Annotated in this window: 96 protein-coding genes and 2 tRNA genes (1 of these 98 running past the window's edge); 55 read left to right on the top strand and 43 right to left on the bottom strand. The window is 66.1% G+C overall.

What is annotated here, in order from left to right:
• Window positions 1-120: the 3' end of a CoA transferase subunit A gene (locus ACQR1L_RS28090; protein WP_434861164.1), read on the top strand. The gene continues 609 nt to the left of window position 1, outside the view; only the last 120 of its 729 coding nucleotides appear in the window; its start codon lies off the left edge, out of view; its stop codon occupies window positions 118-120.
• A complete protein-coding gene (locus ACQR1L_RS28085) occupies window positions 120-770 on the top strand; it encodes a CoA transferase subunit B (RefSeq protein WP_434861163.1) in 651 nt (216 codons plus the stop codon). The genes ACQR1L_RS28090 and ACQR1L_RS28085 overlap by 1 nt, the downstream gene beginning before the upstream one ends.
• Window positions 771-1,066: 296 nt before the next feature.
• Here the strand turns inward: ACQR1L_RS28085 and ACQR1L_RS28080 are convergent, their stop codons facing one another.
• Window positions 1,067-2,437, bottom strand: coding sequence for a hypothetical protein (locus ACQR1L_RS28080; protein ID WP_434861162.1), 1,371 nt, complete (start codon window positions 2,435-2,437; stop codon window positions 1,067-1,069).
• A gap of 111 nt (window positions 2,438-2,548) precedes the next feature.
• Here ACQR1L_RS28080 and ACQR1L_RS28075 point away from each other — a divergent pair, with 111 nt between their 5' ends.
• Window positions 2,549-2,866 carry a hypothetical protein gene (locus ACQR1L_RS28075; RefSeq protein ID WP_434861161.1) on the top strand — a complete coding sequence of 106 codons (318 nt, stop codon included), beginning with the start codon at window positions 2,549-2,551 and terminating at the stop codon, window positions 2,864-2,866.
• Between the two features lie 93 nt (window positions 2,867-2,959).
• Here the strand turns inward: ACQR1L_RS28075 and ACQR1L_RS28070 are convergent, their stop codons facing one another.
• The 3 genes from ACQR1L_RS28070 to ACQR1L_RS28060 all read right to left on the bottom strand — a co-directional run bounded on the left by ACQR1L_RS28070 (window position 2,960) and on the right by ACQR1L_RS28060 (window position 5,641).
• The gene (locus ACQR1L_RS28070) at window positions 2,960-3,844 is read right to left on the bottom strand and encodes an SUMF1/EgtB/PvdO family nonheme iron enzyme (protein ID WP_434861160.1); all 885 of its coding nucleotides are present in this window, start codon (window positions 3,842-3,844) and stop codon (window positions 2,960-2,962) included.
• 51 nt (window positions 3,845-3,895) lie between these two features.
• Window positions 3,896-4,990, bottom strand: coding sequence for a copper-containing nitrite reductase (gene nirK, locus ACQR1L_RS28065; protein WP_434861159.1), 1,095 nt, complete (start codon window positions 4,988-4,990; stop codon window positions 3,896-3,898).
• 441 nt (window positions 4,991-5,431) lie between these two features.
• A complete protein-coding gene (locus tag ACQR1L_RS28060) occupies window positions 5,432-5,641 on the bottom strand; it encodes a hypothetical protein (RefSeq protein WP_434861158.1) in 210 nt (69 codons plus the stop codon).
• 205 nt (window positions 5,642-5,846) lie between these two features.
• Between ACQR1L_RS28060 and hemN the strand changes: the two genes are divergently transcribed.
• Entirely contained in the window at window positions 5,847-7,199 is a 1,353-nt protein-coding gene (gene hemN / locus ACQR1L_RS28055) for an oxygen-independent coproporphyrinogen III oxidase (protein ID WP_434861157.1), read from the top strand.
• A gap of 302 nt (window positions 7,200-7,501) precedes the next feature.
• Entirely contained in the window at window positions 7,502-7,693 is a 192-nt protein-coding gene (locus ACQR1L_RS28050) for a DUF1858 domain-containing protein (RefSeq protein WP_434861156.1), read from the top strand.
• On the opposite strand, the gene ACQR1L_RS28045 is transcribed toward ACQR1L_RS28050, so the two are convergent.
• Window positions 7,694-8,410: a Crp/Fnr family transcriptional regulator gene (locus ACQR1L_RS28045; RefSeq protein ID WP_434861155.1), complete on the bottom strand. Its 717-nt coding sequence runs from the start codon at window positions 8,408-8,410 to the stop codon at window positions 7,694-7,696.
• Window positions 8,411-8,573: 163 nt separating this feature from the next.
• Here ACQR1L_RS28045 and ACQR1L_RS28040 point away from each other — a divergent pair, with 163 nt between their 5' ends.
• Window positions 8,574-9,785: an NnrS family protein gene (locus tag ACQR1L_RS28040; protein ID WP_434861154.1), complete on the top strand. Its 1,212-nt coding sequence runs from the start codon at window positions 8,574-8,576 to the stop codon at window positions 9,783-9,785.
• On the opposite strand, the gene ACQR1L_RS28035 is transcribed toward ACQR1L_RS28040, so the two are convergent.
• Complete coding sequence (locus ACQR1L_RS28035) at window positions 9,770-13,243, bottom strand: PAS domain-containing sensor histidine kinase (protein ID WP_434861153.1); 3,474 nt, start codon at window positions 13,241-13,243, stop codon at window positions 9,770-9,772. The two genes, ACQR1L_RS28040 and ACQR1L_RS28035, sit on opposite strands and share 16 nt — an antisense overlap.
• Window positions 13,244-13,555: 312 nt before the next feature.
• Between ACQR1L_RS28035 and ACQR1L_RS28030 the strand changes: the two genes are divergently transcribed.
• From ACQR1L_RS28030 to ACQR1L_RS28000, 7 genes are all read left to right on the top strand, one after another.
• Window positions 13,556-13,936, top strand: coding sequence for a phasin (locus ACQR1L_RS28030; RefSeq protein ID WP_434861152.1), 381 nt, complete (start codon window positions 13,556-13,558; stop codon window positions 13,934-13,936).
• 245 nt (window positions 13,937-14,181) lie between these two features.
• A complete protein-coding gene (locus ACQR1L_RS28025) occupies window positions 14,182-14,616 on the top strand; it encodes a phasin (RefSeq protein WP_434861151.1) in 435 nt (144 codons plus the stop codon).
• 259 nt (window positions 14,617-14,875) lie between these two features.
• Window positions 14,876-14,952 (top strand) — tRNA-His (locus tag ACQR1L_RS28020).
• 146 nt (window positions 14,953-15,098) lie between these two features.
• Entirely contained in the window at window positions 15,099-15,269 is a 171-nt protein-coding gene (locus ACQR1L_RS28015; protein ID WP_434861150.1) for a hypothetical protein, read from the top strand.
• 517 nt (window positions 15,270-15,786) lie between these two features.
• Window positions 15,787-16,482: a hypothetical protein gene (locus ACQR1L_RS28010; RefSeq protein ID WP_434861149.1), complete on the top strand. Its 696-nt coding sequence runs from the start codon at window positions 15,787-15,789 to the stop codon at window positions 16,480-16,482.
• A 1,209-nt stretch (window positions 16,483-17,691) separates the two neighbouring features.
• On the top strand, window positions 17,692-18,030 hold the full coding sequence (locus tag ACQR1L_RS28005) for a hypothetical protein (protein ID WP_434861148.1): 339 nt from the start codon (window positions 17,692-17,694) through the stop codon (window positions 18,028-18,030).
• A gap of 231 nt (window positions 18,031-18,261) precedes the next feature.
• A complete protein-coding gene (locus ACQR1L_RS28000; protein ID WP_006610486.1) occupies window positions 18,262-18,939 on the top strand; it encodes a ParA family protein in 678 nt (225 codons plus the stop codon).
• A 51-nt stretch (window positions 18,940-18,990) separates the two neighbouring features.
• On the opposite strand, the gene ACQR1L_RS27995 is transcribed toward ACQR1L_RS28000, so the two are convergent.
• The 4 genes from ACQR1L_RS27995 to trxB form a co-directional block, all read right to left on the bottom strand.
• Window positions 18,991-19,125 carry a hypothetical protein gene (locus ACQR1L_RS27995; protein WP_434861147.1) on the bottom strand — a complete coding sequence of 45 codons (135 nt, stop codon included), beginning with the start codon at window positions 19,123-19,125 and terminating at the stop codon, window positions 18,991-18,993.
• Window positions 19,126-19,228: 103 nt separating this feature from the next.
• Window positions 19,229-20,134, bottom strand: coding sequence for a 4-hydroxy-tetrahydrodipicolinate synthase (dapA, locus tag ACQR1L_RS27990; protein ID WP_434861146.1), 906 nt, complete (start codon window positions 20,132-20,134; stop codon window positions 19,229-19,231).
• Between the two features lie 435 nt (window positions 20,135-20,569).
• Complete coding sequence (locus tag ACQR1L_RS27985; RefSeq protein ID WP_008962929.1) at window positions 20,570-21,493, bottom strand: LysR family transcriptional regulator; 924 nt, start codon at window positions 21,491-21,493, stop codon at window positions 20,570-20,572.
• Between the two features lie 7 nt (window positions 21,494-21,500).
• On the bottom strand, window positions 21,501-22,466 hold the full coding sequence (gene trxB, locus ACQR1L_RS27980) for a thioredoxin-disulfide reductase (RefSeq protein ID WP_434861145.1): 966 nt from the start codon (window positions 22,464-22,466) through the stop codon (window positions 21,501-21,503).
• 281 nt (window positions 22,467-22,747) lie between these two features.
• On the opposite strand from trxB, the gene ACQR1L_RS27975 reads away from it, so the two are divergent.
• Entirely contained in the window at window positions 22,748-23,227 is a 480-nt protein-coding gene (locus tag ACQR1L_RS27975) for an Lrp/AsnC family transcriptional regulator (protein WP_434861144.1), read from the top strand.
• A 119-nt stretch (window positions 23,228-23,346) separates the two neighbouring features.
• Here the strand turns inward: ACQR1L_RS27975 and ACQR1L_RS27970 are convergent, their stop codons facing one another.
• The 5 genes from ACQR1L_RS27970 to ACQR1L_RS27950 form a co-directional block, all read right to left on the bottom strand.
• Window positions 23,347-23,751, bottom strand: a complete 405-nt coding sequence (locus ACQR1L_RS27970; protein WP_434861143.1) for a DoxX family protein — start codon at window positions 23,749-23,751, stop codon at window positions 23,347-23,349.
• A gap of 255 nt (window positions 23,752-24,006) precedes the next feature.
• Entirely contained in the window at window positions 24,007-24,483 is a 477-nt protein-coding gene (greA, locus tag ACQR1L_RS27965; protein WP_434861142.1) for a transcription elongation factor GreA, read from the bottom strand.
• Window positions 24,484-24,694: 211 nt separating this feature from the next.
• A complete protein-coding gene (carB, locus tag ACQR1L_RS27960; RefSeq protein WP_434861141.1) occupies window positions 24,695-28,159 on the bottom strand; it encodes a carbamoyl-phosphate synthase large subunit in 3,465 nt (1,154 codons plus the stop codon).
• 248 nt (window positions 28,160-28,407) lie between these two features.
• Window positions 28,408-28,484 (bottom strand) — tRNA-OTHER (locus ACQR1L_RS27955).
• A 109-nt stretch (window positions 28,485-28,593) separates the two neighbouring features.
• Window positions 28,594-29,289 (bottom strand): class I SAM-dependent methyltransferase, encoded by a 696-nt coding sequence (locus tag ACQR1L_RS27950; protein WP_434861140.1) that lies wholly within the window; start codon window positions 29,287-29,289, stop codon window positions 28,594-28,596.
• Between the two features lie 110 nt (window positions 29,290-29,399).
• On the opposite strand from ACQR1L_RS27950, the gene ACQR1L_RS27945 reads away from it, so the two are divergent.
• On the top strand, window positions 29,400-29,927 hold the full coding sequence (locus tag ACQR1L_RS27945) for a Dps family protein (protein WP_434861139.1): 528 nt from the start codon (window positions 29,400-29,402) through the stop codon (window positions 29,925-29,927).
• Between the two features lie 178 nt (window positions 29,928-30,105).
• Here the strand turns inward: ACQR1L_RS27945 and ACQR1L_RS27940 are convergent, their stop codons facing one another.
• Window positions 30,106-30,558: a DUF6691 family protein gene (locus ACQR1L_RS27940; protein WP_434861138.1), complete on the bottom strand. Its 453-nt coding sequence runs from the start codon at window positions 30,556-30,558 to the stop codon at window positions 30,106-30,108.
• Window positions 30,559-30,565: 7 nt separating this feature from the next.
• The gene (locus ACQR1L_RS27935; RefSeq protein ID WP_434861137.1) at window positions 30,566-30,988 is read right to left on the bottom strand and encodes a YeeE/YedE family protein; all 423 of its coding nucleotides are present in this window, start codon (window positions 30,986-30,988) and stop codon (window positions 30,566-30,568) included.
• An 88-nt stretch (window positions 30,989-31,076) separates the two neighbouring features.
• Here ACQR1L_RS27935 and ACQR1L_RS27930 point away from each other — a divergent pair, with 88 nt between their 5' ends.
• The 3 genes from ACQR1L_RS27930 to ACQR1L_RS27920 all read left to right on the top strand — a co-directional run bounded on the left by ACQR1L_RS27930 (window position 31,077) and on the right by ACQR1L_RS27920 (window position 34,338).
• Window positions 31,077-31,418, top strand: coding sequence for an ArsR/SmtB family transcription factor (locus tag ACQR1L_RS27930; RefSeq protein ID WP_434861136.1), 342 nt, complete (start codon window positions 31,077-31,079; stop codon window positions 31,416-31,418).
• A gap of 140 nt (window positions 31,419-31,558) precedes the next feature.
• Window positions 31,559-32,728, top strand: coding sequence for an ROK family transcriptional regulator (locus tag ACQR1L_RS27925; protein WP_434861135.1), 1,170 nt, complete (start codon window positions 31,559-31,561; stop codon window positions 32,726-32,728).
• Between the two features lie 38 nt (window positions 32,729-32,766).
• Window positions 32,767-34,338, top strand: a complete 1,572-nt coding sequence (locus ACQR1L_RS27920) for an ABC transporter substrate-binding protein (RefSeq protein ID WP_434861134.1) — start codon at window positions 32,767-32,769, stop codon at window positions 34,336-34,338.
• Between the two features lie 11 nt (window positions 34,339-34,349).
• Here ACQR1L_RS27920 and ACQR1L_RS27915 read toward each other — a convergent pair whose 3' ends face one another.
• Together ACQR1L_RS27915 and carA are read right to left on the bottom strand one after the other, a co-directional pair.
• Window positions 34,350-34,841 (bottom strand): PaaI family thioesterase, encoded by a 492-nt coding sequence (locus tag ACQR1L_RS27915; RefSeq protein ID WP_434861133.1) that lies wholly within the window; start codon window positions 34,839-34,841, stop codon window positions 34,350-34,352.
• 146 nt (window positions 34,842-34,987) lie between these two features.
• Window positions 34,988-36,184: a glutamine-hydrolyzing carbamoyl-phosphate synthase small subunit gene (gene carA, locus ACQR1L_RS27910; protein WP_434861132.1), complete on the bottom strand. Its 1,197-nt coding sequence runs from the start codon at window positions 36,182-36,184 to the stop codon at window positions 34,988-34,990.
• A 192-nt stretch (window positions 36,185-36,376) separates the two neighbouring features.
• Here carA and ACQR1L_RS27905 point away from each other — a divergent pair, with 192 nt between their 5' ends.
• From ACQR1L_RS27905 to ACQR1L_RS27890, 4 genes are all read left to right on the top strand, one after another.
• A complete protein-coding gene (locus tag ACQR1L_RS27905; protein ID WP_434861131.1) occupies window positions 36,377-36,832 on the top strand; it encodes a GatB/YqeY domain-containing protein in 456 nt (151 codons plus the stop codon).
• Window positions 36,833-37,117: 285 nt separating this feature from the next.
• The gene (locus ACQR1L_RS27900; RefSeq protein ID WP_434861130.1) at window positions 37,118-38,725 is read left to right on the top strand and encodes an acyl-CoA synthetase; all 1,608 of its coding nucleotides are present in this window, start codon (window positions 37,118-37,120) and stop codon (window positions 38,723-38,725) included.
• A 346-nt stretch (window positions 38,726-39,071) separates the two neighbouring features.
• Window positions 39,072-39,848: a DUF2189 domain-containing protein gene (locus tag ACQR1L_RS27895; protein ID WP_434861129.1), complete on the top strand. Its 777-nt coding sequence runs from the start codon at window positions 39,072-39,074 to the stop codon at window positions 39,846-39,848.
• 15 nt (window positions 39,849-39,863) lie between these two features.
• Window positions 39,864-40,286, top strand: coding sequence for a hypothetical protein (locus ACQR1L_RS27890; protein ID WP_434861128.1), 423 nt, complete (start codon window positions 39,864-39,866; stop codon window positions 40,284-40,286).
• Window positions 40,287-40,293: 7 nt separating this feature from the next.
• Here the strand turns inward: ACQR1L_RS27890 and ACQR1L_RS27885 are convergent, their stop codons facing one another.
• Window positions 40,294-40,830, bottom strand: coding sequence for an SRPBCC family protein (locus ACQR1L_RS27885; protein WP_434861127.1), 537 nt, complete (start codon window positions 40,828-40,830; stop codon window positions 40,294-40,296).
• Window positions 40,823-41,137: an ArsR/SmtB family transcription factor gene (locus tag ACQR1L_RS27880; protein WP_434861126.1), complete on the bottom strand. Its 315-nt coding sequence runs from the start codon at window positions 41,135-41,137 to the stop codon at window positions 40,823-40,825. The genes ACQR1L_RS27885 and ACQR1L_RS27880 overlap by 8 nt, the downstream gene beginning before the upstream one ends.
• Before the next feature lie 129 nt (window positions 41,138-41,266).
• Here ACQR1L_RS27880 and ACQR1L_RS27875 point away from each other — a divergent pair, with 129 nt between their 5' ends.
• A complete protein-coding gene (locus tag ACQR1L_RS27875; RefSeq protein ID WP_434861125.1) occupies window positions 41,267-41,887 on the top strand; it encodes a LysE family translocator in 621 nt (206 codons plus the stop codon).
• 27 nt (window positions 41,888-41,914) lie between these two features.
• Here ACQR1L_RS27875 and ACQR1L_RS27870 read toward each other — a convergent pair whose 3' ends face one another.
• From ACQR1L_RS27870 to ACQR1L_RS27860, 3 genes are all read right to left on the bottom strand, one after another.
• Entirely contained in the window at window positions 41,915-42,499 is a 585-nt protein-coding gene (locus ACQR1L_RS27870; protein ID WP_434861124.1) for a Uma2 family endonuclease, read from the bottom strand.
• Between the two features lie 95 nt (window positions 42,500-42,594).
• Window positions 42,595-43,431: a PhzF family phenazine biosynthesis protein gene (locus tag ACQR1L_RS27865; protein WP_434861123.1), complete on the bottom strand. Its 837-nt coding sequence runs from the start codon at window positions 43,429-43,431 to the stop codon at window positions 42,595-42,597.
• A 25-nt stretch (window positions 43,432-43,456) separates the two neighbouring features.
• Window positions 43,457-43,600: a hypothetical protein gene (locus ACQR1L_RS27860; RefSeq protein ID WP_434861122.1), complete on the bottom strand. Its 144-nt coding sequence runs from the start codon at window positions 43,598-43,600 to the stop codon at window positions 43,457-43,459.
• Window positions 43,601-43,686: 86 nt separating this feature from the next.
• Between ACQR1L_RS27860 and ACQR1L_RS27855 the strand changes: the two genes are divergently transcribed.
• Window positions 43,687-45,096 (top strand): PLP-dependent aminotransferase family protein, encoded by a 1,410-nt coding sequence (locus ACQR1L_RS27855; protein WP_434861121.1) that lies wholly within the window; start codon window positions 43,687-43,689, stop codon window positions 45,094-45,096.
• Between the two features lie 196 nt (window positions 45,097-45,292).
• Here the strand turns inward: ACQR1L_RS27855 and ACQR1L_RS27850 are convergent, their stop codons facing one another.
• A complete protein-coding gene (locus ACQR1L_RS27850; RefSeq protein ID WP_434861120.1) occupies window positions 45,293-46,081 on the bottom strand; it encodes an N-formylglutamate amidohydrolase in 789 nt (262 codons plus the stop codon).
• A 187-nt stretch (window positions 46,082-46,268) separates the two neighbouring features.
• Between ACQR1L_RS27850 and ACQR1L_RS27845 the strand changes: the two genes are divergently transcribed.
• The 6 genes from ACQR1L_RS27845 (at window position 46,269) to ACQR1L_RS27820 (ending at window position 54,105) form a co-directional block, all read left to right on the top strand.
• The gene (locus ACQR1L_RS27845) at window positions 46,269-47,093 is read left to right on the top strand and encodes a transglutaminase-like domain-containing protein (protein WP_434861119.1); all 825 of its coding nucleotides are present in this window, start codon (window positions 46,269-46,271) and stop codon (window positions 47,091-47,093) included.
• A 36-nt stretch (window positions 47,094-47,129) separates the two neighbouring features.
• On the top strand, window positions 47,130-47,540 hold the full coding sequence (locus ACQR1L_RS27840; RefSeq protein ID WP_434861118.1) for a gamma-glutamylcyclotransferase family protein: 411 nt from the start codon (window positions 47,130-47,132) through the stop codon (window positions 47,538-47,540).
• 268 nt (window positions 47,541-47,808) lie between these two features.
• On the top strand, window positions 47,809-49,815 hold the full coding sequence (gene dnaG, locus ACQR1L_RS27835) for a DNA primase (protein ID WP_434861117.1): 2,007 nt from the start codon (window positions 47,809-47,811) through the stop codon (window positions 49,813-49,815).
• Window positions 49,816-50,224: 409 nt separating this feature from the next.
• A complete protein-coding gene (gene rpoD / locus ACQR1L_RS27830; protein ID WP_434861116.1) occupies window positions 50,225-52,336 on the top strand; it encodes an RNA polymerase sigma factor RpoD in 2,112 nt (703 codons plus the stop codon).
• A 152-nt stretch (window positions 52,337-52,488) separates the two neighbouring features.
• A complete protein-coding gene (locus tag ACQR1L_RS27825) occupies window positions 52,489-52,728 on the top strand; it encodes a hypothetical protein (protein WP_434861115.1) in 240 nt (79 codons plus the stop codon).
• 441 nt (window positions 52,729-53,169) lie between these two features.
• Complete coding sequence (locus tag ACQR1L_RS27820; protein ID WP_434861114.1) at window positions 53,170-54,105, top strand: DUF817 domain-containing protein; 936 nt, start codon at window positions 53,170-53,172, stop codon at window positions 54,103-54,105.
• 147 nt (window positions 54,106-54,252) lie between these two features.
• Here ACQR1L_RS27820 and ACQR1L_RS27815 read toward each other — a convergent pair whose 3' ends face one another.
• Window positions 54,253-54,489, bottom strand: a complete 237-nt coding sequence (locus tag ACQR1L_RS27815) for a hypothetical protein (protein ID WP_434861113.1) — start codon at window positions 54,487-54,489, stop codon at window positions 54,253-54,255.
• Window positions 54,490-54,824: 335 nt separating this feature from the next.
• Between ACQR1L_RS27815 and ACQR1L_RS27810 the strand changes: the two genes are divergently transcribed.
• The gene (locus tag ACQR1L_RS27810) at window positions 54,825-55,199 is read left to right on the top strand and encodes a thiol-disulfide oxidoreductase DCC family protein (protein ID WP_434861112.1); all 375 of its coding nucleotides are present in this window, start codon (window positions 54,825-54,827) and stop codon (window positions 55,197-55,199) included.
• A 98-nt stretch (window positions 55,200-55,297) separates the two neighbouring features.
• Here ACQR1L_RS27810 and ACQR1L_RS27805 read toward each other — a convergent pair whose 3' ends face one another.
• Window positions 55,298-55,612, bottom strand: a complete 315-nt coding sequence (locus tag ACQR1L_RS27805; RefSeq protein WP_434861111.1) for a hypothetical protein — start codon at window positions 55,610-55,612, stop codon at window positions 55,298-55,300.
• A 150-nt stretch (window positions 55,613-55,762) separates the two neighbouring features.
• Window positions 55,763-56,275 carry a hypothetical protein gene (locus tag ACQR1L_RS27800; protein ID WP_434861110.1) on the bottom strand — a complete coding sequence of 171 codons (513 nt, stop codon included), beginning with the start codon at window positions 56,273-56,275 and terminating at the stop codon, window positions 55,763-55,765.
• A gap of 356 nt (window positions 56,276-56,631) precedes the next feature.
• On the opposite strand from ACQR1L_RS27800, the gene ACQR1L_RS27795 reads away from it, so the two are divergent.
• From ACQR1L_RS27795 to ACQR1L_RS27775, 5 genes are all read left to right on the top strand, one after another.
• A complete protein-coding gene (locus ACQR1L_RS27795; protein WP_434861109.1) occupies window positions 56,632-57,450 on the top strand; it encodes a lytic murein transglycosylase in 819 nt (272 codons plus the stop codon).
• Between the two features lie 63 nt (window positions 57,451-57,513).
• The gene (gene putA, locus ACQR1L_RS27790; protein ID WP_434861108.1) at window positions 57,514-61,185 is read left to right on the top strand and encodes a trifunctional transcriptional regulator/proline dehydrogenase/L-glutamate gamma-semialdehyde dehydrogenase; all 3,672 of its coding nucleotides are present in this window, start codon (window positions 57,514-57,516) and stop codon (window positions 61,183-61,185) included.
• Between the two features lie 150 nt (window positions 61,186-61,335).
• Window positions 61,336-62,583, top strand: coding sequence for an amidohydrolase family protein (locus tag ACQR1L_RS27785; RefSeq protein WP_434861107.1), 1,248 nt, complete (start codon window positions 61,336-61,338; stop codon window positions 62,581-62,583).
• A 1,601-nt stretch (window positions 62,584-64,184) separates the two neighbouring features.
• Window positions 64,185-65,213 (top strand): ParA family protein, encoded by a 1,029-nt coding sequence (locus tag ACQR1L_RS27780; protein ID WP_434861106.1) that lies wholly within the window; start codon window positions 64,185-64,187, stop codon window positions 65,211-65,213.
• 1 nt (window position 65,214) lies between these two features.
• Window positions 65,215-65,823, top strand: a complete 609-nt coding sequence (locus ACQR1L_RS27775; protein ID WP_434861105.1) for a HEPN domain-containing protein — start codon at window positions 65,215-65,217, stop codon at window positions 65,821-65,823.
• A 267-nt stretch (window positions 65,824-66,090) separates the two neighbouring features.
• Here ACQR1L_RS27775 and ACQR1L_RS27770 read toward each other — a convergent pair whose 3' ends face one another.
• Entirely contained in the window at window positions 66,091-69,243 is a 3,153-nt protein-coding gene (locus ACQR1L_RS27770; RefSeq protein ID WP_434861104.1) for an efflux RND transporter permease subunit, read from the bottom strand.
• Window positions 69,236-70,240, bottom strand: coding sequence for an efflux RND transporter periplasmic adaptor subunit (locus ACQR1L_RS27765; protein ID WP_434861103.1), 1,005 nt, complete (start codon window positions 70,238-70,240; stop codon window positions 69,236-69,238). The genes ACQR1L_RS27770 and ACQR1L_RS27765 overlap by 8 nt, the downstream gene beginning before the upstream one ends.
• Window positions 70,241-71,006: 766 nt before the next feature.
• On the opposite strand from ACQR1L_RS27765, the gene ACQR1L_RS27760 reads away from it, so the two are divergent.
• The 7 genes from ACQR1L_RS27760 (at window position 71,007) to ACQR1L_RS27730 (ending at window position 83,032) form a co-directional block, all read left to right on the top strand.
• Window positions 71,007-76,316 (top strand): AAA family ATPase, encoded by a 5,310-nt coding sequence (locus ACQR1L_RS27760; protein WP_434861102.1) that lies wholly within the window; start codon window positions 71,007-71,009, stop codon window positions 76,314-76,316.
• 34 nt (window positions 76,317-76,350) lie between these two features.
• On the top strand, window positions 76,351-77,811 hold the full coding sequence (locus tag ACQR1L_RS27755; RefSeq protein ID WP_434861101.1) for an SUMF1/EgtB/PvdO family nonheme iron enzyme: 1,461 nt from the start codon (window positions 76,351-76,353) through the stop codon (window positions 77,809-77,811).
• A 9-nt stretch (window positions 77,812-77,820) separates the two neighbouring features.
• Window positions 77,821-78,432 (top strand): DUF4399 domain-containing protein, encoded by a 612-nt coding sequence (locus ACQR1L_RS27750; RefSeq protein ID WP_434861100.1) that lies wholly within the window; start codon window positions 77,821-77,823, stop codon window positions 78,430-78,432.
• A gap of 676 nt (window positions 78,433-79,108) precedes the next feature.
• Complete coding sequence (locus tag ACQR1L_RS27745; protein ID WP_434861099.1) at window positions 79,109-79,387, top strand: PepSY domain-containing protein; 279 nt, start codon at window positions 79,109-79,111, stop codon at window positions 79,385-79,387.
• A gap of 4 nt (window positions 79,388-79,391) precedes the next feature.
• Complete coding sequence (locus tag ACQR1L_RS27740; protein WP_434861098.1) at window positions 79,392-80,177, top strand: cytochrome b/b6 domain-containing protein; 786 nt, start codon at window positions 79,392-79,394, stop codon at window positions 80,175-80,177.
• A gap of 559 nt (window positions 80,178-80,736) precedes the next feature.
• Window positions 80,737-81,078, top strand: coding sequence for a cupredoxin domain-containing protein (locus ACQR1L_RS27735; RefSeq protein WP_434861097.1), 342 nt, complete (start codon window positions 80,737-80,739; stop codon window positions 81,076-81,078).
• Window positions 81,079-81,178: 100 nt separating this feature from the next.
• Window positions 81,179-83,032 (top strand): outer membrane beta-barrel protein, encoded by a 1,854-nt coding sequence (locus tag ACQR1L_RS27730; protein WP_434861096.1) that lies wholly within the window; start codon window positions 81,179-81,181, stop codon window positions 83,030-83,032.
• Window positions 83,033-83,446: 414 nt separating this feature from the next.
• On the opposite strand, the gene ACQR1L_RS27725 is transcribed toward ACQR1L_RS27730, so the two are convergent.
• From ACQR1L_RS27725 to ACQR1L_RS27695, 7 genes are all read right to left on the bottom strand, one after another.
• Window positions 83,447-84,235, bottom strand: a complete 789-nt coding sequence (locus ACQR1L_RS27725) for a TonB family protein (protein WP_434861095.1) — start codon at window positions 84,233-84,235, stop codon at window positions 83,447-83,449.
• A 25-nt stretch (window positions 84,236-84,260) separates the two neighbouring features.
• The gene (gene exbD, locus ACQR1L_RS27720; protein WP_434861094.1) at window positions 84,261-84,710 is read right to left on the bottom strand and encodes a TonB system transport protein ExbD; all 450 of its coding nucleotides are present in this window, start codon (window positions 84,708-84,710) and stop codon (window positions 84,261-84,263) included.
• Window positions 84,711-84,715: 5 nt separating this feature from the next.
• Complete coding sequence (exbB, locus tag ACQR1L_RS27715) at window positions 84,716-85,957, bottom strand: tonB-system energizer ExbB (protein ID WP_434861093.1); 1,242 nt, start codon at window positions 85,955-85,957, stop codon at window positions 84,716-84,718.
• A 666-nt stretch (window positions 85,958-86,623) separates the two neighbouring features.
• On the bottom strand, window positions 86,624-87,313 hold the full coding sequence (locus ACQR1L_RS27710; RefSeq protein WP_434861092.1) for a Fe2+-dependent dioxygenase: 690 nt from the start codon (window positions 87,311-87,313) through the stop codon (window positions 86,624-86,626).
• A gap of 42 nt (window positions 87,314-87,355) precedes the next feature.
• Window positions 87,356-89,887, bottom strand: coding sequence for a TonB-dependent receptor (locus ACQR1L_RS27705; protein WP_434861091.1), 2,532 nt, complete (start codon window positions 89,885-89,887; stop codon window positions 87,356-87,358).
• Window positions 89,888-90,314: 427 nt separating this feature from the next.
• Window positions 90,315-92,708 (bottom strand): TonB-dependent siderophore receptor, encoded by a 2,394-nt coding sequence (locus ACQR1L_RS27700; RefSeq protein WP_434861090.1) that lies wholly within the window; start codon window positions 92,706-92,708, stop codon window positions 90,315-90,317.
• 360 nt (window positions 92,709-93,068) lie between these two features.
• On the bottom strand, window positions 93,069-94,190 hold the full coding sequence (locus ACQR1L_RS27695) for a ring-opening amidohydrolase (RefSeq protein WP_434861089.1): 1,122 nt from the start codon (window positions 94,188-94,190) through the stop codon (window positions 93,069-93,071).
• A gap of 118 nt (window positions 94,191-94,308) precedes the next feature.
• On the opposite strand from ACQR1L_RS27695, the gene ACQR1L_RS27690 reads away from it, so the two are divergent.
• The 4 genes from ACQR1L_RS27690 to ACQR1L_RS27675 all read left to right on the top strand — a co-directional run bounded on the left by ACQR1L_RS27690 (window position 94,309) and on the right by ACQR1L_RS27675 (window position 98,152).
• Window positions 94,309-95,112, top strand: a complete 804-nt coding sequence (locus tag ACQR1L_RS27690; RefSeq protein WP_434861088.1) for an MBL fold metallo-hydrolase — start codon at window positions 94,309-94,311, stop codon at window positions 95,110-95,112.
• Window positions 95,113-95,230: 118 nt separating this feature from the next.
• Window positions 95,231-96,931, top strand: a complete 1,701-nt coding sequence (locus ACQR1L_RS27685) for a hypothetical protein (protein ID WP_434861087.1) — start codon at window positions 95,231-95,233, stop codon at window positions 96,929-96,931.
• A 90-nt stretch (window positions 96,932-97,021) separates the two neighbouring features.
• The gene (locus tag ACQR1L_RS27680) at window positions 97,022-97,510 is read left to right on the top strand and encodes a DUF427 domain-containing protein (protein ID WP_434861086.1); all 489 of its coding nucleotides are present in this window, start codon (window positions 97,022-97,024) and stop codon (window positions 97,508-97,510) included.
• 159 nt (window positions 97,511-97,669) lie between these two features.
• On the top strand, window positions 97,670-98,152 hold the full coding sequence (locus ACQR1L_RS27675) for a hypothetical protein (RefSeq protein ID WP_434861085.1): 483 nt from the start codon (window positions 97,670-97,672) through the stop codon (window positions 98,150-98,152).
• 873 nt (window positions 98,153-99,025) lie between these two features.
• Here the strand turns inward: ACQR1L_RS27675 and ACQR1L_RS27670 are convergent.
• Both ACQR1L_RS27670 and ACQR1L_RS27665 read right to left on the bottom strand, forming a co-directional pair.
• The gene (locus tag ACQR1L_RS27670; RefSeq protein WP_434861084.1) at window positions 99,026-99,436 is read right to left on the bottom strand and encodes a hypothetical protein; all 411 of its coding nucleotides are present in this window, start codon (window positions 99,434-99,436) and stop codon (window positions 99,026-99,028) included.
• Window positions 99,437-99,562: 126 nt separating this feature from the next.
• Window positions 99,563-100,216 carry an Mpo1-like protein gene (locus ACQR1L_RS27665; RefSeq protein WP_434861083.1) on the bottom strand — a complete coding sequence of 218 codons (654 nt, stop codon included), beginning with the start codon at window positions 100,214-100,216 and terminating at the stop codon, window positions 99,563-99,565.
• 610 nt (window positions 100,217-100,826) lie between these two features.
• Here ACQR1L_RS27665 and htpG point away from each other — a divergent pair.
• Window positions 100,827-102,704: a molecular chaperone HtpG gene (gene htpG / locus ACQR1L_RS27660; RefSeq protein WP_434861082.1), complete on the top strand. Its 1,878-nt coding sequence runs from the start codon at window positions 100,827-100,829 to the stop codon at window positions 102,702-102,704.
• Between the two features lie 24 nt (window positions 102,705-102,728).
• On the opposite strand, the gene ACQR1L_RS27655 is transcribed toward htpG, so the two are convergent.
• Window positions 102,729-103,718, bottom strand: coding sequence for a tripartite tricarboxylate transporter substrate binding protein (locus ACQR1L_RS27655; RefSeq protein ID WP_434861081.1), 990 nt, complete (start codon window positions 103,716-103,718; stop codon window positions 102,729-102,731).
• A 177-nt stretch (window positions 103,719-103,895) separates the two neighbouring features.
• Between ACQR1L_RS27655 and ACQR1L_RS27650 the strand changes: the two genes are divergently transcribed.
• From ACQR1L_RS27650 to ACQR1L_RS27630, 5 genes are all read left to right on the top strand, one after another.
• A complete protein-coding gene (locus ACQR1L_RS27650) occupies window positions 103,896-105,695 on the top strand; it encodes a long-chain-acyl-CoA synthetase (RefSeq protein WP_434861080.1) in 1,800 nt (599 codons plus the stop codon).
• Between the two features lie 128 nt (window positions 105,696-105,823).
• The gene (locus ACQR1L_RS27645; RefSeq protein ID WP_434861079.1) at window positions 105,824-106,069 is read left to right on the top strand and encodes a phosphopantetheine-binding protein; all 246 of its coding nucleotides are present in this window, start codon (window positions 105,824-105,826) and stop codon (window positions 106,067-106,069) included.
• Entirely contained in the window at window positions 106,056-107,444 is a 1,389-nt protein-coding gene (locus ACQR1L_RS27640) for a class I adenylate-forming enzyme family protein (protein WP_434861078.1), read from the top strand. Before ACQR1L_RS27645 ends, ACQR1L_RS27640 begins: the two co-directional genes overlap by 14 nt.
• The gene (locus ACQR1L_RS27635) at window positions 107,437-108,168 is read left to right on the top strand and encodes an SDR family NAD(P)-dependent oxidoreductase (protein ID WP_434861077.1); all 732 of its coding nucleotides are present in this window, start codon (window positions 107,437-107,439) and stop codon (window positions 108,166-108,168) included. Before ACQR1L_RS27640 ends, ACQR1L_RS27635 begins: the two co-directional genes overlap by 8 nt.
• Window positions 108,169-108,243: 75 nt before the next feature.
• Complete coding sequence (locus ACQR1L_RS27630; RefSeq protein ID WP_434861076.1) at window positions 108,244-110,538, top strand: heavy metal translocating P-type ATPase; 2,295 nt, start codon at window positions 108,244-108,246, stop codon at window positions 110,536-110,538.
• Between the two features lie 3 nt (window positions 110,539-110,541).
• Here the strand turns inward: ACQR1L_RS27630 and ACQR1L_RS27625 are convergent, their stop codons facing one another.
• Window positions 110,542-110,931 carry a hypothetical protein gene (locus tag ACQR1L_RS27625; RefSeq protein WP_434861075.1) on the bottom strand — a complete coding sequence of 130 codons (390 nt, stop codon included), beginning with the start codon at window positions 110,929-110,931 and terminating at the stop codon, window positions 110,542-110,544.
• Window positions 110,932-111,082: 151 nt separating this feature from the next.
• Here ACQR1L_RS27625 and ACQR1L_RS27620 point away from each other — a divergent pair, with 151 nt between their 5' ends.
• Entirely contained in the window at window positions 111,083-111,799 is a 717-nt protein-coding gene (locus tag ACQR1L_RS27620) for an MgtC/SapB family protein (protein ID WP_434861197.1), read from the top strand.
• 164 nt (window positions 111,800-111,963) lie between these two features.
• Here the strand turns inward: ACQR1L_RS27620 and ACQR1L_RS27615 are convergent, their stop codons facing one another.
• Window positions 111,964-112,767: an RMD1 family protein gene (locus ACQR1L_RS27615; protein ID WP_434861074.1), complete on the bottom strand. Its 804-nt coding sequence runs from the start codon at window positions 112,765-112,767 to the stop codon at window positions 111,964-111,966.
• Between the two features lie 128 nt (window positions 112,768-112,895).
• Between ACQR1L_RS27615 and ACQR1L_RS27610 the strand changes: the two genes are divergently transcribed.
• On the top strand, window positions 112,896-114,044 hold the full coding sequence (locus ACQR1L_RS27610; RefSeq protein ID WP_434861073.1) for a DUF3095 domain-containing protein: 1,149 nt from the start codon (window positions 112,896-112,898) through the stop codon (window positions 114,042-114,044).
• Between the two features lie 6 nt (window positions 114,045-114,050).
• Here ACQR1L_RS27610 and ACQR1L_RS27605 read toward each other — a convergent pair whose 3' ends face one another.
• Entirely contained in the window at window positions 114,051-114,485 is a 435-nt protein-coding gene (locus ACQR1L_RS27605) for a DUF2147 domain-containing protein (RefSeq protein WP_434861072.1), read from the bottom strand.
• Window positions 114,486-115,073 lie beyond the last annotated feature (588 nt).

Genomic DNA, 115,073 nt, shown 5'->3' with positions numbered 1-115,073 from the left:
ATTCACACGCCGGGCATCTTCGTGAAGCGCCTCATCGAGGTCGGCACCGCGCTCAAGCGCATCGAGCAGCGCACCGTCCGCAAACGTGAAGCCGCCGCTGCAGCGGGGGAGGAAGTCTGATGGCCTGGACACGCGAGCAGATGGCGGCGCGCGCCGCCAAGGAACTGCGGGACGGCTACTACGTCAATCTCGGCATCGGCATTCCGACGCTGGTGTCGAACTACATCCCGCCGGGCGTCGACGTCGCACTGCAGAGCGAGAACGGCATGCTCGGCATGGGTCCGTTCCCCTTTGAGGGCGAGGAGGATCCCGACCTCATCAACGCCGGCAAGCAGACGGTGACCGAACTGCCGATCACGAGCTACTTCTCGTCGGCCGATTCGTTCGCGATGGTCCGCGGCGGCCATATCGATCTCTCCATCCTCGGCGCCATGCAGGTGGCCCAGAACGGCGATCTCGCCAACTGGATGATCCCGGGCAAGATGGTGAAGGGCATGGGCGGCGCGATGGATCTCGTCGCCGGCGTCAAGCGCGTCGTCGTCGTCATGGAGCACAGCGCCAAGGACGGCCCGAAGCTGCTCAAGCAGTGCACGCTCCCGCTCACCGGCGAACGCGTGGTCGACATGGTGGTCACCGATCTCGCCGTGTTCACGATCGACAAGCACGGCAATGACGGCATGGCCCTGATCGAGCTCGCCGACGGCGTCACGCTCGACGAGGTCAAGGCCAAGACCGAAGCCGAATTCCGGGTCGCGCTGAAGAATACCTAGGGCTTGATCCCCTCCCCGCAAGCGGAGGGGAGAGCGTCGTGCCGAGGCGAAAGCGGAGCAACTCATAGCGACGCTGTGGCCCCAGTTGAGAGCGGACTAACTCACGGCGACGCTGTGTCCCCGCAGACGGTCCGCTCCCCTCCCCGCAAGGGGGAGGGGAGTCCGCCGTTGCCGAGGCGAGAGCGGAGCAACTCATAGCGACGCTGTGGCCCCAGTTGAGAGCGGACTAACTCACGGCGACACTGCGTCCCCGCAGACGATCCGCTCCCCCCCACTGCGGGCCCAAGAGGGCGCCGCTACCAGCGTCGGCACAGCATCTCCGCTACCTTCACGGCCAGCCGGCACGCGGCATCGCGCGCCGGGCTTGCCGCGTGTGGCCCGGCGTCCACCAGCCGCTGGATCACGAGGCACGGCACGCTGCGGCTGAGACAGATCAGCCCCATCACATAGGCCACGCCGTCCATCCCCAATGCGCCGGGGAATGCCGCCGAGACGTCGGCCTCGGAGCCGTCGGTGTCGCGCGTGACGGTCATTCCTTCGAAGAATACGCCGATGTCGTCCAGCATGGCGTCCGCCGCCTCGTGCGCCAGACGGCAGAGCTCGGGATCGGCGGGAATGATCATGCCGCCGTCGCTGAGGTAGGGTGGGTCGGCAATGCTGAGGGCATCGCGCAGCTTGAGCTGTATCCGGAACGGCGCGACCGACGTGGCGATAACGAGGTCGCCGGGGCCTGCGCCAACGAAGCGGGGTCCGCGAGCGACATGCGGAAGCTTCGAGCCCAGCGCCTCGGCCCACCCCGGCATGATCAGCCATTTGGCGCCATGCTCCTCGATGGCCATGGCCGCCGCGCCGGCCACTTCGGTCATCGACCGTCCGAGGCATATGACGGCATGAAAGCAGCCGTGCCGGATGATCGCGCGGGTCGCGTTGCGCTGTTCGATGAGCGCGCCCGGACCCATGGCCTGAATGAGGGCTTCGATGTCCTCCGGCGTTTCCACGACGAAGCCGATCGTGTTGGCCTTGGCGTGCAGAAAGTTGAGCGCGTCGAGCATTGCATTGATGCTGGCCTTCTCACGGCCGTCGAGTTGTTGCCAAAGCGCTTCCAGCACGTCCAAGGACGCTTCGATGCCCGCACCGATCACGCCCTGGCCGAGCGGGCGCCCGGGAGTTTCGCAGCGGTAGAGTTCTTCCAGCGCCTGCAGCATCGTTCGGCGATCCTTCACCGCACAGGCGCCTTGCAGCACCCGGGCGAGGACCTGCGTGCGCTTGCCGAGGTCGAGCGGAACGGCCAGCCAGGCGAAATCGGCGAGTTCCGCGGCCTGCTCCGTGGCGGCCCGCTGGAATTCGCTGACGACCTGACCATAGTGCCAGCTGAGCTGCCAGGGCATGACCTGGCGGCCGCGATACCGGCCGCGCTCGATGCGCTCGAGCGATTGCCCCTGCAATTCGTTGCGCAGGTCGGGATCGACGCCGCCCGCGCGCGAATCCAGCAGGCGATAGGCGCGCGCCGCGATGGCCGGTCCGAACCATTCCTGATCGGGGGCGCCGACCGAAAGTCCGCTTGGCATGCGGATCTGAACGGTCCTGCGGAACTGATCGAGCTCGCGCTTGGCAACCCTCGCAGCGGTGGCCGAGATCGGCTGCACCTCGCACAGGCCATCGACCACGCTGGCCCAATCCCAGAAATCGTCGCCATAGAATGGAATACGATACTGGCGGCTCGCGACGATCCGTGCGCAGACCTCTTCGACGGCCGGTGCAACACGGCTGAGAATGTCGTGACGCGCAAGGGCTGCGTCGGTGAGGCATTGATGGACGATCCTCACCGCAGCCGCATTGGCGACGTGCCAATCCTTGGCGGCGAATTTCAGCGGAATCCGAAGATACTCGAGCGCATCGATGAGGCAGCGCCCGGCCAGGGCCCGTGGCGAATGATCGTCGAACCAGCTGGTGTTACCGATGCCATACCCATGCAGGTCGGACGTGAAGAAGACCGGCGGATGTCGAGGAACCACACTCGCCTCCTGGCCCGCTCATCGCGTCTCTCATTTCAATTGTGTAACGTTTGTAGCTCCATGATCGCAACCGAAAGTTGAGATTGCGTGACTGGAATTTGTGCCAGTGTCCGCGCACCGTCGCGCCCGGGCGTGTCCGCCCGGGCCGCGGCGGGATGAGGCCTCAGGTTCCCATCAAACTCCCGTTGCGCCGCGCAGCCGGCTGAGCCGCTGCGCCATGCTGCGACTCCAGCTTGGCTGCTCGCGCACCAGGCGGAAGCCGAGATTGGCGGGCGGCGTGCCGGAGGCGCAGCCGCCGGCTCGCGCATCGCGGATGAAGTCGGTCACATAGGCCCGGTGCGCGCCTTCGGCCAGACGAACCCCGCAATTGCTGACGGTCTTCGTCACCCGCCCGGCATCATCGTGTAGCTTCCGCGTGAAGCAGGTCGATGTCCATTCCCACACATTGCCGGCCATGTCGGCGAGGCCGTGTTCGTTGATCCCGAACGCGCCGAAGCTGCGAGTTCTGGCATCTTCAGGCAGCGCAGCTTCGCGTTCGTAGCGGGCGATCCAGCGTCGTGACGGATCGGCGTCGTCGACCGTGACGCTGTCGTCCTTGAAGCGGCTGCCGGCGGCGTGGGCCCATTCCGCATCCGTCGGCAGCCGATAGAGATCACCTGTCTTGTGCGAGAGCCACGCGGCGTAGGTGACGGCGTCATGCCAGCTGACCTGCACCGCCGGCCGGTCGATGGCGATCGACACGTCACGATCCAGCGCCCGGCAGCGACGCTCCTCGACACAGGCCTGATAGTCGGCGGCGCTGACCTGGTTGGTCATGATCGTCAAGGGATGAGCGAAGCGGATCGCCGTGAGCGGCGCCTCGGCCGGACGGCCGTTGCGCAGGTGGTCTCCGGAATCGCGATAGCCGATGGTCGCGGGCGCGATCTCGGTCAATGCCGGACCGTCGAAGCCGGGCGTTGCGGCATCGTTCAGGCCGGTGAGCAGGGGAGCCATCGCGGTCGGACCGGCGAGGCCGACGATGCAGGCGAGAGCGAGCTTGAGCTTGAAAGCGAGCAGCATGGCAGCACATCGGAGAGTGAGGGGGCCGGAGCGGCCGGCCCCCTCGGTTGATCAGTTGGTCGAACCGGTCGGAATGTCCGCCGGAGCCTTCACCTGCATCATCAGGTCGTCGTTCCACTTGCCTTCGACCTTGAAATGAGCGGTGGCGCCGAGATTGGCCGCCTCGATCAGATTGTGGGTGACGTAAGCGTAGATGCCCGGCTGCAGGAATTTGTAGAGCGCGGCGCCGGCAGAGCCGCCGCGGATGAACCAGGTCTCGAGCCCGGTCTCTGGCGCGTTGGAGAACTTGCCGGTCTCCCAGACATAGTCGCCATGGCCGCCGATCAGGTGCGGGCGGCTGTCGCGGTTGGCCTGCGAATGCACGATCAGCACGTTCTCGCCGACATTCGCGGTGAGCGCATTCTTGCCGGTGAGCGCGCCGGCCTTGCCGTTGAACACCACGTGGGTCGGCGTGAGCTTGCGCATCACCTCCTCGGTGTCGGAATAGGCTTCGCCGGGCGAGTCGTAGGACTTGAAATTGCCCTTCTCGTCGCGCGGGACATACAGGTCCTGCTCGCCGATGTAGTAGACGCGGTCGTAGCGCAGGGCGTGGCCGCGGCCGTCGTTCAGGCCGTCGCGCGGCAGCACCATCACGGCGCCGTTCATGCCGGATACGACATGCCACGGGATCATCGGGCCGCCCGGGGCGCAGTGATAGACGAAGACGCCGGTGCGAGTCGCCTTCCAGCGCAGCACGACCTGCTCGCCGGGGTTGACCAGCGTCAGCGCGCCGCCGCCAAGGGCGCCCGTTGCCGAGTGGAAATCGATGTTGTGCGGCATGGTGTTGGTCGCCGGATTCACCAGCGTCACCTCGACGTAGTCGCCTTCGTGGACCACCATCAGCGGACCCGGCATCGAGCCGTTGAAGGTCATGGCCTGGAAGGTGGTGCCCTTCTCGTCGATCACCATCTTCTTCTCCTGGATCACGAGCTTGAACTCCATGATCTTCGGCCCCTGCTTGGTGGCCTGCTCGTGCACATGCACGAACGGCGGGGCCACCAGATCGACCTTCTGGCGCGGCAGCTTGAGGTCGTCGGCAACAGCGGGAGCCGCAAGCATCATCGCGGCGATGGCTGCACTGAGCAGGGCGGTGCGGCGGGTCAACATGGATCGCTCCTTCGTTTGGACCTGTTGTTTAGCCGCGATCAGCATGCGCCCGTGGGAACCGAGCTTGTTTGTGCTGCAACAAGCAACTTAGCAATTGCGGGAGTGTGAGGGCGAGCTTGTGCTCGGCGCGCAGCAACGCGCCCGCAATTGATTTGCAAGCGCGTACGGAGGGCGCGTCCAACTACCGAGTCAGCAAGTGCGGGACTACACGCTGGTCATCACGTGTGAGGTCCGAGACGGGTACGACGCTGTCTCCACGTCGTCATGCCCGGGCTTGTCCCGCCTGCGCGGCCGAAGCCGCTTCGGTGCGGCGAAGGCCCGGGCATCCACGTCCTTCCGAGTGCGCCGATCGACGTGGATGGCCGGGACAAGCCCGGCCATGACGCGGAGGGAGTTGGGCTCAAACGGAGTTTGCCGGATGTGGTCGAGCTCGGCCGTGCCTCAGCTCAGCCAGCGCACCGCCAGCAGCACCACGAAGGCGATCGCGGCGGCGATGCAGAACACGGTCGTCAGGAACATCGCGATGTTGCCGGCCAGACCGGTCGGCCCGGAGTCCTCGTGAAACGAATCGAAGCCGTCGGACTGGGGGATATGGCCGCGGACACCGGCAATGAACGCAAACGAGCGGATGAGCAGGTGCAGAGCTTCCATTGCGGATTCCTCGAATCGTCGATGACTCAAGGATGGTGCGAAATAGGCCGGCGACTTTGACCAAGCGCAAAGTCGGGGGCGAAAGCCGGAGTTCTACTGGCAAAATTGACGGGGGCATGTGCCGGCCGCGCGCTTTGAGGAAGCTCAAGGCCGTCGCCCTGGCCTCGTGTCAAATGCGTCCAAACCCCAGGTGGACAGGCGGGACATGAGACCAGACCTTGCAGCATGCTACGGGCAGGAGCGCCTGCCGCGCTACACCAGCTATCCCACGGCGCCGCATTTCTCGGCCGCGGTTGGCGCCTCGACCTATGCGGAGTGGCTGCGCGCGATCCCGGCCAGCGCAACGGCATCGCTGTACCTGCATGTCCCGTTCTGCCGCTCGATGTGCTGGTACTGCGGCTGCAACACCATGGTCGCCAAGCGCGACGAGCCGATCGCGGTGTATGAATCGGCGTTGCGCTGCGAGATCGACATGGTGGCCCGCCAGATCGGCCGGCGGCTTCCGGTCGGCCATATCCATTTCGGCGGCGGCACGCCCACCATCATGGCGCCGGACTCCTTCGTCGACCTCGTCGGCTCGCTGCGCCATTCGTTCTTCGTGCAGCCTTCGGCCGAGATCGCCATCGAGATCGATCCGCGCACGCTGACGCCGGCGATGATCCGCGCATTGGGGCTGAGCGGCGTCAACCGGGCGAGCCTGGGGGTGCAGAGCTTCGATCCGCGCGTGCAGCAGGCCATCAACCGGGTGCAGAGCTTCGAGCAGACCGCCGCCGCCACCAACGGTCTGCGCCAGGCGGGCGTTGCCGGCGTCAACTTCGACCTGATCTACGGGCTGCCCTACCAGACCGTGGCGTCGTGCCTCGACACCGTCCGCCGCGCCATCGAGCTGCGTCCCGACAGGCTGTCGGTGTTCGGCTATGCGCATGTGCCGTCGTTCAAGACGCACCAGCGCAAGATTGCTGATAACTCGTTGCCGGACAGTCTGGAGCGTTACGATCAGTCCTGCGCGATCGCCGATGCGCTGAAGGACGCCGGCTACGTCCAGATCGGGCTCGACCATTTCGCCCTGCCGGATGACACGATGACCATCGCCTTCCGCGAAGGCCGGCTGCACCGAAATTTCCAGGGCTACACCACCGACGCCAACGATCTCCTGCTCGGCTTCGGCGCCTCGGCGATCGGCCAGCTGCCGCAGGGCTACGTACAGAACGCGCCGCAGGTGCGCGCCTATGAGGAGAAGATCGCCTCCGGCGGCCTCGCCACCGTCAAGGGCTATGGCCTGACCGACGACGACCGGCTGCGGGCTGACATCATCGAGCGGATCATGTGCGACTACGGCGTCGACCTCGATGTCATCTGCACCCGCCACGGCACCGAGACGGATGACATGCTGCGCTCGGCGCCGCGGCTGCAGTCCCTGATCTCGGACGGCGTGGTCGAACTGAACGGCAGCGCGCTCGCCGTCACCGAACATTCGCGGTTCCTGGTCCGCAGCGTCGCCGCCGCCTTCGATGCCCATCTCGACGCGTCGAAGCAGCTGCACAGCCGCGCGGTGTAAGGCGGACCGGTCGCATACGAATACAATGTGTAGCAGGCAGCGCGCCGTTCCAACGTCCTTCGAGACGCCCGCCTGCGGCGGGCTCCTCAGGACGAGGGCGGATTTCGCGGAGAGCTATTGACCCTCATGGTGAGGAGCGTCGCTCTTGCGACGCGTCTCGAACCATGAGGCCTCAGACGGCGCGTAACAAGAAGCGATTGCCTTGGGGTCCAAACAGAATCACGTTGCGGCACGGTGCTTGTGCCGCGACAAAGACGATCACAGGTCCGCCGGCTACCATTCACTTTCGAATGGAGGCCCGCATGTCCATCTCATTTGACGAACTGGTCGACGACGTCATGCGGCGCAGGCCGGAGACGATCCGCGTCTTCCTTGCGTTCCAGATGCGCTGCGTCGGCTGTCCGATCGCCTGCTTCCACAATGTCGCCGATGCCTGCCGTGAGCACGGCGTGGATCCCGATGCGTTTCTCGGCGCGCTCTGCGCCTGCACCTGATCAGGCGCGAGAGGACGAGTTCTCCGCGCTCTGCTCCGCCAGCAGCACGATCTTGTGCGGCTCGCGCAGGATGATCTTCTGGCGTCCGCTCTCGACCAGGCCCTGCTGCTCCCAGCCCGACAGAATGCGGCTCACCGTGTGCAGCGTCGTTCCGGTCATCTGCGCGATGTCCTGGCGGCTGATCGGGAAGTCGATCTGCACGCCGTGATCGAGCTTGCGGCCGGCCTGGTTGGCGAGCCGCAGCAAAGCATGTGCGATGCGCTGCTCGACCTGCTGCGTCGACATCTCGATGACGCGGGCGTGGGTTTCCTGCAGCCGCTGGCCGACCGTCTGCAGCGTATTGGCCGCCAATGACGGGAACCGCGCCACCAGCCGCGGCCAGGCGGCGGACGGCCACGCCAGCATGATGCTGTCGTCCACGGCGGTCGCCGTTGCCGGATAATGCTGCAGCCCGATCGCCGGCGCGACGCCGAAAGTGTCGCCCGGCACGACGTAGCGCACCACGATCTGATCGCCGGTCGGCGTCGTCTTGCTGGCGCGGACATGGCCGTGCAGCAGCAGGAAGAACGAGGTCGCGTCTGCGCCCTGTTCGAACACCGCGCCGTTGCGCGCCACGCGCATCGAGCGTGCCTCGCGCAGCACGTCGGTGAGATCCTCGGCCGACAGGCCCGCGAACAGCGGCAGATGCGCGACCAGCGAGCGGTCGATGGAAGCCATGAGGGTCTCCGGCGGGCATGGCGAAAGGGCGCCGCTGCTTAGCACGGTTTTGCGATCGGCCGGAAGTTTGTGCTGGCGCAACCCACCGCGAATGGCTGGCAACTACATCTGAGACGCAGCGCCGCGCGCGCGGTTCCGTCATGAGATCGAAGCGAGCAAGCCCATGGCCATTCCCCGCAACTATCAAGGCTGGACCGTTCTCGCCAACGGGTTCCGCCCGTTCTTCCTGCTCGGCGCGATCCAGGCCGCGCTGGCGATCCTGATCTGGCTTCCGGTCTATTATGGCGAGCTGAAGCTGAACTCGACCTTCGCCCCGCGTGACTGGCACGTGCACGAGATGCTCTACGGCTACCTGCCGGCGATCGTCACCGGCTTCCTGTTCACGGCGATCCCGAACTGGACCGGACGCCTGCCGATCCGCGGACTGCCGCTGCTCACGCTCGTCCTCGTGTGGATGGCCGGGCGGCTGGCGGTGACGCTCGCTGCGCCGGCGCCCTGGTGGGCGGTGCTCGCGATCGATGCGAGCTTCCTGCTGCTCGTCGTGCTCGCCGCCGCGCGGGAGATCGTGGCCGGGCGCAATTGGCGCAATCTACCCGTCGTCGCGATCGTCGGCATCCTCTGCGTCGGCAACATCGCATTCCACATCGAGGCGCATGTCAGCGGCGCGGCCGATGTCGCGATCCGCATCGGCGTCGCCGTGATCGTGCTGCTGCTGGCGCTGATCGGCGGCCGCATCACGCCGAGCTTCACCCGCAACTGGCTGGTCAAGCACAATCCCGGCCGGCTGCCGGTGCCGTTCGGCAAGTTCGACATGGTCGTCGTGCTGTTCAGCGCGCTCAGCCTGCTCGGCTGGATCGTCGCGCCGGAGGGCCGCGCGACCGCGCTGGCGCTGGCTCTGGCAGGTCTGCTGCATACAGCGAGGCTCGCGCGCTGGGCTGGCGACCGCACCTTGCGCGAACGGCTGCTGGTGATCCTGCATGTCGGCTACGCCTTCGTGCCGCTGGGCTTTTTCGCCAGCGCGGCGGCGAGCGCGGGATGGTTGCTGCCGAGCGCCGGCCTGCATGCCTGGATGGTCGGCGCGGCCGGCGTGATGACCTTGGCGGTGATGACGCGCGCCACGCTCGGTCACACCGGCCATGCGCTGACGGCCGCGCCGGCGACGCAGGCGATCTATCTCGGCATCATTCTCGCAGCGATTGCGCGGGTCTGCGCGGTGCTGCAGCCTGCTCATGCCGAGCTGCTGCTGCATGTCGCGGCGTTCGCGTGGGTCACAGCCTTCGCAGGCTTTGCCCTCGCCTTCGGCCCGCTGCTGCTCGGCCTCAAGCGCCGGGCACTCGCGGTGCGCGCGGAGAGATCGGCTCAGCCGGCGCTCTGATTGCGCGCCATCGCGCGCGGGAACACCACCTCGATCATGGTGCCGGATTTCGGCGCCGCCTTGATGTGGAACTGCGCGCGATTGGCCTCGACCAGCGCCTTGGTCAGCGACAGGCTGAGACCCGCGCCGTCGGAACTGTGCTCTGCGGCGCCGGCGGCGCGGAACGGTTCGAGCGCCGCGGCGACCTCCTGGTCGTTGAGGCCCTGTCCGGTGTCGCGGACGCGCAGCACGACCTCGCCGAAATCCGACAGTGCCGTCGACACGATGACCTGGCCGCCGGGATTGGCGAGCGAGATCGAGGCGGACATCAGGTTCATGGCGATCTGGCGCAGCGCGCGCGCATCGGCGATCACCGGCGGCAGCATCTGCGACAGCGAGGTACGGATGATGATGCGGGCGCGATTGGCCTGCGGCTGCATCACGCCGACGCAGCTCTCGACCAGCTCGTTGAGGTTCTGGCTGGAGAAGGCGAGCTCGAGCTTGCCGGTCTCGATCCGCGACAGCTCCATCAGATCGTCGATCAGCGACACCACGCGCTCGCCGGAGGCGCGGATGTCCTTCATGTATTCGGCATAGCGGGTGTTGCCGATGGTGCCGAAGCGCTCGCCGATCATGACCTCGGCGAAGCCGATGATCGCATTCAGGGGCGCGCGCACCTCGTGGCTGATCCGCGCCAGCATGTCGGCCTTGGCGTTGGCGGCGCGGTCGGCGACGCGGCGCGCCTGCGACAGCTCGCTCTCGCCCCGGCGCGCCTGCGACAGGTCGCGGAATACGGCAAAGAAGTTCGGCCCATCCGCGCGTGTCCGGCCGATCGTCATCGACAGCGGAATCGCGCCGCCCTGGGCGAGCTTGGCCGTCACTTCGCGGCTCTGGTCGAGCAGCCCCGACTGGGCTGCTGCCTGTTGCACGCTGTCGAGATCGTCCAGCACGAGGCGGGCGCTCTCCGGCGCGAACAGCTCGATCAGGTTGCGCCGGACCAGCGCCGCGCCGTCATAGCCGAACAGCGCTTCGGCGCTGCGGTTGCAGGCGTGAATGTTGCCGCCGGCATCGAACATCAGGACGCCCTCGGACGTGACGTCGAGAATCACCGCCAGATCCTCGGCATCCGCATGGCCCGCAGCCGGCGGCGCAACGACCAGCGGAGCCGGTGCAAGCGGAGCAGGCGCCGGCGCCGCCGCGGTTTCCACAGCGGGAGGAAGGGCCGCTGCCGGGCCTGGCGGCGGCGCGAAGATCAGCGCATGTGCGGTGTCGCCATCCCAGGTGATCGTGAACAGCCGCGCCTCGGCCTTGATCTCCTCGCTGGAGGAGCCGTCGGCCGCGGAGATCGTCACCGGCGTGCCGGCTTCCGACTTGTTGGATGATGACGACACGCCGGGCTCGACATACAGCGCATCCAGCCCGCCGGCCTGTTCCAGCGCAGCGAGATCGGCATAGCCCATCTGCTTGAAGAATGCCGGGTTGCCGTAGAGCAGCCGGTCGAGCCGGTAGATCAGCATGCCCGTCGGCAGCAAATCGAGCAGGATGCGGTCGCGCTGGCTGTCGCCTTGCGCCGGCGGCGCTTCCGGAGAGAGCCACTCGGTCTGCAATTCGGTGCCGTGCGCGTAGGCCGCCTCGGCCGCGCCCGGCGCCTCCGGGGAGGATGGCGGCACGAACGGATCGCTCACGCGCGCGCCCGCATCGGACGGTGCGATGGCGGCTTCCGCCGGCGCGGTGCGCGCGTCGCCTTCGAGCCGGGCCGACAGCTGTCGCGCGAGTTCATGAAACGCATTGTTCTCCACCGGCGTCAGCGCCGGATGCTTTGCCTCGCCGACGGCGCGGAACGGCACCACATTGCCCGTCGTTTCCAGGCCGATCCCATCGATGTGGGGCCTGTCGGCCGCAATGGAAGCGTCGCGCGTGGCGTGGGTGAGATTGTCCGGACGGGGCGGCGCATCTGCGGCCGGCGGATGGTCGGATTCGACAACATCCGCGGCGTCGGGATCATCCGATCCGTTGCGGCGCAGCGCCTCCAACCGGTCCAGCGCGTCGAGATCGCGGCAGACGCCGAAGCCCCGATAGCCGGCAAAGATCTTGTCGGCGGTCATGAAGACGGGCAGGCCGGACATCTCGATCGCGAGCCGCTCGCCGCCATCGGCAGGCCAGGTCACGACGATGCCGCTCCAGGTCTCCCGCGTCTCGAGGGCGGCGCTCAGCCGTCCCTCCGGATCGAGGCCCAGCGCCGCGGCAAGATCATGCCACGGACGGTCGAGCTGGGCGGCGCTATCAGGCCCGATCAGGCGGATGAAGGGATCGGAGCCGATCGAAAAGCGTCCCTCCGCATCGATCTGCCACGACAGGCGCAACGGATGGCGCCGCCCGCCGCCCGGTGCCATGTCCGTGCCGGCCTGCTCATGTGCCGGCTCCGCATCAGCCTGCACCACTGGCGAAAGCTGCATGGTCGCGGTCTCAGTGATCTCCTGCGCGTGTGAGGCTGATGCTTCCTGGGCTGCGGAGACCGGCGAATGGATGTCGGGCGTCGTCTGCGATTCCGGCGCGAGCGGCTCGAACAGATCGGCTGCCGCGGGATCGTCGATCAGCAGGAATTCCGCCGGCGCTTCGTTGGACAGCGCAGGGGCTTCGTAGTCGGTGTCGCGTTCGGTCATTGCATCCATCGAAGCAGGAGGCGGAGGTTCGGCCGCGTCCTCGGGGGCAATCGGCTCGGGAGCACTCGTGTCAGAGGCGCTCGTATCAGCGGCATGCGTTTCGAAAGCGGGGGCTGCCGGCGCTTCATCCGCTTGTGCCGCACTCAATGTTTCGATCTCATCGGCGACGGCCGGCAGCGGCGCCGCCACGAGGCCGATCTGGTTGCCGCTGCCGATGCGGCAGAGCACGGCGCAGTTCGCTCCGAACGTCACCTCGGCGACGCCGTCGGCCAGCGCCGCGAGGCGCGGCGCCGCATAGCTGGGCTCGCTCAGATCGTGGATGCCGAACTGCTGGCGCCCGGCCGGGCTGATGCCGGCGAACTGGCCGTCCTGGGTGAAGGCGATCAGCGCGTGACCGCTGGTTTCCACCAGCCGCCTCAGGCGTTCGGGAAACGGGACGTTGCGCCCGGCATTGTCCGTGCTGGTGATCAGCACGGCGCGCGTGCCGTCCGCTAAATCGAGCCTGGCGCAGCCGCAGGTCGCGAGCGTCCCGAGCGGCGCGCCGAAGCCGCGCAGGCGCTCGAGCCGGAGCGTGCCGTTCTCCGGCAGCCGCCGCGCCAGTTGGGCGATCTGGCGGCGATGCGAATCGGCCGGGCCGAATGTCTTCGCGACCAGGGCCGGCGCGTTGGCCGCGCCGAGCGCCCGCGCGCCGATCGCATTGGCCCACAGCACGCGGCTGCCGTCGGCGGCCCACAGCCACGCCGGCAGCGCGCCAGCGGCATGAATGGCCAGCCGTGGATCGCTGAGGGCCTGCAATTCGAGATCGGCGTGGGTCATGGGCGGCGAGGACGAATGGCTCTTCGACTTTGATCTGCGGCCGGAACTGGCAGCGTTAAGAATTCGTTACTATCGCGCGTTTTGAGGGCCGAGGTCCACGGCCCGGCCAGCGGGCCGTCCTGCTAAAGCTTGGATAACCTTAATGTGTTCCTCCGCCGCGCCCGGGCGCGGCTCGAGGCGGACATGAGATTCCGGGCGTTGCAATTGCGGCGCGGGCGGTCACGATGAAAGTGGACCGGACGGGACGTGCGGATCGGCTCCGGCCCGTGCCGGCGCGCCGCAAGCCAATTTGGGCACCGGGAGGAGAGACACATGACGGACGACGGACGCAAATTCGAAATTCCGAAGGACATGCGGGCCATGGCCGAGGCCGGCTTCGACCAGGCCAGGCAGACCTTCGAGAAGTTCCTGGCCGGGGCGGAAGCGACTGCGGGCTCCCTTGAGGAGCGCGGCGCCACGGTGCGCGCGGGCGCCAAGGACATCGGCGCCAAGGTGCTGTCCTACGCCGAGAAGAACGTGCAGACCTCGCTCGACTACGCCCAGTCGCTGGTCCACGCGAAGGATCTGCCCGAGGTGCTCAAGCTGCACAGCGACTATATCCAGGGGCAGATGCGATCGCTGGCCGAACAGGCGAGCGAGATGGGTCAGGCGATTCAGAAGGCGGCGATCGAGGCGACCAAGCCCAAGGCCTGACGTCGCTTGAGAGCGGGGCCTGAGCAACCTGTTGTGCACGCGGGGATTGAGCGCAGTTCCAGGCGATCAGGACGCCCGCGACAAAGAGTTCCAGTTATCGGAAATAGTCGTTGCGTTGCACAAATTCGACACGATATAGCTCTACGCGAGGTTGTTACCTCCCAGGGGCGGTTCCTCTGCGTGATCCGAAGTGACGTCTCGTTGCCGGGACGATTGAGCCTTTAATGTTCCCAAGGATGCATGCCATGACCAATGCCACCGATCCTTTCTCCGCGTCCGTCATTCCCTTCGAAGTTCCCGAGCAGGTTCGGGCGCTCGCCGAGAAGGGCGTGTCGCAGGCCCGCGAGAACTACGCCAAGTTCAAGGACGCGGCCGAGACCCACAATTCGGCCATCGAGGCCTTCTTCGCCAACGCCAGCAAGGGTGCCGGCGCCTATTCGTCCAAGGTGATGGAGTTCACCAAGGCCAACACCACGGCGTCGCTCGATTTCGCCCAGGAGCTCTTCAGCGTGAAGTCGCCGTCGGAGGCGATGGAGCTGTGGGCCGGCTTCGCCCGCAAGCAGTTCGAGGCCTTCACCGCCCAGGCCAAGGAGCTCGGCGAGCTCGGCCAGAAGGTCGCCACCGAAACGGTCGAGCCGATCAAGGAAAGCGCCACCAAGCTGTTCAAGCCGGCGGCCTGAATCACCGCTTGAGCCCCGCTCGGCGCCCCGAGGCGCCAGCGGACGGCCGCGAATCCCGAGCCCGGCGCGTCCTGCGTCCGGGCTCGATCCTTTTCGAGCCCGCATTCTGGGCAGTCGCCAAAACCGCACACAATGGCGGCAAAAAACGCCGGGGAGGCGGGCGACTTTATCCGTTCTCGGACTTGCCAAATCCCCCCGTTGCACCTAGTTTCCGGCCCGTTCGGGCGCCCCCTCTCGCGGGGCCATCCCCGTTGCGGATGCAGTTGTAGCTCAGTTGGTTAGAGCGCCTGTCTGTGGAACAGGAGGTCGGTGGTTCGAGCCCACCCAACTGTACCAAAATCCAGCCATATCGATCCTATGCCTGACTACCTGCTAGGCGCGTCCGATCTCACGGGGCAACAAGCGTCGGGACCGCCGATTAGCTCCGCGGCCGGCGCAGCAGCGAATGCACGCCAAGCGATCTTGATGCCTGAGGACGCGTGATGGATGCGAAGTCAGCCGCAGCATTCCAGGAGCATGTCGAGCGGTCCATCGAGCAATTGTCGCTCGCTCTCACGGTTGCCGAAGAAGCTTGTGACGACGAAGAATGTCTCAGGCTGAAAGGGATGATCGGCGATGTCATCGCCCGGCTGGACGCCATGCTCCAGCCGTAGGGCGGATTTGCGCCAACGTAATCCGCCATCTTCGTTGCGGATTGGCGCGATTGTGGCGCAGCAGGCGGAACACGCTGCAGGTCGTAGTGGCCAAGGTCTCACGGCGAAGCCGGTCGGCTCCCCTCCCCCTTGCGGGATCCTTCGCTCCGCGCTTCACAACTCATAGCGGAATTCGGGGACCCCCACCCCCGACCCCTCCCCGCAAGGGGGAGGGGAGCGGACCGTCTGCGGGGACACAGTATCGCCGTGAGTTGCTCCGCTCTCGCCTCAGCAACGGTGAACTCCCCTCCCCCTTGCGGGGAGGAGTTGGGGGTGGGGGTCCGAGTGATGAACTTGCTGGGGAGCGCTGCGATGTTTCGTTTCGGGCGGCGCTTCGCAAGCGATGAAGCCAGGTCACTCGAGCTGCACGCTGGTGCGCCGGCGGTGAGACGACGCCGTTCGCCTTGTTCTTGGCTTATCGAGGGCGCGGGATTCGTGGACCCCCACCGCCGACCCCTTCCCACAAGGGGGAGGGGAGTTGGCAGCCGGGCCGATCCTCCGAACAATTCCGTTCGCCACCGGCAGCCTCGATCTAGCCGACCCGAGATCAATCACGTGTTGGATCGCCGAGTATTTCTCCGCTGTTCTGAATGCGCGGGCGACTACTCCGTCGACGCCGGTACAGCATGTTTCTGACCACTTGGAGGCTTGCAGAGATCCCGGTGCAGAAAAGGCAACGTATGCTGGAATGATCAAGTCGCAATTCACGGCCGGGAGGGACATTCGGGCCTCCTTGTGCCAGTATGCCGATCTACGCAAAAGCCCGACTGGAGCGAACGTGCCGACGTATTTTCCAATCGATGCGGGCGTGAGCTTCGCGTGCGATGACAGCGATCTTCTCGCGGTCAATTGGCAGCGGGATCGTCTTTCGGCAGATTTCATTCTGCCGGGCATGGAGAAACGCGTGCTCCGTGTCCACTTCGATGACGCCACCATCGTCCGCCTCCTCGACGAATTTCCGCTCAGTACTGAGCAGGACACAAAACCTGAAGGCCTGGTCTCACGCCACTTCGCCTACCGTGTCGAGGGCGCGGTGTTTGCGGAGATGCAATCGGAGGCTTGGAAGTTGAACTTTCATCCTGCCAGCCACTATCGCTTCATCACGGGATGGGGATGCATGGACGTCCTCTGCAAGGCTTCGCCTTACTTTGAAATCGTTGATCGCGACCAATGATAGATTTCCGCATTGGGTGAGAGGCAGTTTGCGGCTAGAGGCGCCTGCATCCGCTTCAACCCGTAGTGCGAGCAAGCATCTCGAAGTTGGATCAAGGCTATTCAACGAACGGACGGTAGGCTCCCTCGCCCCGCTTGCGGGGAGAGGGTTGGGGGCTCTCTCCATGCGCACCAGACTCGGCGAGAGTCCCCTCCAACGGATTGCATCTGACGATGCAATCTGACCTCTCAGCGCGAGCGAAGCTCGTCGCGCCTCCGCAAGCGGCGAGGTGAGGTCCCATCGTAGCTAATACATGTGCTCAGGTGAGGTTCAAGCTGGGGAGCCGTCATGCATCCTCCTTGGTAGAAGGCCGCCATGCGAATTCCAGACATCCCGGCTCTTACTAACCGGGTATGTCGCTCCAAGTCATCAAGCAACTACGCATCAGCGAATTGAATCGTGGGCCGTTCTAAGTCCATGATCTCCTCGTGTAAGAGCCCGGTAACGGCGAAGATTCGACGTTGCCTTCGTTTCCGATTTGCAGAAAAAATCCTTGACGTTACCCCCAAATCAGTGGTCTTATCCGCGTATCCCGTCCCAAGCGAAGGGGCGTACGCGCGGTCGTCACGATACGTGGGGCGGGGATGCGGTGGCCGTGGTGGATCAGGCGCTGATGCGCGACGACTGATCGATTGCGGGCGATGAAGTCGTGTGGTCCTGGCCTCTCGTCGCTGAGGTCAAGTCGACGTGTTGCTTGACGGCACGCGCTGATGATGGGGGCAAGAACGCCGATCCCCAGGGAGATCACGTATAATTCGCAAGCCCATCGCGCAGGGAATGCCGGATGTTCGGCTGAACCTGTGGTGACTGCCGCCTGCTTATTCTTCTGCAGGCGGGCCATGGGTGAGGCCTTCACCCGGCATTCCCTGCGCCCTCGCGTTGAGCGGGGGCCGTCGACGAAAAACTCGGGCGGATGGCGCCGCGAGCCGCGAGCGCGTGTCCGCGCTGCAGGTGAAGGTGTGATGAACTGATGGTGTCTCGACCGGTTTGCGTCCCCTGCCGTCACACATCGGCCGGAGGAGCAGCAGCATCGAGGACGCGCTGGAGATCAATCCTTCAGCGGTCCAACCGGGCGTCGCCGGTTCGGCGTCAGGGGCGTGAAGCCGCACGCGCGCGGCTTGCGAATCCGTGGGTGTTGCAACTAGTGTCGCTGAACCGGAGGAGGGCACGATGAGGGGCGTCCTGTTGGCACTGCTGGGAGCGGCGCTGCCGGTCCTGACGATGGTTCCAGTTTCCGCGTATGCGTATACCGCCGAGCAGGAGCAGGCGTGCACGGGCGACGCCTTCCGGCTGTGTAGTTCCGACATTCCCGATGTCGATCGTGTCACCGCTTGCATGGTCCGGCGCAAGGCCGAACTGTCGCCGCCGTGTCGCGCCCAGTTCGGTCCGCCGCCGCGGCAGGCGGCATCGCGCGCCGACAAGCCGATGAGTATTCGCCCGGCGGCAACCAGGAAGCCGGTCAATGCGCGCGCGGGCAAGACGAAGAAGTCGCGGCCGGATGAAACCTGACGCGCCGATGCGCACCACGCCGTGCAGCTTCAGCATGCAAGCACACGCGGTGAACACCGGATGTTGCCGGAGAAAGCGACATCATCGGCTGCATTTTCTGCTGACGGTGTGACTCAAAAACCAATCCGTTTCAGCAATCAGGAGTTACGCCATATCAAACGCTAAATTTATCTTCCGCGAATCAGTCCGCTGATTCATTTTCGCCGCCGGGGTCAATCTGGAGGCCAAGGTATGAACGTTATTGTTTTCGCATCGCGTAAGGGCGGTTCAGGCAAGAGCACCCTGGCCGCTCATCTCGCTGCGCAGATCAAGGCGAGCAAGTCCTGTCTGCTCATCGATGCCGACCCCCAGGGGTCGCTGACGCTCTGGCACAAGCTGCGCGGCACCAACGAGCCGCCGATCAAGACCGCCGTGAACTCGGTGAGCGCGATCGTCTCCGCCGCCCGCCGCGACGGTGTCGAGTGGGTGCTGATCGATACGCCGCCGACCATCTCGGCCGTGGTCGAGGATGCGATCAAGAACGCGACCATGGTGATTATCCCGGCGCGTCCGGGCGTGTTCGACGTCAACGCGGTGCAGGAGACGATCCAGACCTGCCGCGCCGCGCGCAAGCCCTATGCGGTCGTGCTCAACGGCGCGCCGGCGCGCCGCGACGATGCCGAGAGCCCGATCGTGACGATCGCCCGCGAGGCGCTCGCCAAGTTCAAGGCGCCGGTGTGGGGAGGCCAGATCACCAACCGCGCCGATCTGCTGATGGCGCTGGGACAGGGCGAAGGCGTGCGCGAATATTATGCCGAAGGCCGCGCGGCGGCCGAGATCGCCCGCCTGTGGGCTGCGATCGAGCGCTCGGTGAAGGCGATCCGCGGCACGGTGTCGGCCAACGGCGCGATGCACAAGCAGGCGGCGTGATCGGGACACGGGAGTTGAACGCGCGGGGGACCGCGCGTTTTGGCAGCGAGATCAGGCGACCATCAGCAGATAGAACGCGATCGCCGGCGTGAGCGTCAGGATCACCGACCAGATCCCGATCGCCCAGAGAATGTCTTCGGTGCTGAATCCCTGACGCTCAGGGAATGGATGATCCTGAAAAGCCACAACGCCCCCGCGCTCGTTTTGAGGTTTTCAACATCGATAGCGGATCATCTTTAAACATCGCGTTTCGGACTAGGCCGCATTTGCCGACCTTTGTTAGCTCCGATTAACCACCGCCGCGCCGCCGCTCGATCTCCTGGTCGAGCCGGGCCGCGAGCGCGGCGCCGACCTCGACCATCGGCAGCCGCACCTCGGGGCTGGCGATCAGTCCGGTGCGCGCCAGCCAGTACTTGGCCGGAGCGGGGCTCGGCTCGGTGAACAGCAGCCGCGTGAGATCCTCGACCTCAGCCCAGGAGGTCGCGGCGGCCTCGGTCTCACCGGCCTTCACGCGGCGCAGGATGGCGGCGAAGGTCGCGGTCTCAAGATGCGCCGACAGCAGGATCGCGCCGTCGGCGCCGGCCTGCAACGCGTCGAAGCTCTGGGCGTCCTCGCCCGTGAGGATCCGGAAGTCCGGCGGCCGGCGTGCGATCAGCTCGCGCGTCTGCATCCGGTTGGCGCAGCAATCCTTGAGGCCCGCGATGGCGGGATGCGCCGCGAGTTGCAGCAAGGTCTCGTTGTCGAGCCCGACGGCGGATCGATACGGAATGTTGTAGAGCACGATCGGATGGGCGGTCCGATCGGCCAGCGCCGTGAAATGCGCCAGCAGCCCGCGCTGCGAGGGACGGACATAGGGCGGGCTGGAGATCAGATAGAAGTCGATGGGCCATGATGCGGTTCGATCGAGCGCCTCGATCAGATCGGACGTCGCGACGCCGCCGAGGCCGAGACAGATCGGGAGGGGACGTCCGATGCCGTCGCATTCCGCGCGGACCACCTTGACGAGGCGGGCGCGCTCGTCCCACGACAGCGACAATCCCTCGCCGGAGGTCGCGCCGAGCACCAGGCCGTCGATCGGCTTGGCCGCGTAGTGGCGGACCAGATGCCGCAGCGAGGCTTCGTCGAGTGCGCCGTCCCGGAACGGCGTGATCAGGGGAAGCCAGAGGCCATGAAGATGTGTGCTGGATATCGTCATGATCGTCTCTCAATGCTGGATGGCCGGAGACGGGACATGAAAAAACCCCGTCCTTGCGGCGGGGCCTGGTGATGCGGCGTCTGCTCGAACGAGAGTCTAGCGCGCGCGTCCACACGTCCCCGGAAGGGGAGCTTTTTTCGACGACAGTGCAATGCGCGAAATCGTGGACATGAGATCTAGATGCGCCGTGCACGACGCGCTGTCAACGACGTGAGCTCAGACGACGGCACAAAAAAATAGCCGGGCCCAAATGAGCCCGGCTGGAGGTTTTGGCCAATGAGGCCGACACAATCACCTTCCAAGAGGGATTCCCGAGCGCTCACGCCACTGGAGGAGGGGGACAATGCGCAGCGCCAACGCTCAGTACTCAAGCAGTATGATCCTTCATGCGGCCCTGCAGCAACTAGGCAGGCCGCATGTCAGACATGCACAATCTCAAGCCGGCCAGCGCTGCGCTTTGCTCACGACAAAGTCACGGAACACTTGCACGCGTGCGACCGTCTTCAATTCCTCGGGATAGACGAAGTAGGTGTCGAGCTGGATCGAATCGGACTCGCCGAACAGCTGCACGAGACGGCTGTTCTCTTCGACCAGATAGTCGGGCAGCGCGGCGATGCCGAGCCCCTGCTGGCAGGCGCGAACGAGACCGAGAATGTTGTTGACCTTGAAATAGGCCTCGCGCGGACCGGAGCCGTTGCGGCCGGCGTCGACCAGCCAGTTGCGGTTCTGCAGATGCGGCGCGACCTGGCCGTCGGCGAGCATGATGATGCGGTGGTCGTCGAGCTCGTCGAGGGTGCGCGGCGTGCCGAAGCGCTTCACATATTCCGGCGAGCAGTACGCATGGAAGCTGATCGCGAACAGCTTGCGCTGGATCAGATCGGGCTGCGTCGGCTTGCGGGTGCGGATCGCGACGTCGGCCTCGCGCATCGACAGGTCGAGCTCTTCGTCGGTGACGATCAGCGAGATCCGGATCTCCGGGTACATCGCGGTGAACTCGCCGAGCCGCGGGATCAGCCAGTTGATGCCGACGCCGGGCGTGGTCGTGATCTTGAGGTCGCCGCTCGGGCGCTCCCGACTGTCGGTCAGCTTGGCCCGTGCCGCCTGCAGCTGCATGAAGACGTCATGCGCGGTCCGGAACAGCAGGTCGCCCTGCTCGGTCAGGATCAGGCCGCGCGCATGGCGATGGAACAGCGAGACCGCCAGCTCCTGCTCGAGCGCGCTGACCTGGCGCGAGACTGCCGATTGCGACAGTCCGAGTTGCTCCCCGGCATGCGTGAAGCTGCCAGCTTCCGCCGCTGCGTGAAACACCTTCAGCTTGTCCCAATCCATATCCGTAAATCCATCCCGTGATCGTGGCATCGTCAGTTCATTCCGCAGCGGCGCGTTCGCTCGCCGCGTGGGCGATGAAGCGTTCAGCCTCGAGGGCTGCCATGCAGCCCATGCCGGCGGCGGTGATCGCCTGCCGATAGGTTTCGTCGGCGACGTCGCCGGCGGCGAACACGCCGGGGACGGAGGTCGCGGTCGAGCCGGGCACCACCTCGACATAGCCGGAGGGCTTCAGCTTGAGCTGTCCCGCGACGAGCTCGGTCGCCGGCGCATGGCCGATCGCGACGAACACGCCATCGGCCGGCATCTCGGAGACCGCGCCGGTCTTGATGTTCTTGAGCCGGACATGCGTGACCTTCGACGGCGAGCTCGCGCCGCAGATCTCGTCGAGCACGCTGTCCCAGACCACCTTGATCTTGGGGTGTTTGAACAGCCGCTCCTGCAGGATGCGCTCGGCGCGGAAGTGGTCGCGCCGGTGCACGACTGTGACGGTGGAGGCAAAATTGGTCAGGAACAGCGCTTCCTCGACCGCGGTATTGCCACCGCCGACGACGACGACCTCCTTGCCGCGATAGAAGAAGCCGTCACAGGTGGCGCAGGCCGACACGCCGAAGCCCTTGAAGGTTTCCTCGGACGGCAGACCCAGCCAGCGCGCCTGGGCGCCGGTGGCCAGGATCACGGTCTCGGCGAGATAGACGTCACCGGAATCGCAGGTCAGGCGGAACGGACGCTGGCCAAGCTCGAGCTTGGTCACCAGATCGGTGCGGATCTTGGCGCCGACATGGGTGGCCTGCTTCTCCATCTGCTCCATCAGCCAGGGGCCCTGGATCACGTCGGCGAAGCCCGGATAGTTCTCGACGTCGGTGGTGATGGTGAGCTGGCCGCCGGGCTGGATGCCCTGGATCAGCACCGGCTCAAGCATGGCCCGTGCCGCGTAAATCGCCGCCGTATAGCCGGCGGGGCCGGAACCGATGATGACGACTTTGGCATGGATCGGAGCTTGCATGACGACGAGAACTCGCTGGAAAGGGGTAGATTGACGACGCAGCGAGCGGAATGCGCGGAAGAAACGCCCCGAAGCCCCATCGAAAATGTCAAATCCAAGTCTAAGCCATCTGGCAAGCTATGCAAGAATTGCAACGCATCTCGGCGAATTTTCCCTTCACGAGGCGGTCAACAGGGGAAATCTAGAGTAATAAAATTGCGCAAATTGACCGGCTTGCGCTAAGAGATTGCGATCCACCGGGGGCCTGCCTCCCGTTTGTTCCCACCAGCCCCCAATCCCCCGTGACCAAGAATCTCGACGACATCGATCTCAAAATCCTGAGCGAAATTCAGGCCGACGGCAGGATCACGAATGTGGAACTGGCCAAGCGCGTCGGGATCTCGCCGCCGCCCTGCCTGCGGCGCGTCAGGACGCTGGAGGAGGAAGGTTACATCACCGGCTACCGAGGCTTGCTCGATCCGCGCAAGCTCGGCTTCGACGTCACCGTGTTCGCCGCGGTTCATCTCTCGAGCCAGGCCGATGCCGACCTGAAGGCGTTCGAGGAGTTCGTGCGGTCGGAGCCGCTGGTGCGGGAGTGCTGGATGCTGTCCGGCGAGGTCGACTTCATCCTGAAATGCGTGGCGCCTGACATGGCGACCTTCCAGGAGTTCGTGACGCATCTCACGGCGGCACCGCATGTGCGCAACGTGCGGACGTCGCTGGTGCTGCACAATTCGAAATACGACGCGGCGGTGCCGCTCGAGGTGAAGGGCCGCAATTGAACGTGGCCGTCATTCCGGGGCAGCCCCGAAGGGGCTGAACCCGGAATCTCGAGGTGGCGTCGGTAGTCTCTGGATTCCGGGTTCGATGCTGCGCATCGCCCCGGAATGACGACGTTAGATTAGGCCTTCTTGCGCAGCAACGCGTCGAGGCTGATCGGGCCGCCGCCCGCCGTCGCCAAGTAGAGGCACGAGAAGCAGAAGGCGATCGCCGCCGTGCCGTTGTTCAGGAGCGGCAGCCAGACCGGCTCACCGGTCTTGAACATGTGGCCGAGGAAATAGGCGAACGCCATCTGGCCCGAGAGGATGAAGGCGACCGGGCGCGTCAGCAGGCCGACCATTAGCAGCGCGCCGAGAACGAGTTCGACCATGCCGGCCGTGTAGATGAGCGGCGGGATATTCGCGAAGTACGGAATCACCGGAAACTTGAAGATCTTCGCCACGCCGTATTGAAACAGCAGCAGGCCGGTGATGAAGCGAAACAGGCTGAGCACAGCCGGTTGCCATTTCGAGAGCATCTGCTCCATGTGTGATCGTCCCCCAATCCAAGAAATCATTCGATACGACGGGCCCGGATCTCGACGTCCGGCGTAGCTCGCCGATCTTGACCTAGCCCATTCCTGCAACCCCGTCACCGCGTCTGTCTTCCCGGCCCGATGAATTGACCGTGTACTGCCGAACTGGTGGGGCGGACCAGGCGTCCAAAACGAGAAAGGGCTGCGCCTTCGCGCAGCCCTCGCTTAGTCCAGACGTCAATGGAGCACGTGCTCGGTGAGGTCGCCTCAGCGCCACTCGACCTTTTCAATCTCGTAAGACTTGGCCCCGCCCGGAGCCATGACTTCGACCGTCGTTCCCATCTTCTTGCCGATCAGGGCACGGGCCAGGGGTGAGGTGATCGAGATCTTGCCCTTCTTGGCATCGGCCTCGACCTCGCCGACGATCTGCCAGACCGTCTTCTTCTCGGTGTCCTCATCGATCAGGGTGACGGTCGCACCGAACTTGATGGTATCGCCGGACAGCTTCGTCACATCGATGATGTCGGCGCGCGCGAGCTTGTCCTCGAGCTCGGCGATGCGGCCCTCATTGTGCGACTGCTCTTCCTTGGCGGCGTGATATTCCGCGTTCTCCGACAGGTCGCCATGGGACCGCGCTTCGGCGATGTGCTCGATGATGCGCGGGCGGTCCACCGACTGGCGCTGCTTGAGCTCGGTCTCCAACGCGGCGTAGCCGCCGGCGGTCATCGGAACCTTTTCCACCATCTCTTCTCGTCCTTCAGCCGTGCGGGCAGAGGCGCGCACGATCAGCATCTTCAGAATAGGCCATTGCGGCTCAAAGCAAAGCCTGAAAGCTCGGCCGCGCCGGTCCCGTCAAAGGCGGGACCAACATCGAACCGGGCAGCGAGTTCCTGCCGGAGGGCGTCATTTCCAATGATCGCCAATCGCTTAGCGGGCTCTCGCCCGCGCCACGCGATTAGTTTTCGGAAAAATAACTCTGCAAGGTGCGGACCTCAAGGTCTCCCCCGAGATAGGCACGGATGCCTTGCGCAGCCGCCACGGCACCAGAAAGAGTGGTGTAATACGGCACTTTATGCAAGAGGGCAGCGCGCCGCAGCGAGCGGCTGTCGGCGAGCGCCTGCGGACCTTCGGTGGTGTTGAAGACCAGCTGGATGTCGCCGTTGGTGATGGCGTCCACGATGTGTGGCCGGCCTTCCAGCACCTTGTTGATCTTCTCCGTCGGCACGCCCTGATCGACCAGGAAGCGCTGGGTGCCCGAGGTGGCGACGACCTTGAATCCGTGCTCGTGCAGCATGCGGACGACCTCGGTGATCCGGCCCTTGTCGCTCTCCCGCACCGAGACGAACACCGTGCCCTTGCGCGGCACGCGGGTGCCGCCGCCGAGCTGGCTCTTGGCGAAGGCCACCGCGAAGGAGCGGTCGATTCCCATCACCTCGCCGGTCGAGCGCATCTCCGGGCCCAACACCGTGTCGACGCCGGGGAAGCGGGCGAACGGGAAGACCGATTCCTTGACGCCGACATGCTTCAGCGCGCGCTTCTTCAGGCCGAAATCGGCGAGCTTCTCGCCGGCCATGATTCGGGCCGCGATCTTGGCGACGGGTGTGCCGACCACCTTGGCGACGAACGGCACCGTGCGCGATGCGCGCGGATTGACTTCGAGCACGTAGATCGTGCCGTCCTTGATCGCATACTGGACGTTCATCAGGCCGACCACGTCGAGGCCGAGCGCCAGCTCGCGGGTCTGCCGCTCCAGCTCGGCGATGGTGGCTTCGTCCAGGGAGTGCGGCGGGAGCGAGCAGGCGGAGTCGCCGGAATGGATGCCGGCTTCCTCGATGTGCTCCATGATGCCGACGACGAAGGTGTCCTTGCCGTCGGAGAGGCAATCGACATCGACCTCTGTGGCGTCAGAGAGATAGCGGTCGAACAGCAGCGGGTTCTTGCCGAGCACCGTATTGATCTGGCCGGTCTTGTCGTTGGGGTAGCGCGCCTTGACGTCGGCCGGCACCAGCTCGGGCAGGGTGCCGAGCAGGTAGTCGCTGAGCTGGTTGTCCTCGCGGATGATCTGCATCGCCCGGCCGCCGAGCACGTAAGACGGACGCACCACCAACGGCAGGCCGAGATCCGCTGCGACGAGCCGCGCCTGCTCGACCGAATAGGCGATGCCGTTCTTCGGCTGCTTCAGATGCAGCTTGTCGAGGACGCGCTTGAACCGGTCGCGGTCCTCGGCCAGATCGATCGCCTCCGGCGAGGTGCCGAGGATCGGCACGTCGGCCGCTTCCAGCGCACGGGCCAGCTTCAGCGGCGTCTGGCCGCCGAATTGCACGATCACGCCATGCACGGTGCCGTTCTGCCGCTCGGTCGCGATGATCTCGAGCACGTCCTCGGCCGTCAGCGGCTCGAAGTACAGCCGGTCGGCGGTGTCGTAGTCGGTCGACACCGTCTCCGGATTGCAGTTGACCATGATGGTCTCGTAGCCAGCATCCGCCAGCGCGAAACAGGCATGGCAGCAGCAATAGTCGAACTCGATGCCCTGGCCGATCCGGTTCGGGCCGCCGCCGAGGATGATGACCTTCGTCCTGTCCGACGGCGCGCTCTCGTCGCCGAGCTGGCCGGCGAACGGCGTCTCGTAGCTCGAATACATGTAGGCGGTCGGCGAGGCGAACTCCGCCGCGCAAGTGTCGATGCGCTTGAACGCCGGACGGACGCCGAGCGCCTGCCGCTTGGCAGCAACATCGGCTTCGGTGGTGTTGGCCAGCACCGCGAGCCGGGCGTCGGAGAAGCCCATGGCCTTCAGCGTGCGCATGCCCACGGCGTTCGGCGGCAGGCCATGACGGCGGACCTTGTCCTCCATCTCGACGATGCCGCGCATCTGCGCCAGGAACCAGGGATCGATCTTGCAGGAGTTGAAGATCTCCTCGTCCGACCAGCCGAGGCGCATGGCCTGCGCGACCTGCAGGATGCGGTTCGGCGTCGGCGTGCCCAGGGCGGCGCGAATGGCGTTCTTGTCGTCGCCGCGGCCGAGGCCCTCGATGTCGATCTCGTCGAGGCCGGTGAGCCCGGTCTCCAGGCCGCGCAGCGCCTTCTGCAGGCTTTCCTGGAAGGTGCGGCCGATCGCCATGACTTCGCCGACCGATTTCATCGAGGTCGTCAGCGTGGTCGAGGCACCCGGGAATTTCTCGAAGGCGAAGCGCGGAATCTTGGTGACGACGTAGTCGATGGTCGGCTCGAACGAGGCCGGCGTCGCGCCGCCGGTGATGTCGTTGGCGATCTCGTCGAGCGTGTAGCCGACCGCGAGCTTGGCCGCGACCTTGGCGATCGGGAAGCCCGTGGCTTTCGACGCCAGCGCCGAGGAGCGCGACACGCGCGGATTCATCTCGATCACGACCATGCGGCCGTCGGCCGGATTGACGCCGAACTGCACGTTGGAGCCGCCGGTCTCGACGCCGATCTCGCGCAGCACCGCCAGCGAGGCGTCGCGCATGATCTGGTATTCCTTGTCGGTCAGCGTCAGCGCCGGCGCGACGGTGATGGAATCGCCGGTGTGCACGCCCATCGGATCGAGGTTCTCGATCGAGCAGACGATGATGCAGTTGTCCTTTTTGTCGCGGACGACCTCCATCTCGTACTCCTTCCACCCGAGCACCGATTCTTCGATCAGCACTTCGTTGGTGGGGGAGGCGTCGAGACCACGCTCGATGATGTCGAGGAATTCTTCCTTGTTGTAGGCAATGCCGCCGCCGGTGCCGCCCATGGTGAAGGACGGGCGGATGATCGCGGGCAGGCCGATCTCGGACAGCGCCATCAGCGCCTCGCCAAGCGCATATTCCTGGTAGCGCTTGCGGCGGTCGTTTTCGCCAAGCGTCCATTGCCGGTCGAGTTCGTCGCGCGCGGCGCCGGTGAGCTTCTCGCGCTCGGCGAGGTATTTGTCGCGATACTGCTTCTTCAGCGCGGAGGCGTTGGCGAGACGCGACTTCGGCGTCTGCAGCCCGATCTTCTCCATCGCGTTGCGGAACAGCTGGCGGTCCTCGGCCTTGTCGATCGCGTCAGCGGTGGCGCCGATCATTTCGACGTCGAACTTCTCCAGCGTGCCCTGCCGGCGCAGCGACAGCGCGCAGTTCAGCGCGGTCTGGCCGCCCATGGTCGGCAGCAGCGCGAAGCCGCCGGGGATGACATGGCGTTCCTTCTCGATGATCTTGGCGACGATCTCGGGCGTGATCGGCTCGATATAGGTCGCGTCCGCCAATTCCGGATCGGTCATGATCGTGGCCGGATTGGAATTGACGAGGACGACGCGATAGCCCTCCTCCTTGAGCGCCTTCACCGCCTGCGTACCGGAATAGTCGAATTCGCAGGCCTGGCCGATCACGATCGGACCGGCGCCAATGATCAGGATGGTCGAGATGTCGGTTCGTTTCGGCATTCAAGCTCACGGGCAAGAAACGGCAGAGATTTGGGCACAAAAAAAGGGCGCGCGTGCCGCGCGTCCCCCACAGGCCCAGGGAAGGCCAAGGCGCGACCGGTGCTCGCGCGCGAGCGGTCTTTAGACCAGTTTCCTCTGAGCGAAAAGGGTTTTGGGCCGAAATCAACGGCCAAATTGGCGAGGGCAGGGCGCAAGGACGGCCGATCTTGGCTGGCTTGCCGAGCCGAAGCTGCAAAAGCAGCGAAGGCTGGAGGCCCGGCCTGGACTTGAACCAGGTTCAAGAGCGTTGCACCGCTCTTCGCGTCGTAGCTTCCGCCACCGGGCCGAGAACGATCTTACCTTTCACGGGGCCGTGAGCCAGCCCGTGTTTCAGTTAACCCTAACCCTGTTGCAGGATGTGGCGAGATGAAGGCGGCCGAAGATCAGCCTGCGGTTCAAGTCGCGGGTCTCGCGACGAAGGTCATGCGCCAGGGATTGTGGCCAATGTTCTTGGGTGCCCGGACCGCGCTGAAGCCGGCCGTCTTGAGCCGGGCCAGCATATCGGCCTCGCTGTAGCGCTGCAGGCCGACCTTGGTCCGCAGCTGCCGGTAGTCGGACAGGGCGGTCGCCACCAGGCCCACCAGGGCATCCTTCAGGAAGCCATCGCGGGCGGCGAAGCGTAAGAGGGCCAGCACGTCCCGCCCCATGCCGACCTCGGGCCGCAGGATGTCGCCGAGCACGAATTGTCCCGACGGCTTCAGCAGCCGGCGGATCACCGCCAATGCGGCAGCGAATTCGGTCTCGCTCATGTACTGCGCCACTGAATTCATGACGACGAGGTCGATCGAGGCTTCCTGCATGTTGCGCAGCTCGTCGAGCGAGCGGACGCGGATCTTGGTGTTGGGCGCGAAGCGCGCGATCAGTCGGCCGCGTACGCCTGGTGCCGGCTCGGCCAGGATCAGGGTCATGCAGGCATCGGCGACCTTGGCCGCCGACAGGGCCTCGCCGCAGGAATAGTCGAGCACGACGGCATCGGGCGAAGGGATGTAGCCGACGATATCGCGCGCGATCGTCTCGAAGTGCAGGTCGCGGTGCAGCTTGCTCGCATAGATCGTGTGCGTGGAATCGTAGTAATCGATCCAATCGTCCATGGCGGGTTCCGGCAAACACACAGTTCCTTGATCGGAACCGGAGGGGTCAGCGAGCGTTAACGGGTCCGATTACCCGTGTCCATCGCTGCTTCTAACAGGAAGGTTAGGCCGTGAGTAAAGCAAAGACCGATAAGACTGCCCCCGAGCTCGATACCCCGACCGATCTGTCGCCGGACGCCGTGAACAAGATCTCGACCGCTCTGAACACGCTCCTGGCAGACGCCTTTGCCCTCTATCTGAAGACCAAGAACTTCCATTGGCACGTCAGTGGACGGCATTTTCATGACTATCATGAGATGCTCGACCAGCAGTCGGATGCGATCTTTGCCACCACGGACCAGCTGGCGGAGCGCGTGCGCAAGATTGGCGGCACCACGATCAAATCGATCAGCCAGATCAGCAAGCTGCAGACCATCAAGGATAACAACGAAGAGTATGTGCCGCCGCGCGAGATGCTGCGGGAGTTGATGGAAGACAACAAGCACATCGCGGCCGCGATGCGTAAAGCGCACGAGGTGTGCGACGACAATGACGATCCGGCGACCGCCGGCCTGCTCGAAAACTTCATTGACGAGACCGAGCGCCGCACTTGGTTCCTGTTCGAGGCCAGCCGCCAGGAAGGCAGCAACGCGGCGTGAGCCGATCGCGCGATGCCATTTGAGGGACGTGCCGCGATGACGTGGCGCGTCCCTTATGTGTTGTGGCATCGAGCAAGTGGGGAGGCAGAGCGGCGCATGTCCGGTGCGCCGGGAGTGCGTGCTCAAAGCGCGTTGAGCGGTACGAGTGCAAGCGGCGCCTCTGTCGGGGGCAGCTGGCTCATTCTGCAAGAGCGGCGGAGAGCTGCGGCCGGCGGTTCGCAAGCATGCGTGCGGCTGCCATGCCGATGAACATGGCGACCACGAACAGCGCGATCGCGGGCGAGCCGTAGCCGAGCGCGACGAAGGCCGGACCCGGACAAATCCCGGCCAGTCCCCAGCCGATGCCGAAGATGGCGGGCCCGGTCGCGATCCGCCAGTCCAGGGTCTGCGAGGGCGGCAGATGAAAGCGGTCGTCGAGAACGGGGCGTTGACGCCGCAGCACCAGCCGGAAGCCGACGAAGGTGACGCCGACCGCGCCGGCCATCACCAGCATCAGGCTGGGGTCCCAACCGCCGGAGCGGATCGCTGCGAGATCCAGGAAGCTCAGCACCTTCTCCGGATTGGACATGCCGGAGAGCAGCAGTCCGAGTCCGAAGACGAGGCCGACGATGAACTGAGCAAAAATGGCCATGACCGCCTCACATCACGTGGCGCACGAGAAAGGTGGTCGCGACGGCCGTCGCCATGAACACCAGCGTCGCGACCATCGAGCGCGGCGACAGGCTGGCGATGCCGCAGACGCCGTGACCCGAGGTGCAGCCGTTGCCCCACACCGCACCGAACCCGACCAGCAGTCCCGCTGCCGCCAGGGCCAACGGGCCGACCGAGAGGATCAACGGCGGCAGGCTGCCCGTGGTGAGTCGGACCGCCAGCGTCGCGGCGACGAGGCCGGCCACGAATGCGAACCGGCCGGCGAGCGCGCCGTCCCATGGCGGCAGCAGCCGGGCGGCAATGCCGCTGACGCCGGCGATCCGACCGGTCAGGCCCATCATCATCACGGCGGCGATCCCGATCAGCGCGCCGCCCGCGAGTGCGGTGAAGATTGTCGTCCCGCTGATCATGCTGCTTGGTTGTCTCCGGCGAAGTACGCGTTGCAATCCAATATCATGTGCAATATTTCCTATATGCGAAAATAAGGAAGTAACAATCATGACAGCGCGGGTCGCACGGAAAGCCAAGGCTCCCTCGATGGCCGCCTCCGTAGCCGCAGGTCTCGAGGACAAGGCGGAGGAGGCCGCGCGCCTGCTGTCGGCCATGGCCAACCCGAAGCGGCTCATGGTGCTGTGCAACCTGATCGACGGCGAGCGCGCGGTCGGTGAGCTGGCCGAGCAGGTCGGCCTCCGGCAGGCCGCGCTGTCGCAGCACCTGGCGATAATGCGCGCGCTGGATCTGGTCGCCACGCGCCGCGAGGGCCAGACCATTTATTACCGGCTGGCGAGCCACGAGGTTCGCGCGATCCTGAAGACGCTCTACGGGCTTTACTGCGCCTGATCCAAGGCCCTGAGGTTTGGTCATCGGGCCGGGATCGCTGCCGCGCGCCGATATCCGCTCGGGCCGGGCGCGGCAATTGACACCCTCGGGCGGGCTGGCTAGCATTCTTACAATAAGTAAGAATGAGGCTGGAGGAGAACGTGCGGCTCATTCGCAGTCGGCACGATACGAGATCTGCAATCCTTGGATACCTCTGGTGCTCGGGCGGTTCGTTCCGTCCCGACCTCGCCGAGGGCGTGGCGCTCACCGAGGCCTCCATCTCGCGTATCATCAGCGAGCTGAAGGCCGAGGGCGTCATCGAGGAGACGCGGCGCGCGGCGCCGTATCGTGGCGGCCCGAGTCAGTTCATCACCTTGAGCCGCGAGATCGCCGTCGCAGCCATCGAGATCTCCAACAACCGGCTCTATTCCGCGGTGGGAACGCTGGCCGGCGAGACGCTGTCTTCGGAGCACTACGATCTGGCGGACGGACTCGGCGCCGCCCAGGTCGAGGCGACGGTGACCCGCGCGGTCCGCGATCTCGCGGCCTGGGCCATGCGGCGCGGCATCACGCTCGAGCAGTTGGCCATGTCGATCCCGGGCTATGACCCCGATCTGCGGGCGAGCCCGATCGTTGCTGTTGATGTCGACAAGCTCGATGCGCTCTGTCAGCGGGAGATGCCGCAGACGCCGCTGCGCATGACCAATTCGATGGTGGCCCGCGCCGTCGCTCACCGCCTGCAGATGGGGACGGGCGTTCTCGGCGGATCCTATTTCTTCGTCTTCGTCGGCCATGGCGTCGGCGCGGCGATCGTCGACGAGCTTGCCGAAAGCGGCGATGTCGAGACCTGCGAGATCGGCCATGTGGTGGTCGACCCCGGCGGTGGCCCATGCCGGTGCGGGCATGTGGGCTGTCTGGAGACCTTGGTATCGACGGTTGCCCTCGCGGATATTCTCAATGTCGAGGAAAGCGATTTGCTGGGGCGCGGCGACCGCTGGCCGGATGACTTCCGCATCTCCAAAACGGCCCGCGCGGATATCAAGACGCGCTTGGACCGGCTCGGCCTTGCGATCGGCAACGCTCTCAATCTTACCCGCCAGAGCAACGTCGTCATCGCGGGATGGCCGAGCGCTCTGCCTGCGGAAGAGCGCAACGCCGTGCTGGACGCCATCGGCCGGTCACGGCTCGGCGGCGTGCAGGGCATCGCGCTCACCTTCTCCGATGCGAGCCTCGGGCGCGAGCCGAGGTCAGGACTGGCGCTCGCCGCCTTCTCGTTCATCCGGCGCAGCGGCGAGCGACGTGCGCAAGGCAAGCAACTGATTTCGAGCTGACACGTCGGCATTCACGTCCGACGAGCATGGAGGGAATGATGAAGTTACGTCAAATCGTGGCGGGTGTTCTGGTCTGTCTGGCGGCCACGCTGCCCGCGACGGGCGCGCGCGCCGAGACCGTGCTGAAGGTGAAGCCGTCGGGAGATCTCAAGGTTCTGGACCCGACCATCGCCGCGGATTCGATCGCGCGCAATTTCGGCTACATGATCTACGACACGCTGTTCACGGTGGACGACAAGCTGCAGGTCAAGCCGCAGATGGTGGACAGTTGGACGACCTCTGCGGACCGCAAGGTATGGACCTTCAAGCTGCGCGACGGCTTGAAGTTCGGCGACGGCGCGAGCGTGACGTCGGAGGACGTGGTGGCCTCGCTGAAGCGCTGGAGCCAGGCCGATGCGATGGGCCAGATGCTCAATGCCCATGGCGCGGCGTGGGAGGCTGTCGACGCCAGGAGCTTCACGCTGACGCTGAAGGAGCCCTGGGGTTTCGTGCTCGATGCGCTCGCCAAGCCGGGCGCGCCGGTGCCCTTCATCGTCCCCGCCAGGATCATCGCCGGCACCGCTGCGGGACAGCCGCTCGCGGACCAGACCGGCTCGGGCCCCTTCATCTTCAAGAAGGATGAATGGGTGCCGGGCTCGAAGCTCGTCTTCGTCAAGAACCCGCACTATGTGCCGCGGGCCGAGCCGCCGTCGGGCCTCGCGGGCGGCAAGGTGGTCAAGGTCGACCGCGTCGAATGGTTGATCATTCCTGACCAGCAGACCGCGCTCGACGCGCTGAAAAAGGGCGAACTGGATATTGCCGAGGACATTCCGGCCGATCTCGTCCCGGTGGCGAAGGCCGGCAAGAATGTGGTCGTCTCCAACCAGGATGAGATCGGCGTGGCGCAGCAGATCCGCCTGAACGCGATCCAGCCGCCCTTCGACAATCCCGCCATCCGCCGGGCCGCGCTGCTCGCGGTCAATCCGCAGGACTACATCGAGGCCTGGGGCGGCGGCGAGGGCGGCGCCATCCAGGCCTGCAAGTCGTTCTACATCTGCGCCTCGCCATACTACACGGAGGCGGGCTTCCCGTCCTTCGACCTGAAGAAGGCCAAGACGCTGCTGCGCGAGAGCGGCTATGACGGCACGCCGGTCGTGATCCTCGACGCCTCCGAGAACGCGCAGATCCATCCCGCGAGCCTGGTCGCCGAGCAGCAGCTCAAGGCCGCCGGCTTCAAGGTCGACGTGCAGGCGATGGACTGGGCGACGGTCGTGAGCCGCCGCACCAAGAAGGAGCCGGTCGGGCAAGGCGGCTGGTCGATCTTCATCTCCGGCCCCGGCGGCCTCGACATGATGCTGCCGATCAGCCATCTCGGCCTGCGCTCGAACTGCGACAAGGCCTGGTTCGGTTGGCCGTGCGATGCCGAGATCGAGAAGCTGCGCGCCGCGTTCGGCGACTCCGCCGACACGGCCGAGCGCAAGACGCTGGCCGAACAGATCCAGCTGCGCGCCGTGCAGACCGTGCCCTACATCCCGATCGCTGTGGCCTATCAGTTCCGTGCCGCACGCGCGGAGCTGACGGGTCTGCTCAATCCGCCGGCGCCGGTGTACTGGAGCGTCTCGCGCAAGTGAGGCGGCGCGGGCTAGCCCTTGGGCAGCTCGAACACCAGGCAGGTGGTGGTCGCATGCGCGAGCAGCCGCCCCTGTGAATCGGTGATCCGCGCTTCGGCCGTCGCGGCACGGCGGCCGAAGGACAGCGTCGTGCCTTCGGTGCGTACGGCGCCCGTCGCCTCGGTCATCGCCTTGACGAAGGAAATCTTGAACTCAAGCGTCGTATAGCCGCTGCCCTGCGGACACCGCGTATGGACGGCAAGTCCCATCGCCGAGTCCAGGAGGATCGCGGCATAACCGCCGTGGACGGAGCCGATCGGATTGTAGTGCCGCAAGCCCGGCACGCTATGCATCACGACGTGGCCGGGCTCCGCCGTGCAGTCGAACGGCATGACGCCCTGCATGATCGGCGGCTGCGGCAAGGTGCCTGCGAAGATGCCGCGCACGAAATCCAATCCAGGCATCGAGGCCAGCACCGACACCGGTACCACGCCGTAATCATCACGTCCGACCGTCTCGCCCATCTCTGCTGCTCTCCATTGGATGAGGATCATCATATAAAGAAAGCGGCGACGGCGCGAGCGCAAAGCTGCGGCGGCGTCATCACGAAACCGGATGCAAAAATGCCCGGGAGCGACCCGGGCATTCGATTGTCGTCAGCGGCTCGGCCTTACGCCGCGCTGCGCTTCTTCTCGCGCATCAGCTCGGCGAAGCGCTGGAACAGATAGTGCGAGTCCTGCGGCCCGGGCGAGGCCTCCGGGTGATACTGCACCGAGAACACCGGCTTGCCGTCCAGCGCGATGCCACAGTTCGAGCCGTCGAACAGCGAGATATGGGTCTGCGTCGCGCCGGCCGGCAGCGTGTCCTGGTCGACCGCGAAACCGTGGTTCATCGAGGTGATCTCGACCTTGCCGGTGGTCTCGTCCTTGACCGGATGATTGGCGCCGTGATGGCCCTGGTGCATCTTCTTGGTCTTGGCGCCGACCGCGAGGCCGAGCATCTGATGACCCAGGCAGATACCGAAGGTCGGCGTGCCCGAGGCGATCACCTGCTGGATGACCGGCACGGCGTATTTGCCTGTCGCCGCGGGGTCGCCGGGACCGTTGGACAGGAACACGCCGTCCGGCTTCATCGCCATGATGTCCTCGGCCGAGGTGGTGGCTGGCACCACTGTCACCTTGCAGCCGACGCCGGCGAGCAGGCGGAGGATGTTGCGCTTGATGCCGTAGTCGATCGCGACGACGTTGAACTCCGGTTGGGTCTGCTGGCCGAAGCCTTCGTTCCACACCCAGGGCGTCTCGTCCCAACTGAAGCGCTGCGCCGAGGTGACCATCGGCACGAGGTCCATGCCCTCGAGCCCCGGCCACTCCCGCGCTTCCTTCTTCAGGGCGTCGAGGTCGAATTTGCCGTCCTTCGCATGGGCGATGACCGCATTCGGCATACCCTTGGAGCGGATCAGCGCCGTCAAGGCGCGGGTGTCGATGCCCGACAGGCCGATGATGCCGCGGGCGCGCAGCCACTGGTCGAGATGGCGTGTCGCGCGGTAGTTCGAGGGATCGGTAATGGCGGTGCGCAGGATCACGCCGCGCGCGCCTGGCGTCGCCGCCATGTTCACCGTCTCGATATCCTCGTCGTTGGTGCCGACATTGCCGATATGCGGGAAGGTGAAGGTGATGAGCTGGCCGGCGTAGGACGGATCCGTCAGGATCTCCTCGTAGCCGGTCATTGCGGTGTTGAAGCAGACCTCGCCCACAGCGTGGCCTTCGGCGCCGAGGCCGTAGCCTTCCAGCACCGTTCCATCGGCGAGCACGAGGAGCGCGGTCGGTTTATGGTCCGGCCAGGCGGCGTCAGTATCGATGTGTGTCATGAGGCCCCTACATAGTGGGGCGCGGGCCCGGCGTCAAAGCGGGAAGCGGCCGATTCACACGCGATTTAGGTCAATTTGCGCGGAGAATGGCCCGGTTTCCGTCCCGCAGGCCAGAACGGATGCGGAACCGAGTTGTTTCGGGAGAACGAACCGCCTAGACCAGCCGGCAACCGAATTCGAGAGGGTGAGAGCATGCTGCGCGACGACATCAACAACGCGGTCAAGGAGGCGATGAAGGCCAAGGACGAGCGCAAGCTCTCCACCCTTCGCATGGTCAACTCGACCCTGAAGAACGCCGATATCGCCGCGCGCGGCGAGGGCAAGCCGCCGCTCACCGACGCCGACGTGCTCGCGGTGCTGCAGAAGATGATCAAGCAGCGCCAGGAATCGGTCGAGCTGTACGAAAAGGGCGGCCGCGCCGAGCTCGCCGCCGGCGAGCGCGAGGAGATCGCGGTCATCTCGGCCTATCTGCCGAAGCAGATGAGCGACGACGAGGTGAAGTCGGCCATCTCGGCCGCGGTGGCCGAGACCGGTGCCGCGGGCATGAAGGACATGGGCAAGGTGATCGCGGTGCTGAAGGCGAAGTACACGGGACAGATGGATTTTGCCAAGGCGAGCGGCCTGGTGAAGGCCGCGCTGACGGGCTGAGCCCGTTGCCAGCTGCTAATCGACAGGCGACCCGCACGGGCGGTGCGCTCCCTCTCCCCGTTCTTCACGGGGCCGCGACGAGCTTCGCTCGCGCTGAGAGGGTTGGGGTGAGGGGCAGCCACGCGCACCGACCGTGCGGAGAGCCCCCTCACCCGGATTGCATCTGACGATGCAATCCGACCTCTCCCCGCACGCGGGGCGAGGTTGAGGACCGAGCAAGCGTCCGGGCATTCGCCACCTCGTGGGTACGCTTGAACCAACAACCGAGAGGGAAACGCCTCCGCCATGCTCCAGGAAACGTCCGACTACGACCAGCTCTACCGCGACTTCCGCTGGGACATCCCGGCGCAGTTCAACATTGCCGTCGCGACCTGTGATCGCCACGCCGACGGCTCAGGCCGCCTCGCGCTGATCGTCGTCGAGGAGGACGGCGCTGCGCGCCGCGTGTCTTTCGACGAGCTGCGTGACGCCTCCTGCCGCTTCGCCAACGTGCTGAAGGCCGACGGCCTCGCGCAGGGCGATCGCGTCGCGGTGTTCCTGTCGCAATCCCTCGAACTGCCGATCGTCCATCTCGCTGCCTTCCGCGCCGGCCTCGTCTCGGTGCCGCTGTTCACGCTGTTCGGCGAGGACGCGCTGCAATTCCGGCTGCAGAACTCCGGCGCCAAGGTCGTGGTGACCGACGCCACGGGCCTTGCCAAGCTGGCGCGCATTCGCGACCAGTTGCCGGAGCTCAAGACGATCTATGTCATCGACGGCGAGGCGAGCGGCGCCCGGCCGTTCTGGCCGACGCTGGAGCGCGCCTCCGCCCAGTTTCCGACGGTCGCGACGTCGAGCGACGATCCGGCGATCATCATCTACACCTCGGGCACCACAGGAAATCCCAAGGGCGCGCTGCACGCGCATCGCGTGCTGCTCGGCCATCTGCCGAATGTCGAGATGGTGCACGGCTTTCTGCCGAAGCCCGGCGACGTGATGTGGACGCCGGCGGACTGGGCCTGGATCGGCGGGCTGTTCGATGCGCTGTTTCCGGCCTGGTATCACGCGGTGCCCGTCGTTGGCTATCGTGCGAAAAAGTTCGTGCCGCAGGCGGCGATGCAACTGATGGCGGACTATCAAATCCGCAACGTGTTCCTGCCGCCGACTGCGCTGAAGCTGATGCGCCAGGCGAACGTCAAGCATGACGGCGTCAAGCTGCGCAGCATCCTGACCGGCGGCGAGTCGCTTGGCGCCGAGCTGCTCGACTGGGTGCGCGCGACCTTCGGCATCGACGCGCATGAGATCTACGGCCAGACCGAGTGCAATCTCGTCGTCGGCAACAATGCGAAGCTGTTTCCGATCCGGCCGGGCTCGATGGGCAAGGCGACACCGGGCTTCGAGGTGCTGATCGTGAACGACAAGGGCGAAGAGCTGCCGCGGGGGACGCGCGGCATCATCGGCGTGCGCCAGCCCAATCCCTGCACCATGATCGAATATTGGCGCAATCCCGAGGCGACGCAGAAGAAGTTCGCCGGCGACGTGCTGCTGACCGGCGATCTCGGCACCCAGGATGAGGACGGCTATTTCTGGTATGCGAGCCGCGAGGACGACGTCATCACCTCCGCCGGCTACCGCATCGGCCCCTCGGAGATCGAGGACACGCTGCTCAAGCATCCCGCGGTGGCGTTGGCTGCCGTGGTTGGCATTCCCGATCCCGTGCGCACCGAGGCGGTCAAGGCGTGGATCGTGCTGCGGCCCGGCTTCGTTGCGAATGACACGCTGTCGCGGGAGATCCAGGACTTCGTCAAGGTGAAGCTCGCCGCGCATGAATATCCGCGGCATGTGGAGTTCACCGACAGCCTGCCCATGACGGCCACGGGCAAGGTGCTGCGGCGAGAATTGAGGGCGCGCGGGTAGGGACGCTTTTGTTTGAGGCACGATCGTGCGGCTTGCGACCTTCCCCGTCAGGGCGAAGCGAAGCATTGCTAGAGCGGGGAGAGGTCGCATTGCATCGCCAGATGCAAGCCGGGTGAGGGGATACAGGTCTAATCACGGATACTTCTCGTGCGGCCGCCCCTCACCCCACCCCTCTCCCCGCAAGTGCGGGGCGAGGGAGCCGACCGTCTGGTCGGCGAGAGCCTTCATCTCGCGACAGGCAGGGCATGAGATCACTCCCTTCACCTCTGCCCACAAGTTGAAATTGAAATCCCCGCCCTCCCGCTGTTAGCATCCCTGCAACAAGAACATGCAGGAGGGACCGCCGATGACCGCATCCGTCTCGGGACGTGCCGACCCCGTGGTGCGCCGCATCACCACGGCCGATATTGCCGAGGCCTTGACGCAAGGCCTGCGCGATTTCCAGGCGCAGCCGCTGTTCGGGCTCGCCTTCGGCCTGATCTACGTGCTCGGCGGCATCAGCATCGTGCTGTGCGCGACGGCCTTCGGCATGGTCTATCTGGCCTATCCGCTGGCCGCGGGTTTTGCGCTGATCGGCCCGTTTGTCGCCATCGGTCTCTATGAGGTCAGCCGCCGCCGCGAACTCGGACAGCCGATCTCCTATGGCGCGATCCTGCGTACCGTCACCTCGCGCGGCGAGATCGGCTGGATGGCGTTCGTCACCTTGTTCTTCTTCGTCATCTGGATGTACCAGGTGCGGCTGCTGATCGCGCTGCTGCTTGGGCTCAATGCCTCGTTCTCCAGCATCAGGGAATTCATGACCGTCGTGCTGACCACCAACGAGGGCCTGCTGTTCCTCGCGATCGGCAATCTCGACGGTGCGGCGCTGTCACTGGTGCTGTTCTCGCTCACCGTGGTGTCGTTCCCGCTGCTGCTGGATCGCGATGTCGACTTCGTCACTGCGATGATCACCAGCGTGCGCGCAGTCGTCGCCAGTCCCGGGCCGATGATCGGCTGGGCATGCGTCATCACCGTGCTGCTGATCGTCTCGGCCTTGCCGTACTTCCTCGGCCTGCTCGTCACTGTGCCGGTGCTAGGCCATTCGACGTGGCATCTCTATCGGCGGATCGTCGCGCCAAGCTGAGCAGCGAGAACGATGATGCCCGACAACATCGCCCTGTTCGCCACCATCATCCTGCTGCTGCCGATGTTCTATCTGCTGCTGGCAGCGCCGGCCTTCCTGCTGGTGCGGCTGGATATCGTTCCGGTGACACGGCTGCTGCGCGGCATGTTCGATTCCTACTTCGTCGCGTTGGCGATCGCCGGCGGCATCGGCACGCTTGCGGTGCTGGCCGATGGGCGTCCCGGCCTGGCGCTCGGCATCGGCCTGATCGCCGGCTTCGCGCTGCTGTCGCGCCGCTGGTTCCTGAAGCAGATGGATGCGCGCATCCGTGACCGTGACGCCGGCGATGCGAAGGCCGTCCGCCGTCTGCGCTGGTTGCATTGGGGCGGCATGCTGAGCAACGCCGTGCAGGTCGGCGGCGTGCTCGCGTGCATTCCGCAGATCGCTGCGGTGTCCTAGCGGCGAGCTAGCCGGGCACCTGAATCCCCATCGCCTTGAGTGCAGCCAGCATGCGCGCCGGCGGCGACATCTTCACGGCGAGCGGCTGTCCGGTCTCGAGCAGGCTTTTCAGGCTCGACAGAATCGCCGGCCAGCCCGCGCGTCCGCCGGACAGGATGTCGTCCGACAACGGCCGCTCATGCGCTTCGGTCATGGTGAGCCGCACTGCGTCGCCGGCGGCTTCGATCTCATAGGTCACCAGCGTTCGTCCAAGCGCCTCGACGAGGCCCGGCCAGTTGACGTCCCAGGTGATGGTCAGAAGCTGCGGCGGCTCGCAGGCGATCACCTTGCCGCTGATATGCTCCGAGCCGTCCGGCGCGCGCACGATGAACGCGCCGCCCTCGCGCAACTCTGCCTCGACGGCGAAGCCGAAGAAATAGTGACGGCTGAACTCGGCCGAGGTCAGCGCCTGCCAGACCTTCTCCGGACTTGCGGCGATGTAGATGGTGTAGACGGTCTCCGGCTTGAACTTGGAGATGTCGAGCGCGCGTCCCGGTTCAGTCATCGCCGTCCTCCAGTCGTTTTTTCAATTCGCCGAGCGCCACGAGCCTGGCGCGCTCGAATTTCCTGATCCAGCGCTCGCCGATCTGGTGAATCGGCACCGGATTGAGAAAGTGCAGCTTCTCGCGGCCGTGCCGGCGCGTAGTCACCAGATTGGCCGCTTCGAGGATCGCAAGGTGCTTGGTCACGGCCTGCCGCGTCATCGCGAGGCCATCGCACAGTTCGGCCAGCGTCTGCCCGTTGCGGGCATGGAGCCTGTCCAGCAGCGCCCGCCGCGATGCATCCGCCAGCGCCTTGAAGACTTCGTCCATGGACAGGAAAATATGCAACTAAAAGGTTGCATGTCAATCATCTTTTGCGCGTCTCTCGGAGCAGACCCCGCTTCCATCGGCAAACATGTCATGCATTAGTCGTGCTCCTCACTCGCACCGGGGCGCTTCATGTCATTGCAAGTCTATCTCGCCTTCATCGCCGCCTGCGTCGCGCTGGCGCTGCTGCCCGGACCCGTCGTGACGCTGTTGATCGCCAATGGGTTGCGTCATGGAACCCGTGCCGCACTGATCAATATTGCGGGCGTGCAGACCGGGCTTGCCATCGCAATCGGCGTCGTCGCGATGGGCCTGACGACGCTGATGGCCACCATGGGCTACTGGTTCGAATGGGTACGCCTGATCGGCGCCGCCTATCTGGTGTGGCTCGGCATCCAATTGATCCGCTCGCCGGTCGAAGGCATCGCCGAAGGCGAGGCGCCGCCTCCGCCGCCGCGCGGCGGCTTCTTCCTGCAGGGGCTGCTGGTGCTGCTGTCAAACCCGAAGGTGATGGTGTTCTTCGGCGCCTTCCTGCCGCAGTTCATGGACATGAGCCGGGATCACGTGCCGCAAGTGGCGCTGCTCGGCGTCACCTTCATGGTGGTCGCGGGCCTCACCGACGCCGTCTATGCGCTGCTCGCCGGCCGTGCCCGCAAGATGTTCTCGGCGAGGCGGACGCGCCTCGTCTCGCGCATCTCCGGCGGCTTCATGATCGGCGGCGGCCTGTGGCTCGCGTTGACGCGGGCGCGGTGAGGATGCAATCGAGGGCCGATGCTGCGCTTACTCGACGAGGCGCGGCTTCGGCCGGAAGTCCAGGCCGGCATAGACGTCGCGAAGCTCGAGCGAGACGTTCAGCTTCTTCAACTGAATGACCGCCTCGATCCCCTTGAGCACGACATCGGTCCAGGCGCCGTTTGCAGCGCGCGAATAGAGATGGACGTTGGGGCTGTCGGTATCGACGAACAGAATGTAGTCGAGGGAAGGCAAGGCCTGATATTCGGCCAGCTTGACCGTCACGTCGAAGCCGCCGGTCGTGGGCGACAGCACCTCGACCAGTAGCGCCGGCCGGTCCGCCACCAGCGAGTCCTCATCCGGCTTGCCGCAATCCACCCCCAGATCCGGCATGCGGCGGGTCGACGGCGACGTGATCACATAGGTGTCGCCCGTGAAGGTCTGGCACGGACCGCCCCTGGTCTGGGCGTGCAGGGCAGCCTTCAGGTTGACGACGATGGCATCGTGGCGACGGCCGGCGCCGGCCATCATCACCACTTCGCCGTCGACGAGCTCGTAGCGCTCGTCCTGTGTCGTCACCCAGGAAAAGAATTGCTCGGGCGTGACCGCGGCCGGATCGACCTTGATGTTCATGCACGTTCGCCTGTTTGGCCGAAGTATAGGCGACGCCTTCGGCGGGCGGAAGCAGCGGCGCCATGGCTGTGGTGCCGGTCCTGCCCTTCACGGGCCTATAGGCTGATCGAACCCTTCACCACCGGCGCGACGTCGCCGCCGATCCAGATGGTCTCGCCCTCCTGGGCGACGTGAACGCGGCCGGCGCGGCCGAGTGCGGTGCCCTGCGACGCGACATATTGCTTCGGAGCAATTCCGGCGCCGATCAGCCATTGCGCCAGACTTGCATTGAGGCTGCCCGTCACCGGGTCTTCGGCGCCGCTCCAGGTGAAGGCGCGGACTTCGTAGTCTGCATCGCGACCGTCCGTCGCTGTATCCCATGGCGCGACGACGCCGACCGGCTGCTGCGACAGCGCCAGCACGTTGAACTTGATGTTGAGCAGATCCTGGCGCGAGTCCATCAGCACGCCGATCCAGCCCGGGCCGTTGTCGGCCCACTGCACCGAGCGCATGGACTGAGCCTTGATGCCAAGCGCGGCGGCAATCCTGGCCGTGAGCTCGGCATCGACAGCGCCGGTCCGGCGCAGCGGCGGCGCCGCGAAGGCGAGCCGGTCGCCGTCACGCTTGATGCGCACGAGGCCCGCGCCGCATTCCTGCACCACGTGCTCCCCCTTCGGCCGACCGCCGAGCGCAAGCCACACATGCGCTGAGCCGAGCGTCGGATGGCCTGCAAAAGGCAGCTCGCGCTGCGGCGTGAAGATGCGCACGCGATAGTCAGCGCCTGGATCCTGGGCAGGCGACAGGAACGTCGTCTCCGACAAGTTGGTCCAGTTGGCGATCGCCTGCATCGTTGCGTCGTCGAGGCCGTCGGCCTCGGCGATCACCGCAAGCGGGTTGCCCTTGAAAGCAACCTTGGAGAACACGTCGACTTGGTGAAACGGAAGCGTCGGCATGGCTGTGTTCTCCCTGAATGCCGTGTCAGTCGCGCCAGAACGGCTTGTTGGCCTCTTCCTGAACCAAGGTCGGATCAAGCCCGCAGTCGCGCATCTGCTCGGCGTCGAGCATCGCGAGTTCGGAGCGCCAGAACAGGCGCTGCAGCCACAGTTGCGGGACCTGGAGCAAGTTGCTCTTTCCGTGGGCAACTTGCGGAGTTGCCCAACGCTGCGCCAGGGAATATGCCATGAGTCACCTATTGGTCTTCGATTGCGTTGTTCGAAGAGCAATCGCGCAGTACATATCTCGGTGCAATTGAAACATTGCTCTCGGTGCAATATAGCATGAATGCTTCGTATACGACCCTGGTGGACGACCTCGCCGAGGACATCGCGCAGGGCCGGCTGAAGGCCGGTGACCGGCTGCCGCCGCAGCGCCAGTTCGCCTATGAGCGGGGAATTGCCGCATCCACGGCAGCGCGCGTCTATGCCGAATTATTGCGCAGGGGCCTCGTGGTCGGCGAAGTCGGTCGCGGCACCTTCGTCGCTGGTGAGCCGGTCCCGGTCCCGCCGTCGCTGCGGCTGGAGGCGTTCGACGGACGCATCGATCTCGAGTTCAATTTTCCGACACTGCCCGATCAGGCGGCCCTGATCGCAAAATCGCTGGCCGCCTGGCAGCGGCCGGAGAAGCTAGCGCCGGTGCTGGCGCCGATCACCCAGCGCCGGCTCGTCGAGGCCGGCCGCACGGCCGCGGCCTTCTTTGCCGGGGAGCGCTGGCGGCCGCGCGCGGAGAACTTCGTGTTTGCCGGCAGCGGCCGGCAGTCGCTGGCGGCGGCGATCTCTGCGCTGGTGCCGGTCGGCGGCCGGCTCGGCGTCGAGGCCGTGACCTATCCGATGATCAAGGGCATCGCGGCGCGGCTCGGCGTCACGCTGGTGCCGCTCGCGATGGACGGCGAAGGCGTCCGCGGCGATGCGCTGACCAAGGCGCACCGCGCGCATGCGCTGAATGCGATCTACATCCAGCCGGTGATGCAGAACCCGCTCGGGCTGACCATGAGCGAGGCGCGGCGCGAGGAGATCGTTCGGCTCGTGCGCAAGCACGAGCTGATGATCATCGAGGATCTCGTCTACGGCTTTCTCAGCGATCAGGTGTCGCTGGCGGCGCAGGCCGAGGAGCGCGTCATCGTCGTCGACAGCCTCGCCAAGCGGCTCGCGCCGGGCATTGCGGTCGGCTTCCTCTATGTGCCCTCGGCGTTGCGCGAAAAGTTCGCCGCGACGGTGCGCACCGGCGCGTGGTCGGTGACCTCGCTCGCGTTGGCGGCGGGCATGGGCCTGCTCGCCGACGGCACCGCGGCCGAGATCACCCGGCGCAAGCGCGCCGATGCCGTCGTCCGCCAGGCGATCGTCGCCGAGTGCCTCGCTGGCCATCGCATCGACGCCGATCCGCGTTCCTATCACGTCTGGCTGCATCTGCCGGAAGGCTGGCGTGCCGAGGCCCTGACCGCGGCGGCGGCCCGCGCCGGCATCGCGATCACGCCGGCGAGCGCCTTCGCCATCGCGCATGGCCATTCACCCAACGCGGTGCGGCTGGCGCTGGGACTGCCGAGCCATGACGATCTGCGCACCGCGCTGTGGCGGCTCGCCGGCCTCTTGTCGCATCACGACGCATCCGACATGACGGAGTAGGGCTCCGGGCCTCATGGTTCGAGACGCGCGCCAAGCGGCGCGCTCCTCACCATGAGGGTTGAATCGCGCTGCGACAAAGCAACGCCACACATTCCGCCCTCGTCCTGAGGAGCCCGCCGGAGGCGGGCGTCTCGAAGGACGGTGGAGGGCAGGTGAGCTTCTCCAGGCAAATGTCGCCTGCGATGCTCCAAGCTCTTTATGCGAGCCCCCGGCCGCGCAGCTCGCTCTCGATCTCGCCGAGGATGCGGATCAGCCGCTCGGCCCAGAGCTTCTGCCCCTCGGGCTCGGCGATCTCGTTCTGCCGGATCTCGATGCCGGATGTGATGAGCCCACGGCCCTCGCCATGCACGGGAATGGTGTAGTCGGTGTTGTCGCCGACGGCATAAGGCTGGTTGTCGCCGACGACGAGGTCGGGCTCGGCCCGCAGCGCTTTCAGCAGCAATGGCGGCAGAACCTTGTCGTGCTGATACAGCGTGCCGATGTGCCATGGCCGCGCGATGCCCGCGTAGACCGGCGTGAAGCTGTGCAGCGAGACCAGGATCGTCGGCCGCCCCGCCGCCTTGCGCGCATCCAGCACGGCGGTGATGCGGTCATGATACGGATCGAAGATCGTGCGGCGCCGGAGCTCGGCGTCCTCATGCGTCAGGCCTTCATTGCCGGGGATCGTGGTGCGCTCGCTGATCATCGGGATCGCGTTGGGCGCCGTCGGCCAGCGGTTGCAGTCGATGACGAGCCGCGAATAGCGCTGCGCCACGAGATGCGCATCGAGCGCGCGCGAGACGGCCTCCGCGACGGCGGCGATGCCGATGTCCCAGGCGATGTGCCGCTCCAGCTCGCTTTCATCAAGTCCGAGATCGCCGAGCGCGCGCGGCAGCAGCCGGCCGTAATGATCGCAGGTGAACATGAGCGATGATGCGCCGTTGACGTTCTGCTCATAGACCGGCGGAACTTCATCGCTTTGAAGGAGTCGTTTTGGATCGGTCACGTGCAAGGCTCAGTCATGGTCACGTTCGTTGCTCATTCAGGCGGCATGACGAACGACGATTGAGCAGAGGTCAACCTGGATTGGTTCGTCGAAACCCGCGATGATGATTCGCTGACGATGCCGGTCCCAGTGGTCGATCACAAGGCCTGATATCGCCGAGCCTGTGCACAGGCGGAGGAGGGGACGGATGCAGATCAAGGTCGGGTTCGAGATCGCCTATGCGGCGCCAGCCGCGACGCCGATGGTGATCATGCTGTCGATCCATCCCTCGCGCCGACAGGACATCATCGGCACGGAGACCATCGTCGCCGAGCCGGCGGTGCCGATCAGCTTCTATCACGACAGCTTCGGCAACATCTGCGGCCGCCTGGTGGCGCCGAGCGGCGGCGTCACCTTTCATGGCAGCGCGATCGTGCGCGATTCCGGCCTGCCGGATGCGGTCAATCCGGAGGCGCAGCAGCTGCCGATCGATCAGCTGCCGGACGAGCTTCTGCTCTATCTGATGCCGAGCCGCTATTGCGAGACCGACAAGCTGACCGACGTCGCCTGGTCGCTGTTCGCCCAGGTGTCGGCGGGCTGGACGCGGGTGCAGGCGATCTGCGACTTCGTCCATCAGCATGTCAGCTTCGGCTATGAGCACGCCCATCACATGAAGTCGGCGCACGATGTCTATCAGTCGCGCACCGGCGTCTGCCGCGACTTCGCGCATCTGGCGCTGACCTTGTGCCGCTGCATGGGCATCCCGGCGCGCTACTGCACCGGCTACATGGGCGACATCGGGATTCCGCCGGAGCCTTATCCGATGGATTTCTCCGGCTGGTTTCAGGCCTATCTCTCCGGCCAGTGGTACACGTTCGATGCCCGCCACAACGTGCCGCGCATGGGGCGCATCCTGATGGCCACCGGCCGCGATGCCGCCGACGTCGCGCTGTCGACCTCGTTCGGCCGGATGACCCTGACCAAATTCCACGTCGTCAGCGACGAGATCCTGCCCGCCCGCGGCGCGGCGTAAGCTGGCCTTGCCGCGCCGGGGCGGCTATGCAGGACCATGAGCTCCGACACGACCTCCGATCTCCTGTTCGTCTACGGCACCTTGATGCGCGGCTTCGACCATCCGATGGCGCGGCTGTTGTCGGCCAATGCCGATTTCGTCGCCGAGGCCAGCTGCCGCGGCCGGCTCTACCGCATCCAGCACTATCCCGGCCTCGTGCTGTCGGAGGACGCGGCCGATATCGTCCATGGCGAACTGTTCCGGCTGCATCAGCCCGCGCCGATGCTGCGCGAGTTCGACATGTACGAGGCCTGCGGCGAGGGGTTCGAGCAGCCGACCGAATATCTGCGCCAGCACCTCGGCGTGACGCTGGCGGACGGTTCGGTCCGCGAGGCCTGGACCTATGTCTACAACTGGCCCGTCGACGAGGCCGCCCGCATCGCCTCGGGACGCTTCCTGGCGCCGTAGGCCTTTCCGCCGTCATTCCGGGACATTGCGCAGCGATGGGCCCGGAATCCATAACCACGAACCGCGCGGGGCACGCAGGTGACGTGGCCGTCACGCCCTCATTGCCGCTCGTGGTTATGGATTCCGGGGCTCGCCCTGCGGGCGCCCCGGAATGACGGGCGGAGAGAGCGGGGGCTGTGAATAGCCCTGATAAGGCCGAGGAAGTTCACATTTCGTACACGGCTGCCTATATGCGTAAGTTCACCCACACAGGACCGTAACGCCGCCCATGGCCCGCTTCACCCCCGAATTCCTCGATGAGCTGCGCGCCCGGCTTCCGGTCTCGGATGTCGTCGGCAAGCGCGTGAAGCTCAAGAAGGCCGGGCGGGAGTGGAAGGGGCTGTCGCCGTTCCAGCAGGAGAAGACGCCGTCCTTCTACGTCAACGACCAGAAGGGTTTTTACCACGATTTCTCCTCCGGCAAGCACGGCAACATCTTCGACTTCGTGATGGAGACCGAGGGCTGCTCCTTCCCGGAGGCCGTGGAGCGGCTGGCGGGGATTGCCGGCCTCGCGCTCCCTGTGGCGACGCCGGATGCGGCGCGGCAGGAGCGCCAGCGCAAGACGCTGTATGACGTGATGGAGCTGGCGGCGAAATTCTTCGCCGACACGCTGGCCTCGCGCCATGGCGCAAGAGCGCGAGGCTATCTCGCCGACCGCGCGATCCTGCCGCAGACGCAGCTTCAGTTCCGCCTCGGCTACGCGCCGCCGGACCGCTTCGCGCTGAAGGAATATCTCGGCGCGCAGGGGGTGCCGGTGAACGACATGGTCGAGGCCGGTTTGCTGGTCGGCGGCGACGACATCCCGGTGCCGTACGATCGCTTCCGCGACCGGGTGATGTTCCCGATCACCGACCTGCGAGGCCGCGTCATCGCCTTCGGCGGGCGCGCGATGCAGAAGGACGTGCCGGCAAAATATCTCAACTCGCCGGAGACACCGCTCTTCCACAAGGGCGACAACCTCTACAATCTCCCAGCCGCCCGCCAGGCCACGCACAATGGTGCGCCAATGATCGTGGTCGAGGGCTATGTCGACGTCATCGCGCTGGTCGCGGCCGGCTTCGCCGGCGCCGTGGCGCCGCTCGGCACCGCGCTGACCGAAAGCCAGCTCGCGCTGATCTGGAAGATGGTCGACGAGCCGATCCTCTGCTTCGACGGCGACCGTGCCGGCCAGAAAGCGGCCTACCGGGCCGCCGACCTGGCGCTGCCGCATCTCAAGCCCGGCAAGAGCCTGCGCTTCGCGCTGCTGCCCGAAGGCCAGGACCCCGATGACCTCGTCCGCTCCGGCGGCCGCGGTGCGGTCGAGGAGGTGCTCAAGGTCGCAAAGCCGCTCGCCGAGGTGATCTGGTCGCGCGAGATCGAGGGCGGCAGCTTCACCACCCCGGAACGGCGCGCCGCGCTGGAGGCGCGCATCGGCCAGCTCACCGGCGGCATCGCCGATGAGGTGGTGCGGAGATACTACAAGCAGGACCTCAGCGACCGGCTCTACCGCGCCTTCGCGCCGGACGGCGGCAGGGGCTTTGGCCGCGGCTTCGGTGCCGAATCAGGACGCCGGTTTGCCCCTCGTGGTCCCGGTTCCGGGCAACAGGGGCGGTTATCCACAGGGTGCGGCCGCCGTGGCGGCGCGCCGTCCACAGGCCCGTCAATGGCTCGCGGACCCTACATGGCGGCGAGCCCGCAACTCGCGATGAGCCCCATCATGCGCGGCCAGCGCTCGGCGATCTCGCGCCGCGAGGCGCTGATCCTGCAATGCCTGATCAACCACCCCTGGATCCTGCACGACCACCTCGAGGAGGTCGCGGCCCTGGAACTCGCCCACCCCGAGGCGCACAAGCTGCGCGCCGCGATCATCGCCGCCTTCGCCCACGACCACCACCATTCGCCGGATCCGGACGAGCAGGCCGAGAAGATGCGCACCGACCTGGAGAAGGGAGGCTTTTCCGAGCTTCTTCAACGGGTTGAGCGGGCGATCACGACCGCGGCGGTGTGGGCCGCCAAGCCCGGGGCGGCGCGCGATGACGTTCTTGCGACTTGGCACCAGCTCGTTGCCTTGCATCGGCAATGGCACTCCTTACTTAGGGAATTGAAGGATGCCGAGCTTGCCTTGGGCGATGAGCCGAGCGAGCCGAACATGGGCTGGTTGAGGGACGTGAAGGCCAGGATGGCCGAGATGGACGGCACCGAAGCGCTGATCGAAGGCTTCGGGGAACTGTCCGGGCGTACCAATCGCAACGTGTGAAAATCGGGCCCGGCGCCCTGTCATGGACGAGCACATTTCGGCCGGTCCCGCCGAGCGGGATCAGGGTCCGCGCGAAAAGACTCGCCAAATCCATGGTTTGGCTGCAAAAACAGGGTTAATCGAAGTTTAAGAGGTCCGGGGCATTTTCTGCAAGTGATGGGTTGGTTTCGCTGTCGGATACCACGCCGGTAATTGGGCGCCGGATTCGATTGCAAAACCGGTATCGCTTTTGCAAGAAACGCGCGCCGGTCCAAAACGGGACGACACCAGCGACAGACCTTTGGGGGTGGCGACTTCAGATGTGCGCCGCCCTTTCCGCGTCGAGAACAGTTTGAGTAGAGCAGGCGGGCGCCGCGATGCCAAGGGCTACGATGCCACGGGTAGAGCGGGCGCGTTTCGGGAGCAATGAATGGCCACGAAGGCAAAGACGCTGCAGGTGAAGGACAAGGAAAAGGACGACAAGGCCGCCGACGCTCCCGAAAAGGACGCCGCCGACGCCCCTTCGCCGTTGCTCGACCTGTCGGACGCCGCCGTCAAGAAGATGATCAAGCAGGCCAAGAAGCGCGGCTTCGTGACCTTTGATCAGCTCAACGAAGTGCTGCCTTCCGACACCACCTCGCCGGAACAGATCGAAGACATCATGTCGATGCTGTCCGATATGGGCATCAACGTGACCGAGGCCGAGGAGGCCGACGAGTCCGAGGAGAAGGACGACGGCGAGGACGAGACCGACAACGAGCTTGTCGAGATCACGCAGAAGGCCGTCACCGAGGTCAAGAAATCCGAGCCCGGTGAGCGCACCGACGATCCCGTGCGCATGTATCTGCGCGAGATGGGCACCGTCGAGCTGCTGTCGCGCGAGGGCGAAATCGCGATCGCCAAGCGCATCGAGGCCGGCCGCGAGGCGATGATCGCGGGCCTCTGCGAGAGCCCGCTGACCTTCCAGGCCATCATCATCTGGCGTGATGAGCTCAACGAAGGCAAGATCTTCCTTCGCGACATCATCGATCTCGAAGCCACCTATGCCGGCCCCGAGTCCAAGGGCGGCATGAACCCGCAGATCGCAGCGCCCGCGGCCGGCGATGGCGAGGCGGCCGAGGGCGGCGAGATCCAGGCGGCGGTTGCGCCGCCGGCGGCGCCGCAGCAGGCGACGCCGTTCCGTGCCGCGCCGAACGGCGGCGCGCCGGCCGAGGAGAAGGATCCCGGCGAGGCGGCGGCCGAAGCCGACATGGACGACGACGAGTTCGAGAACCAGATGTCGCTCGCCGCCATCGAGGCCGAGCTGAAGCCGAAGGTGGTCGAGACCTTCGACAAGATCGCGTCCGAGTACAAGAAGCTGCGCCGCCTGCAGGAGCAGGACATTGCAAACCAGCTGCAGAGCGAGTCGCTGTCGCCGTCGCAGGAGCGCAAGTACAAGAAGCTCAAGGACGAGATCATCGTCGAGGTGAAGTCGCTGCGCCTCAACCAGGCCCGCATCGATTCGCTCGTCGAGCAGCTCTACGACATCAACAAGAAGCTGGTCTCGTTCGAGAGCCGCTTGATGCGTCTCGCCGACTCCCACGGCGTCGCGCGCGAGGACTTCCTGCGCAACTACCAGGGCTCGGAGCTCGATCCGCGCTGGCTCAACCGTGTCTCAAAGCTCTCGGCCAAGGGCTGGAAGAACTTCGTCCATTACGAGAAGGACCGCATCAAGGATCTGCGCCAGGAGGTGCAATCACTGGCCGCGCTGACCGGTCTCGAGATCGGCGAATTCCGCAAGATCGTGCACTCCGTGCAGAAGGGCGAGCGCGAGGCCCGTCAGGCCAAGAAGGAGATGGTGGAAGCCAACCTCCGTCTCGTGATCTCGATCGCCAAGAAGTACACCAACCGCGGCCTGCAGTTCCTCGACCTGATCCAGGAAGGCAACATCGGCCTGATGAAGGCGGTCGACAAGTTCGAGTATCGCCGCGGCTACAAGTTCTCGACCTACGCCACGTGGTGGATCCGGCAGGCGATCACCCGCTCGATCGCCGACCAGGCCCGCACCATCCGCATCCCCGTGCACATGATCGAGACGATCAACAAGATCGTCCGCACCTCGCGCCAGATGCTGAACGAGATCGGCCGCGAGCCGACGCCCGAGGAGCTCGCCGAAAAGCTCGGCATGCCCCTGGAGAAGGTGCGCAAGGTCCTGAAGATCGCAAAGGAGCCGCTCTCGCTCGAAACCCCCGTGGGTGACGAGGAGGATTCACATCTCGGCGACTTCATCGAGGACAAGAACGCGATCCTGCCGATCGACGCCGCGATTCAGTCGAACCTGCGCGAAACCACGACGCGGGTGCTCGCCTCGCTGACCCCGCGCGAAGAACGCGTGCTGCGCATGCGCTTCGGCATCGGCATGAACACCGACCACACCCTGGAAGAAGTCGGCCAGCAGTTCTCGGTGACGCGCGAGCGTATTCGTCAGATCGAGGCGAAGGCGCTGAGGAAGCTGAAGCATCCGTCGAGGTCGCGGAAGCTGCGTTCGTTTCTGGACAACTGATCGCTGTCCAGACGGACGTCATTGCCGGGCTTGACCCGGCAATCCATCAGAACAGAACGGCGGACCGAGAGGTTCGCCGTTTTCGTTCATGGCTAGTGAGTCCCCGGCCATCCTCCACGGCAGTGATGCCAAGATCCGAAAGACGTGCGCCGATGTCCTCAACTCTGTTCGCGACCGTCCGCCTGCTCGAGAAACTCGGTCACCACTTCTTCATCGAGCGAACGCGACCCGATACGATCCGACTATCCGTGACGTTGGTCGGCGAGCGGCTGGAAATCGATGTGTTCGAAGACAATCATCTCGAATTCAGCCGCTTCCGCGGCGACGAGAGCGTCGAAAGTGACTACGAAAAGCTGATGTTCATTCTGCAGTCTCAGGCTGACAGCAACTGAGAAGTCGCTATAGTTCGCGCAACGACACAGCTGATAGCGGGTACACGCCGATTGCGCGTTGTTTTGCTGTCCTACAGGCCGTCCTTGCTTCCGCAGCGGGCGCTTTTGGATACAGCGCCCTCGCCCCTTGTGGGAGAGGGCATGTAAGGCCCATCCGCGTATGCGGTTGGGTGAGGGGTCTGTATCCGCGAGTCGCGCTTGTGGAGAAGTGCCACTCACCCGACCGAATTTGCAGCGCTGACCTACATGCCCTCTCCCACAAGGGGACGGGGAGCATTCATGGGCTTCGTGTTCGTTGTCAGTTGTGACCTTCGACGGTTCGCGCTCGTCGCAAGCCTCGTCCGCACTTGTCCGCATTGCTCCGGGAGAAGGCCGAAAATTCCGCTGACGTGGCGTGAGCCGCCGCTGCTACCTATTAGGTCCTTCACGGACCAGCTTTCGATGCAGAACGACAGAAAATCTTCGTCAGATAGCACTTCAAGCGCCGCCGCAATCTGGCCGCTCCTCCGTCCCTTCATCGCCGCCGAAGCTCGCCTCGCCGCTCGCGCCGCCGAGACACCCAGCACCGCCTTCCTCTACGAATTCCTCCGCTTCGGCGTGAAGCAGGCCTGGGCCTGCCTGTTCGGCGGCATCGCGGTGGTGCTGATGCTGGCGACGTGGCGGTTCTATCCGGCGCAGGCGCCCCTCGCGCGCTACGACTTCCTGCTGCTCTGCATGCTCGGCGTCCAGGTCGCGCTGCTCGCGCTCGGGCTCGAGACGTGGGAGGAGGCCAAGGTCATCCTCATCTATCATCTCGTCGGCACCGCGATGGAGCTGTTCAAGACCGCGACCGGCTCGTGGATCTATCCCGAGCCGAGCCTGATCCGGCTCGGCGGGGTGCCGCTGTTCTCCGGCTTCATGTATTCCTGCATCGGCAGCTATCTCTGCCGGGTCTGGCGGCTGTTTGATTTCCGCTTCACCGGCCATCCGTCACGGCGCTGGCTGATCGCCTTGAGCGCTGCGATCTATCTCAACTTCTTCACCGACCATTATGGCCTCGATCTCAGGCTGGTGCTGTTCGGCTGGGCCGCGCTGCTGTTCGCGCCTGCGACCGTGCACTTCAAGGTCTGGCGCGTGCACCGCTCGATGCCGCTGATGCTCGGGCTCATCCTGGTGTCGCTGTTCATCTGGCTGTCGGAGAACATCGGCACCTTGTCGCGGACCTGGATCTATCCGGCGCAGGCGCATGGCTGGGCGATGGTGTCGCCCGCCAAGCTCGGCTCGTGGTTCCTGCTGCTGATCATCAGCTACACGCTGGTCAGCCTGATCAACCGGCCGAGGGCGATGGACGTCAAGGAGAACGCGTTGTCGCCGGAGTGCGAGCAGCAGGCCGCCTAGCGCGCAGCCGTAGGGTGGGCAAAGGCGCTCGCACGATGGTCAGGCTTGAGACGGTCTTGCGCGCCGTGCCCACCGCGCCTCGCGGCAGTCAGCTGATGGTGGGCACGCGCTTGCGCGCTTTACCCACCCGACGGCAGCTCGGCTTTACTACTTCTTCTTCGCCCCGACCCGCTCCAGCGACTTGATCGCCAGCGGCGGGCGGCCGGATTTTTCGGCGATGTCGCGGTCCTGCTCCATGATGAAGCCGCGCGCGGGTTCGTCGCCGTCGAGGCCGCCGAGCAACTCGGCCGGGACGCGGCGGTTGGAGCGCTGCGAGCCGTCCTCATAAATGACGTTGAAGAAGGCGAATTCGCCTTTGGGATTGGAGCCGGGTTTCTTTGCCATGGGGGGCTTTTCCAGGATCGCGACCGCCGCGTCAACGAGCACGGACGCCGGTCTGCACATCGATTTTGCTGAGGAAAATGGTTAAGGGGGCAGAGCAGGGCAGTCGCCTGAGCAACGATGCTCCGGCACACCCGCTCCCGCAACGACGCACCGTGCCGGGCGCCATGCGAGGCCGCGGGTGCCAGGCTGATATGGTGATGCCGCCGCGTTTTTCTACCGTTCGGCCTCGCGCGCGACCGCATTCCGGGCTCCTCGATTTTGCCGGATCGGCATGCCCCCATGCGCCCGATTCCATGTCAGCCTGATGAACGCCGCCTCCCGGGATGCCGATGTCGATGCCGCAACTCACCATCTGGTACAACACCCGCTGTCCGGTCTGCGACGCCGGCATCGACTGGCAACGCAACAAGCTGCTGGCGCTGGTAAAGTCGGGCCGCGTCGCGTTCAAGGACATCAACGAAGAGCCGGAGGCGCTGGCTGCGTTCGGTGCCGATATCGACGCCGTCCGCCGCCGCCTGCATGCGACCGACGAGGACGGACAACTGATCACCGGCGCCGACGTCGCGCTCTTGCTGTGGAAGCTGACGCCGGGCGAGGGGTGGCTGGCGACGCTGCTCGGCAACCGCGTGATGCGGCCGCTGACGCGGTTCGGCTACGACCGGTTTGCCGACGGGCTGTTCGCGTGGAACAAGTGGAAGGGGCATTGGTGAGCGTGCGTGCTTGAGGCATGCTCTCGCCGCGAGGGCGGTGGACTCCCCTCCCCGCAAGGGGGAGGGGAGCGCACCGTCGGCGTTGCAAAAGCCGGGCTTTAGCGCCGGCGCACCTTCACCCGGGCGTGTACCCGCGTGCCGCCGCGTGGGCCGTCATCATCATCGCTGCTGCCGAGTGCCATGATTGCGGTGCCCATGGCGGTCGAGCCGAAGGTGACGAAGAACGAACCGAGCAGCAGGCCGATGGCGACGCCGGGGGAATGGTCGGCGAAGATCAGGTGGCGCATGTCCCAGGGGTTCAGGGCCAATAGGCCGCCGACCAGCACCACGGCCATGACCAGCCCGAGCGCGAGGTTGATCGCGAGCAGGCGGAACAGAGGCGACTGCAGCAGTCGGCGCTGGCGGGGCGGCATCGGCGATCTCCTGAAGATCGTGAACGACGGCGGAATCGTAGCACCGATCGCGCCCCGCTCAAGGCCGGAGCGGCCCGGTGCGCGCATAACTGCCGACCGGGGCGTGCATCGTTTCGGGACAAGCCGCGACGAATAGCGCTGCCCCACGGCCTACGCCGCCTCGCCCTCGGCGACGCCGTGCTGCTTGGCGATGACCGTCTGCCAGACGCTGGCGATCGCGCGCTGCGTTTCCGGCGCGATCAGGCAATGGCCTTCATGGTCGAAGCCGCAGAAGCGCGCGGACGGATCATGCCGCGTTTCGATCAGCGCCTTGTTGATCATCTCCAGCGACGCCATCACCTGGCCGATGTTCTGCAGCCGCGTGTGATGCAGGATGTCGATCAGGCGATAGATCATGACCGGCGGCTGGCCCAGCGCGATGCCGGGGCGGCCGAACTCGAAGAACACGTTGATGGCCGGCAGCACGCCCTGGATCTGCGCGAGAATCTTGGCCGCATCGTCATTGCTGCAGGCGACGAGATGCGCGCCCGGCACCGGCAAGGGCGGCGCTGACGGCGTCTCCGGGCCGAGCCCAAGGCCGGCGAGCACCTGATGCTCGATCCAGCGCCGCACCTCCGGTGGCGCCGAGCGGATCTGGTCGGCGGTCAGCGTAATCCCGATCATGGCGTGGTCTCCTTTTGTAGGGGAGATTAGGAAGGGGACAGTGGGTGGATGTTGATGAGGATCAAGGGGCCTCCGGCTCACGGGGCGTGATCGATCACGCGTCTTTCTGCGCAGTCGGTCTGCGCCTCCCCCGCGTGCGGGGGAGGTCGTATCGCATCGAAGATGCGATACGGGTGGGGGAAGCTCTCTCCATGCGCACCGCCGTTGCGGCGGCCCCCACCCCAGCCCTCCCCCGCAAGCGGGAGAGGGGGCGCACCGTTCGCGGGATTGGCAGATGCGGTCACATCGCCGCAGTTTTGACGGCGGCATTTCGGCCATGCCATGATCGCCCGATCGGGAATCACCAGGGAATCCGCATGCTTCTGCGTCGTCTGGCCGTGCTGCTCGCGGCTTCGCTCTCGGCCCTCACGGCGGCAAGCTCCGCGCAGGCCGCGCGCTGCGGTGGTGACTTCAATACGTTCATCGCCAACATCTCCACGGAGGCGCAGAGCGCCGGCATGTCCGGCGGCACGATCAGCCAGGCGCTGTCGGGCGTGACGCTCGATCCGGCGGTGCTCGCCTTCGACCGGCGCCAGCGCTACACCTTCAACAAGAGCTTCGAGCAGTACGTCTCGACCCGCGTCGGCGCGGGACGCATCAATGGCGGGCGGGCGATGCTGCAGCGGCATGCGGCGCTGCTGTCGAAGATCGAGAGCCAATATGGCGTGCCGCGCCAGATCCTGGTCGCGATCTGGGGGCTGGAGACCGATTTCGGCAAGGGCGACATGGGCAAGCTGCCGGTGATCCGCACGCTTGCCACGCTCGCGCATGATTGCCGCCGCACCGAGCTGTTCCAGGGCGAGCTGCTGGCCGCGCTCAAGATCGTCGACCGCGGCGATCTCACCTTGCGCGACCTGATCGGCGCCTTCGCCGGCGAGATCGGCCAGACCCAGTTCCTGCCGTCGTCCTACATCAAATACGGCGTCGATTTCGACGGCGACGGCCGCGTCGATTTGCGCCACTCGACCGCCGACGTGCTCGCCTCGACCGCCAATCTGCTGAAGACCAGCGGCTTCAAGATGGGCCAGCCCTATGACGAGGGCAGCGCGAATTTCGACGCGATGCGCGAGTGGAACAGGGCGGTGATCTACCGCAAGACCATCGGCTACTACGCGGACCAGCTGATGGGACGCTAGCGCTGCATGATGTCGGTGCCTACCTAGATCTGGACACGCGGGAATCGCTTCAGGAGACGGGTGATGTCGCAAGCACAGAGCCGGTCCGATCCCGCGCCTCCCTTCGCCGCTTTCGCCGCGCAGGTACAGCCGCAAAGCGGGTTGCGCGCCGCGATCACCTCGGCGTATCGCAGCGCCGAGCCTGACTGTATCAGGCCGCTGCTCGATCTCGCGGCGCTGACGCCGGAGCAGTCCGCGCGCAGCGCTGATCTCGCGCGCGATCTCGTCCAGCGCCTGCGCGGCAAGGCCGGCGCGGGCGGCGTCGAGGGCCTGATCCAGGAATATTCGCTGTCGAGCCAGGAGGGCGTCGCGCTGATGTGCCTCGCCGAGGCGCTGCTGCGCATTCCCGATACGGCGACCCGCGATGCGCTGATCCGCGACAAGATCGCGACCGGCGACTGGCAGGCGCATATCGGCCACAGCCCGTCGCTGCTGGTGAATGCCGCGACCTGGGGCCTGATCGTCACCGGCAGACTGACGGCGGCGGCGAGCGAGGAGAGCCTGGCTTCGTCGATCACGCGGCTGATCGCGCGCGGCGGCGAGCCGATCATCCGCAAGGGCGTCACGCTGGCGATGCGGCTGATGGGCGAGCAGTTCGTCGCTGGGCAAACCATCGACGAGGCGCTCGCGAATGGGCGGCAATGGGAGGCGCAGGGCTTCCGCTATTCCTACGACATGCTCGGCGAGGCCGCGACCACGGCCGAGGACGCCGCGCGCTACTTCGCTGCCTATGAGAGCGCGATCCATGCGATCGGGCGGCACGCGGCCGGCACCGGCATCTACGAAGGGCCGGGCATCTCGATCAAGCTGTCGGCGCTGCATCCGCGCTATCAGCGCATCAAGCGCGAGCGCGTCATGGCCGAGCTGTTGCCGCGGCTGAAGCAGCTCGTGCGTCTGGCCCGGCGCTACGACATCGGACTGAACATCGATGCCGAGGAGGCTGACCGCCTCGACCTCTCTCTCGATCTGCTGGAAGCGCTGTGCTGTGACCCGGATCTCGCCGGCTGGAACGGCATCGGCTTCGTCATCCAGGCCTATCAGAAGCGCTGCGCCGTCGTCGTCGACTGGATCATCGATCTCGCGCGGCGCTCGCAGCGCCGGCTGATGGTGCGGCTAGTGAAGGGCGCCTATTGGGACAGCGAGATCAAGCGCGCCCAGGTCGACGGCCTCCCGGACTTTCCCGTCTTCACGCGCAAGAGCCACACCGACGTGTCCTATCTTGCCTGCGCCCGCAAGCTGCTCGCCGCGCCGGACGCGGTGTTCCCGCAGTTCGCGACGCATAACGCGCGCACGCTCGCGTCGATCGTCGAGATGGCGGGCCCGGACTACACGCCCGGCCAGTATGAATTCCAGTGCCTGCACGGCATGGGCGAGCCGCTGTATGAGGAGGCCGTCGGTCCCGAGCGGCTCGGCCGTCCGTGCCGCATCTATGCGCCCGTCGGCTCGCATGAGACCTTGCTGGCCTATCTGGTCCGCCGGCTGCTGGAGAACGGCGCCAACACGTCCTTCGTGAACCGCATCGCTGATCCCAACATATCGATCGACGAACTGATCACGGATCCCGTCGACATCGTGCGCGCCTCCGAGCATCCCGGCGCGCCGCATGACAAGATCAGGCGCCCGCGCGAGCTGTTCGGCAAAGCCCGCGTGAACTCGGCCGGTCTCGACCTCTCGGACGAAAGCACGCTGGCGCAGCTCGCCGAAGGATTGGCGGCGAGCGTGACCTGTGGCTGGACGGCGCGTCCGCCCGGCGCCGCGGAGGGACAAGGCGCGCGATTGATCCGCAATCCGGCCGACCACGACGACATCGTCGGCAAGGCCACCGATGCGAGCCCGTCCGACATCGAGGCCGCGCTGATGCGCGCGGCCGCAGCCGCCGCCGTTTGGGCAGCGACAGCTGCAAGCACCCGCGCCGCGTGCCTGCGTCGCGCGGCCGATGCGCTGGAGGCGCGCAGCACCGTCCTGATCGGACTGATCGTGCGCGAGGCGGGAAAGACCTATGCGAACGCGATCGGCGAAGTGCGCGAGGCCGTCGATTTCCTGCGCTATTATGCGTATGAGATCGAAGCGCTCGCTGCTGATGACGCTCTCATTCCGCTCGGTTCGATCGTCTGCATCAGCCCGTGGAATTTCCCGCTCGCGATCTTCACCGGCCAGATCGCGGCGGCGCTCGCGGCCGGCAATCCGGTGCTGGCGAAGCCGGCCGAGGAAACGCCGCTGATCGCCGCCGAAGCGGTGCGCATCATCCATGAGGCCGGCGTGCCGGCGGAGGTCCTGCAGCTGCTGCCCGGCGACGGCCGTGTCGGCGCGGCGCTGGTCGGTGATCCCCGTGTGCAGGGCGTGATGTTCACGGGATCGACCGAGGTCGCGCGGCTGATCCAGACACAGCTCGCCGAACGCCTCACCGCGCAGGGACAGCCGGTGCCGCTGATCGCGGAGACCGGCGGCCAGAACGCGCTGGTCGTGGATTCCTCGGCGCTCGCCGAGCAGGTCGTCGCCGACGTCATCGCCTCGGCGTTCGACTCTGCCGGCCAGCGCTGCTCGGCGCTGCGCATTCTCTGCCTGCAGGAGGACGTCGCCGATCGCATCCTGTCGATGCTGCGCGGCGCGCTGCGTGAGCTCGAACTTGGCAATCCCGCGTCGCTGTCGGTCGATGTCGGCCCGGTCATCAGCGCGGAGGCGCGCAGCACGCTCGAGGCGCATGTCGCCACGATGCAGGCTCGCGGTCACGCCGTGGAGCGGCTGCCGCTGCCGCCGCAGGCGGCGCAAGGCACGTTCGTCGCGCCGGCTATCATCGAGATCGCCAACGTCTTCGATGTCGAGCGCGAGGTGTTCGGCCCCGTGCTCCACGTCCTGCGCTATCGTCGCGAACAGCTCGCCGACCTCATCGACGCGATCAATCTCACCGGCTATGGCCTGACCTTCGGCATCCATTCGCGCATCACGGAAACCATCGCGCGCGCGTCGAGCCGCAGCGCGGCCGGCAACATCTATGTCAACCGCAACGTCATCGGCGCCGTCGTCGGCGTGCAGCCGTTCGGCGGCTCCGGGTTGTCGGGGACGGGGCCGAAGGCCGGCGGCCCGCTGTATCTGCGCCGGCTGTTGGCCGTACCGCCGGGCCCGGTTCCCGAATTGGTCGGCGTGCTCGACATGGCGGCACAAGCCTATCTCGACTGGCTGCGCGCGGACGGGCCTGCCGATGCCGCGCGGGCCTGCGAGGCGCTTCTGTCCTGCGTGTCGGCCGGCGCCGAGATCGAGCTGCCCGGGCCGGTCGGCGAGCAGAACATCTATCGCATCAAGCCGCGTGGCGCGGTGGCCGCGCTGGCGCGGACAGAGCAGGCATTGCTGATCCAGCTTGGCGCCATCCTGGCCACCGGCAACCAGGCAATCGTCGAACGATCGAACCCGGCGCTCGTGGCTCTCGGCGGTCTCACCGGTCAGGCGCGCGAGCGCGTCGTCACCGTGGAGAACTGGCGGACGGTCGAGGCGCTTGCAGCCGTGCTCTCCGATGGCGATGCGCGGGAGCTCATCGGGCTCGGACGGGAGTTGGCCGCGCGTGCGGGACCGATCGTCCCGCTCGTCGCGCGGCGCAGCGTGGACGGCGGCTACGATCTCGACCGGCTCGTGGAGGAGATCAGCCTCTCGACCAACACGGCGGCGGCCGGCGGTAACGCCAGTCTCATGTCGATCGGGTGAGCGGCGATCGGATCGGCGAATGCAGGTATTCCGGCTTGAGCTGGCTCGCCGCGCCGGGACGCGATAGGGGATGAATCCGTTGCTGCCTGCCGTCGCTTGCGGCCGTTGCGCCAAGCCGACTGACTTCCCGTTCCGATCGAGGACACCTTGATGCCGACCATCCTGTTCCAGAATGCCGCTCTGCTCGACCCGCTGCAGCCTGACCTGCTCGAAGGGCAGCACGTCCTGGTGGAAGGCGGTCTGATCAAGGAGGTCTCCGACAAGCCGCTGCAGGCGAGCGCCGACCAGACCATCGATCTCAAGGGCAAGACCCTGATGCCCGGCCTGATCGACCTGCACGTCCACGCCATCGCGGTCGAGCTCAACCTCGCCCAGCAGGTGCAGATGCCGAACGTGCTGGTGACCCTGCGCTCGGCGATTCTGCTGAAGGGCATGCTGCGCCGGGGCTTCACCACGGTGCGCGACGCCGGCGGCGCCGGCTATCCGCTGAAGCAGGCGGTCGAGACTGGCCTCACCGAAGGCCCACGGCTGTTCGTCTCCGGCCGCGCGCTCAGCCAGACCGGCGGCCATGGCGACATGCGGGCGCGCACCGATTTCCTCTCCGACAACGCGCCCTGTCCGTGCTGCGTGCGCGTCGGCGCGCTGGCGCGTGTCGCCGACGGCGTCGATGCCGTGCGCAAGGCGGTGCGTGAGGAGCTGCAGATGGGCGCCGACCAGATCAAGATCATGGCCTCCGGCGGCGTCGCCTCCCCGACCGATCCGGTCGGCGCGTTCGGCTATTCCGAGGACGAGATCCGCGCCATCGTCGCCGAGGCGCGCGGGCGCCAGACCTATGTGCTCGCACATGCCTACACCGCGGAAGCGATCGCCCGCGCCGTCCATTGCGGCGTGCGCACCATCGAGCACGGCAATCTGGTCGACCTGCCGACCGCGCGCCTGATGGCCGAGAAGGGCGCCTACGTCATTCCGACGCTGGTCACCTATGAGGCGCTGGCGAACGAAGGCGCGCAATACGGCCTGCCGCCGGAGAGCGTCGCCAAGATCGCCGACGTCCGCGACGCCGGCCTGCGCTCGCTGTCGATCTACCGCGAGGCCGGCGTGAAGATGGGTTTTGGCAGCGACCTGCTCGGCCCGTCGCAGCGGCTGCAGAGCGACGAGTTCAGGATTCGCGCCGAGATTCTCGGGGCCCGCGAGGCGATCGCCAGCGCCACCGTGATCGGCGCCGAGGTGTTGGGCATGGAGGGCAAGCTCGGCCGCGTCCTGCCGGGCGCCATCGCCGATCTGCTCGTGGTCGACGGCAATCCGCTGCGCGACGTCTCCTGCCTGCTCGGCCAGGGCGATCACATTCCGCTGGTGATGAAGGCCGGCAAGGTGCACATCGACCGGCTGAACGGCTGAGGCCATTCGGCGCGCGCGGAGCTTCGAGATCGGCCCCGCTGTCACCCTCCCCTGGAGGGCAGGGCTATCGCATGTGGAAGTTCCGGACTGTCGCGACGAACGATCCTGCAAGTTAGTTACTCCGTCATGCCCGGGCTTGTCCCGGGCATCCACGTCGTTCTCAGTATGCCGGCCGACGTGGATGGCCGGGACAAGCCCGGCCATGACGATGTGGAGAGAGACGAGCACAAAACGGCGATCGCCAGATGCGATAGCCCTGCCCTGGAGGGGGAGGGTCGGCTCATAGGCGCGAAGCGCGTAGGAGCCGGGGTGGGGTGATCTCTCCATGTGCACTGGTTTTCGCGGCTTCACCCCACCCCGCTCGCCCGCTTCGCGTGCGACCGACCCTCCCCCTTCAGGGGAAGGTGAGACTGAAATCGCGGCGCATGCCGTGTCGTCATCGCAAATTGGCGATGAAAGCATCGTGCCTTTCCACGTATTCGCATCATGCTCTAGAACGCAATCACGCGGCCTCGCGGCGCCCGGAGCGTCCGAGTTGTACGGGTCGTTTCGCCCTCGTCGAAGCAGAGGGCGCAGGGAATGCCGGGAGCTGGCCGCCCCCATGGCCCGCCAGCGAGAAAAAATGCTGGCGGCAGGTACCACAGGTTCAGCCGAGACATCCCGGCATTCCCCGCGCGATGGTTGGGCGGCTTATACGTCCTCTCCCCGGGGACCGGCTGTTTTGCCCCCGTCACGAATGATGATCGTCACCATCCGCTTGGCCTCAGCACCGGGAGGCCAGGACCCTACGATTTCGCCGGCGCATCGGGCTCGTTCGTCCGCACGATGGCTCGCGCTGCGATCCAATGCACCCACCGCATCCCGCACCCACGTCTCGTGACGATCGCGAAGCGCCCCTCATGGCGGGACGGGATGCGCAGAGTCAATTATGATTTTCTGAAAAACGAAAGTGGAATATTTTTCGTCGGAGGACTGGACAAGGGTGATGTGCTTGAGGCGGTGAGTGAAATTGGGCGCATGATATCAGATCGTCTTGTCAGTCGTGCGCTCCTGGCTTCGGGCCCGCACGAGTCTCGACAAGCATATCCGCTCAATCCGAGCAGGCCGACGTCTTTGGCGGCGGCCGGAAGGTCCGAGAAGGGCGGATTGCGGACGTGACAGGGCGGTTCGACCTGCCGTCAATGGCCTGAAGCCTAACGACTTGCGGCAATGCAACAAGTCGGCTCTTATTCTGAATACACTGACCACAGAGCTAACCCGGTCCAGAGGGATCGCCTCTTGCGGGGCCGTGTAATCCAAAGTGGTGCTTGCGGGCGATGCACAGGGACGGCCGCGTATGGTGGAAAGCGCAATTGCCGGTTTCTCACGTCTGATCAGGATAAGCAGCAGTTGCCGAGACGCCCCGGAATTCGTAGGATAGTGGAAGAAAGCGAAGGGCATCGCTACGCTCATCTACTATAAGTTTGCTAAATTGCTGGATTCACCAGATCAAGCAGTCCGAGCGAGCTTTCAAGTGCCGAGACAGCCGTTTCAATTACGTCACTTGCCTGGCGATCACGCGCCGGCGATGACTAAGACGATGTGCTCCTGGGAATTCCGTAATGGCAAAGCGATTGGTGTTGTTCAACCACAAGGGTGGCGTCAGCAAGACCACGACGGTCTACAACGTAGGCTGGATGCTCGCCGAGCAGGGACACCGGGTCCTGCTTGTGGATGCCGACCCGCAATGCAACCTCACGAGCTTGATACTCGGCGATGACTTTGATGCGTACTACCTGGACGATGCGACGCGACTTCAGAATATCAAGGATGGCGTGGCACCGGCCTTCAAGGGCAAGCCCACGCCCATCACGCCCGTGGTCTCCAAGTCTCCCGCCCGCCAGTCACGGGTGCACTTGCTAGCCGGCCATGCCACGCTTTCTGAATACGATGCGTCACTGACCTTCGCGCAGACCTCGAATGCGTTGGCTACGCTGCAAAACCTGCCCGGTGCCTTCCACGAACTTATCCGCCAAGTCGAGGAGGCCAACCGCATTGAGTACACGATCATCGACCTCAACCCTGGCCTGAGCGCAATCAACCAGAACCTTTTTCTGAACTCTGACTTCTTCCTGATCCCGACCAACCCCGATCCGTTCTCCATCATGGCGTTGCAGACGCTGGAAACCATCTTCCCGCGGTGGGCCACCTGGAAGGTGGGCAACGAAGCGGTGTTCAAGGACTCGGCCTACCCACTACTACCAGGCTTGCCCAAGTTTGCCGGCACCGTGATACAGCGCTTCAACGTGCGAAGGGGGCGCGCGGCCGCGCCGTACCGGGACAACATCGCCGAGATAAAGAAAGTCACATACGAGCGCCTCTATCCTGCACTCAGGAGTAGCGGTCTCACACTCCCCGAAAGCAACTACCCGCAAACGCTGAGTAACAATGGCTTCTGTCTGGAGGAAATCCCGGACTTTGGTGCCTTGTTGCCACGCTCTCACGAAGCCGGCGTACCAGTGTTTGCACTGCGCGATAACGAGCTAGGCGCAAGCGGGGTAGTCTTAGCCAACACGATCGAGAAGCGTGACCAGATCCGTGGACAGTTCGACGCCGTCGCAAAGACGCTGAAAGACCTCATGAACGGATAACATGCTCAACGCCAAGGGGGTATTTCACAACAACATCAGGCAGGCGAACGAACTTGGAGCCCTCTACGAGTATTTGAGCAACACGGTGCCCGTTCCCGAACAGTTCGACGATTTGTTGCGATCCCAGGTCGTCAATGCCGTTAGCGCTTTCGACAAACTGATGCACGATTTGATTCGCATTGGTATGGTGAGAATTTTCGAAAACCAAAGACCGTCAACTGGAAAATATCTGAGCGAGGCTGTTGCCATTCAGCATCTGCAAGGGCTCGCGCCCGGCGCTGTTCCTCCGCCGCCTGTTCGCTTTGAGGAAATCGTTCGCGAAAAGCTCAGCAAATTGTCGTTTCAGGATCCAACGAAAATCGCCGATGGTCTGAGCTACATTTGGAATGAGAGCCAAAAGTGGCAGCAGATCGCTCAAGGACTAGGAATGAGCGACGACGCCGCCAAGCGCAAGCAGAGGCTGATTGTTACGCGCCGAAACGCCATCGTCCACGAGGCAGATCTCGATCCGATAACTAACCAAAAGCAGACCATTACGAGACCGGAAGCAACGGATATATCTAATTTCCTTCTGGCTCTCGGCAATCGAATATGCGACTTAATAGTCTAAATCAACTACGTCGATAAACAGCGAGCGTAGGACGGATGAACGTAGTGCTTCCCATCTTTGCGCTGTACCTGCCCGCTGATGAGTAGCGCTACGCTAAACCTGCTTCGCTCCTGTCTCAATTTGCGTTTAGGCACCATTTTCGTCAGAGTTCGCTTGCACGGTCGACTCGATTCAGCGGACAAACATCTGACTTGGGTCGGCGGCCGTAATTGAACCTGGTCAATTGGAGGGGCCGCTTCTGGCCCATCGCTGTGCTCACGACCACGATCAGCTCGCCCCGACATCTCCGTGGGCCTGCACGCCGCGCGCGAACCGTCCGAAGCGCAGCGCCAGGGTCGGGAGCACCAGCAGGTTGAGCGCCATCGACGTCAGGAGGCCGCCGAGGATGACGATCGCCATCGGTCCCTCGATCTCGCGGCCGGGCTCGCCGGCGCCGAGCGCGAGCGGCAGCAGGCCGAGGCCGGTGACGAGCGAGGTCATCAGGATCGGCACGAGGCGGTCGGCGGCGCCGGCGATCGCCGTGTCCAGGCTCCAGGGGCGGCCTTCGACCACGACCAGGTGCTCGTAGTGCGAGATCATCAGGATCGAGTTGCGCAGTGCGATGCCGAACAGTGTGACGAAGCCGATCATCGAGCCCAGCGACAGCACGCCGCCGGTCACGGCGACCGCGATGACGCCGCCGACGAAGGCGAAGGGCAGGTTCAGCAGCACCAGCACGAGGTTGCGCCAGTGGCCGGTGACGAACGACAGCAGCAGCACGATGCCGATCGTCGCCAGCAGCGAGTTCATCAAGAGGTCGCGGCGTGATCTGGCCTGCGCCTCGGCCGCGCCGGTGAACTCGACATGCGCGCCCGGCGGCAGCTTCACCTCCTTGGCGACCTTTCGCTTGGCCGCAGTGACGAAGGATTCGAGATCGCGCTCGGCGACGTTGGCGGTCACGGTCTGCACGCGCTGGCCGTTGCGATGGAGCACGATGTAGCGGCCGGCGGTGCCGTAGACGTCGGCGACCTGCTTGAGCAGAATGTAGGCGCCGCTCGGCGTGCGGATCGGCATGTTGCCGATCTCGGTCGGCCGCGCGCTGGCATCGGGATCGAGCTTGACGATCACGTTGAACACGACATTGCCTTCATAGGCCTGGCCGACGACGTCGCCCTGATAGGCGGTGCGGATCAGCTCCAGCACCTCGACGGCATCGAGCCCCCATGATTGCAGATCGGTCGGGCGCAAGGTGACGTTGACCTGCGGCATGCCCGGCGGCGATTGCTGCTGGATGTCGACCGCGCCCCAGACCTCGCCGAGCTCGCGCGCGATGTCGCGCGCCGCGCGCTCGAGGTCGTCGAGATCGGGACCGTAGACGTTGATGACGACGGCGGCATTGAAGCCGGACAGCGTCTCCTCGATGCGCTCCGTCAGGTAGGTCTTGATCGAGACATTGATCCCGGCGAAGTCGGCCAGCGCGGCGCGGATGCGCCGCTCGGCGCGCTCCTGGTCGTCGCCCGACAGGCCGGGCTTCAGGTCGACCTCGATCTCGCTGGAATGCGTGCCGGCCGTGTCGACGCCGGCTTCGGCGCGCCCGGCATGCTGGGCGACGCTGCGCACCTCCGGCACGGCACGCAAGGCATCGGCGATGAGAGTACCAAGCCGCAGCGTTTCATCCAGCGACGTGCCCGGCAAGGTCGAGACGTGGACGATCAGATGACCTTCCCGGAGCTCCGGCAGGAAGGTGCCGCCGAAGAACGGCACCAGGCCGGCGCCGCCGAGCGTCACCAGCAGGGCAGCCGCAATGACTAGCTTGGGGAATGCGCTGAGGCGCCGCAGCAGCCGCTCGTAGTGACGGCGCGACCAGCGCACCAGCGGCGGCTCGCGGATGTCGCGCGTGGAGCGGCCGGCGAGCAGCAACATCGACAGTGCTGGCGTGACCGTGAGCGCGATGATCAGCGAGGCCAGCACGGCGAGGATGTAGGCGATGCCGAGCGGGCCGAACAGCCGGCCGGCGAGGCCCGGCAGCGCCAGGATCGGAACGAAGACGAGCAGCACCGCGAAGGTGGCGTAGGCGACCGCGCCGCGGACTTCGAGCATGGCATCGTAGACCACGCGGGTCTCGCTGCGCGGCGACGGCAGGCTGCGGTTCTCGCGCAGCCGGCGCACCACGTTCTCGACCCCGATGACGGCGTCGTCGACCACCTCGCCGATCGCGATCGCAAGGCCGCCGAGAGTCATGGTGTCCAGGCTCTGCCCCATCCATTGCAGCGCCAGCACGGCGGAGAACAGCGACAGCGGGATGGCGGTGCAGCTGATCAGCGACGTGCGCCAGTCGTAGAGAAACAGCAGCAGCACGACGATCACCAGCGCGCCGCCGATCAAGAGCGCGACCAGCACGTTCCGTGTCGCGGAGTCGATGAACGTCGCCGGGCGGAACAGGTCGGCGTGCAGCTTGACCTGTTCGCTCTCCAGCGCGGGGCGCAGCTCCTGCAGCGCCGCCTCCACGCGCGCGGCGACGTTGCGGGTGTTGGCGCCGTATTGCTGGCTGATCATCATCATGATGCCGGGCTGGCCATCGATCAGCGCGCCGCCGATCGGCGGCTCCGGCGCGTTGACGATCGTTGCGACGTCGCCGAGCACGACGCTGGCGCCGCCCTGATGCAGCAGCACCGTGCGCGCCAGCTGGTCCGGCGTCAGCGACTGCCCCTGCGTCTGCAGGATGACGCGCTGATTGGCGGTGTCGACGAAGCCGGCGCCGCGCACGCCGGTGGCCTTGCGCGCCGCCGCCACGACATCGTTCATGCCGACGCCGAAGCGGACGAGATCGTCGGCGCGCACCTGAACCTGCAGCGACCGTACGTCCCGGCCATAGGTGGTGATCTGCGCGACACCGGGCACGGCGAGCAGCCGCCGGCTCACGGTCCAGTCGGCAATGGTGCGCAGATCCATCAGCGAGCGCCGCTCTGAGGTGAGGCCGATCGCGAGCACCGTGCCGGCCGCCGGCACCAGCGGCGTCATCGCCGGCGCGCGGACGCCCTGCGGCAGGCCGCTCGTGATCACCGTGAGCCGCTCGGTCACCAATTGCCGCGCCTTGAAGACATCCGTGCCGGGCTGGAAGATCACGGAGACGACGGACAGGCCCTGGATCGATGACGAGCGCATGCTCTCGACGCCGGCGAGGCCGTTGATCGAGGTCTCGATCGGCTGGGTGACGAGCACCTCGACCTGTTCGGGACTGAGCCCCGGCGCCTCGGTCTGGATCGACACCTGCGGTGGCGCGAACTCCGGGAAGACGGCGTATTTGGCGCTGCCCAGCGAAAAGATGCCGTGAATGAGGATGGTGCAGGCGAGCGCCAGCATCATGCCGCGAAAGCGGATCGCGAACGAGACCAGCGCGGCCTGCGGCCCCGTGGCGGCCGCACGGATGCCGTCAATCATCGTCGCCGCCGCCGCGCAGCTCGCTCTTGGCTTCCTCCGACAGCAGCACCTGCGCGCCGCGCATCACGATTTCCGAGCCGGGCGGAATGTCCTGCACGACGTAGTCATCGTCCGAGATCGGCTGGTCGGTGCGGATCGGATGCCGCCGGAAGGTCTCGGGACCTGCGCGCAGATAGACCCAGGCGCGTCCCTGCCATTGCACGATCGCGGTGTCCTCGACGAATACGCCCTGATAGGCCTTGCCGGAGGGAACATAGGCCGTCGTGTTCATGCCGGGCAGCAACCCGCTGTCGCCGGCCGCGACGAAGTAATAGCTCACGCCCTGGATGCGCGGATCGGTGCGCGGCGCGGGCGAAAGGTAGCGCAACTCGATGTTGGCGTTGCGCGTCGACGCCTGGGCCAGCGCCAGGCGCGGCGGCTCGGATAGGGTCACGCCGGGCGGCAGCGTGACCTGCACCAGCAATTGCTCGCGCTCGATCAGTTGCACCACCTGGGGCGAGCGCTCGATGATGCCCTTTCCGATCACGGCGCCCCATTCCTGCCGCGCGGTCGCCACCAATGTCTTCACTTGCGAGTCCGCTGCGGCGAGCGCGGCCTGATCGGTGCGGAACGTGCCCTCCGCCGCCTCGGCGTCCTTGCGCGGCATGGCCGCCGACTGCACGAGGTCGCGGGCGCGCTCGAAGGCGAGCCTGGCGACGTCGAGCCTGGCCTGGGCGGTCTGCAGTTGCGCCTGGGCGTTGGCGTAGTTGTTGGTCAGGTCGGTCAGCCTGGCGACGTCCAGAACGGTGCCATAGGCCCGGAACTGCTCGGGGTGGGATTCCCTGGCCAGCACCGCCGTCTGGAGGCCGATCTGCTTCTGCTGCGTCGGGGACAGCTTGACCGTTGCGGGCTCACGCGCCGTGCCCGACGACTGCGCCCGGGCATCCGGCTGCGCCGACAGCAGCGTCAGAAATGCTGCACTGCATGCGGCGGCCGTTCTCATCCGTTGCCAAATCATGCAGTCCCGGCCCATCGATCGGGGACGTCTGAACGACGTTGATGTCTTTGCAATGACTGCTACTTCAGCTTTCGGGGCGTTTCAAGCAGGGCCCTGCTGTCCAGCGCTCGGCTTTCGCGGCCACGCGTGCGGTCCGTGACGGCCGGATGTCCTTCCCGACGCGCTCCTTCGGGAAGACCGCTCGCCCGACCGGGCCGCGTTGCTTTCACCCGGCGCCAAGCTGAAGACGCGATGCGCTCGTATTTGTGGCGCTGTACTTGACGCGAGGGTCGCATGCGCGACGGCGCGATGGCTGAACCTTGGCGACGGCCGCGCGGCGGCGTGGACATCGTGCCTTGGTCAAGCGTCACGTCGCCTCGTCTTGAGCGTTAGAAGTATTCTTAGACACATTCTAGCGTATTCGCGCGCAACCTGAGCTTGCCGCTGCGATTGCATGTCGCCCCCGACAAAAACTGCAGACTAACAGGGTTGTTAGAAGAGATTTTCCGCAGCAAACGACCCGGGATTTTTTTCCCGAGATCCCCGCAAGAACGAGAATCGTCACATTCATCTACCTGTCGGGTCATTGATGTGACCTACCTTCGCCATACGCCTCCGCAACGAGTCGGGAGTTCCATCGACGTTGCAGCGAGGAAAGCTTGTCCAGTCTGAACCCACTCTCCGATCGCCCGGCGCGCCGTGATCACGGGCGGGGCCATCCGTGTCGGTCAGCCGCTCGCCGACCTCAGGCCACTGCCGTAGCCGAGTTCAGAAAAGGATCTGCACGATGAGCCAGCTGGTGAATATGCGGCCGAATGAGGCCAAGGCGAGCGAGTCCGCCGCGCAGGCCACGATCGGCGATCACGGCATGCGGCTGCTTGGTGCCCTCGGTGCAAGTGCAGCGTCGTCCCTGGACAACCCGGCGGCGGCAGACGCCTGGCAAGACTCTTGGCAAGGCTCCGCGAATGACACGCGGACGGCCGGCGAGCCGCTGCAGGAGGTCCTGGGCGGTCTGACGGAGATGATCCGGGCGGAGACATCCCCGCTCGAGCGGCAGCCGGATCACCCGTTTGCCGATGATCACGGCTTGGCCCTGGACCAGGGTGAGATGGAGCACCTGCCCGGCGTGGTGCTCAACACCTTCGATGTCGACGGGCCGGTGTGGCTCGCCGTCGAGGCGCTTGCAGCGACCGAGCCGCCGGCGATCGATGCCGATCTCGACGCCTGGGTCGAACTGTCCTCGGATCCGGATCGCCGCCCATCGCCGCGGGACAGCATCCTGGTGAAGGTCGACGAGATCGAAAAGAACCGCCTCACCTTCGCCCGCCACGCCCGTCCCGAGGATTTCTCGCCGGCCGCAGCTCTCGGCGTATGGACCGGACGGCTGCGCCTCGAGCAGCGCCCCGATCTCTTGCAGCGGATCGAGCGCTACGTCTCCGGTCCCTGGACCGCATGGGCCGACACCGAGCGCAAGCGCCGCCGGACCATGGCCATTCATCAGCGCCTGCGCGAGCTGGCGGCGGCATCGGCTTCCGATCCTGCGCTCGAAATCATCTGGGGCATCGGCTTGTCGTCATGGCGGCAAAGCGGCCGCGACTACGAACTGCCGCTGTTCGAGCGCGCCGTGGAGATCGAGGTCATTGCGCGCCCCGATGCCGAGGTCCGGGTGCGGCCGCGTTTCGTCGGCGCCACTGTCAACCGCAAGGCGCTGGAGGCGATGGTGCCCGACGCAGCGCTTGCGTTGGCCGATAGGTCCGACCGACTGGTCGAGGCGCTCGAGCAGCGCGGCGAGCTGTCGCCGTTCACGCCGCTCGATCTCGAGCAGATCATCGGCGCGGTCGGCGTCCAGACCGGCCACAAGCCGTCGCGCGCGGCGGACAGCCCGATGGCGGACGCCTCGGACGCGGCCATCGCGAACGGCCGCTGGACCATCTCGGCGCGCCGGCGGCCGGATGTCCGCGCGCTACGCGACATCGAGAGCCTCAAGACGGCGGTTGCGCACGCGCCGCAGAGCGAATGCTGCTTGACCGGCGCCGTCGGCGCCCTGCTGATGCAGTCCGATGGACGAGGCCACGCCGCGGCGCGCCGGCATCTGTCGGGCATCGTCGGCGGCCCGATCGACATTGCGCCGCCGCCGAAGCCCGTCGCCGTGGAGCAGGGTGATCTGTTCTTTCCGTTGCCGGCCGCTCCCGAGGACGTCGAGATCGTACGCGAGCTGTCCGGCTCGGACGGCCTCGTGCTGCAGGCCGCCGCAGATGATGACCGCATCGCCGCGCTCGTCAACGTCGTCTGCCATCACCTCGCGCTCGGATCGCGCGTGCTCGTGGTCTCCAGAGACGAGACCGCGCTCGGCTTGCTGCATGAGAAGCTGCCGCCGCCGGTCCGCGAGCTGACCGTCAGCTCGACGGGCTCCGACAAGGACGTGCTCAGAAAAGCCGAGGCGCTGGCGGGCCGGCTGCAGTCGATCCTCGATGCCGCGAACCTGCGGGATCAGGTCGCGCAGATCGGCCGGCTGGAGCGCGACATCATCTCGAAGCGCTCCCAGATCACATCGCTCGACGACGAGATCGCGGAGATCGTCAGGCGCAACCTGCGGCTCACCGGCGGCTTGCCGGAGCTGCCATTCGATCTGTTCAAGGGACTGGTCGGCGAGCCGCATGCCTATGGCTGGTTCAAGGATCGGCCCAAGCGTCTCATCTCGGGGACGGACGCGCTGGTCGCCGCGGTCGACAAGGCGCGCGAGGCGCGACAGCGTCTTGGCGATCGTCTCAAGCATATCGACGACGAGTTGCCGGAGACCGCGGCGCTTCCGGATACGGCGGCGATCTTGCGCCTGCATGAGGAGCTGCGTCATCAGGCAACGATCACGTCCGACAACGGGCGCGACGAGGATCTCGCGCTGGATGCGATCGCGACCTTCGGGCTCGACGCGACCGGCCGGCTCGCGACAGACCTCGATGCGCTCGCCGCCGGCCATCGCGCCATTGCCGCGGAAGCCTGGCTCGGCCGGCTGTCACCGCTCGCGACGTCAAAGACCGACGGGCCCGAGGGGCTCGACAAGGTGGTGGGCTGGGCGCGTGATGCCTCCTTCCAGCTCTCACGCACTGCCGAATTCGCCCGGCGCCAGGTGCAGGCGCCGGTCGAGGCCTTCACCAAGAAGGACGCCATTCGCGTGGTCGAACGGCTCGCGGCCGGCGAGAAGCCGTTCGCGCGGTTCACGCCGTCGCGCCGCGCGCTGAAGACCGCGGTCGATGCCATCACGCTGGACGGAGCCGCGCCATCGACGCCGGCCGATTGGAGCTACGTCGCCCGCTTCCTGCTGTGGCGCCACGACCTGCATGCGCTGCGCGCGCGCTGGACGTCGATCGCGATGAAGATCGATGCGCCGGCGCTGCAGCTGGAATCGGCGCGCGCCTTCGATGATCTCGAGCAGATCGTCAAGAGCGTCGAGGTCGCCGTGGTGACGGCGGCGCTTGCGGTCCGCAACGTTGTCGATGCCTGCCGCAAGCTGTCGATGACCGACAGCGAGGTTGCCGCGATGGTGGCGGATGTGCAGCGGCCGGCCGCCTTCGGCGCGGCCATTCGCACCGTCATGACGCGGGTGTCCGGGCCGTTGGTCGAGCTCGCGCGGCTCGGTGAATTGTTCGCCGGAGCCGGCGAACTCGCGGCGACCGTCCAGGCCGACGTGCTGTCGCTGGTCGGCGATGCCGAAACGGACGCGCAGGAGCTGGCGGCGCGGTGGTCGGGAATCCTCGCCGCGGTGGAGACGATCCGCGGCAACGAGACCGACTACGAACTGGTCAGGACGGCGTGCCGGATGGCCATCGCGGCGGGCGCACCGAGTCTCGCGCAGCGATTGCGGTCCGTGCCGGCCGAAACGGACACCAAGGATACGACGAAGGCTGCTGCGAAGCATGCTCTCAAGGAAGAAGCGACACTCGCGGACTGGGTGAGCGCGTGGAATCTGGCGGTCCTCAAGCGGATCGAGAATCCCGAGGAGCGCCAGCTTCTCCATGATCTCGCGGCGCAGCGACTGCGGCTCGAGAAGCGATCCCTGGCGTTGTTCGAGGTGGTGATCGGCGCGCGCATGTCGCTCGGTATCGCGCAGAATGCCAGCGGCGCCGTCCGGCAATCGCTGAAGCGCTTCCGCGACACGATGCAGAAGATGGCCTCGGCCTGCTCCGGCCCGACTGCGCGCCGTCTGCGGATCGCCGCTCGCAGCTCCTTCGAAGGCTGGCTGGAGGAGATCCCCTGCCACATCATGCCGGCCTGGCGCGTCGCCGAACTGCTGCCGGCGCGGATCGGTACCTTCGATCTGCTGGTCGTCGACAGCGCTTCGCGCTCGGATGTGCGCGAGCTCGCCGCGATGCTGCGCGCCCGCAAGGTCCTGATCAGCGACGAGCGCCGTGATGCGGCCGCGATCGCAGCCCGCAGCGATCGGCTGGCCCGGCGCGGCCATGCGAAGGCGCTGCGCGACATGCCTCCGGCCTTGCGCCGGCTGCTGATGCCCGGGGCCTCGCTGCGCGATCTTGCCGAGATTCTGTTCCCGGAGCGGATGATCGAGCTGCGCGCGCGGCCGATTCTCGTCGAGGCGGCTGCCGCGCCGACGCCGCTCCTGATCGACGAGCCGGCGAAGCCGGCGGAGGCTTCCGTCGCCGAGCGGCCGCGGCCGGTGCGCGCGCCGGCGCCGGCGCAGGCACCGAAGCGGCGCATGGCGCCGCGGCCGATCAGCACGACGCATACGCTCGAAGAGGAGATCGCGACCGTCGCGAAATATCTCTCGATGGCCCGTCGCGGCGGCTCTGACAGCGCCGCGCCGCCAAGCCCTGCGCGCGACCGTGCGGCCCCGCAACCGAACGAGGCTCGCGCGACAACCGCGAAGCCGTCTCCGGAGCTGCGCGTGTTGCGCCAGCGTCCGCGGCGTCCGTCGGCGGAGGAGATCAAGTCCGCGCCTGCGACGCCGCCGGCGTTGCCCGAGCTACCGATCGCCGTGAAGCCGGCAGCGAGCGAGCAGCGCGCGGTGCCCGCGGCCGAGGCGCCGATCGTGGAAGCCGCCCGCCCGTCGGAGCCCGCGCCGCGCGAGGTTGCGCCGGTGGTGACCGCCGCAGAGGGCGCAGTGACGCCCGCGGGCGCCGAGCCGGCGGAGCCCGTCAATGCAGGCAATGCGAGCGTCGCCAAGCCCATTGCCGTTGCTGTCGTGCCGGAGACCAAACAGCCCGAGGCGACAGCTCCCGCGGCGCCGCCCGAAGAGATCAAGATCCATCCCTCGCTGCTCGAGACAGCCTTCAAGTCGGAGCAGAGCGCCGCGGTCACGCGCCGTCGTCTGCCCAGCCGGCATGTGCTGGCCGTGGCCGCGGCGGGGCTGCTCGCGATCATCGGTGCAGCGGTTTCCTGGGAGCGCGCGTCGGAATGGGTTCAGGTGTCGCTGAGCGGCGCGACGGCGGCTCTGCCCAACGAGCCCGGTCCGCGCAAGGTCAATGCCGAGCGGATCATGCCGGACGGCAAGCCTGCGGTCGCTGCGGCGGCCGAGGAGCCGACCACGGTCGGCATGAGCGTGCCGGTCAGCATGCCCGGTCAGGCATTCCTCTATCACGAGGATCCGCAGGATCCGAAAGGCAAGCGTTTCCCCGGCAAGGTGACCTGGTCCGTCGAACCCAGCAGGGGGCCGCGGCTCGATGCGGCGCCTGCGATCAAGGGAGAAATCGAGATCGAGAATGGCACCAAGGTCACGCTCTCGCTGCGGCGGAACGCGGACATGGAGATGCCGGCCAGCCATATCATGGAGCTCAAATTCGACGGACTGGATCAGTCGGTGAGCGGCCTGACGAGCCTGCGGGGCATCGGCCTCAAGGGTGAGGAGTCCGAGCGCGGCACGGCGCTGGTGACGCAAACCGCCCGGGTCACGCCGAAATTCTTCATGGTCGCGCTGTCCGCCAACGACGTCGACACCAAGCGCAATCTGATGCTGCTGAAAGGCAAGCAGTGGTTCGACATCCCGATCGTCTATGAAGGCGGCAATCGGGCGCTGCTGTCGATCGAGAAGGGAGCCGACGGCGACCGCGTTTTCAAGGACGCGTTCGCGAGCTGGGGTCAGTAAAGGGGCTGGGGGCCTCCACCAAGGCGAGGACAGCATGAGCGAGAGTTCAGCGTTGCAATGGCTGCGGGCTCCCAGGCTCGCCGAGGATGCGCTCCCGCCGGATTCGCGCGCGGTCGCCTGCCGGCGCTGCGGCCGCACCGTGGAGGTCTCGCTCAGCCCGATGCGTCCGCCGAGCTTCCAGCGCGTCGAGGATCAGGTCGAGTGCCCCGAGGTGCAGGAACGCTGGACCGGTAACAGCCAGGGCGGGCTGTTGCTGATGATGTGCGGCGCGCTCGAGCAGTCGCTCGACGCCGAGTGGGGCGCCGGAGAGCCGGAGCGCGTTGTTCACGCCGAACCGCCGCCCGAGCTTGCGCCGGTGCGATCGCGCAGCCTGCCCGTGCCGGCGCCGTCTGTGAGCGATGGATGGGACGATGATCAGGACGACGCGGCCAGCGGCGGCTGGTGGCGGACGCTGTTCGCACCGTTTGCGGGCACGCGCAAGAAGCTGGTCCGCGGCGCGATCGGCATCGTGGTTCTCGCCATCGTGTTTCTCGGCGGCGTGATGCTGCCGCTGCGTCAGATCAAGCTGCTGATCCAGCCGCCGCTGGGACTGACGGGATCGTCCACCGCGCCGCGCGAGGCGCAGTCGGCGGCGCCGCCGCCGTCCCCGCGTCGAATCCTGGTCGAGACCGCGCCGCAGGACTCCACGCGCTCGGCATCGAACTCATTCGCGCCGTCGCGGCAGGCTGCGACGGGCATGGAAACGGCGCCGGCGCAGCCGCCCGAGACGCTCGCCGCTCCGCGCGCGCTGCCGCTCTCCGAACCCGAGCCGAAGCTGCGCGTGCCCGAACTCGTGACCGTGGCCGGCGGAAGCTTTGCGATGGGCGGTGACGACGAGTCCGAACAGCCCGTCCATCAGGTGAGCGTGCGGCCGTTCTCGCTCGGCAAGCACCCGGTGACGGTCGGCGAATGGAAGCAGTGCGTGGCGGCTGCGAGCTGTCCGGACATCGCCACCGGTGCGGATGATCGTCCCGTGACCAATGTGAGCTACGACGATACGCAGGCCTATCTCGCCTGGCTCTCCAGGGCGACCGGCAAGTCGTTCCGGCTGCCGACCGAGGCCGAGTGGGAATATGCCGCGCGGGGCGGCCAGCGCACCCGCTACTGGTGGGGCGATCGCATGCGCCAGGGCATGGCGAACTGCAGGGGCTGCAACGGCCCGAACGAAGCCGATCAGGATCAGCCGCCGAAGATCGGCAGCGTCCCGGCCAATCCTTACGGCCTTTTCGACATGGGCGGTGGTGTCGGCCAGTGGGTCGCTGACGCCTGGCACAAGAACTACAAGGGCGCGCCGAATGATGGATCAGCCTGGATGGAGGAGGGCAGCTATGCCCGCGTCATCCGCTCCGGCTCGTGGAAGAACGGCGCGTCCGACGCGCGCGCCGGGAGCCGCGACCGCTACGACGGGCGCATCCGGCATCCCACCCTCGGCTTTCGTGTTGCGCTGTCACCATAGGAGATCCGCATGCTGCCGACGATGCCCGCGCGCCTCTGCCTGATCATGACCCTCGCCGCCGCACTCGCGCCACCGCTGGTGGCGGCCAAGGGCACCAAATCCCCGAAGGATGCCCGTGTCTACCTGATTTCGCCGGCGGATGGCGAGACCGTCACCGGGCCGTTCATCGCCCGCTTCGGGCTGCGCAACATGGGCATCACCCACGCCGGCGACGAGTTCGCCGGCAGCGGCCATCATCATCTGCTGATCGACGTCGACGACACGATGCAGGCCGGCGAGGAGATCCCGCGCGACAAGAAGCACATCCACTATGCGGCGGGCGAGACCGAGGCCCGGATCGAACTGTCGCCCGGCAAGCACACGCTGCAGCTCGTCATGGGCGACTCCAAGCACCTCAACTTCGATCCTCCCGTGGTCTCCGAGAAGATCATGATCACGGTGGCGCGCCCAAACGGTGAGCAGGAGGCGCGCGCGACCCGCAGCGTCAACCCGCGCAGCCGCCTGCAGAGCCGTGCCGCGGCTCCGCTCGAGCTGCAGTCTGCGCCGGAGCCGACCGCGGACATGACCAAATCTCCGGAGAGCTCCGACTTCATCAGCCGCGTGCTGACCGGAGCGAAGTGACGGCGCCCGCGACCGGCTGTTTTCTCCCATGATGCGCGGCCGTCTGCCGGCCGCCTGATCGACGTCCGGCGATGTGCAGCGCACATCGCTCTCGGGCGTGCTTCGATATGCGATCTGCGTCGCGTGCGCACATCCGTGCGACGATTGACGGATGGCGCGCGTGCGCATCGCGAACGTGAGCATCGTTTCCTCAGCCCGAGAGATCGCCAGCTGATCAGCTCTGAGAAAAAATTTTCGAGGCGTAACGTCGCAGCTTTGCGGCGTTCGGCGCCCTTTTCGCCGCACCGTCGACACAGCCGCAATCCGGCAGCAGTGTGGTGCCGTCGGCGCCGCCGGACACGCTTCGCGGTGAGCATCGCGCGCACGCCTTACGCGCGGCCCTGATAGAGCCTTGCGATTCAATGTCAGTTGCAAGGCGCCGGGGACTGCACGGTGATGCGACGACAGACACATCTAAAACCGGCGGTCATGCCGCGAACTCACCTGTAACGCAGTTCGGTCCGCCTGCCAGCAACAATGCGGCCGCATACGGACAGATTGCGGCTCGGCTCGCATCTCCGGCGTCAGCCGCGGCCGATCGCGGCGTCCAAGTTTCGTTGAAATCTCCCTCCCTTTGTAGGACTGCGCATTGAGCGCTCCAGGCGCCGATGGCGCAGACTTCGAGGAGGATTTGATAATGAAGCTCATCAAGATCATGGTCGTTGCTGCGGTGGCAGGTCTCGCATCGGGCTCCGCTGCGCTCGCCGACGGCTACAAGGATTGCACCAAGCTCGACAAGGCGTCGTGGAAGACCACCGCCGAGGCCGAGGCGAAGGCGAAGGCCGCGGGCTACGAGGTTCGCCAGACCAAGATCGAGGGCTCCTGCTACGAGGTCTACGGCGTCAAGGGCGGCAAGCTGTTCGAGCTGTTCTACAGCCCCGAGGATCTGTCGCTGAAGCACACCAAGGCGAAGTGATCTGATGATCACGCGTGACGCAGGTCCGGCGCAGCGAAGCGTTGCCTCCGAGCGGCCGGCGAACCCACGTTCGGGGACCGTCGCAATCTGGGACCTTCCGCTCCGCGTCTGGCACTGGGCCCTTGCGGCCTTCGTGCTCGTCGCCTGCGTCACGCCCAATACGTTCGACCGTCTGCACCGGCTGGCGGGCTATGCCGTGATCGGCCTGCTCGCCTTCCGCCTGATCTGGGGCGTGATCGGCAGCCGCCATTCGCTGTTCGCGCGCATCAGCCTGAAGCTGCGCGCGGCGCCCAAATACATCGTCAACATCCTGCGCGGCGAGACAGGGCGCTATCTCGGTCTCAACCCCGCGGGCGCAGCGATGCTGGTCGCTATGCTCGCTCTCCTGATCGTCTCGACGGTCAGCGGCGTGATGCAGGTCTCGCAGCGCTTCTTCGGCGTCGGCTGGATCGAGCAGGCCCATGCGCTGTCGTCGAACGCGATCATCGCGCTGATCGCCGTGCATGTGCTCGGAACGGTCTGGATGAGCGTGCTGCAGCGGGAGAATCTCATGCGTGCCATGGTCACCGGACGCAAGCGCGTGCCGGGCATCGTGCGCGCCGATCCGGCCACGGTCCGCAGCCGTAGCGCGGAGCTCACGCCGGTTGTTGCGCGCGAGGAGGAGATATCGGTCGTGCCCGATCTGCCGCCGCAGCGCGCGGCGCCGCCGCCTGTGACAGCAAAGCCGATCCCTGCGCGCATGCCTCGCACGCTCAGCGTCCACGACAAGCGGCTCGGAGTCGGCCGATGAGACGGTGCGCATCGGTGGCGTGCGCCCGCAGGCGTCCTGGCGGTGCAGGACGGCGTTTGATTTCGCTGCTGGTGCATGCGCGGCTCTCAGGCGCGCGTGCCGGTGATCGTCCGGTCCCGCAGGATGCGAACAGCCCGCGTGACCGCGAACGTCTTCGCGCATCCCGCGTGCCTTCGGTGCATTGATCGGGCCAAGGTCCTGGCTAAGCCGGCGTGCGCCGAGCAGACGTCTGTTGAAGAGATCATCCCGGTTGGGATCGACAGGCGATAGCGGTGTTTCGGACCAGCGCGGCCTGCACGCGCACGGACTCCGGCGCACGGCGCCTTCGTGCACATGACGGCCGTATGTCCCGCAACTGATCGGGGGCGTGTTCGTTATCGCGCATCAACTAATAAAGATCGCGCGGTTTGTCGCACACAACGAGTTTGTCAAATTTCGACACGGTAAATTGCCGCATTCGGGAATTTATAGTCGTTCTACGATGTGTCGGAGGCGCGTGAAGACAGACGCGCCTTTGTGAGCTCCGCCACACGACGAATTCGGGACAGGGACATTCATCATGACGCTCTTCGAAAAAGCACAGGCTGCAGCCGCCGTTGCGCTGTTGGCGACCGCGTTCGCTCTGCCCGCCCGGGCGGCCGAGACGACGATCGAGATTTCCGTCAAGGACAACAAGTTTCAGCCGGCCGAGATGAAGGCGCCGGCGGACACGCCGATCGTTTTCAAGGTGAAGAACCTGGATGGTGCGCCCGTCGAGTTCGAGAGCGAGCCGCTGGAGTTCGAGACGGTGATCAAGCCGAACATGGAGGGGATCGTGAAGATCAAGGCGCAGAAGCCTGGCCGCTACGAATTCTTCGACGACTTCCATCAGGGCAACAAGGGCACGCTGATCATCGAGTGATCCGATTGTCGACGGCCGCGTCGTCGTGAGGCGAGAACGTCTCGCGCCGCCGCGTCCGCCGCCCTGCTCAGGTTGCTGGCCGCGACGGAGACGAAGCTTTTTGGAACGGAAAGCACGAGAGACGTCCGATTCCAGGCGTGGCATTGGTTGGGTCTCGCTGCGTCAGGAGGAGACGGCCGCGTTCGCCGTGCTGCTCGTGACGTTGGTCGGCGGGGCGCCCGCGCTCGGCCAGACCGTCGTTCCCGGCACGCAGGCCAGCGCCTATGCAGATCCAGGGACCACCGAGGGCGGACCGGTGGTGGTCATTCCCGGTCGTCGCCGCCAGCCGGCGCGGCCCGCCAACGGCAACGGTCCGCTGGTGATCCCACAGGTGATCGTCGCGCCGGGTGGCGCCGAGCCAGAGCCAAAGGCGGCGACGCAGGTCGAGGAGCGACCGCGACCGAAATCCCCGATCGATGCCGGCGCGGGCGCGCTTCCGCAGGCTGCACGCCGTGAGCCGCAGCCCCGCCTCGCTCCCGTGCGCAACGGATTCTTCGGCGCGCCATCGGCGGGTCTCTTGGTCGGCGGCTGCCTGTCGACGCCGGGCCGGCTGTCGATGACCAACGTTCCCAATCGCTGTCTCGATGCGCTGGCCTTCGCCGTGAGCCCTCCGCCCGCCACGCGAGGTGTGCTGCCGCGCAATCTTCCACCGATCCCGCGGCAGGATGCGCAACCGATTCCGCCCGTTCTCGCCGACAAGCCGAAGATGCGGCTGCCGCCGGTCAATCGAGGACAGAAGCCGCAGGAGCCGCAGCCGCAGGCACCGCCGATGATGGAGGAGGACCCTTTCGAGCCAAAGGGCATCACGGTCGGCAACTTCATCCTGAAGCCTGCCTTCGAGATGTCCTCCGGTTTCGACAGCAATCCCGGGCGTGTGCCGCAAGGCAAGGGCTCCGCCTTCGTCAGCGTTGCGCCGGTCCTGCTCGTGCGCTCTCAGTTCGAGAGGCATCTGCTCAACGCCGATGTGCGCGTCGGCTATATCGACTATGCCAAGCTCCGGCAGCTCTCGAGGCCCACCGTCGACGCGAAGGTGAATGGGCGCTACGACATCACCGATACGTTTGCGCTCAACGGCGAGGGCCACGTTGTCGTCGATGCCGATGATCCCGGCACGCCGCGCTTCGCCGGACGCTTCGCCAGGATTCCGCTGGCGTCGACCGTGGGCGGCTCCGCCGGTCTGACCAAGCGGTTTGAGGAGGTCGAGATCTCGACCAAGGCCGCCATCGACCGCGTGGCCTTCCAGAACGCGCCGCTGATGGATGGCCAGATCGTCAGCAATGCGGACCGCAACTTCGTGCAGTACGGTTCGCAGAGTCGCGTCACCTACAATCTCACCCCGGAGATTCGGCCCTTCGTCGACGTCGCCGTCGATCGCCGCGTGCACGACATCGCCGTCGACGCCGAAGGCTTTCGCCGCGACTCCACCGGCACCGCGGTGGAGGCAGGCGTCACCTTCAACTATGCCGACACGCTGACCGGCGACGTCGCCGTCGGCTATCTCGCGCGCCGCTATCAGGATCCCATGCTGAAGCCGGTCAACGGCTTCATCGCCGACGCCAACCTCACCTGGCAGTATGCCAAGGAGACCGCGGTCATGCTCGGCGCCAAGTCGCAGGTCGTGGAGATCACCGAGCCCGGCATCTCCGGCGTGCTCAAGCGCGACGTCACCGTCGGCGTCGAGCACCAGTTCGAGCCCTGGCTGGTCGGCACGTTCCTCGCAGGTGTCGGCCAGGACGCCTTCACCGGCACCACCCGCGTCGACAACCGCTATCTCGTCGAAGTCGGCATGCTCTACAAGTTCTCCCGCCTGCTGCAGCTCCGCGCCAGCGTCCGCCGCGAGGAGACGCGCTCGAACTTCAAGGAGAACAATCTCTCGGCCACGGTGGTCCAGGTCGGCGCGAGGGTGCAGTACTAGTTGGCGGAGCCGGTGGGCTCGTCGTCTTTATCCAGCAAATCGGATCAGACCGAGGCCTCGCGCTTCGAGACGCCCGCCTTCGGCGTGCTCCTCAGCGTGAGGAGAACGAGTCCGGGCACGGCAACGCCAAAGTCGCTCCTCTCCATGAACACGCCGTGGCGTGCTTATGGTCGGCGTGCAGTGCCGCCCGGCTTTTGACCCTCATGGTGAGGAGCGCCGCGCCGAGTGCGCCGATGTGAGGTGCGATCGCCGCTCGCGGCGCGTCTCGAACCATGAGGCCACGATCGGAGCCTCCCGCCGAGACGCCCGCTCAGCGCTGGCTCTTAGCCCGCCGCAACCCCTCGCAATGAAAAAGCAGCGCCCGCGGAATCGCAAGCGCTGCCCAGTCTGCAGATGCGCGCACAGAGCGCGCGACTACTTCTTCTGATTGAAGTTCACGTCGAGGCTGAAGCTGAACTGATCGTCGGTCAGCCCGGCGGGCGGCGCCGGCACCGGGTCGGAGCGGCGGATCATCGCCAGCGCCGCGGTGTCGAACATCGGGTCACCGCAGGACTGCATCACGGAGGCCGACATCACCTTGCCGGCGCGGCTCAGCACCAGCGCGACCTTGACGGTGCCGTTGTGCTTCTTGCCCTCCGGATATTTCTTGTGCAGCTCGAAATAGGCGCTGATCTTGCGGCCCCAATCATTGGTCAGCTTCTGCTTGTCCTTGCCCATGCCGGGATTCGGCGCCTTGGCGGTCTCGGCTGGCGGAGCCGCCTCGTCGAGGGATTTGCGAGCCGACTCCTCCTGCGCGGCCGACGCGACGGAGGCTTCCGCCTGCTGCTGCGCCTGCTGCTGCTCTTCCTTCTCCGGCTTCTTCGGCTCGTTCATCGTGACGACCCGATCGGCCTCCTCCTCGGTTTCGGTCGGCTTGTCCTTGACCGCATCGGACTCCTTGACCTCGGCGGTCTGCTGCATCTGTTCCGGCGCGGCCTCGGCCGCATCACTGTCGGGGCCGGGCGGAAGATCGTTGTCCTCGACCTGGGGCGACGCCATCTCGAGGGCGAACTCGGCGCCGGCGGCGCCGAGGCCGCCTTCTTGTTCATGGCCGCTGAGATGAACGACCGCGAGAGCGGCGCCGCCGCCGTGCAACATCACCGCGCCGATGGCGGCTGAGATCCACAAGCGGCGCGACGCTCCTTGATACTTGTGTTCGACCATTCTTCACTTCCGTCGTTACAGGGGGTCAGTGTGCAGCCTGCGCGGCTGCCTGTGAGACGCCTTCGACCGTGACCAGCTTGATCTTCGGATAGCCGCCGGTCCGCAGCAGTTCCATCACGTCCATCAGTTCGCCGTAGGCGACGCCGCGGTCCGCCCGGAGAAAGATGAACTTGTCCTTGGCGGCGTCGGGAATGTGCTCGAGCGTGCTCACCAGGCTCGCCCGCTTGACCTGCTCTTCGCCGACGAACAAGGTCAGGTCCGGCTTGATGCTGACATAGATCGGCTTGTCCGGCTTCTTCTGCGGCGTCGCCGACGAGGTCGGCAGATCGACGGGCACGTCGACCGTCGAGAGCGGCGCCGCCACCATGAAGATGATCAGCAGCACCAGGATCACGTCGATGAACGGCGTGACGTTGATGTCGCTGGATTCGCCGAGATCGTCGTCGCCATCGGCTTCCGAAAGAGAGACCGCCATTGCGCTTACTCCGCGGCCAGCGCCATCGGAGGCGCGGAGTGGACGTGGATCGGCTCGAAGCGGCTGTCATGCGGCGTGTGATGGCTTTGGCCGCGATCGAGATCACGTGACAGCATGCGGGCCGTGGCGCCGGAGGACCGGTTGACGAGCTCCATGTAGCCCTTCGTCACCCGCGTGAAGTGGTTGTAGATGATGACGGCGGGAATTGCGGCCACGAGGCCGATGGCGGTCGCGAGCAGCGCCTCGGCAATGCCGGGAGCGACGACCGCGAGGTTCGTGGTCTGCGATTTCGAGATGCCGATGAAGCTGTTCATGATGCCCCAGACGGTGCCGAACAGACCGACGAAGGGGGAGATCGAACCGATGGTGGCGAGCAGTCCCATGCCGGTCCGGCAGCGGCGGCCTTCGGCGCGCACGATCTCCGAGAAGCTCGACGCAGCGCGTTCGTTCACGCCGTGAGACGGCAGCTCGGACGACAATCTGATCTCATGCATGGCGGCGTCGATCAACGCGTTCAGCACGGTCTGGCGCGAGCCCAAAGCGAGCTTCGCTTCGGACAGCCAGCGGACGTTGTCCACCTTCCGCAGCGCGCTGCTCAGCTTGCGGCGCAGGATGCCGAACTCGATGGTCTTGGCGATGAAGACGGTCCAGGTCGCGAGCGAGGCGAGTGCAAGGCCCATCATCACCGACTTCACGAGGATGTCGGCGGCGAGGAACATCGACCACGGCGACAGGTCGTGGGGCACGTGCGTGGCCGCCTGCGTCGTGGTCTGGGCCGGCTTGTCGGCCTGCTCCTTTGCCTTGTCGGCTGGCGACGCGTCGGTGACGGCCTCGGTCGCGGTCGGCGCGTGTGCGTCGGCTGCAGCCGAAGGGGCCGCGGGCGGCGTCGTCGCCGCCGGCGCGACGGCTGCGGCTGGCGCTGCCGCGGTCGTTGCGGGCTGTGTCGCCGCGGCTGCCGGAGTCGCCGCCGGTGCCTGACCGGTGGTCACGGGCTTCGCTGCGGCGGGCTGTGCCTGCGCCGTGCTGTTAGCTGTGGCGGCACTGACGGGCGCCTGGGCTTGCGCGACCGTCGCTGCCGGTGCTGGTGTGCTCGGGGTGCTTCGCGCTGCGGGCGCCGTCGCAGCAGTCTGTGGCGCAACGGCAGCCTGGCCAGGTCTCGGCGAGGTGGACGGCTGCTCGGCGTGCGCCATGGCGCCGGCCGAAACGGCTGCGATCACCGCTCCGACATGAAGAACGATCCTGAACATGTTGCTGCACACCCCTAGTAGTTAAACTTGCGGTAATGTTTCACGGCGCAACGGGGCTGATTTGAGACGCTGCCTTGACTCAAAGCGGGTTCATCAATGTCGGCAATCAAGTCCGTGCGTGCGATGCGATGTGCGAGAGCATGCCGTGCGGCTAGCGGATCGTCGCTTGAAGGCGCTCCTCGTGCACTAACTATCTGAAGTTTCTAATCTGGAACGATTCGAAGGATGCCGGTTGCCACCAATGCGGCCTGCCGATCACGCAATTGCCGCCGTTCGGACTTCCATCAATTCTAATTAGTCGTGGCCGCGGAAAACGATCAGCGTCAGCTTAGCAGCGGTCCGGCGGCGAGATCGGCGCGGATGCGACCGATGTGGATGATTCGGTGCGCAAGTGATCGAAGCGGGTGACCGCGCTCACTGTTGCATGCGGGCGGGCGACCGACGATGCGACACATCGACTGAAGCGCTGAAGGACAATCGCGCGCGGTGCGGTTCGGAGGGATGCGCAGATGATCGACGGCCGTGCTGATGATCGACCCGATGAGGACAGGGGCTCGGCTGTCGAAGCGGCAGGGCCGCGCGCGAAAGGAACACGGATCGGCGAGCCGAGGCTCCTGAGCCGCGGCTCGCTCGCAGAGGATCCTGACGCGCCGGTGAGAGCCGGGCTCAGACCTCGGCCCAGTAGCGGATCAGGTTGTGATAGAGGCCGGTCAGGCGAACCATCTCCGGATCGTCACGTCCCAGACGCTGCGACAGGCCCTGGATGGTCGTATCGAGATCGAAGATCATGCTGCGGGCGAGCGGATCCCTGATCATGCTCTGCAGCCAGAAGAACGAGGCGACGCGGACGCCGCGCGTCACTGGCGTCACCATGTGCAGGCTCGAGGCGGGATATAGCACGAGGTCGCCGGCCGGCAGCTTCACCTCATGCGAGCCGTAGAGATCCTCGATGACGAGTTCGCCGCCATCGTAATCCTCGGGCTCGGAGAGAAACAGCGTGACCGAGAGATCCGTGCGGATGCGCAGGCCGGTGAGCTTGTCGCCGCGCACGGCGTTGTCGACGTGAATGCCGAAATGATGTCCCGACTCGGCGCTGTAGCGGTTGAACAGCGGCGGGAAGATCTGCTGCGGGATGGCGGCGGCGAGAAAGCGCGGATTGGCGGTCATCGCCGAGATGATGCGGTGGCCAAGCTTGCGCGCCACCTCGCTGTCGGGCGGCAGCTGCTCGTTGCGCTTGACCATGGCCGACTGGGCGCCGGCGGTCGAACGGCCGTCCTCCCAGTCGCTTTGGTCCATGATGCGGCGGAACTCCGCCACATCGTCTTTGCTCAAAATACCGGGGACACAGATCAGCATGAACTCAACTCGATGATGTGCCCCGGCTCGCTTGCGCTGAGGTCAGAACCGTCCCGAAACGACGATCGATGCGCTTCGTCCCGGACCGACCAGCGAGAACGGCGTGGCACTCTGATAGAATGCGTCGTAGTAGAGCTTGTCGAAGATGTTGGCAACAAACACCTTCGCGGTCCAGTTCTTGTTGATCTTGGCTTCCGCAAAGGCATCGAAGCGCCAGTAGCTCGGCAGCTCCGTGCCCTGGTTGGCTGCGAGCCATGTGCCGCCATAGATCTTGGAGCGGTACACGGCCTGGCCGCCGATTTCCCAGGTGTCGTTGAGCTGGTACTTCGTCAGCAGGCTGAACGACTGGTGCGCGGTGTTGGCGAGCTGCAGGCCGACATTGCTCGTGAACAGCGCCGTGTTGGCCGGCGGAATGTTCGACTTCGTCACCTCGGATTCCATCAGCACGAGGCCGCCGAAGATGCTCCATTTGTCGGTCAGCTTGCCGCCCGCCTGCAGGTCGATGCCGCGGATGCGGTAGGCTGCGCCTGCCGACAGACACGGCACGTTGCCGGTGGTCCCGACCGGATAGGGGCAGTCGGCCGTGGCCTGGGCCCTGTTGGCGATGTTGCGCGACTCGCGGGCGTTCTCCTTCTCGGTCTGGAACAGCGCGCCGGTGACCAGCAGGCGGCCGTCGAGCAGCTCCCATTTGGTGCCGATCTCGATCGAGGTGTTCTTCTCGGGCCCGAACACCTGGTTGGCGCCGCCATTGGTGACCGCCGAGAGGCCGCCATACGCGGCGTTGAGGCCGTCGAACTCGGCGCCGACCGGATTGGACGACGTCGCATAGGCCGCATAGACGCTGGCATAGGGCAGCGGCTTCAAAGTGAGGCCGACGTTGAAGTTCGGCAGGCCGCTGGAGGCCGCGGTCGAGCCCGGCGTGTTGGCGACGCCGTTGACGGTGCCGAAGCCGTCGACGCGGACGTCGTATTTGTCGTAGCGGACGCCGCCATTGAGGATGACGAAGTCACGATAGTTGACGCTGTCGAGCGCGTAGACGCTCGCGGTGTCGATCTTGATGTTGGTCGGGAACTGGCCGAGCGAGGGAATTCCGAACGGCAGGTTGGTGAACTGCGGGTTGAACACGCTGACGTTCGAGAGCGATCCGTTGCCCGCGAAGGCGAGGCCCTGCTGCTCGGATGTCAGACCGGTGTAGCTGTTGATGATGGCCTTTTCCTGCGAGACCTCGAGGCCCGCGACCAGCGTGTGCTTGAACGGGCCGGTGTCGAACTTGTAGGTCGCATCCAGCTGGTTGGCGAGCACGTCGGTCTGCTGGAAGCGGCTCTGCGGATTGGCCCGGATCACCGAGTTCTGGATCGGATTGGTGATCGTGGGCCCTTCCGGCAGGGTGCCGATGTAGTTCAGGGTCGAGCGCGACACCCGGACCTTGTCGGAGATGGTCAGGTCGGGGGTGATCTTCACCTCGGCATTGAACGAGCCGATGTCCTGGCCGATGCGCTGGAAGTCGCGGTTGACGAAGCCGTACCAGGCGGTGCGCGGCGCGCCGACCTCGGGGAACGGTGCGCCGGCGACCAGATTGCTCGGCCGGTAATACGGAACGCCGAAATCCGGACGGCCCGAGACCTCGCTGTGGATGTAGTTGGCAGCCAGGGTGACGGTGTCGAGCGGCGTCCACTTGGTGGCGATGAAGCCGCCATTGCGGTTGTCGGTGACGTAGTCGCGTCCCGCCACGCCGGCGTCCTGGAACAGGCCGCCGACGCGGGCGGCGAAGGTCGGCGTGATCTTCTGGTTGACGTCGATCACCACGCGCTTGGTCTGGTCGGTGCCGAGCGTCGTGTCCATGTTGTAGAAGCTGTTCTCGGTCGTGGCCTGCTTGGTCACGATGTTGATCGCGCCGCCGGTGGTGCCGCGGCCGGCGAAGGACGACGCCGGGCCGCGCAGGATCTCGACCTGCTCGGTGAAGAAGTTCTCGCGCACCGAGACGCCGGCATCACGCACGCCGTCGATGAAGACGTCGTTGCGGGCGTCGAAGCCGCGGATGAAGAAGCGGTCGCCGAATGCGTTGCCGCCTTCGCCGGTGCCGAGCGTCACGCCAGCGGTGGAGAGCACGGCGGATTTCAGGCTGGTGGAGTTCTTGTCGGCCAGGATCTCTTTGCTGAGAACCGTGACGGTCTTCGGCGTGTTCAGGAGCTTCTCGGGAAATTTGCCGGAGGCCTGCAGCCGCTCGCCCTTGTAGTCGGAGGCGGGGCTCGAATAGGGGTTGCGGTCGGGCGGCAGGTTGCTGACGGGAGCCGCGACCTGCTGCTGCTGTTGCTGGCGGGCGGCGCGACGCATCGCGTCGCGGGCGCGGATCTGCTCCGTGGATGGGCGCGAGGCCGCCGGCTTCGGACGCGCCACCGGCGCTTCGACATTGACGGACGGCAGCGGCGCCTGCTGGGCTTCGGCACTGGAGAACGACGCGACCGCGATCAGGCCGGCCACTGCCGAGACCGTCACGCCCGACACGTCAGCCGGTGATTCCCATTCGTGCCCGCCGGCTCCTCTTAAGCTCCTTGGAAAGACTGCCTTACCCATCTTCGACCACCCCATTCGTTACGCAACTTGACTTGGGTTTTGTGAACCTTGGTCCGCGAGAACCTGGTTCGTTGAACGCCCGCAACGGGCGCGTGCCTGTTGCGAATGCAAGTCAAGAAGCGAGGGAAAGCGGTCCAAAGCTGGTTCCGCTCGTGGCCGGAATGCGAAAAGTTTCCATCCATTTCCGAAAATGGGAGTTGATCCCCGCACTGTCGCCTCACGGCAACAATTGAAACCTCCTGGTTGCGCTGATGTTCGTCATTCAATTCGAGATGGGAGAGCGACGCTGATGTCGAGCCTTCTCTGCGGTTGATTGGGCCTCCGGCGCTCTGTTCAGTCGATCAGTTCGTCGGTCCGTCTCCCGCCGCGCCCGAAGGATGCGGCGGGAGTTTGGCGAAACTGTTTCTGGATCGGGACGATGTCCGGCTCAGAACTTCGCGGTGGTGATCAGATAGAACGCGCGGCCGGGAGCGACCTGCGTGAACGGCACGGCGCTGCGGTAGAACGTGTCGTAATAGAGCTGGTTGGTGATGTTCTGGGCATACACCTTCATGCTCCAGTTCTTGTCGATCTGCTTCTCCACGAAGGCATCGAAGCGCCAGTAGCTCGGCAGCTCGTTGCCGGTGTTGGCCGCGAAGGTGCCGCCGAACACTTTCGACCGGTACACCGCCTGGCCGCCGATCTCCCAGCCGTCGTCGAACTTGTACTTGGACAGCACGCTCAGCGACTGGTGGGCGATGTTGGCGAGCTGCAGGCCGTTGTTGGAGGCGATGCCGCTCTGCGTCACCTTCGACTGCATCAGAACCAGGCCGCCGAAGATGCTCCAGCGATCGGTGATCTTGCCCTCGGCCTCGATGTCGATGCCCTGGATGCGGTAGGCGGCACCCGAGGTCAGCAGTCCGTTGACGGTCTCGCGGGCGTTCTCCTTCTCTGTCTGGAACAGCGCGCCGGTCACCAGGAGATGGCGGTCGACCAGCTCCCATTTGGTGCCGATCTCGGCGCCCTTGTTGCGCTCCGGCCCGAGGATGATGGTGCTGTTCGGCGGAATGCCGCCGTAATCGGTCGCGGTGCCGTCGAGCTCGGAGCCGAACGGATTGGCCGAGGTCGCATAGGCCGCATAGAGGCTGCCGATCGGCAGCGGCTTGAAGACCAGGCCGACATTGTAGTTGATCAGGTCGGAATCGACCGTCGCCGACGCCGTGTTGTTCGACGATCGCATCGCATAACCGTCATAGCGGATGCCGCTGGAGAGGATCAGCGTGTCGCGCCAGTTGGCGGTGTCGATGACATAGGCGCTCTTGCTGTCGACGTCGTAGCGCGTCGGATTGCCGGTCAGATAGGGCACGGTGGTGAACGGCAGGTTGGTATAGGCGGGACTGAACATGTTCTGGTTCTGCAGTCCGCCGCCGGTGGTGCCCTGCGAGCCGAACGCCTCCGAGGTCAGGCCGGCATAGCGGTCGATCGAGATCTTCTCCTTGGAAAACTCGGTGCCCATCACCGTGGTGTGCTTGATCGGACCGGTGTCGTATTTGAACGTCAGATCGTTCTGGTTGGCCCAGTTGTCCACCAATTGATAGCGGCTCTGCGCGCTGGCGTTGAAGAACCACTTGGTCGGATCGGCGTTGGCCGTTCCGGCCACGCTCGCATTCGGCAGGGTGCCGATGTAGTTGAGCTCGGAATGCTCGCCGCGCAGCTTGCTGGTGAAGGTGACGCTGTCGCTGAGCTTCAGCTCGCCCGCCAGCGTGCCGAAATCCTGCCGCGCCGCCTGGAAGTCGCGGTTGAGGAAGCCGTACCAGTTGGTGCGCGGGATGCCGGCCGAGGTTGCAGGGATGTTGCCCTGCTTGTAGAACGGCACGCCGAAATCCGGGTAGCCGGAGAGATCGGTGTGGACGTAGTTGGTCGTGACCTTCACCGAATCGTTCGGCGTCCATTTGGTCGAGATGAAGCCGCCCCAGCGATCGTCGGTGACGTGGTCGCGCCCCGCGACATTGGCGTCCTGGAACAGGCCGCCGGTGCGCACCGCAAAGGTCGGCGAGATCGTCTGGTTGACGTCGAGCGTGACGCGCTTGGTCTGATCGGTGCCGAGCGTCGATTCGGCGTTGTAGAAATTGCGGTCGCCGGCCTGCTTGGTGATGATGTTGATGGCGCCGCCGGCCGTGCCGCGGCCGGCATAGGCGGATGCGGGCCCGCGCAGGATCTCGACCTGCTCGGTGAAGAAGTTCTCGCGCACCGACACCGCGGGATCGCGGATGCCGTCGATGAAGATGTCGTTGCGCGCGTCGAAGCCGCGGATGAAGAAGCGGTCGCCGAACGCGTTGCCACCCTCGCCGGAGCCGAGCGTGACGCCGGCGGTGGAGCGGCCGACCTCCTTCAGGGTGGTGATGCGCTTGTCCTCCATCACCTCCTTGCTCATCACCGTGATGGTCTTCGGCGTATTGACCAGCTTCTCGGTGAACTTGCCGGAGGCGACGCGGTCGACCTTGTAGGGCGCGGCGGCGTCGGCATACGGGTTGGCGTCCGGCGGCGTCTGCGGTCCGGTCTGGGCCGGCGGCTGCTGCGGCGGGCGCGCGGCGCGGCGCAGCGCGCTGCGGGCGCGGATCTGTTCGGCTGACGGCCGCGATGGCGCGGGCTTGGCGCGGGCGGTCGGCGCCTCGACGGTGACGGAGGGCAGGGGCGCCTGCTGCGCCTCGGCGCCGGAGAACGAGGCGACGGCGATCAGTCCCGCGACCGCCGACACCTTGACTCCGGATACGTCAGAGGAGGGTTCCCCCCGAAGCGCGGGGCCTCCGCGCAAGCTCGCTGGAAAGACAGCTCGACCCATACTCACCACCCCAATGGTTGCTCAAGGACTGAATTGTTGTTCGTGAGGTCTGCAACTGGCTTGTTCCAATTGCGAACCTCTCTCAACAAGGCCGTGAATTTGGGTGAAAGGTCGTTACATCCGTGACTGCACTAGGACGATATTACCTGATGCAGGTGAGAATTATTCGCAATCCTTCGTGCTGCCTCATTCCACGGTTTTTTGTTACCGTTCGCCGCTGAGAGGCGCATTATGTCGCAGGCCGGCGTCCAGCGAGTCCGAACTGCCGCCACGGTACCGGTGCGCTCCCCTCCCCCTTGCGGGGAGGGGAGCGGAGGCACCGGTGTTTGTGCAGGGGTTCCTGGGGGATCCAGACGGCGCTCAGCATCGCTCCGCGATGACCGCGACCGGCCCGCCGCCGTCCGGGCCCTGGTGCTCGGCGCCGCCGGAGACGAACAGATCGGTGAAGCCAAACAGGCCGGCGAGCGCGCCGCCGACAAAGGCCCGGGCATGCCGGGTCGAGGAGACGTCGCTGTCGTCCAGCATGGTGTGCCGCTGGCCGCGGACCCGGCCGCCTTGCGCCGCTTCTGCCTTGGCGAGCACCGCTGCGATGCGGCCGCGCTCGCCGGCCGGGACCTGGCCGGCCACGCCGAGCCCGAGCCGCGCGAGCGCCTGCCGCGCCGGCTCGATGTCGATCGCATCCGCCATCACGCCATGATCGATCGCGAGCGGCCCGCGCCAGTCGGCCGACATGCCGGCGACCATGATCTCGTGGTCGAGCAGTTCGACGCCGCCGGAGGTCGCAGCGCGCCGGCTGAAGCGCGAGAAATCGGAACAGATCATGGCATCGGACAGCTCGGCCAGCTCAAGCTCGCCGAGCGCGACGGCCACGCCCAGCGCCGAGGCGCCACGGGAAAATCCCATCGACTTCAGCGTGTCGCGAACGGCGGTGCGGGCGCCGCGCGCCTCCGCCGCCTCGATCCGCTCCATCGTCAGCAGCGGGCACTTGACCTGCACGTAGTGGACGTCGGCGGCGTCGCGGATGCCGGCGTCGGCCATTGCCGCGCGCACGCCCTCGGCGACCAGCTCCACCTGCCGCATGCGGCCGAGATGCTCGCTCGCCAGCACGCTTGTCCGCGCGCGCCCGAGCGCGAGCGAGGTCGCAAACCGCCGCGGCTCGTCGGACGCGCCGCTGTCCCGGCGCGCCTCGAACACGATCATGTGCGGTGACAGCGCGCCCTCGGTGCCGCCGGACATCACCATCGCGATCTCGCGCAGCGCATCGGCGGCGAGGTAGCGGCCAAGCAGCGCCTCGAGCGAGCGCACGGCGAAGGCACGGGTGAAATCATTGACGCAGCCGTTGCCCTCGGTCTTGCCGAGAATGGCGACGATGCCGGCGGGATCGATCGTGCCTTGCGCAATGGCAGATTCGAGCGCGCCGACATCATCGGGGCTGCGCATTGGCAGGCGGTGAACGAAGGCGCGGCGCGGCGTGGTCGGCATGTCCCGGGGCTCCTGGTCTGAACGGGCGGACGATAGGCCATCAGGAACCGGTGCGCGACCATGCCGACGCGCGGCCGCCATGCTATGCTTCACTCCTTGCAACCTCACGAGGTGATCGATGCCGCTCTGGACCTGCTTTCAATGCGGCGCGCAGTTCGCCGATACGCCGGCGCCGCCGCAGGCCTGCGTGGTCTGCGAGGACGAACGGCAATATGTGAACTGGAACGGCCAGCGCTTCCTCAGCCGGGACGAACTCGCCGCGAAACATCAGCTCGTCTGGCGCGACGATGACGGCCTGACCGGCCTCGCTCTGGACCCCGGCTTTGCGATCGGCCAGCGCGCGCTGCTGATCCCCGAGCGCGACGGCTGCGTGATGTGGGATTGCATCCCGCTGGCGACCGATGCGGCCATTGCGCATGTCCGCAGCCTCGGCGGCCTCAAGGCCATCGCGGTGTCGCATCCGCACTATTATGGCGCCGTCGCCGATTGGAGCGAGGCGTTCGGCAACATCCCGATCTATCTTCATGGCGACGACCGCGCCTTCGTCACCCGGCCGCATCCGGCGATCGTGCCGTGGACCGGCGATCGCATCGCCATTTCCGACGATGTGGTGCTGCTGCGCACCGGCGGGCATTTCGCCGGCGCCACCATGCTGCATTGGCGCGCGGGCGCGGCAGGCAAGGGGGCGCTGTTCGCCGGCGACATCGCGATGGTCGCGATGGACCGCCGCCACGTCAGCTTCATGTATTCCTATCCGAACTACATCCCGCTCGGCGCCGCCGCCGTGCGCCGCATCGCCGACGCGGTCGCGCCGCTCGCCTTTGATCGCATCTATGGCGCGTGGTGGCAGAAGAACGTGGCCAGCGACGGCAAGGCGGCCTTCGACCGCTCGGTGGCGCGCTATCTCCAGGCCATCGCCTGAGTGGCTCAGCCCCCGTAATTTAACGGGGCATTAGGTACAACCATAAGGCTGCGTCGCCGCTGCCTTGCAGTCTGAGATCGGATGGTATCGAAGTATCCCGGTGGGAGTGGGTACCTCGATGCGTCTGCAACCGTTCTGGTCGTTCGCCGGCCTTTCCGCGCAGGATCGACCCGGGCTGCCTGTCGAAGCCGGCGCGGCTCCGCAGACTCCGTCAGCTGCCACGACGCGCTCCCTTCCTCGCCTCTGGCTCGTCCTGGCGCTCCTGCTCGCAATCGTGCTCGCGACCCCGTTCCTGCTGGTCGACGTGCCGCCGGTGCTCGACTATCCCAATCACCTCGCGCGCCTGTTCGTGCTGGCGCATCCCGATGATCCCGTGCTGTCGCAGATGTACCAGCCGAACTGGCGCATCCTGCCCAATCTCGGCATGGACCTGATCGGCACGGCGCTGTTGCGTTTCACCGACGTTCATGTCGGCGGCCGCATTCTGCTTGCGCTCAGCCTGTTCGCGCCGCTCGCCGGCGTCGTGGCCTATCATCGCGCCGCGTTCGGTCGCTTGTCCTTGTGGCCGCTGGCCGCCGGCGTCATCGCCTATAACGGCGTCTTCCTGCTCGGCTTCATGAACTTCCAGATGTCGCTCGGGCTGGCGCTCGGCGGCGCCGCCGGCTGGCTGATGCTGCGCCGACGTGGCGATTGGTGGCTGCTGACGGCCTGGGGCATGCTCGCGGCGACGGCGACCTTCCTGTCGCACATCCTCGGCCTCGTCTTCTTCGCCGTGATCGTCGGCGCGGCCGAAGCCGAGCGGCTGTGGCGGCTGCGCGGGTCGACGGGCCTGCCGCGAGAGCTCGGACTCACAGCCGCGGCGCTCGCGCTGTCGGTCATGCCCGCGCTGACGCTCTATGCGCTCGGCCCGCTCGGCGAAGCCGGCGCGCGGCCCGGCCCCTGGCTGTGGCAGCCGAAGCTATGGTGGATCTTTGCTCCGTTCATGACCACCAGCACCGGGCTGACGCTTCTCACCGCCTGCGCCGTGCTGTCGCTGCTGGTCCTGATCCGCAGACAGATCGAACTCGCTCCCGGTCTCTTGCTCGCGCTTTGCGCGCTGCTGCTCGGCTTCGTCATCGCCCCCGCGAAGGCCATCAACGGCGTCTATATCGATTTCCGGATTGCCACGATGATGGGCCTGCTGCTGTTCGCCGGGCTGCAACCGCGGCTCAGCCGACGCGGCGCTGCGTATGCCGGGCTCGTGCTCGGGGCGCTTACGATCCTGCGCTGTGTCGATGTCGGCGCAGGCTGGATCGATCATCGTGATGATCTCGCCGAATTGCGTGCGGCGATCGCGCAAGTGCAGCCGGGAACGCGCGTGCTCGCGACCAATGGCGAGCTGGAGGGGATCGACGACGGCAGCCGAACCGAGCGGACCTTGCCCGGTGTCCATCGGGTCGATACGCATCTGGCGGCCCTGCTCGTGATCGAGCGCCGCGCCTTCTGGCCCCTGATGTTCGCGCATCCGGCGATGCAGCCGGTCATCGTGCGCGCGCCGTTCGATCAACTCGCCGAGCCGCTGGGAGAGCCGGTCGAATGGCGATGGCTGCGCGCGCCGGATCTGGTGTCCGACGGGCCGCCGCCATCCTATCTGGATCGCTGGCGGTCTGATTTCGACGATGTGCTTCTCATCGGTCCGCCGCGACGCCAGCCGACGGTCGCCGGATTGTCGCCGCTGTATCGCGGCAGCTATGTCCAGCTGTACCGGATCGAGCGCGCGCCGGGAGCCGACCTGACCTCGAAGAGCCCCGAGCCGGTGCGATCCAGGTCCAGCAGCTGATGCACGCTGATCCCTGCTGACGCCAGCGTCGTTCTGATCCCGATGTCGCCGGCCGGCCATGCGGGCTGGTCCGCATGCGGAGGGATCGGAATGCAGCGTATCGCGCCAGGACCAGGACAGGAATCGGTGTGGGACTATCCGCGGCCACCGCGACTGGAGCGTTGCACGGCGAGGCTGCGCGTCGAATTCGCCGGCGTCACGATCGCCGACACGCAAGACGGCTATCGCGTGCTCGAGACCAGCCACCCGCCGGTCTACTACATCCCGCCGCACCACGTTGCGATGCAGTGGCTGCGCCGCGCGCCTGGCCGCTCCTTCTGCGAGTTCAAGGGCTTTGCCGGATATTGGACGCTGGATGTCGATGGCCGCATCTCCGAGCAGGCGGCGTGGAGTTACGAGCAGCCGACCGCATCCTTCACGCCGATCGCGCGACATCTGGCGTTCTACGCGTCCCGCGTCGATGCCTGCTTCGTCGGCGAGGAGCGTGTTGCAGCGCAAGAAGGCGACTTCTATGGCGGCTGGATCACGTCGCGCGTGGTCGGTCCGTTCAAGGGCGCGCCGGGAACGCGGCATTGGTAGCTGCTGCGAATTGATCCGCGGTTTCGCGCCGTTCGTTTAAGCTGCTGGGATTCGCCCGGCGCGCTCCGGCTGACGCGGACACCCAGGCAGGGCGCGCGATGCGTGCTCTCCGCCGGCAGTCCACATGCATTCGGTCCACGCCGCTCCAGGGGGAACGCCATGCGACGGCTGATGAAGTTCCTGCATACGATGGGCGCGATCGGCATGATGGGCGCCATGGCCTGCCTGGTCGTGCTGCTCGGCCTGATCCCGCAGCCCTCGGTGTCGCTGTCGCATTATGCCGAGATGCGCGCGGCGATGGGGGCCATCGTCAACTACGTGTTCTTCCCCTCGCTCGGCCTCACTTTGGTCGCGGGCCTGCTCGCCATCGCCATCAACCGCGCCCTGCACAGCGCCGGCTGGGCGCTGGCCAAGCTCGCCTCCGGCATCCTCGTCTTCGAATGGGGCTTCGCCGCCGTGCAGGGCCCGATGCAGGAGGCCGCTGAAGAAGCCGCCCGCGCCGTCGCCGGCCAGATCGACCCAGCGACGCTGGCGCCAAATTTCGGCACCGAACAGGGCGCCATCTGGGTGATGCTCGGCGTCGCCACGGTCAACGTCATCCTCGGCGTCTGGCGCCCGAAGTTCACCAATTTGCCGGATTAGGCCACGCCCGCCGCTCCGCTCCCCTCCCCCTTGCGGGGAGGGGTCGGGGGTGGGGGTCCCCACCGGCAGTCTGTCGATAAAGCGCGATCGCTTTTGAGCCGGTGCGTCCCAACAAAGCTCATCGCCCGGAGACCCCCACCCCCAACCCCTCCCCGCAAGGGGGAGGGGAGCGCACCGCCCTCCGGGGGCGCACCTCGCACAATATCGGCGTCGAATACGACGCGGATCAAATTCGTTCTTACCGAAATTTATCTTGCTTCTTTTCCGAAATCATGTTTATCTCCCTCCATCCCGCCTCGAGCAGAGGGACGGACGCGTCGTCACGAACGTGAGGTGGGCTGCGATGGACGTGACGGCTGTGCCAGACGAGCACAGGCCGACGCGGACGGCGAAGTCGTGTGGTCCTGGCCTCTCGACGCTGAGGTCAAGTCCGCGGTCGTTGCTTGACGGCACACGCGGGCGATGGGGGCAAGAACGCCGATCCCCAGGGAGAGCACGAAGGACACCGTAAAACCATTGCGCGGGGGAGGCCGCTTGGTGGCCCGACCTGTGGTGACTGCCGCCTGCTTTCCTTGTTGCAGGCGGGCCATGGGCCGTGGTCAGCACCCGGCCTTCCCCGCGCCCTCTGCATCTGAGAGGGATGACGGCCGCACCACCCGGGCATCGCATGTGCCGCGGGAACGCGCCTACGCATGCGGATCAGTTCTGATGATGACGATGTTCGGAGCAGCGCATGCGGAGCACAGCGCGCGCGGATGCGACGTGGGCAAGCTTTCGGCCAGCAACCGAATGGCTGTCAGCGAGCGGTCGGGTTCTCGGCTGCCGATCGGGGACGGCGGCGCCGTGGCGCAGCCGTCGATGATGTCCGGGCTCTCAGAGCTGCGTCGCGCGCAGTTCGATCGTGACCGGCGTCGCCGTCCGCTTGCTGGCGGGATCGGCCGGCATCTGCAGCACGCGGGCGCGCTGGCCGGCGGCGAGGTCGGTGACCTTGACGATGCGGCCGTTGGCGAATTCGAGCGCGTCGTGATGCTCGGTCGGCTTGTTGGTGTCGACCTGGCGGAAACGGGCGAGCTGCGCGCCGACCTTGCGGCGGAAGAAGAAGCCCTTGATGCGGACGTCGCCTTCGAAGGCCAGCTCGGTGCCGGGCCGCAGGCAGACAGCGGTCAACGGATCGTTCTTGGTGCAGAAGCCGCGGGTCTCCGTGCCGGGAAAGCGACAGGAGACCAGCACGTCGTCGATCTTGGCATCACGGGAAGCGACAGTATGGAGGCTGTAGTCACACATGGAAAGCTCCTGAAGGCCACCAGCACTGAGGCCGCAACGGCGCAGCGGAAGAGTCGTTCCATGTTGTTGATGGTCGCAGCTGGTTCCACCGCCCGCGCGGCGGGCGGTGGAAGCGCGAGAGGCACATCAGGTGAGATGCGCGGCCTCCTCGGCGTCGTCGTCCTCCGCCGCGCCCCAATGCGAGGCGTCCTTGATGGTCGGGTCGATCAGTTCGCCGCGCAGCAGCGCCAGCGGCGACTTCCAGTACAGCGCGATGTTGTGGAACGGGTCGGTCAGCACCTTGAACGCCCAGATCAGGCCGGTCGAGACGTCCTGCGTCGCGAACAGCTGGATCACGCGAAACAGGCCGCCGCCGATGCCGACGGCGAGCCACAGCACGCCGACGTGGCGGATGAAGTCCGTGCGGGTCACCGGCGGGTCGAACAGGCCGAACAGCGTGGGGAAGGCGAACAGCGCGACCGGCACCAGGCCCCACACCGTCAGCAGCGCGATCTTGCGGCTCTGATTGTAGCCGACCTTGACCGCTTCCTTGTAGTCGTTGGTGACGTCGTTGACGTGGTCGTAGCCGTTCGGCTCGAAGAAGAAGTGCCCAGCCTGGCGCGTCAGCATCGCCAGCCAGCCGACCAGCCCGGCCATCGCCGGGTCCTTGAACAGCAGCGCGTAGGCGACGAGGAAGATCACGGCGCTGATCAGGTGCAGCGTCTGATTGATCCGGCTCTGATGATAGTAGCGATAGTCGTCGAAGCGCTGCGTCTGCAGGACTTTGTAGTAGCGCGGCATGCGAATCCCCGTGGCTTGGTGGAACGGGATCGAGCCGTAGATGGCTTCAGTGAAGCTGAGGTGACATTATGATGTTGTCACAATGAATGTGCCCGGTGCGGTGATAAATTTGTTGCATATGCAACAAATAATAAGCCCGGCGCATCAGGCGTATCGGACAACATGCGCCGGCTCCGCGAGTTCGGTCATTGATCCATGTCAACTGTGTTGCCTCTCCGCCAACCGCACGGAAGGTGCGCTCCCTCTCCCCGTTCTTCACGGGGAGAGGGTCGGGGTGAGGGGCAGCCGCACGGGAGGTCTAAGCGGAAGAGACGTGCCCCCCTTCCTGCGCATTTCTGTTGGGGACCTCGCACTTCTCTCTTCGGCAACGGGGAAGCATCCGAGCTCGGCGGCAAGCACCACCCGCGGAGCTGCCCCTCTCCCCGTGAAGAACGGGGAGAGGGAGCGCACCGCTCGTGCCGATGGAGCCGGGCACAAGCTCTCCCCCAGGGAGGCCAAGCGTGCCGCTCGGCCTCCGATCCGACCACCCCTCTCCCAAACTCTTGATCACGGCGGCGTCAGCGCTATATCGACGGTCTCTCCTCAACCGCGATTGCTTCCGGGAAGACGCATGACGATGACCGACACCGCCACCGTATCCCATCCATTTCAGGCCGAAGTCTCCGAGCTGCTGCATCTGATGGTGCACTCGGTCTATTCCGAGACCGATATTTTCCTTCGCGAGCTGATTTCCAACGCTTCCGACGCCTGTGACAAGCTCCGCTATGAGGCGATCGCCAGGCCCGAGCTGATCGGCGAGGGCGAGCCGCCGCAGATCCGCATCATTCCGAACAAGGACGCCAGCACGCTCACGATCGCCGACAGCGGCATCGGCATGGACCGGCAGGAGCTGATCGACCATCTCGGCACCATCGCCCGCTCCGGCACCAAGGCGTTCGTGCAGAAGCTGTCGGAGGCCAAGGACGGCACCGGCCTGATCGGCCAGTTCGGCGTCGGCTTCTACTCGGCCTTCATGGTCGCCGACCGCATCACCGTGATCAGCCGCCGTGCCGGCGGCAGCGAGGTCTGGACCTGGACCTCGACCGGCGGCGCCGGCTTCGAGGTCGCGCCGGCCTCCGAGGAGGATGCTAGCCGCGTGGCGCGCGGCACCGAGATCGTGCTGCACCTCAAGGACGACGCCAAGAAATATCTCGAGACCTACGAGATCGAGCGCATCGTCACCGCGTACTCCGACAACATCCAGTTTCCGATCATGCTGGTCGCCGCCGAGGGCGAGCCGCGCCAGATCAATTCGGCCAGCGCGCTGTGGCAGCGCTCCAAGTCGGAGCAGACGCCTGAGGACTACAAGACCGCCTACAAGTCGATCGCCAACGCCTTCGACGACCCCGCGATGACGCTGCACTATCGCGCGGAAGGGCGCTATTCCTACGCCGTGCTGCTGTTCGCGCCTTCGACCAAGCCGTTCGACCTGTTCGAGCCGGCGCGCAAGGGCAAGGTCAAGCTCTATGTCCGCCGCGTCTTCATCACCGATGATGCCGACCTGCTGCCGGCTTACTTGCGCTTCATCCGCGGCGTGATCGACAGCGAGGACCTGCCGCTCAACATCTCGCGCGAGATGCTGCAGAACAATCCGCAGCTGGCGCAGATCCGGAAAGCCGTGACCACGCGCGTGATCAGCGAGCTGGAGCAGCTCGCGGAGAAGGATGCGGAGAATTTCGACAAGATCTGGGACGCGTTTGCGGCCGTGATCAAGGAAGGCCTGTACGAGGATTTCGAGCGCCGCGACAAGCTGCTGGCGCTGTCGCGCTTCACGACGACGATCGGAGAACGGCGCTCGCTGAAACAGTATGTCGAAGGCCTCAAGGAGAACCAGACCGAAATCTACTTCCTGGTCGGCGACAGCCTGGAGCGGCTGAAGTCCAACCCGCGGCTTGAGGCCGCCAAGGCGCGCGGCATCGAGGTGTTGCTGCTGACCGACCCAGTCGATGCGTTCTGGACCTCGGCGCGGCTGGAGTTCGACGGCAAGCCGCTGAAGTCGCTGAGCCAGGGCGACATCAACTTCGAGTCCATCCCGGTCACCGAGGAGCAGAAGGCCGAGGAGGCGGAGAAGCCTCAGGCGGACGAGGCCAACACGGTGGCGCTGATCAAGGCGAGCCTCGGCGATCGCGTCACCGACGTGAAGGTCTCGACCCGGCTCACCACCAGCGCCTCGTGCCTGGTCGCCGGCAGCCATGGGCCGGACCGCGAGCTGGAGCGGATCCTGTCGCAGCAGGCGCGCGGCGCCCGCACCAAGCCGATCCTGGAGATCAACCTGCGCCATCCGCTGGTGGTGGCGATCGCCAAGGCGGCGGCCGACAAGGACAAGGTCGACGACATGTCGTTCCTGCTCCTGGAGCAGGCGCAGATCCTCGACGGCGAGCTGCCCGAGGATCCGGCCGCGTTCGCCGCCCGGCTCAACCGGCTGGTGCTGCAGGGCGTGGCGGGCTGAGGACGAGAGATGCGGGCGCGAAGATCAGTTCTTCGCGCTCGCCTGCGGCATCAGCTTGCGCCAGTGCATGATCTCGGCGTGGTAGGTCGCAGCATAGACGCCGGTGTCGCCGGCGAGCGGCGTCGCGCCGATCTCGGCGAAGTGCTGGATGATCTCGGGATCGGCGAGCGCGTCGTTGATCTCCCGGTTGAGCAGGTCGACGATCGGCTTCGGCGTGCCGCGCGGCACCGCGACGCCGTAGAAGCCGGAGGTCTCGAACGCCGGCAGCACGTCGGCGACCGGCGGCAGGTCGGGGAAGGCCGCGGCGCGTTCGCGCGTCGACACCGCCAGCGCCCGGACCTTGCCGCTGCGCAGCAGGTCGACGGCGGAGGCGGTGTTGTCGAACATCGCATGGATGTGGCCGGAGGCGAGGTCCAGCAGCGCCGGTCCCGAGCCGCGATAGTGCACGATGGACCAGCTGACGCCCGCCAGCGTCCGGAACAGCTCGGCCGACAGCATCTGGATCGTGCTCGGTCCGGCCGAGCCGACGCTGAGCTTGCCGGGATTGGCGCGGGCATAGGCGAGGAATTCGGGCAGCGTCTTCACCGGCAGCTGCTTGCTGACCAGCAGCAGCAGCGGCATGCGGGCCATGCCGGCCACGGGAATGAGATCCTCGTCGGGGGCGGGCGAGGCGCCGCTGGAGGCGGTGATGATGTTGGCGGTGGAGGTGGCGAGGATCGTGTAGCCGTCAGGGGCGGCGGTCGCGACGCTCTTGGTCGCCACGGCGCCGCCGGCGCCGGGCCGGTGGTCGAGCACGAAGGGCTGGCCGAGCCGGCGCGACAGCCGATCGCAGATCAGCAGCGACAGCCGGCCGGTGGCCCCGCCGGGCGCGAACGGAATGACCCAGGTGACCGGGCGCGCGGGATAGGGCGCCTCGGGCCCGGCGATCGCCGCCGCCGGAGAGATGGCCGCAGCGCTGCTCCAGGCGATGCAGCACAGCAGTGCACGTCGTGTGATCGTCGTGTCCTTGGGCATGCCGGCCTTCGCGTTGGCATGGTTTGGGAGTGGGAGACTAACCGGTATTTCCGAGAACTTCGTAAAGGATCGCATTCGCATCAACCACGCCCGACTCTTCGGAGGTTAACCCTGCTGCTTAACACCTGGTCAGTCCTGGCGACCTATAAGGACCGGGGATCTGAGGCGGTGGCAGGCATGAACTCCGAGCGCGCGAGCAACTCTGCGGAACTCACGACGCCCGTCCGGCGTCCGTCGACGGCGAAGATCTGGCTGAAGGCGATCGAGCTGACCGCACGGATCGAGGCGGAGCCCGCGCGGCTGTTTGCCGATATCGTCGACGACTGGGCCGCCAAGCAGCCCGAGAAGCCGGCGCTGATCTCCGACCGCGAGACCTTCACCTACGGCCAGCTCGCGGCCCGCATCAACCAATACGCCCGCTGGGCGCTGGCGCAGCACATCCGGTCCGGCGACACGGTCGCGCTGATGATGCCCAGCCGACCGGACTATCTCGCGGCGTGGCTCGGCATCAGCCGCGTCGGCGGCGTGGTCGCGCTGATCAACACCAATCTGGTGGGATCATCGCTCGCCCATTGCATCAATGTCGCGAGGCCAGCGCAGATCATCGTCGCCGACGAATTTCACGAGACCTTCGCCGGTGCGCAGCCGGAGATCGGAGCATCGCCGCGGGTCTGGACCGAGGATGAGCTGACAGCCGTTCTTGCCGAAACGGACGGCCATCCGCTTCCGTCCGCCGCGCGTCCGGCCGTCACGATCAACGACCGTGCGCTGCTGATCTACACCTCCGGCACGACCGGCCTGCCCAAGGCCGCCAGCATCAGCCATCGCCGCATCATGAACTGGGGCGGCTGGTTCGCCGGTCTGACCGGCGCCACTTCGGATGACCGGCTTTATGATTGCCTGCCGGTCTATCATTCCGTCGGCGGCATCGTCGCGCCGTGCAGCATGTTGCGCGCGGGCGCTGCGGCCGTGCTCGCGGAAAAATTCTCGGCGCGAAACTTCTGGCGCGACATCGTCCGCACCGACTGCACGCTGGTGCAATATATTGGCGAACTCTGCCGCTATCTGCTCGCGGCCGAGCCGTCCGAGTTCGAGCGCGCGCATCGGCTGCGGCTTGCATGCGGCAACGGCCTGCGCGGCGATGTCTGGGAGGCCTTCCAGTCGCGCTTCGCAATCCCTGAGGTGCTGGAGTTCTACGCCGCCACGGAAGGCAATTTCTCGCTCTACAATGTCGAGGGACGGGTGGGATCGATCGGCCGGGTGCCGTCGCTGCTCGCGCATCGCTTTCCGGCTGACATCATCAAGCTCGATGCCGACCAGCGCACGCCGCTGCGCGGACCCGACGGGCTGTGCATCCCCTGCGCGCGCGGCGAGATCGGCGAAGCCGTGGGGCGCATCGGCACCGCGGATGAAGGCGGCGGCCGCTTCGAGGGCTATACCGACACGGCCGAGACCGAGAAGAAGGTCCTCTGCGGCGTGCGGGCCAAGGGCGATGCGTGGTTCCGCACCGGCGATCTGATGCGCCAGGACGAGCAAGGCTTCTTCTACTTCGTCGACCGCGTCGGCGACACCTATCGTTGGAAAGGCGAGAACGTCGCGACCAGCGAGGTGAACGAAGCGATCCTGCAATGCCCGGGTGTTGTGGAAGCCTCGACCTATGGAATTGTCGTACCCGGTACCGACGGGCGCGCCGGTATGGCAGCGCTCGTGGTCAACGAGGATTTTGATCTCGAGGCGCTCTCGGTGGAGCTCGCGCGCCGGCTGCCGGCCTATGCGCAGCCCGTCGCGCTGCGCCTCACGCCGTCGCTGCAGGCGACCGAGACATTCAAGCAAAAGAAGCAGGATCTGATGCGCGACGGATTCGATCCGTCGCGTGTGTCCGATCCGATCTATCTACGTGAGGCCGCGACCGGTGCCTATCGCGCGCTCGACTCCGAAGGTTATGCGCGGGTCGTCGCCGGCGGGGTCCGTTTGTAGACAAGTTTAATCATAGGCGACGATGTGCATTTACCAACGCCCTCGAAACCTCCGGGCAAATACCGGGTTCTTTCACCATCGCCCCGTATCGTCGGTTGCATCGTTTTGAACAGCAAGTGGATTGACCCATGTCGGTACGGTTGAGGATCATTGCAGCCATCAAGCAGATCGCGGAGGAGCAGAAGGTCAAGCTGCCGCCGCTGACGGATGAACTGAGCCTGCATGAGACCGGCTTCGACTCGCTCGCCTTTGCCATTCTCGTGGCGCGGCTCGAGGATGATCTCGGTGTCGATCCCTTCACGCTGTCTGAAGAGGTCACCTTCCCCAACACGATCGGCGACTTCATTGCGGCTTACGAGAATGTCCCCGCGTGAAGTCTTCGCGCTGCGCGATCATCTCGGGACGGCGCTGACGGAACGGACGATCTCCGACCCGCGGCACGTCGTAGCGCTCGCGCAGCTCACGACACAGAGCTGCGTCGGAGGCCGGAGCGGCGAACTCGATGGCCGCTCCGTCCTGCTCGCGACCTCGGGCCAGCTGCTGGCAGGGCTCGCGCTGATCGAAATCGACGGCGTGGCCCGGCGCATGCTGCTGTGCCCGCCCGATCTCAAGAGCGAGCATCTCCCGAGCCTGATCGCCGATGCGGAGATCGATGCTGTCGTGACCGATGAGCCGGCGCGTTTCACCGGATGCGGCATCGATCTCATCATCCCCGTGGCTCTGCCGCGGCCTGCCTCGCGTCTCGCGCAGACCGTGCGTGCCACCGAATGGCTGATGCTGACCTCCGGCACATCAGGCGTGCCCAAGATCGTTGGCCATACGCTCGAGGGCCTGTGTGGCGCCATCATCGGCGACCGCCCCGTGCCCGGAGACGCGCTGCCGGTCTGGGCCACGTTCTACGACATCCGGCGCTACGGAGGGCTGCAGATTTTCCTGCGTGCGATCGTTGGCGGCGGCTCCATGGTGCTGTCCGACCCCGGCGAGGCACTGGCCGACCATGTCGCGCGTCTCAACGCGCGCGGCGTCACCCACATTTCGGGGACGCCGTCGCATTGGCGCAAGCTGCTGATGAGCGGCTCGGCCGCAAGCTTTGCGCCACGCTATGTGCGGCTCTCAGGTGAGATCGCTGACCAGGCCGTGCTCGACGGCTTGAAGCAGGCGTTTCCGAACGCCTCGGTCGGTCATGCCTATGCCTCGACCGAAGCCGGCGTCGGCTTTGCCGTCAATGACGGGCTGGAAGGATTCCCGGCTGCGCTGTTGGGCGAGGGACGCGGTGCGGTCGACATGAAGGTGGTCGACGGCTCGCTGCGCATCCGTTCGCGCCGCGCGGCACATGCCTATATCGGTCGCGCGGCCGCCGCGATCACCGACGGCGACGGCTATGTCGACACCGGCGACATGGTCGAGCTGCGCGGCGATCGCTACTACTTCGTCGGCCGGCGCAACGGCATCATCAATGTCGGCGGGCTCAAGGTGCATCCCGAGGAGATCGAGGCGGTGATCAACGGCCATCCGGAGGTCCGGATGTCGCGGGCCAAGTCGCGACGCAGCCCGATCACCGGCGGCATCGTCGTCGCCGAGGTCGTGCTGACGGCGGAGGCCGATTCCGCGCGGGTAGATGTCGTTCGTCACGAGATCCTCAGCCAGTGCCGCGAGCGCCTCGCCGCGCACAAGGTGCCCGCGATGATCCGCTTCGTGCCGGCGCTCGACGTCACCCCCGCGGGCAAACTGGCGCGTGCCGATGCGTAACGTTCTCGTCACCGGCGGCAGCCGCGGCATCGGACTGGCCATCGCGCGCAGGCTGGCCGGCGCCGGCTACGATGTCATCGCCGTGGCGCGTCGCGAGAGCGAGCAACTGCGCGCGGCCATGGCCGAGTTCAGTGCCAGCAGCGGCGGCATTCATTTCCAGGCCTGCGACCTCAGCGCCACCGACGCCATCCCGGCGTTCGTGAAGTCGGTGCGCGATGCCTTCGGTCCGATCTATGGCCTGGTCAACAATGCCGGCATCGGCACCGAGGGGCTGCTCGCGACCATGCACAATTCGGAGATCGAGGCGCTGGTGCGGCTCAACGTGCTGGCGCCGATGGTCCTCACAAAATACGTCGTGCGCCACATGATGGCGGCGGGCGAGGGGCGCGTGATCAACATTTCCTCGATCATCGCCTCGACCGGCTACAACGGCCTCTCCGTGTATGGCGCGACGAAGGCGGCCGCGAATGGCTTCACCCGCTCGCTGGCTCGCGAGGTCGGCAAGGTCGGCATCACCGTGAACGCGATCGCGCCGGGATTCATCGCGACCGAGCTGACCCAGAGCATGGACGCGGAGCAGCAGAAGCGCATCGCCGGGCGTAGCGCGCTGCGCCGGCTGCCGGAGACCGAGGACGTCGCCGCGATGGTCGAGTATCTGCTCGGCGACGGCGGTCGCAACGTGACCGGCACGGTGCTGACGGTGGACGCCGGCAATACCGCCTGAGCGGGTTGATTTCGCTCAAGCGCACCGGGGGCGGCAGCGGCGATAGTGGCGCCGCAATCCGGAAACCGGCATCCCATGTTCGAGCGCATCCTGCGGTGGACCCTCGTTGCAATCGCGGTGAGCGGCCTCGCCGCGGGCGGCGTCGCGTATCTGCTCGGCCGCTCCGACCTCGCCGGGATCGCCTTCACGGCCTCAACCGTTCCCGTCATCGCCGGCCTCATCGTCTCGATCATCCGCGACGTCCTTGCCGGCCGCATCGGTGTCGACGCCATCGCCCTGGTCTCCATGAGCGCGGCGATCGTGCTTGGCGAGCCATTGGCCGGCGCGGTGGTGGCGCTGATGTATTCCGGCGGTAACGTGCTCGAGGATATCGCGGTCGCCCGCGCCGAGCATGATCTGCGCGCGCTGGTCGATCGCGCGCCGCGCGAGGCGCATCGCCGTCGCGGCGACGACATCGACAACGTTCCCATCGCTGCCGTGATCATCGGCGATCGCCTGATGGTCCGGGCCGGCGAGATCGTGCCGGTCGATGGCGTGGTCGAGGCGGCGCTCGCGGTGGTCGATGAATCCGCGCTGACCGGAGAGCCGATCCCGGTGACGAAGACGCGCGGCATGGCGATCCTGTCGGGCTCGGTGAATGCGGGCGACACGTTCGAGATGTCGGTCACGGCGACGGCGGGAGAAAGCACCTATGCCGGCATCGTCAAGCTGGTCACGGCCGCGCAGACCGCCAAGGCGCCGTTCGTGCGGCTGGCCGACCGTTACGCGCTGATCTTCCTGCCGGTCAGCCTCATCATCGCGGGCGCGGCCTATGTCGCCTCGGGCGATCTGATCCGCAGCCTCGCTGTGCTCGTCGCGGCGACGCCCTGTCCGCTGATCCTGGCGGCGCCCGTCGCCTTCATCGCCGGCGTGGCTCAGGCCGCCCGCAGCGGCATCCTGGTCAAGGGCGGTGGCAAGCTCGAAGCGCTCGCGCGCGCGCACACCGTGCTGTTCGACAAGACGGGCACGCTGACCGTCGGCGGCGCGCGGCTGTTGTCGGTCGATGCGGCGCCGGGCGAGGATGCGGACGACGTGCTGCTGCTCTGCGCGTCGCTGGAGCGGGCCTCGCATCATGTGGTGGCCCACGCGATCGTGCAGGCCGGCCAGGCGCGGGGGCTGAAGCTGAAGGTGCCAGCGCAGGTCCGGGAGACGATGGGCTCCGGCCTGGAAGGTCTCATCGATGGCCGCGCCGTCATCGCCGGCTCGCGTGATCTGGTGCTTGGCTCCCGCACGCCGCCGCCCTGGGCCGCCCGCGCCATCCGCCGCGCCTCCTGGCGCTCCGCCCTGATCGTCTTCGTCGCGGTGGAGGGGCGGCTGATCGGCGCGCTGCTGCTGGCGGACGAACTGCGCGCCGACACGCCGCGCGCGATCCGCTGGCTGCGCCAGGCCGGCATCGCCCGCATGGTCATGGTGACCGGCGACCGCGCCGCGGCTGCGCAGGCGATCGGCGCCGCGCTCGACCTTGATGCCGTGCTCGCCGATCGCGTTCCGGCCGACAAGGTGGAGGCGGTCAAGAGCGAGCAGCGGCTGCATCCGACCATCATGGTCGGCGACGGCATCAACGATGCGCCCGCGCTGGCCTCGGCCGACGTCGGCATCGCCCTCGGGGCTCGTGGCGCCAGCGCCTCGTCGGAAGCCGCCGACGTCGTCATCCTGGCCGATCGTCTCGACCGCGTCGGTGAGGCGATCGTGATCGCGCAGCGCGCGCGGCGGATCGCGCTGGAGAGCATCTTCGCCGGCATGGGGCTGTCGTTCATCGCGATGGGCGCGGCGGCGTTCGGGCTGCTGCAGCCGGTGCCGGCCGCCCTGGTGCAGGAGGCGATCGATGTCGCCGTGATCCTCAACGCGCTGCGCGTGCTGCTGCCGGCCGGCCGCGGCAAGGCCGGGCAGATCACGGCCGAGGACGGTCGCGGGCTGCGGCATGACCACCAGGCGCTGCTGCGCGGCCTCGACCGGCTGCGCGGCATCGTCGATGCGCTCGACGAGGCCTCGCCCGAGAACGCGGTGGCGCTGATCATGGAGGCGAACGGCCTGGTCCAGGACAAGGTCGTCGCCCATGAGCGCGACGACGAGGGCTCGGTCTATCCCAAGCTCGCGCGGCTGCTGCAGGAGAGCCACGGCCTGTCGGCGATGAGCCGGGCGCATCGCGAGATCCTGCATCTGGCGCGGCTGCTCGGCCGCCTCGTCGAGGACCTGCCCTCCGAGCACGTCGACCGCTATCTGATCCGCGACGCGCAGCGCGTCATCGAGGCGATCGAGACGCTGGTGCGCATGCATACCGCGCAAGAGGACGACATCTACGAGGCGGTGGCGGCGCACGCCGCGGCCTGATCGTCACTTGGCTGGCTTGGGCAGGTCGATGCGCTCGCTGGCAAACTCCGGCGGCCCTTCGATCAGCCGGCGAATGCGGCGTTCGCGCTCGTCCTGGGGCAACGCCGGATCCAGCATCTGGTCGATCAGGCTGATGGTGCGTTGCTCGATGGCCGCCGGATCATCCATTCGCAGACGGCGCGGTCGCGGCGGCGGAGCGACGCCGAGGCCCAGCTCAAGCAACCGGCTGATGGCATCGGAACGCGTGATCTGGTGGGTCTCCGCCCACGCATCGATCTCGGCGGTGAGCTCCTGGGACAGCTTCACCGCGCTCACGGCATCATGTCCCAGCCTGACGGCGGGACTATAGTCCCTTCGCGTGTCGGACAATGACGTCATCTGCCTGTTGATCATGTCAGCCTAAAAGATGCAGGAGGGATTGGGATTTGATTTCGATCAAGGACGGCCTAAGAAAGCGGCCGTCGCGCGGTGGTCCGACTGCCCGATACCATCCTTGTCCGCGGTCGAGACGGCCGCGCGCGTGATCTCGAACGGCCCGTTGCCCATGCGATTCCTGCACACGTTCCAGCTCTATGATTTCCTCGACACCATCGTCAGCCTGTTCACGGCCTTCGTGCTGGGCACGCTGATCGGCGCCGAGCGGCAATACCGGCAGCGCAGCGCCGGCCTGCGCACCAACGTGCTGGTCGCCGTCGGCGCGGCCGCCTTCGTCGACATCGGCAATCGCCTGACCGGCGCCGATGGCGCGGTGCGCATCATCGCCTATGTGGTCTCGGGCATCGGCTTTCTCGGCGCCGGGACGATCATGAAGGAGGGGATGAACGTCCGCGGCCTCAACACGGCGGCAACGCTGTGGGCTTCCGCCGCGGTCGGCGCCTGCGCCGGCGCCGACCTGATCGCGCAGTCGCTGGCGTTGACGCTGTTCGTGCTCGCCGGCAACACGCTGCTGCGGCCGCTGGTCAACGCCATCGATCGCATCCCGCTGAATGCCAAGACCTCGGAGGCTCACTACAAGATCGTGGTGACCACCGACGTGCTGCATGCGGCCGAGCTGCGTGAGGCCGTCGATGAGCGGCTGGAGGCGGCGAGCTATCCGGTGCGGGAGACCGATGTCGTCTACCGCTCCGAGGACATCGTCGAGATCACCGCGGCGCTGGTGCCGCTCGCCGTGGAGAGCGCAGAACTCGACCGGATCGTCTTGGAGCTGGGCAGGCTGCCCGGCGTCCGTCATGCGACCTGGAGCGTCAGCGCGCTGGAGTGATGCGACGGCGCTCATGCGCCCCGCATCCAACAACGACGACGGTCTGCCCTCGTCATCCAACTCGCTCCCCGTGCTCCTCGTCGAGCATGACCGCAATGTTCCATCCGGCGGCTGAACCCGAGCTGAATGCCCCGGACTCGCGCGCCGTAGACAAACGCCTGGCGTCAATGGCCGGCGCGGGCGAAGATCTCGTAGAAGCCGAGCACGATCTCGCAGGCGATCAGGATGACGACGATGACCTCGAGCCGTAGCGAGCGCTTGGTGTCGATGATGTCGGCCAGCGCGGTCGCGGTCTCCGCGATCACCGCGAGCTTGCGGTTGAGCGTCTCCTCGCGCTCTTTCAACTCGTACTCGTCCTCGAGCCGCGCATAGAGCCGTTCGAGATCGGGCCGGTCCCACAGCACGTCGGGCTTCTCGCCGACGGCGACGCGGCCGGAGACGCGGTGCTGCACCAGCAGCGCCGCGCCGAGCAGCTTGAGCATCGCCACCCGGCTCTTTGAGGTCCTGCCCAGCGAGGCCAGCTCGCGCGCGAACGGCTCGATCGTGTCGAACACGGCTGCGATCTCGCGCTCGCTGCGGCCGAGCACCACGCTCTTGGCCAGCGCATCGGCGACGATCAGCAGCCGCTCGATCGACAGCTCCTTGACCAGGATCGGACCGCCGACCGGGATCGGCTCCTCGGATTCGCGGGCAACCTGGACCTTCGCCAATTCCTCCTCGGGCGGCGAAATCGGACCGAACAGCCGTGGACTCAACTGGTCCAGGACGTTGATCTCCTCGGCGACGGTCAGACCGATGAAGACGACCACGCCATAGCGGAACACCACCGCGATGCCGGTCTCGCCGATGCGCACCGCGAGCGGCGTGGCCGACAGCACCTGGCCTTCGAAACCGGCGGTATTGATGCGGTCCGCGATCTGCACGGCGCGGGCGGCGAGTTGGGGGACAGGCGGGGAGTCGGCACTCATGAGGCAAGGCTAGCACGTCGATGCCGACGGAACGATAACACGTGCCGCCTGACGCTTCCGGTCTGAACCCGCTTGACAGGGATGATCGTAGCTCCGCATGGAAGGCGCATTCCGACGGATGACCTCGCATGTCGAAGATCAGCTCTGCAGACTATTACGCTTCGATCCCGGTCTTTCGCGGCTTCTCGAGGCTGATGGATCCCGGGCTCTACAAGCCGGTGCCGGACGATTGGCTGATCGGCACCGCCGATATCGTCGATTCGACCAAGGCGATTGCCGACAAGCGCTACAAGGCGGTCAACATGGCCGGAGCGGCGGTCATCGCCGCGGTGACCAACGCGCTGGAGGGGCGCGAATTCCCGTTCGTGTTCGGCGGCGACGGCGCAAGCTTCGCGGTGGGCCCGGAGGATGCCGCCGCGGCGCGCGAGGCGCTGTCTGCGACGGCGACCTGGGTGCGGGAGGATCTCGATCTTTCGATGCGTGTCGCGCTGGTGCCCGTGACGGCCATCCGCGCGCAGGGCCTCGACGTGCGCGTCGCGCGCTACGGGCCGTCGGCCAATTTGTCCTATGCGATGTTCGCCGGCGGCGGGTTGGGCTGGGCCGAGGCGGCGATGAAGCGCGGCGAATTCGCGGTCTCACCGGCGCCATCGGGCGCGCAGCCCGATCTGTCGGGCCTGTCGTGCCGCTTCGAGGAGATGCCTTCGGCGCGCGGCTTGATCCTGTCAGTGCTGGTGCTGCCGGGCGCCAATGCGGATCCGCAGGCGTATCGCAAAGTCATCGAGGACATCATCACGCTCACCGAGCGGAGCCCCGACGCCGGGCGGCCGGTGCCGGCCGGCGGGCCCGCCCTGCGGTGGCCGCCGCAGGGGCTAGGCTACGAGGTGCGCGCCACGCGCGGCTCGGCCGTCTCGCGCTGGGTCCGCGTGATCGGGCGCACGCTGTTCGTCTATGCCGTTATGCGCTTCGGCATCAACATGGGTGGCTTCGTGCCTGTTCTCTACAGGCAGCAGGTCGTCGAGAATTCCGACTTCCGAAAATATGACGATGCGCTGCGCATGATCCTCGACTGCTCCGAGGATCTCGCCAAGGAGCTGGAGCGGCGTCTCAGCGAGGCCGCCGCCGATGGCATCGTGCGATACGGACTGCATCGGCAGGATACGGCGATGATGACGTGCTTCACGCCATCGGCCATTCGTCCCGACCACGTGCACTTCGTCGACGGTGCGCAAGGCGGCTACGCCTCCGCGGCGACCGCGCTCAAGACCGCGGCCGCCTGAGGTCGCTCAGCGCGCGCGGGTCCAGGTCTCGCCGCCGCACATCGCGCCGACGCAGCCCTCGACCTTCAGCGTGTCCGGGCCGGAGACCGAGATGTGGCTGGTGTAGCTCTGGCCGTCATCGGCGTTATAGATCTTGCCGGACCATTTGTTCGGCCCCTCGGGGTGCACGCCTTCGAACAACTGCAGCCCGATGATCGGACGGTTGGCCAGCGCGCGATTGGGATTCTTGTTGTCGACCGCCGGCTTGCCGGTGTCGGTGTCCATCGGCTCCTTCAGCCACACCACCGTGCCGCACAGATTGGCGCCGCACTTGGCGACCTTGATCTTGGCATCGCCCGCCTGGGTCAGCCAGGTGCCGGACGGATCGTCGGCGGCCAAAGCAGGTTGTGCGATCACCAGCGACGCGAAGGCGAGACCAGCCAGACGCAATTTCCAAATCATAATAACCCCCGTTCAAGCCGCGCCTGAATAACAGCAAACGGGGCAGTTGCAATCGGCGTGGTGCGGTTGTCCAAAGCGCGATCATCACGATCGGGTGCATTCGCGACGGGGTGTCTCAATTCCTTGCGCGGTTGTCTCATGGCCCCCGGGGATCGGGTCTCGCTATCGCGACAATCACCGCCGTCGTCCCGGCCTTGAGCCGGGACCCATACCCCCAGGGAGCAGTTTGAGGCAGACTGGCGATTGGCTTCTTCGCGCATCATTGTCGTCACGGCGTATGGGTCCCGGATCGGCGCCGCGACGCGCTGCGCGCATCACGGCTTGTCCGGGACGACGGCGGTTAAGTGGGACGGATTCACGGTTCAAACAGCTGAGGCGGGCGAGGGGCGTGCAGTCGTCGTCTCGCGGCACGTGATGCCCGAGGTCTGCGATCAGTTCGTCCCTCGCGATTATGCAGAGGGCGCAGGGAATGCCGGGTGACAGCCTCACCCATGGCCCGCCTGCGTAAAAAAATGCAGGCGGCAGGTACCACAGGCAAAGCCGAAACACGCCGGCATTCCCTGCGCGATGGTCTTCACGCTTATACGC

The sequence above is a fragment of the Bradyrhizobium sp. HKCCYLR20261 genome (genome assembly GCF_051168435.1).
In the GTDB taxonomy this organism is placed as follows: domain Bacteria; phylum Pseudomonadota; class Alphaproteobacteria; order Rhizobiales; family Xanthobacteraceae; genus Bradyrhizobium.
Note: the sequence above shows the minus strand (reverse complement) of the source record. Positions and strands in the feature narration are given on the sequence as shown.

Bases quoted from the DNA above. Each gene is read 5' to 3' on its own strand.
- ACQR1L_RS28085 (WP_434861163.1), top strand. From the start codon at position 120: ATGGCCTGGACACGCGAGCAGATGGCGGCGCGCGCCGCCAAGGAACTG.
- ACQR1L_RS28070 (WP_434861160.1), bottom strand. From the start codon at position 3,844: ATGCTGCTCGCTTTCAAGCTCAAGCTCGCTCTCGCCTGCATCGTCGGC.
- nirK (WP_434861159.1), bottom strand. From the start codon at position 4,990: ATGTTGACCCGCCGCACCGCCCTGCTCAGTGCAGCCATCGCCGCGATG.
- ACQR1L_RS28060 (WP_434861158.1), bottom strand. From the start codon at position 5,641: ATGGAAGCTCTGCACCTGCTCATCCGCTCGTTTGCGTTCATTGCCGGT.
- hemN (WP_434861157.1), top strand. From the start codon at position 5,847: ATGAGACCAGACCTTGCAGCATGCTACGGGCAGGAGCGCCTGCCGCGC.
- ACQR1L_RS28050 (WP_434861156.1), top strand. From the start codon at position 7,502: ATGTCCATCTCATTTGACGAACTGGTCGACGACGTCATGCGGCGCAGG.
- ACQR1L_RS28045 (WP_434861155.1), bottom strand. From the start codon at position 8,410: ATGGCTTCCATCGACCGCTCGCTGGTCGCGCATCTGCCGCTGTTCGCG.
- ACQR1L_RS28040 (WP_434861154.1), top strand. From the start codon at position 8,574: ATGGCCATTCCCCGCAACTATCAAGGCTGGACCGTTCTCGCCAACGGG.
- ACQR1L_RS28035 (WP_434861153.1), bottom strand. From the start codon at position 13,243: ATGACCCACGCCGATCTCGAATTGCAGGCCCTCAGCGATCCACGGCTG.
- ACQR1L_RS28030 (WP_434861152.1), top strand. From the start codon at position 13,556: ATGACGGACGACGGACGCAAATTCGAAATTCCGAAGGACATGCGGGCC.
- ACQR1L_RS28025 (WP_434861151.1), top strand. From the start codon at position 14,182: ATGACCAATGCCACCGATCCTTTCTCCGCGTCCGTCATTCCCTTCGAA.
- ACQR1L_RS28015 (WP_434861150.1), top strand. From the start codon at position 15,099: ATGGATGCGAAGTCAGCCGCAGCATTCCAGGAGCATGTCGAGCGGTCC.
- ACQR1L_RS28005 (WP_434861148.1), top strand. From the start codon at position 17,692: ATGAGGGGCGTCCTGTTGGCACTGCTGGGAGCGGCGCTGCCGGTCCTG.
- ACQR1L_RS28000 (WP_006610486.1), top strand. From the start codon at position 18,262: ATGAACGTTATTGTTTTCGCATCGCGTAAGGGCGGTTCAGGCAAGAGC.
- dapA (WP_434861146.1), bottom strand. From the start codon at position 20,134: ATGACGATATCCAGCACACATCTTCATGGCCTCTGGCTTCCCCTGATC.
- ACQR1L_RS27985 (WP_008962929.1), bottom strand. From the start codon at position 21,493: ATGCCACGATCACGGGATGGATTTACGGATATGGATTGGGACAAGCTG.
- trxB (WP_434861145.1), bottom strand. From the start codon at position 22,466: ATGCAAGCTCCGATCCATGCCAAAGTCGTCATCATCGGTTCCGGCCCC.
- ACQR1L_RS27970 (WP_434861143.1), bottom strand. From the start codon at position 23,751: ATGGAGCAGATGCTCTCGAAATGGCAACCGGCTGTGCTCAGCCTGTTT.
- greA (WP_434861142.1), bottom strand. From the start codon at position 24,483: ATGGTGGAAAAGGTTCCGATGACCGCCGGCGGCTACGCCGCGTTGGAG.
- carB (WP_434861141.1), bottom strand. From the start codon at position 28,159: ATGCCGAAACGAACCGACATCTCGACCATCCTGATCATTGGCGCCGGT.
- ACQR1L_RS27950 (WP_434861140.1), bottom strand. From the start codon at position 29,289: ATGGACGATTGGATCGATTACTACGATTCCACGCACACGATCTATGCG.
- ACQR1L_RS27940 (WP_434861138.1), bottom strand. From the start codon at position 30,558: ATGGCCATTTTTGCTCAGTTCATCGTCGGCCTCGTCTTCGGACTCGGA.
- ACQR1L_RS27935 (WP_434861137.1), bottom strand. From the start codon at position 30,988: ATGATCAGCGGGACGACAATCTTCACCGCACTCGCGGGCGGCGCGCTG.
- ACQR1L_RS27930 (WP_434861136.1), top strand. From the start codon at position 31,077: ATGACAGCGCGGGTCGCACGGAAAGCCAAGGCTCCCTCGATGGCCGCC.
- ACQR1L_RS27920 (WP_434861134.1), top strand. From the start codon at position 32,767: ATGAAGTTACGTCAAATCGTGGCGGGTGTTCTGGTCTGTCTGGCGGCC.
- ACQR1L_RS27915 (WP_434861133.1), bottom strand. From the start codon at position 34,841: ATGGGCGAGACGGTCGGACGTGATGATTACGGCGTGGTACCGGTGTCG.
- carA (WP_434861132.1), bottom strand. From the start codon at position 36,184: ATGACACACATCGATACTGACGCCGCCTGGCCGGACCATAAACCGACC.
- ACQR1L_RS27905 (WP_434861131.1), top strand. From the start codon at position 36,377: ATGCTGCGCGACGACATCAACAACGCGGTCAAGGAGGCGATGAAGGCC.
- ACQR1L_RS27900 (WP_434861130.1), top strand. From the start codon at position 37,118: ATGCTCCAGGAAACGTCCGACTACGACCAGCTCTACCGCGACTTCCGC.
- ACQR1L_RS27895 (WP_434861129.1), top strand. From the start codon at position 39,072: ATGACCGCATCCGTCTCGGGACGTGCCGACCCCGTGGTGCGCCGCATC.
- ACQR1L_RS27890 (WP_434861128.1), top strand. From the start codon at position 39,864: ATGCCCGACAACATCGCCCTGTTCGCCACCATCATCCTGCTGCTGCCG.
- ACQR1L_RS27885 (WP_434861127.1), bottom strand. From the start codon at position 40,830: ATGACTGAACCGGGACGCGCGCTCGACATCTCCAAGTTCAAGCCGGAG.
- ACQR1L_RS27880 (WP_434861126.1), bottom strand. From the start codon at position 41,137: ATGGACGAAGTCTTCAAGGCGCTGGCGGATGCATCGCGGCGGGCGCTG.
- ACQR1L_RS27875 (WP_434861125.1), top strand. From the start codon at position 41,267: ATGTCATTGCAAGTCTATCTCGCCTTCATCGCCGCCTGCGTCGCGCTG.
- ACQR1L_RS27870 (WP_434861124.1), bottom strand. From the start codon at position 42,499: ATGAACATCAAGGTCGATCCGGCCGCGGTCACGCCCGAGCAATTCTTT.
- ACQR1L_RS27865 (WP_434861123.1), bottom strand. From the start codon at position 43,431: ATGCCGACGCTTCCGTTTCACCAAGTCGACGTGTTCTCCAAGGTTGCT.
- ACQR1L_RS27845 (WP_434861119.1), top strand. From the start codon at position 46,269: ATGCAGATCAAGGTCGGGTTCGAGATCGCCTATGCGGCGCCAGCCGCG.
- ACQR1L_RS27840 (WP_434861118.1), top strand. From the start codon at position 47,130: ATGAGCTCCGACACGACCTCCGATCTCCTGTTCGTCTACGGCACCTTG.
- dnaG (WP_434861117.1), top strand. From the start codon at position 47,809: ATGGCCCGCTTCACCCCCGAATTCCTCGATGAGCTGCGCGCCCGGCTT.
- rpoD (WP_434861116.1), top strand. From the start codon at position 50,225: ATGGCCACGAAGGCAAAGACGCTGCAGGTGAAGGACAAGGAAAAGGAC.
- ACQR1L_RS27825 (WP_434861115.1), top strand. From the start codon at position 52,489: ATGTCCTCAACTCTGTTCGCGACCGTCCGCCTGCTCGAGAAACTCGGT.
- ACQR1L_RS27820 (WP_434861114.1), top strand. From the start codon at position 53,170: ATGCAGAACGACAGAAAATCTTCGTCAGATAGCACTTCAAGCGCCGCC.
- ACQR1L_RS27815 (WP_434861113.1), bottom strand. From the start codon at position 54,489: ATGGCAAAGAAACCCGGCTCCAATCCCAAAGGCGAATTCGCCTTCTTC.
- ACQR1L_RS27810 (WP_434861112.1), top strand. From the start codon at position 54,825: ATGCCGCAACTCACCATCTGGTACAACACCCGCTGTCCGGTCTGCGAC.
- ACQR1L_RS27805 (WP_434861111.1), bottom strand. From the start codon at position 55,612: ATGCCGCCCCGCCAGCGCCGACTGCTGCAGTCGCCTCTGTTCCGCCTG.
- ACQR1L_RS27800 (WP_434861110.1), bottom strand. From the start codon at position 56,275: ATGATCGGGATTACGCTGACCGCCGACCAGATCCGCTCGGCGCCACCG.
- ACQR1L_RS27795 (WP_434861109.1), top strand. From the start codon at position 56,632: ATGCTTCTGCGTCGTCTGGCCGTGCTGCTCGCGGCTTCGCTCTCGGCC.
- putA (WP_434861108.1), top strand. From the start codon at position 57,514: ATGTCGCAAGCACAGAGCCGGTCCGATCCCGCGCCTCCCTTCGCCGCT.
- ACQR1L_RS27785 (WP_434861107.1), top strand. From the start codon at position 61,336: ATGCCGACCATCCTGTTCCAGAATGCCGCTCTGCTCGACCCGCTGCAG.
- ACQR1L_RS27780 (WP_434861106.1), top strand. From the start codon at position 64,185: ATGGCAAAGCGATTGGTGTTGTTCAACCACAAGGGTGGCGTCAGCAAG.
- ACQR1L_RS27775 (WP_434861105.1), top strand. From the start codon at position 65,215: ATGCTCAACGCCAAGGGGGTATTTCACAACAACATCAGGCAGGCGAAC.
- ACQR1L_RS27770 (WP_434861104.1), bottom strand. From the start codon at position 69,243: ATGATTGACGGCATCCGTGCGGCCGCCACGGGGCCGCAGGCCGCGCTG.
- ACQR1L_RS27765 (WP_434861103.1), bottom strand. From the start codon at position 70,240: ATGATTTGGCAACGGATGAGAACGGCCGCCGCATGCAGTGCAGCATTT.
- ACQR1L_RS27760 (WP_434861102.1), top strand. From the start codon at position 71,007: ATGAGCCAGCTGGTGAATATGCGGCCGAATGAGGCCAAGGCGAGCGAG.
- ACQR1L_RS27755 (WP_434861101.1), top strand. From the start codon at position 76,351: ATGAGCGAGAGTTCAGCGTTGCAATGGCTGCGGGCTCCCAGGCTCGCC.
- ACQR1L_RS27750 (WP_434861100.1), top strand. From the start codon at position 77,821: ATGCTGCCGACGATGCCCGCGCGCCTCTGCCTGATCATGACCCTCGCC.
- ACQR1L_RS27745 (WP_434861099.1), top strand. From the start codon at position 79,109: ATGAAGCTCATCAAGATCATGGTCGTTGCTGCGGTGGCAGGTCTCGCA.
- ACQR1L_RS27740 (WP_434861098.1), top strand. From the start codon at position 79,392: ATGATCACGCGTGACGCAGGTCCGGCGCAGCGAAGCGTTGCCTCCGAG.
- ACQR1L_RS27735 (WP_434861097.1), top strand. From the start codon at position 80,737: ATGACGCTCTTCGAAAAAGCACAGGCTGCAGCCGCCGTTGCGCTGTTG.
- ACQR1L_RS27725 (WP_434861095.1), bottom strand. From the start codon at position 84,235: ATGGTCGAACACAAGTATCAAGGAGCGTCGCGCCGCTTGTGGATCTCA.
- exbD (WP_434861094.1), bottom strand. From the start codon at position 84,710: ATGGCGGTCTCTCTTTCGGAAGCCGATGGCGACGACGATCTCGGCGAA.
- exbB (WP_434861093.1), bottom strand. From the start codon at position 85,957: ATGTTCAGGATCGTTCTTCATGTCGGAGCGGTGATCGCAGCCGTTTCG.
- ACQR1L_RS27710 (WP_434861092.1), bottom strand. From the start codon at position 87,313: ATGCTGATCTGTGTCCCCGGTATTTTGAGCAAAGACGATGTGGCGGAG.
- ACQR1L_RS27705 (WP_434861091.1), bottom strand. From the start codon at position 89,887: ATGGGTAAGGCAGTCTTTCCAAGGAGCTTAAGAGGAGCCGGCGGGCAC.
- ACQR1L_RS27700 (WP_434861090.1), bottom strand. From the start codon at position 92,708: ATGGGTCGAGCTGTCTTTCCAGCGAGCTTGCGCGGAGGCCCCGCGCTT.
- ACQR1L_RS27695 (WP_434861089.1), bottom strand. From the start codon at position 94,190: ATGCCGACCACGCCGCGCCGCGCCTTCGTTCACCGCCTGCCAATGCGC.
- ACQR1L_RS27690 (WP_434861088.1), top strand. From the start codon at position 94,309: ATGCCGCTCTGGACCTGCTTTCAATGCGGCGCGCAGTTCGCCGATACG.
- ACQR1L_RS27685 (WP_434861087.1), top strand. From the start codon at position 95,231: ATGCGTCTGCAACCGTTCTGGTCGTTCGCCGGCCTTTCCGCGCAGGAT.
- ACQR1L_RS27680 (WP_434861086.1), top strand. From the start codon at position 97,022: ATGCAGCGTATCGCGCCAGGACCAGGACAGGAATCGGTGTGGGACTAT.
- ACQR1L_RS27675 (WP_434861085.1), top strand. From the start codon at position 97,670: ATGCGACGGCTGATGAAGTTCCTGCATACGATGGGCGCGATCGGCATG.
- ACQR1L_RS27670 (WP_434861084.1), bottom strand. From the start codon at position 99,436: ATGTGTGACTACAGCCTCCATACTGTCGCTTCCCGTGATGCCAAGATC.
- ACQR1L_RS27665 (WP_434861083.1), bottom strand. From the start codon at position 100,216: ATGCCGCGCTACTACAAAGTCCTGCAGACGCAGCGCTTCGACGACTAT.
- htpG (WP_434861082.1), top strand. From the start codon at position 100,827: ATGACGATGACCGACACCGCCACCGTATCCCATCCATTTCAGGCCGAA.
- ACQR1L_RS27655 (WP_434861081.1), bottom strand. From the start codon at position 103,718: ATGCCCAAGGACACGACGATCACACGACGTGCACTGCTGTGCTGCATC.
- ACQR1L_RS27650 (WP_434861080.1), top strand. From the start codon at position 103,896: ATGAACTCCGAGCGCGCGAGCAACTCTGCGGAACTCACGACGCCCGTC.
- ACQR1L_RS27645 (WP_434861079.1), top strand. From the start codon at position 105,824: ATGTCGGTACGGTTGAGGATCATTGCAGCCATCAAGCAGATCGCGGAG.
- ACQR1L_RS27640 (WP_434861078.1), top strand. From the start codon at position 106,056: ATGTCCCCGCGTGAAGTCTTCGCGCTGCGCGATCATCTCGGGACGGCG.
- ACQR1L_RS27635 (WP_434861077.1), top strand. From the start codon at position 107,437: ATGCGTAACGTTCTCGTCACCGGCGGCAGCCGCGGCATCGGACTGGCC.
- ACQR1L_RS27630 (WP_434861076.1), top strand. From the start codon at position 108,244: ATGTTCGAGCGCATCCTGCGGTGGACCCTCGTTGCAATCGCGGTGAGC.
- ACQR1L_RS27625 (WP_434861075.1), bottom strand. From the start codon at position 110,931: ATGATCAACAGGCAGATGACGTCATTGTCCGACACGCGAAGGGACTAT.
- ACQR1L_RS27620 (WP_434861197.1), top strand. From the start codon at position 111,083: ATGCGATTCCTGCACACGTTCCAGCTCTATGATTTCCTCGACACCATC.
- ACQR1L_RS27615 (WP_434861074.1), bottom strand. From the start codon at position 112,767: ATGAGTGCCGACTCCCCGCCTGTCCCCCAACTCGCCGCCCGCGCCGTG.
- ACQR1L_RS27610 (WP_434861073.1), top strand. From the start codon at position 112,896: ATGTCGAAGATCAGCTCTGCAGACTATTACGCTTCGATCCCGGTCTTT.
- ACQR1L_RS27605 (WP_434861072.1), bottom strand. From the start codon at position 114,485: ATGATTTGGAAATTGCGTCTGGCTGGTCTCGCCTTCGCGTCGCTGGTG.